This is a genomic window from Streptomyces violaceusniger Tu 4113 (genome assembly GCF_000147815.2).
Taxonomy (GTDB): domain Bacteria; phylum Actinomycetota; class Actinomycetes; order Streptomycetales; family Streptomycetaceae; genus Streptomyces; species Streptomyces violaceusniger_A.
Window position 1 is genome coordinate 169,434 of record NC_015951.1, and the last position, 112,662, is coordinate 282,095.

115 protein-coding genes and 4 pseudogenes (2 of these 119 running past the window's edge) are annotated in these 112,662 nt (G+C 69.1%); 68 read left to right on the forward strand and 51 right to left on the reverse strand.

What is annotated here, in order from left to right; all coding sequences use genetic code 11:
- From STRVI_RS44410 to STRVI_RS44540, 27 genes and pseudogenes are all read left to right on the forward strand, one after another.
- On the forward strand, positions 1–350 hold the 3' portion of the coding sequence (locus STRVI_RS44410; RefSeq protein WP_014043594.1) for a hypothetical protein. It extends 22 nt beyond the left edge of the window; 350 of the gene's 372 nt are visible here — the last part of the coding sequence; its start codon lies beyond the left edge, outside the window; the stop codon is at positions 348–350.
- 117 nt (positions 351–467) lie between these two features.
- On the forward strand, positions 468–1,916 hold the full coding sequence (locus tag STRVI_RS44415) for a hypothetical protein (protein ID WP_014043595.1): 1,449 nt from the start codon (positions 468–470) through the stop codon (positions 1,914–1,916).
- Between the two features lie 2 nt (positions 1,917–1,918).
- Positions 1,919–2,311, forward strand: a complete 393-nt coding sequence (locus tag STRVI_RS44420) for a hypothetical protein (RefSeq protein ID WP_014043596.1) — start codon at positions 1,919–1,921, stop codon at positions 2,309–2,311.
- Positions 2,312–2,391: 80 nt separating this feature from the next.
- Positions 2,392–4,968 carry a hypothetical protein gene (locus STRVI_RS44425; protein WP_014043597.1) on the forward strand — a complete coding sequence of 859 codons (2,577 nt, stop codon included), beginning with the start codon at positions 2,392–2,394 and terminating at the stop codon, positions 4,966–4,968.
- A gap of 42 nt (positions 4,969–5,010) precedes the next feature.
- A complete protein-coding gene (locus STRVI_RS44430) occupies positions 5,011–5,244 on the forward strand; it encodes a hypothetical protein (protein ID WP_014043598.1) in 234 nt (77 codons plus the stop codon).
- Positions 5,245–5,336: 92 nt separating this feature from the next.
- Positions 5,337–5,858, forward strand: coding sequence for a hypothetical protein (locus STRVI_RS44435; RefSeq protein WP_014043599.1), 522 nt, complete (start codon positions 5,337–5,339; stop codon positions 5,856–5,858).
- 126 nt (positions 5,859–5,984) lie between these two features.
- Positions 5,985–6,350: a hypothetical protein gene (locus tag STRVI_RS44440; RefSeq protein ID WP_014043600.1), complete on the forward strand. Its 366-nt coding sequence runs from the start codon at positions 5,985–5,987 to the stop codon at positions 6,348–6,350.
- On the forward strand, positions 6,343–6,687 hold the full coding sequence (locus STRVI_RS44445; RefSeq protein WP_043242300.1) for a hypothetical protein: 345 nt from the start codon (positions 6,343–6,345) through the stop codon (positions 6,685–6,687). The genes STRVI_RS44440 and STRVI_RS44445 overlap by 8 nt, the downstream gene beginning before the upstream one ends.
- A 42-nt stretch (positions 6,688–6,729) precedes the next feature.
- A complete protein-coding gene (locus tag STRVI_RS53905) occupies positions 6,730–7,404 on the forward strand; it encodes a hypothetical protein (protein ID WP_014043601.1) in 675 nt (224 codons plus the stop codon).
- Positions 7,405–7,565: 161 nt separating this feature from the next.
- On the forward strand, positions 7,566–7,820 hold the full coding sequence (locus tag STRVI_RS44455) for a hypothetical protein (RefSeq protein ID WP_014043602.1): 255 nt from the start codon (positions 7,566–7,568) through the stop codon (positions 7,818–7,820).
- A 114-nt stretch (positions 7,821–7,934) separates the two neighbouring features.
- Positions 7,935–8,285, forward strand: coding sequence for a hypothetical protein (locus tag STRVI_RS44460; protein ID WP_014043603.1), 351 nt, complete (start codon positions 7,935–7,937; stop codon positions 8,283–8,285).
- Positions 8,282–8,635: a hypothetical protein gene (locus tag STRVI_RS44465; protein WP_014043604.1), complete on the forward strand. Its 354-nt coding sequence runs from the start codon at positions 8,282–8,284 to the stop codon at positions 8,633–8,635. Before STRVI_RS44460 ends, STRVI_RS44465 begins: the two co-directional genes overlap by 4 nt.
- An 81-nt stretch (positions 8,636–8,716) precedes the next feature.
- The gene (locus tag STRVI_RS44470) at positions 8,717–9,295 is read left to right on the forward strand and encodes a hypothetical protein (RefSeq protein ID WP_014043605.1); all 579 of its coding nucleotides are present in this window, start codon (positions 8,717–8,719) and stop codon (positions 9,293–9,295) included.
- Positions 9,296–9,446: 151 nt separating this feature from the next.
- Entirely contained in the window at positions 9,447–10,202 is a 756-nt protein-coding gene (locus STRVI_RS44475; RefSeq protein ID WP_014043606.1) for an NUDIX domain-containing protein, read from the forward strand.
- A complete protein-coding gene (locus STRVI_RS46920; RefSeq protein WP_014043607.1) occupies positions 10,195–11,265 on the forward strand; it encodes a DUF5131 family protein in 1,071 nt (356 codons plus the stop codon). The genes STRVI_RS44475 and STRVI_RS46920 overlap by 8 nt, the downstream gene beginning before the upstream one ends.
- Positions 11,266–11,437: 172 nt before the next feature.
- Entirely contained in the window at positions 11,438–11,668 is a 231-nt protein-coding gene (locus STRVI_RS44485; protein WP_014043608.1) for a hypothetical protein, read from the forward strand.
- Positions 11,665–12,159, forward strand: coding sequence for a Pycsar system effector family protein (locus tag STRVI_RS44490; protein ID WP_014043609.1), 495 nt, complete (start codon positions 11,665–11,667; stop codon positions 12,157–12,159). The genes STRVI_RS44485 and STRVI_RS44490 overlap by 4 nt, the downstream gene beginning before the upstream one ends.
- A gap of 98 nt (positions 12,160–12,257) precedes the next feature.
- Positions 12,258–14,795 carry a DNA translocase FtsK gene (locus STRVI_RS44495; protein WP_014043610.1) on the forward strand — a complete coding sequence of 846 codons (2,538 nt, stop codon included), beginning with the start codon at positions 12,258–12,260 and terminating at the stop codon, positions 14,793–14,795.
- A 685-nt stretch (positions 14,796–15,480) separates the two neighbouring features.
- Positions 15,481–15,726: a hypothetical protein gene (locus STRVI_RS44500; RefSeq protein ID WP_014043611.1), complete on the forward strand. Its 246-nt coding sequence runs from the start codon at positions 15,481–15,483 to the stop codon at positions 15,724–15,726.
- Positions 15,723–15,993: pseudogene (locus STRVI_RS55430) on the forward strand (hypothetical protein). The gene STRVI_RS44500 and the pseudogene STRVI_RS55430 overlap by 4 nt, the downstream one beginning before the upstream one ends.
- Positions 15,994–16,137: 144 nt before the next feature.
- Entirely contained in the window at positions 16,138–16,755 is a 618-nt protein-coding gene (locus tag STRVI_RS44505; protein WP_014043612.1) for a hypothetical protein, read from the forward strand.
- The gene (locus tag STRVI_RS44510) at positions 16,752–17,105 is read left to right on the forward strand and encodes a hypothetical protein (RefSeq protein WP_014043613.1); all 354 of its coding nucleotides are present in this window, start codon (positions 16,752–16,754) and stop codon (positions 17,103–17,105) included. The genes STRVI_RS44505 and STRVI_RS44510 overlap by 4 nt, the downstream gene beginning before the upstream one ends.
- A gap of 115 nt (positions 17,106–17,220) precedes the next feature.
- Positions 17,221–17,352 carry a hypothetical protein gene (locus STRVI_RS55845; RefSeq protein WP_014043614.1) on the forward strand — a complete coding sequence of 44 codons (132 nt, stop codon included), beginning with the start codon at positions 17,221–17,223 and terminating at the stop codon, positions 17,350–17,352.
- Positions 17,353–17,393: 41 nt separating this feature from the next.
- Positions 17,394–18,586 (forward strand): IS3 family transposase gene (locus STRVI_RS44520; RefSeq protein WP_435532644.1). Its coding sequence is split into 2 segments (ribosomal slippage): positions 17,394–17,658 and positions 17,658–18,586, totalling 1,194 coding nucleotides; the frame shifts between segments, so codons are not numbered across the junction.
- Between the two features lie 315 nt (positions 18,587–18,901).
- Positions 18,902–19,713 (forward strand): IS5 family transposase gene (locus STRVI_RS49695; RefSeq protein ID WP_435532645.1). Its coding sequence is split into 2 segments (ribosomal slippage): positions 18,902–19,225 and positions 19,228–19,713, totalling 810 coding nucleotides; the frame shifts between segments, so codons are not numbered across the junction.
- Between the two features lie 139 nt (positions 19,714–19,852).
- Entirely contained in the window at positions 19,853–21,082 is a 1,230-nt protein-coding gene (locus STRVI_RS44535) for an MFS transporter (protein ID WP_014043619.1), read from the forward strand.
- Between the two features lie 321 nt (positions 21,083–21,403).
- Positions 21,404–21,586: a hypothetical protein gene (locus tag STRVI_RS44540; protein ID WP_014043620.1), complete on the forward strand. Its 183-nt coding sequence runs from the start codon at positions 21,404–21,406 to the stop codon at positions 21,584–21,586.
- A gap of 250 nt (positions 21,587–21,836) precedes the next feature.
- On the opposite strand, the gene STRVI_RS44545 is transcribed toward STRVI_RS44540, so the two are convergent.
- Positions 21,837–22,481: a hypothetical protein gene (locus STRVI_RS44545; RefSeq protein ID WP_251983023.1), complete on the reverse strand. Its 645-nt coding sequence runs from the start codon at positions 22,479–22,481 to the stop codon at positions 21,837–21,839.
- 440 nt (positions 22,482–22,921) lie between these two features.
- Here STRVI_RS44545 and STRVI_RS44550 point away from each other — a divergent pair, with 440 nt between their 5' ends.
- A complete protein-coding gene (locus STRVI_RS44550) occupies positions 22,922–23,686 on the forward strand; it encodes an exonuclease domain-containing protein (RefSeq protein WP_014043622.1) in 765 nt (254 codons plus the stop codon).
- Here the strand turns inward: STRVI_RS44550 and STRVI_RS44555 are convergent.
- A complete protein-coding gene (locus STRVI_RS44555) occupies positions 23,681–24,316 on the reverse strand; it encodes a response regulator transcription factor (protein WP_014043623.1) in 636 nt (211 codons plus the stop codon). The two genes, STRVI_RS44550 and STRVI_RS44555, sit on opposite strands and share 6 nt — an antisense overlap.
- On the reverse strand, positions 24,316–25,449 hold the full coding sequence (locus STRVI_RS44560; protein WP_014043624.1) for a sensor histidine kinase: 1,134 nt from the start codon (positions 25,447–25,449) through the stop codon (positions 24,316–24,318). The genes STRVI_RS44555 and STRVI_RS44560 overlap by 1 nt, the downstream gene beginning before the upstream one ends.
- Positions 25,450–25,581: 132 nt before the next feature.
- Between STRVI_RS44560 and STRVI_RS44565 the strand changes: the two genes are divergently transcribed.
- Positions 25,582–26,238: a DedA family protein gene (locus STRVI_RS44565; protein ID WP_014043625.1), complete on the forward strand. Its 657-nt coding sequence runs from the start codon at positions 25,582–25,584 to the stop codon at positions 26,236–26,238.
- Between the two features lie 8 nt (positions 26,239–26,246).
- On the opposite strand, the gene STRVI_RS52340 is transcribed toward STRVI_RS44565, so the two are convergent.
- From STRVI_RS52340 to STRVI_RS44585, 5 genes are all read right to left on the reverse strand, one after another.
- Positions 26,247–26,651 carry a hypothetical protein gene (locus STRVI_RS52340; protein ID WP_014043626.1) on the reverse strand — a complete coding sequence of 135 codons (405 nt, stop codon included), beginning with the start codon at positions 26,649–26,651 and terminating at the stop codon, positions 26,247–26,249.
- On the reverse strand, positions 26,638–26,943 hold the full coding sequence (locus STRVI_RS44575; protein ID WP_150112977.1) for a hypothetical protein: 306 nt from the start codon (positions 26,941–26,943) through the stop codon (positions 26,638–26,640). Before STRVI_RS44575 ends, STRVI_RS52340 begins: the two co-directional genes overlap by 14 nt.
- 260 nt (positions 26,944–27,203) lie before the next feature.
- Entirely contained in the window at positions 27,204–28,253 is a 1,050-nt protein-coding gene (locus tag STRVI_RS44580) for a hypothetical protein (protein ID WP_014043627.1), read from the reverse strand.
- A gap of 184 nt (positions 28,254–28,437) precedes the next feature.
- Positions 28,438–28,662 carry a hypothetical protein gene (locus tag STRVI_RS52345; protein WP_150112978.1) on the reverse strand — a complete coding sequence of 75 codons (225 nt, stop codon included), beginning with the start codon at positions 28,660–28,662 and terminating at the stop codon, positions 28,438–28,440.
- 347 nt (positions 28,663–29,009) lie between these two features.
- Positions 29,010–32,762 carry a CHAT domain-containing protein gene (locus STRVI_RS44585; protein ID WP_014043628.1) on the reverse strand — a complete coding sequence of 1,251 codons (3,753 nt, stop codon included), beginning with the start codon at positions 32,760–32,762 and terminating at the stop codon, positions 29,010–29,012.
- A gap of 339 nt (positions 32,763–33,101) precedes the next feature.
- Here STRVI_RS44585 and STRVI_RS44590 point away from each other — a divergent pair, with 339 nt between their 5' ends.
- From STRVI_RS44590 to STRVI_RS52350, 5 genes are all read left to right on the forward strand, one after another.
- On the forward strand, positions 33,102–34,364 hold the full coding sequence (locus STRVI_RS44590; RefSeq protein ID WP_043242331.1) for a ParA family protein: 1,263 nt from the start codon (positions 33,102–33,104) through the stop codon (positions 34,362–34,364).
- On the forward strand, positions 34,361–35,434 hold the full coding sequence (locus STRVI_RS44595; RefSeq protein ID WP_014043630.1) for a ParB/RepB/Spo0J family partition protein: 1,074 nt from the start codon (positions 34,361–34,363) through the stop codon (positions 35,432–35,434). Before STRVI_RS44590 ends, STRVI_RS44595 begins: the two co-directional genes overlap by 4 nt.
- Positions 35,431–35,733, forward strand: coding sequence for a hypothetical protein (locus tag STRVI_RS44600; protein WP_014043631.1), 303 nt, complete (start codon positions 35,431–35,433; stop codon positions 35,731–35,733). Before STRVI_RS44595 ends, STRVI_RS44600 begins: the two co-directional genes overlap by 4 nt.
- A 598-nt stretch (positions 35,734–36,331) precedes the next feature.
- Complete coding sequence (locus STRVI_RS44605; protein ID WP_014043632.1) at positions 36,332–36,775, forward strand: hypothetical protein; 444 nt, start codon at positions 36,332–36,334, stop codon at positions 36,773–36,775.
- Complete coding sequence (locus tag STRVI_RS52350) at positions 36,772–37,491, forward strand: hypothetical protein (RefSeq protein ID WP_014043633.1); 720 nt, start codon at positions 36,772–36,774, stop codon at positions 37,489–37,491. Before STRVI_RS44605 ends, STRVI_RS52350 begins: the two co-directional genes overlap by 4 nt.
- Before the next feature lie 231 nt (positions 37,492–37,722).
- On the opposite strand, the gene STRVI_RS44615 is transcribed toward STRVI_RS52350, so the two are convergent.
- The 3 genes and pseudogenes from STRVI_RS44615 to STRVI_RS44625 all read right to left on the reverse strand — a co-directional run bounded on the left by STRVI_RS44615 (position 37,723) and on the right by STRVI_RS44625 (position 39,727).
- Positions 37,723–38,061, reverse strand: coding sequence for a hypothetical protein (locus STRVI_RS44615; RefSeq protein ID WP_014043634.1), 339 nt, complete (start codon positions 38,059–38,061; stop codon positions 37,723–37,725).
- Positions 38,062–38,374: 313 nt separating this feature from the next.
- Positions 38,375–38,671 carry a hypothetical protein gene (locus STRVI_RS52355; RefSeq protein WP_150112979.1) on the reverse strand — a complete coding sequence of 99 codons (297 nt, stop codon included), beginning with the start codon at positions 38,669–38,671 and terminating at the stop codon, positions 38,375–38,377.
- A gap of 149 nt (positions 38,672–38,820) precedes the next feature.
- Positions 38,821–39,727 (reverse strand): annotated as a pseudogene (locus STRVI_RS44625) (IS982 family transposase).
- 135 nt (positions 39,728–39,862) lie between these two features.
- Between STRVI_RS44625 and STRVI_RS44630 the strand changes: the two are divergent.
- Together STRVI_RS44630 and fxsT are read left to right on the forward strand one after the other, a co-directional pair.
- Positions 39,863–40,285 (forward strand): pentapeptide repeat-containing protein, encoded by a 423-nt coding sequence (locus STRVI_RS44630; protein ID WP_043242337.1) that lies wholly within the window; start codon positions 39,863–39,865, stop codon positions 40,283–40,285.
- A 1,164-nt stretch (positions 40,286–41,449) separates the two neighbouring features.
- A complete protein-coding gene (gene fxsT / locus STRVI_RS44640; RefSeq protein WP_106686065.1) occupies positions 41,450–43,918 on the forward strand; it encodes an FxSxx-COOH system tetratricopeptide repeat protein in 2,469 nt (822 codons plus the stop codon).
- A gap of 348 nt (positions 43,919–44,266) precedes the next feature.
- Here fxsT and STRVI_RS55850 read toward each other — a convergent pair whose 3' ends face one another.
- The 16 genes from STRVI_RS55850 to STRVI_RS44720 form a co-directional block, all read right to left on the reverse strand.
- Complete coding sequence (locus STRVI_RS55850) at positions 44,267–47,758, reverse strand: LysM peptidoglycan-binding domain-containing protein (protein ID WP_014043639.1); 3,492 nt, start codon at positions 47,756–47,758, stop codon at positions 44,267–44,269.
- A 3-nt stretch (positions 47,759–47,761) separates the two neighbouring features.
- Complete coding sequence (locus STRVI_RS44650; protein WP_043242341.1) at positions 47,762–48,217, reverse strand: TadE/TadG family type IV pilus assembly protein; 456 nt, start codon at positions 48,215–48,217, stop codon at positions 47,762–47,764.
- Entirely contained in the window at positions 48,214–48,669 is a 456-nt protein-coding gene (locus STRVI_RS44655) for a TadE/TadG family type IV pilus assembly protein (protein WP_043242343.1), read from the reverse strand. Before STRVI_RS44655 ends, STRVI_RS44650 begins: the two co-directional genes overlap by 4 nt.
- Positions 48,666–49,088 carry a TadE/TadG family type IV pilus assembly protein gene (locus STRVI_RS44660; protein ID WP_014043640.1) on the reverse strand — a complete coding sequence of 141 codons (423 nt, stop codon included), beginning with the start codon at positions 49,086–49,088 and terminating at the stop codon, positions 48,666–48,668. The genes STRVI_RS44655 and STRVI_RS44660 overlap by 4 nt, the downstream gene beginning before the upstream one ends.
- A 38-nt stretch (positions 49,089–49,126) precedes the next feature.
- Positions 49,127–49,315 carry a hypothetical protein gene (locus tag STRVI_RS44665; protein ID WP_014043641.1) on the reverse strand — a complete coding sequence of 63 codons (189 nt, stop codon included), beginning with the start codon at positions 49,313–49,315 and terminating at the stop codon, positions 49,127–49,129.
- 25 nt (positions 49,316–49,340) lie between these two features.
- Positions 49,341–50,234 (reverse strand): type II secretion system F family protein, encoded by an 894-nt coding sequence (locus tag STRVI_RS44670; RefSeq protein WP_014043642.1) that lies wholly within the window; start codon positions 50,232–50,234, stop codon positions 49,341–49,343.
- Positions 50,231–51,148, reverse strand: a complete 918-nt coding sequence (locus STRVI_RS44675) for a type II secretion system F family protein (RefSeq protein ID WP_014043643.1) — start codon at positions 51,146–51,148, stop codon at positions 50,231–50,233. Before STRVI_RS44675 ends, STRVI_RS44670 begins: the two co-directional genes overlap by 4 nt.
- Entirely contained in the window at positions 51,145–52,698 is a 1,554-nt protein-coding gene (locus STRVI_RS44680; protein WP_014043644.1) for a CpaF family protein, read from the reverse strand. The genes STRVI_RS44675 and STRVI_RS44680 overlap by 4 nt, the downstream gene beginning before the upstream one ends.
- Entirely contained in the window at positions 52,691–53,566 is an 876-nt protein-coding gene (locus tag STRVI_RS44685; protein ID WP_014043645.1) for a hypothetical protein, read from the reverse strand. Before STRVI_RS44685 ends, STRVI_RS44680 begins: the two co-directional genes overlap by 8 nt.
- 1 nt (position 53,567) lies before the next feature.
- Complete coding sequence (locus STRVI_RS44690) at positions 53,568–54,254, reverse strand: SAF domain-containing protein (RefSeq protein WP_014043646.1); 687 nt, start codon at positions 54,252–54,254, stop codon at positions 53,568–53,570.
- A gap of 37 nt (positions 54,255–54,291) precedes the next feature.
- On the reverse strand, positions 54,292–55,260 hold the full coding sequence (locus STRVI_RS55440) for a hypothetical protein (protein ID WP_014043647.1): 969 nt from the start codon (positions 55,258–55,260) through the stop codon (positions 54,292–54,294).
- Positions 55,254–55,850, reverse strand: coding sequence for a hypothetical protein (locus STRVI_RS44700; RefSeq protein WP_014043648.1), 597 nt, complete (start codon positions 55,848–55,850; stop codon positions 55,254–55,256). The genes STRVI_RS55440 and STRVI_RS44700 overlap by 7 nt, the downstream gene beginning before the upstream one ends.
- Before the next feature lie 201 nt (positions 55,851–56,051).
- Complete coding sequence (locus tag STRVI_RS44705; protein ID WP_014043649.1) at positions 56,052–56,429, reverse strand: hypothetical protein; 378 nt, start codon at positions 56,427–56,429, stop codon at positions 56,052–56,054.
- Between the two features lie 27 nt (positions 56,430–56,456).
- Complete coding sequence (locus tag STRVI_RS44710) at positions 56,457–57,383, reverse strand: replication-relaxation family protein (protein WP_014043650.1); 927 nt, start codon at positions 57,381–57,383, stop codon at positions 56,457–56,459.
- Positions 57,384–57,398: 15 nt separating this feature from the next.
- Positions 57,399–59,570, reverse strand: a complete 2,172-nt coding sequence (locus STRVI_RS44715) for a hypothetical protein (RefSeq protein ID WP_014043651.1) — start codon at positions 59,568–59,570, stop codon at positions 57,399–57,401.
- A complete protein-coding gene (locus STRVI_RS44720; RefSeq protein WP_014043652.1) occupies positions 59,567–60,031 on the reverse strand; it encodes a hypothetical protein in 465 nt (154 codons plus the stop codon). Before STRVI_RS44720 ends, STRVI_RS44715 begins: the two co-directional genes overlap by 4 nt.
- A 310-nt stretch (positions 60,032–60,341) precedes the next feature.
- On the opposite strand from STRVI_RS44720, the gene STRVI_RS53260 reads away from it, so the two are divergent.
- Positions 60,342–60,488, forward strand: coding sequence for a hypothetical protein (locus STRVI_RS53260; protein WP_167543322.1), 147 nt, complete (start codon positions 60,342–60,344; stop codon positions 60,486–60,488).
- Positions 60,489–60,694: 206 nt separating this feature from the next.
- On the opposite strand, the gene STRVI_RS44725 is transcribed toward STRVI_RS53260, so the two are convergent.
- Positions 60,695–61,147, reverse strand: a complete 453-nt coding sequence (locus tag STRVI_RS44725) for a hypothetical protein (protein WP_043242344.1) — start codon at positions 61,145–61,147, stop codon at positions 60,695–60,697.
- A 266-nt stretch (positions 61,148–61,413) separates the two neighbouring features.
- On the opposite strand from STRVI_RS44725, the gene STRVI_RS44730 reads away from it, so the two are divergent.
- The gene (locus STRVI_RS44730) at positions 61,414–61,929 is read left to right on the forward strand and encodes a hypothetical protein (protein ID WP_150112980.1); all 516 of its coding nucleotides are present in this window, start codon (positions 61,414–61,416) and stop codon (positions 61,927–61,929) included.
- A 134-nt stretch (positions 61,930–62,063) separates the two neighbouring features.
- Here the strand turns inward: STRVI_RS44730 and STRVI_RS44735 are convergent, their stop codons facing one another.
- A complete protein-coding gene (locus tag STRVI_RS44735) occupies positions 62,064–63,089 on the reverse strand; it encodes a protein-L-isoaspartate O-methyltransferase family protein (RefSeq protein ID WP_043242345.1) in 1,026 nt (341 codons plus the stop codon).
- A gap of 391 nt (positions 63,090–63,480) precedes the next feature.
- Positions 63,481–64,830, reverse strand: coding sequence for a helix-turn-helix domain-containing protein (locus tag STRVI_RS44740; protein WP_014043656.1), 1,350 nt, complete (start codon positions 64,828–64,830; stop codon positions 63,481–63,483).
- 256 nt (positions 64,831–65,086) lie between these two features.
- Here STRVI_RS44740 and STRVI_RS44745 point away from each other — a divergent pair, with 256 nt between their 5' ends.
- The 5 genes from STRVI_RS44745 (at position 65,087) to STRVI_RS44765 (ending at position 69,142) form a co-directional block, all read left to right on the forward strand.
- Positions 65,087–65,269 carry a hypothetical protein gene (locus STRVI_RS44745; RefSeq protein WP_043242346.1) on the forward strand — a complete coding sequence of 61 codons (183 nt, stop codon included), beginning with the start codon at positions 65,087–65,089 and terminating at the stop codon, positions 65,267–65,269.
- Positions 65,270–65,420: 151 nt separating this feature from the next.
- Entirely contained in the window at positions 65,421–67,253 is a 1,833-nt protein-coding gene (locus tag STRVI_RS44750; protein ID WP_014043658.1) for an albusnodin/ikarugamycin family macrolactam cyclase, read from the forward strand.
- Entirely contained in the window at positions 67,228–67,548 is a 321-nt protein-coding gene (locus STRVI_RS53265; RefSeq protein WP_014043659.1) for a hypothetical protein, read from the forward strand. The genes STRVI_RS44750 and STRVI_RS53265 overlap by 26 nt, the downstream gene beginning before the upstream one ends.
- 86 nt (positions 67,549–67,634) lie before the next feature.
- Positions 67,635–67,970, forward strand: coding sequence for a lasso peptide biosynthesis B2 protein (locus STRVI_RS53270; protein WP_014043660.1), 336 nt, complete (start codon positions 67,635–67,637; stop codon positions 67,968–67,970).
- 110 nt (positions 67,971–68,080) lie between these two features.
- Positions 68,081–69,142, forward strand: coding sequence for a protein-L-isoaspartate O-methyltransferase family protein (locus tag STRVI_RS44765; protein ID WP_014043661.1), 1,062 nt, complete (start codon positions 68,081–68,083; stop codon positions 69,140–69,142).
- A gap of 13 nt (positions 69,143–69,155) precedes the next feature.
- On the opposite strand, the gene STRVI_RS44770 is transcribed toward STRVI_RS44765, so the two are convergent.
- The 12 genes and pseudogenes from STRVI_RS44770 to STRVI_RS46935 all read right to left on the reverse strand — a co-directional run bounded on the left by STRVI_RS44770 (position 69,156) and on the right by STRVI_RS46935 (position 82,833).
- Entirely contained in the window at positions 69,156–70,364 is a 1,209-nt protein-coding gene (locus tag STRVI_RS44770) for a C40 family peptidase (protein ID WP_014043662.1), read from the reverse strand.
- On the reverse strand, positions 70,361–72,562 hold the full coding sequence (locus STRVI_RS44775; protein ID WP_014043663.1) for a hypothetical protein: 2,202 nt from the start codon (positions 72,560–72,562) through the stop codon (positions 70,361–70,363). Before STRVI_RS44775 ends, STRVI_RS44770 begins: the two co-directional genes overlap by 4 nt.
- Positions 72,559–75,093 carry an ATP-binding protein gene (locus tag STRVI_RS44780; RefSeq protein WP_014043664.1) on the reverse strand — a complete coding sequence of 845 codons (2,535 nt, stop codon included), beginning with the start codon at positions 75,091–75,093 and terminating at the stop codon, positions 72,559–72,561. Before STRVI_RS44780 ends, STRVI_RS44775 begins: the two co-directional genes overlap by 4 nt.
- 2 nt (positions 75,094–75,095) lie before the next feature.
- Complete coding sequence (locus tag STRVI_RS51930) at positions 75,096–75,815, reverse strand: hypothetical protein (protein WP_014043665.1); 720 nt, start codon at positions 75,813–75,815, stop codon at positions 75,096–75,098.
- Positions 75,812–76,096 carry a hypothetical protein gene (locus tag STRVI_RS44790; RefSeq protein ID WP_014043666.1) on the reverse strand — a complete coding sequence of 95 codons (285 nt, stop codon included), beginning with the start codon at positions 76,094–76,096 and terminating at the stop codon, positions 75,812–75,814. Before STRVI_RS44790 ends, STRVI_RS51930 begins: the two co-directional genes overlap by 4 nt.
- Positions 76,097–76,127: 31 nt before the next feature.
- Positions 76,128–77,135, reverse strand: coding sequence for a conjugal transfer protein (locus STRVI_RS44795; RefSeq protein ID WP_251983025.1), 1,008 nt, complete (start codon positions 77,133–77,135; stop codon positions 76,128–76,130).
- 38 nt (positions 77,136–77,173) lie between these two features.
- On the reverse strand, positions 77,174–77,419 hold the full coding sequence (locus STRVI_RS44800) for a hypothetical protein (RefSeq protein ID WP_014043668.1): 246 nt from the start codon (positions 77,417–77,419) through the stop codon (positions 77,174–77,176).
- Positions 77,420–77,469: 50 nt separating this feature from the next.
- Positions 77,470–78,357, reverse strand: a complete 888-nt coding sequence (locus tag STRVI_RS44805) for a hypothetical protein (protein ID WP_014043669.1) — start codon at positions 78,355–78,357, stop codon at positions 77,470–77,472.
- A gap of 466 nt (positions 78,358–78,823) precedes the next feature.
- Positions 78,824–80,413, reverse strand: a complete 1,590-nt coding sequence (locus STRVI_RS44810; RefSeq protein WP_043242491.1) for a DUF2637 domain-containing protein — start codon at positions 80,411–80,413, stop codon at positions 78,824–78,826.
- 730 nt (positions 80,414–81,143) lie between these two features.
- Positions 81,144–81,821, reverse strand: a complete 678-nt coding sequence (locus tag STRVI_RS55450; RefSeq protein WP_251983026.1) for a hypothetical protein — start codon at positions 81,819–81,821, stop codon at positions 81,144–81,146.
- 44 nt (positions 81,822–81,865) lie between these two features.
- A pseudogene (locus STRVI_RS56290) lies at positions 81,866–82,306 on the reverse strand (zinc-ribbon domain-containing protein); the annotation flags it as partial.
- Complete coding sequence (locus tag STRVI_RS46935; RefSeq protein WP_014043673.1) at positions 82,267–82,833, reverse strand: zinc-ribbon domain-containing protein; 567 nt, start codon at positions 82,831–82,833, stop codon at positions 82,267–82,269. The pseudogene STRVI_RS56290 and the gene STRVI_RS46935, both read right to left, overlap by 40 nt.
- A 106-nt stretch (positions 82,834–82,939) precedes the next feature.
- Between STRVI_RS46935 and STRVI_RS44820 the strand changes: the two genes are divergently transcribed.
- From STRVI_RS44820 to STRVI_RS53280, 19 genes are all read left to right on the forward strand, one after another.
- Positions 82,940–83,572 carry a hypothetical protein gene (locus STRVI_RS44820; RefSeq protein ID WP_014043674.1) on the forward strand — a complete coding sequence of 211 codons (633 nt, stop codon included), beginning with the start codon at positions 82,940–82,942 and terminating at the stop codon, positions 83,570–83,572.
- Positions 83,573–83,833: 261 nt separating this feature from the next.
- Positions 83,834–85,039, forward strand: a complete 1,206-nt coding sequence (locus STRVI_RS44825) for an IS110 family transposase (protein WP_014043675.1) — start codon at positions 83,834–83,836, stop codon at positions 85,037–85,039.
- Positions 85,040–85,310: 271 nt separating this feature from the next.
- Positions 85,311–85,607: a hypothetical protein gene (locus STRVI_RS44830; protein ID WP_014043676.1), complete on the forward strand. Its 297-nt coding sequence runs from the start codon at positions 85,311–85,313 to the stop codon at positions 85,605–85,607.
- Between the two features lie 361 nt (positions 85,608–85,968).
- Positions 85,969–88,458: a DEAD/DEAH box helicase gene (locus STRVI_RS44835; protein ID WP_014043677.1), complete on the forward strand. Its 2,490-nt coding sequence runs from the start codon at positions 85,969–85,971 to the stop codon at positions 88,456–88,458.
- Between the two features lie 220 nt (positions 88,459–88,678).
- Positions 88,679–90,067: a hypothetical protein gene (locus tag STRVI_RS44840; RefSeq protein ID WP_014043678.1), complete on the forward strand. Its 1,389-nt coding sequence runs from the start codon at positions 88,679–88,681 to the stop codon at positions 90,065–90,067.
- 68 nt (positions 90,068–90,135) lie between these two features.
- Entirely contained in the window at positions 90,136–90,480 is a 345-nt protein-coding gene (locus STRVI_RS44845; protein WP_014043679.1) for a hypothetical protein, read from the forward strand.
- Positions 90,481–90,597: 117 nt separating this feature from the next.
- A complete protein-coding gene (locus tag STRVI_RS53275; protein ID WP_014043680.1) occupies positions 90,598–91,653 on the forward strand; it encodes a hypothetical protein in 1,056 nt (351 codons plus the stop codon).
- A gap of 476 nt (positions 91,654–92,129) precedes the next feature.
- A complete protein-coding gene (locus tag STRVI_RS44865) occupies positions 92,130–93,389 on the forward strand; it encodes an AlbA family DNA-binding domain-containing protein (protein WP_014043682.1) in 1,260 nt (419 codons plus the stop codon).
- Between the two features lie 180 nt (positions 93,390–93,569).
- Positions 93,570–94,847, forward strand: coding sequence for a hypothetical protein (locus tag STRVI_RS44870; RefSeq protein WP_167543324.1), 1,278 nt, complete (start codon positions 93,570–93,572; stop codon positions 94,845–94,847).
- A gap of 7 nt (positions 94,848–94,854) precedes the next feature.
- Positions 94,855–95,364 (forward strand): hypothetical protein, encoded by a 510-nt coding sequence (locus tag STRVI_RS44875; RefSeq protein WP_014043684.1) that lies wholly within the window; start codon positions 94,855–94,857, stop codon positions 95,362–95,364.
- A 66-nt stretch (positions 95,365–95,430) separates the two neighbouring features.
- The gene (locus STRVI_RS44880) at positions 95,431–96,231 is read left to right on the forward strand and encodes a DUF6042 family protein (protein ID WP_014043685.1); all 801 of its coding nucleotides are present in this window, start codon (positions 95,431–95,433) and stop codon (positions 96,229–96,231) included.
- Complete coding sequence (locus tag STRVI_RS44885; RefSeq protein WP_014043686.1) at positions 96,228–96,791, forward strand: AAA family ATPase; 564 nt, start codon at positions 96,228–96,230, stop codon at positions 96,789–96,791. The genes STRVI_RS44880 and STRVI_RS44885 overlap by 4 nt, the downstream gene beginning before the upstream one ends.
- A 157-nt stretch (positions 96,792–96,948) precedes the next feature.
- Positions 96,949–97,494 (forward strand): zinc finger domain-containing protein, encoded by a 546-nt coding sequence (locus tag STRVI_RS44890; RefSeq protein ID WP_251983027.1) that lies wholly within the window; start codon positions 96,949–96,951, stop codon positions 97,492–97,494.
- A 100-nt stretch (positions 97,495–97,594) separates the two neighbouring features.
- Positions 97,595–97,897: a hypothetical protein gene (locus tag STRVI_RS44895; protein WP_014043688.1), complete on the forward strand. Its 303-nt coding sequence runs from the start codon at positions 97,595–97,597 to the stop codon at positions 97,895–97,897.
- Between the two features lie 88 nt (positions 97,898–97,985).
- A complete protein-coding gene (locus STRVI_RS44900; RefSeq protein ID WP_353477093.1) occupies positions 97,986–98,909 on the forward strand; it encodes a site-specific integrase in 924 nt (307 codons plus the stop codon).
- Positions 98,906–99,046: a hypothetical protein gene (locus tag STRVI_RS56295; protein WP_353477094.1), complete on the forward strand. Its 141-nt coding sequence runs from the start codon at positions 98,906–98,908 to the stop codon at positions 99,044–99,046. The genes STRVI_RS44900 and STRVI_RS56295 overlap by 4 nt, the downstream gene beginning before the upstream one ends.
- An 18-nt stretch (positions 99,047–99,064) precedes the next feature.
- On the forward strand, positions 99,065–99,385 hold the full coding sequence (locus tag STRVI_RS44905; protein WP_014043689.1) for a helix-turn-helix domain-containing protein: 321 nt from the start codon (positions 99,065–99,067) through the stop codon (positions 99,383–99,385).
- Between the two features lie 139 nt (positions 99,386–99,524).
- Complete coding sequence (locus STRVI_RS44910; protein ID WP_150112981.1) at positions 99,525–99,737, forward strand: hypothetical protein; 213 nt, start codon at positions 99,525–99,527, stop codon at positions 99,735–99,737.
- Positions 99,734–99,871, forward strand: a complete 138-nt coding sequence (locus STRVI_RS53280; protein WP_167543325.1) for a hypothetical protein — start codon at positions 99,734–99,736, stop codon at positions 99,869–99,871. Before STRVI_RS44910 ends, STRVI_RS53280 begins: the two co-directional genes overlap by 4 nt.
- On the opposite strand, the gene STRVI_RS44915 is transcribed toward STRVI_RS53280, so the two are convergent.
- The 6 genes from STRVI_RS44915 to STRVI_RS44940 all read right to left on the reverse strand — a co-directional run bounded on the left by STRVI_RS44915 (position 99,852) and on the right by STRVI_RS44940 (position 104,476).
- Positions 99,852–100,241 (reverse strand): hypothetical protein, encoded by a 390-nt coding sequence (locus STRVI_RS44915; RefSeq protein ID WP_014043690.1) that lies wholly within the window; start codon positions 100,239–100,241, stop codon positions 99,852–99,854. The genes STRVI_RS53280 and STRVI_RS44915 overlap by 20 nt on opposite strands.
- Positions 100,242–100,422: 181 nt before the next feature.
- Positions 100,423–100,644 carry a hypothetical protein gene (locus tag STRVI_RS44920; protein ID WP_014043691.1) on the reverse strand — a complete coding sequence of 74 codons (222 nt, stop codon included), beginning with the start codon at positions 100,642–100,644 and terminating at the stop codon, positions 100,423–100,425.
- Between the two features lie 411 nt (positions 100,645–101,055).
- Positions 101,056–101,445, reverse strand: coding sequence for a hypothetical protein (locus tag STRVI_RS44925; protein WP_014043692.1), 390 nt, complete (start codon positions 101,443–101,445; stop codon positions 101,056–101,058).
- 686 nt (positions 101,446–102,131) lie between these two features.
- Positions 102,132–103,052 (reverse strand): IS3 family transposase, encoded by a 921-nt coding sequence (locus STRVI_RS44930; protein ID WP_014043694.1) that lies wholly within the window; start codon positions 103,050–103,052, stop codon positions 102,132–102,134.
- Entirely contained in the window at positions 103,049–103,357 is a 309-nt protein-coding gene (locus STRVI_RS44935) for a transposase (RefSeq protein ID WP_014043695.1), read from the reverse strand. The genes STRVI_RS44930 and STRVI_RS44935 overlap by 4 nt, the downstream gene beginning before the upstream one ends.
- Positions 103,358–103,648: 291 nt before the next feature.
- Entirely contained in the window at positions 103,649–104,476 is an 828-nt protein-coding gene (locus STRVI_RS44940) for an immunoglobulin domain-containing protein (protein WP_014043697.1), read from the reverse strand.
- Between the two features lie 162 nt (positions 104,477–104,638).
- Between STRVI_RS44940 and STRVI_RS44945 the strand changes: the two genes are divergently transcribed.
- Together STRVI_RS44945 and STRVI_RS44950 are read left to right on the forward strand one after the other, a co-directional pair.
- Positions 104,639–105,400, forward strand: coding sequence for a hypothetical protein (locus STRVI_RS44945; protein WP_150112982.1), 762 nt, complete (start codon positions 104,639–104,641; stop codon positions 105,398–105,400).
- A gap of 124 nt (positions 105,401–105,524) precedes the next feature.
- Positions 105,525–106,436 carry a hypothetical protein gene (locus tag STRVI_RS44950; protein WP_251983028.1) on the forward strand — a complete coding sequence of 304 codons (912 nt, stop codon included), beginning with the start codon at positions 105,525–105,527 and terminating at the stop codon, positions 106,434–106,436.
- 38 nt (positions 106,437–106,474) lie between these two features.
- Here STRVI_RS44950 and STRVI_RS55455 read toward each other — a convergent pair whose 3' ends face one another.
- On the reverse strand, positions 106,475–107,299 hold the full coding sequence (locus STRVI_RS55455; RefSeq protein ID WP_014043699.1) for a hypothetical protein: 825 nt from the start codon (positions 107,297–107,299) through the stop codon (positions 106,475–106,477).
- Between the two features lie 219 nt (positions 107,300–107,518).
- Here STRVI_RS55455 and STRVI_RS44960 point away from each other — a divergent pair, with 219 nt between their 5' ends.
- The 4 genes and pseudogenes from STRVI_RS44960 to STRVI_RS44975 all read left to right on the forward strand — a co-directional run bounded on the left by STRVI_RS44960 (position 107,519) and on the right by STRVI_RS44975 (position 111,831).
- Positions 107,519–108,052, forward strand: a complete 534-nt coding sequence (locus tag STRVI_RS44960; protein ID WP_043242368.1) for an AAA family ATPase — start codon at positions 107,519–107,521, stop codon at positions 108,050–108,052.
- 295 nt (positions 108,053–108,347) lie between these two features.
- A complete protein-coding gene (locus tag STRVI_RS49740; protein ID WP_014043701.1) occupies positions 108,348–108,863 on the forward strand; it encodes a hypothetical protein in 516 nt (171 codons plus the stop codon).
- A 325-nt stretch (positions 108,864–109,188) separates the two neighbouring features.
- Positions 109,189–109,485, forward strand: a pseudogene (locus tag STRVI_RS44970) (hypothetical protein).
- A 435-nt stretch (positions 109,486–109,920) separates the two neighbouring features.
- The gene (locus STRVI_RS44975; RefSeq protein ID WP_043242369.1) at positions 109,921–111,831 is read left to right on the forward strand and encodes an AAA family ATPase; all 1,911 of its coding nucleotides are present in this window, start codon (positions 109,921–109,923) and stop codon (positions 111,829–111,831) included.
- A gap of 55 nt (positions 111,832–111,886) precedes the next feature.
- On the opposite strand, the gene STRVI_RS44980 is transcribed toward STRVI_RS44975, so the two are convergent.
- Positions 111,887–112,456 carry a hypothetical protein gene (locus tag STRVI_RS44980; RefSeq protein ID WP_251983029.1) on the reverse strand — a complete coding sequence of 190 codons (570 nt, stop codon included), beginning with the start codon at positions 112,454–112,456 and terminating at the stop codon, positions 111,887–111,889.
- Positions 112,457–112,650: 194 nt separating this feature from the next.
- Positions 112,651–112,662: the end of a DUF6207 family protein gene (locus STRVI_RS44985; RefSeq protein WP_014043705.1), read on the reverse strand. The gene runs 192 nt beyond the window's last position; 12 of the gene's 204 nt are visible here — the last part of the coding sequence; the start codon falls outside the window, past its right edge — the gene reads right to left on this strand; the stop codon is at positions 112,651–112,653.

Sequence of the window (112,662 nt, forward strand, 5' to 3'; positions counted from 1 at the left end):
CAAAACAGATAAGACGGGCGGGTGGGCGGTCGCCCAAGGAGGGCGCGACCCGGCGGATAGACCGGCTGCGCGGACTGCTGAACGACACCGATCCGGCAGTCGCCGACCCCGTCTGGAAGGAGGTCGCCGACACCCTCCAGCGGACCATCGACCGCCACTCGAAACGCGGATCCGCGTACTGGACCAACGAGATCAAACAGGCCGACAAGCGGTCGCCCAAGGAGGGCGCGACCAAGCGGCTGGACCGGCTGCGCGGCGTGCTGCAGAGGGTCGATCCGGTGGTCGCCAACCGCGCCTGGCGCGAGGTGAGCGACGCCCTCCAGCAGATCACCGTTCGTCACACACGGTGATCGTTCACCCATTCATTCAGCCGGGGGAGAGATGAACTCGACCCGCCCCTACACGCGTACGTACGCGCACGAGGGCAGGCGTTCACTCCCCCGGTCGCAGACCGTGAGGGGAAAGCAATGGAATTGCTGCTTCTCGCGTGCGCATGGCTCGTGTACACAGCGGGCGCGCAGAGCGAGCAGGCAAAGGTCGGGCTGTCCCCGGGGCAGCGGGACATCCTGAAGGAGCGGACGCGGCACGAGAAGGCCGTGCAGAGGATCGCCGACAAGCACGGCGTCACCCCGCCGGCGACCCCCGCCTCGGCAGTCTCGCCGTGGAAGGAAGCGCCGGCCGCAGGGCCCGCGCCGACCCTCCCGGAAGCCTTCGGCTCCGGCTACCGCAGCCACACGCCCATCGAGCGCGTGGCGACCCCCATGGGGCGCCGCGCCGGGGGCTGGGCCGCGCAGGGCGTCGCCTGGGCCAAGGACACCGGCCGCGGCGCGGTACGCGAGTACCGCAAGCGCCGGAAGGCCGCCGGCCATGATGACCCGGCGCCGGTGCTCGAGCCCGTGCCCCTGCCGCCGGACGCACCGCCCATCCCCTCCGGCCCGCCGCTGGCCGCGGGAACCGACAGCGGCGACGGTAAGAGGGGCGTCTCGCTGGAGAGGCCCAAGGAGAGGACCGAGGCCGCCAAGCCGGAAGGCTCCAAGAAGCCCCCTGAGGGGGCCACAGAGCCTCCCGCAGGCGCCGATGCCCCCCCCGGGGCCCCGGAGGCCTCAACAGGCCCTGAAACGCCGCCAGATGGGGCCGGAGAGGCTCCGGTGAAGGAGCCCACGGCTCCCGCCCCGGAGGCCTCACCAGGTCCCGAGGAGGCTGCGACCGGGCCCGAAACCAAGGACGCGGCGGCCGAACCCGAGTCCGCCGCCGAAACCAAGGACACCGCGGAGCCGAAAAGCTCCGAGGAGCCCCCCGGCACTGCCGAAACGGCACCCGCCTCGGCCCCGGCCGAGCCGGAAGCCACCCCGGCGGCGCCCGAAAACTCGGCAGCCGAACCCGAAAACTCGGCGGTCGGGCCCGAAAGCCCGGCGGCGGCGCCCGAGGGCACCACGTCGGGACCGATCCGAGACAGTGAACCGGCTTCCGCCGGTGGAGGAGTTGGACGTATGGCAGCAAAAGTGACGTACCAGTCCGTCATCGACGAGAGCGATGAACTCAACCTCATGTGCGACGAGGACTTCGCGACCTACGAGCGGATCGGCACGCGCTGCGAGCGGGAGATCGGCAAGGGCGACTCGCTGATCGCGGAACTCACCGCCCGCGGAGCCGGGTCGGGCCTCCTCGCGTGGATCACGCGCTGCAAGGAGGACTACGGCACGATCAACAGCGAGCTCGGCCAGCTGAAGCAGAACACCAAGGCGCAGGGCGAAAAGGTCGTCCAGGCCAAGGCTCTGCTGGAGGCCGGCCAGGGCGTCTACGCGAACCAGGCCAAGGACATGGAGTCCGTCATGGACCGCGACTTCTACATCTCCGACGCGGTCGACTCCGAGGACGCCGCCGCGCACACCGAGGTCTACGAGACGAGGGGCTGACCATGAACGCAACAACACGGGCCGTCGGCGGCGCCGTCTCCTATGCGGCCCTCCTGCTGAAGGCGGCGGCCTACGGCATCCGCGCCGGCACCACCAAGCGGGCCGTCGAGCGGCTCAAGGCCCGCTTCCAGGACCGCGGCGCCTCGGCCAAGTACCTGTCCGAGGCGATGAGCCGGCTGACCGTCGACGAGCCGACCACGACCGCCTACATGGAGGTCTTCACGCTGTCGGAAACGATGGCGGCCAACGTCGACGGCATCGTCGCCGGCGCCGACTCCCTGACCACCAACGCCCAGGGCCTGGCGCAGGAGACCGAAGCCGAGCACGGCCGGATGGCGGAGCTCAACCGCACGCACCACGTGCAGATGGCCGACCGCGAGTTCATCCAGCGCTAGGCACACGACACCCACCTTCAAGGGCGGGACCGCTTCTGCGGTCCCGCCCTTCGTCTTCGCTGAAAACGGAGAAAAACCGGATGGCCACCACCACCCCGACCCAGGAAGAGACCGAAGACAACGCTCCCCCGGAGCTGACCGGACTGCGCGCGCGGATGGCCCAGACCCACAACCCGGGCATCTACATCGGCTCCGGCCTCGGCATCGCCTCCGGCTGGCTGTCCGGTGACCCGCTGCTGCTCACCACTCTCGGCACCACCGGCGTCGCGGCCGGCTGGACCGCGCTCGGTATGCACCCGGGCCCGTGGCGCTGGCTGCCCGGGCAGGGCGAGCCGTGGGAGTGGATGACCCGCAGCAGCCGGCGCGGCTACCGGCGCCGGGTCCGCCGGATGCGCCGCCGCCTCGGCCTCGACCACGCGTACGGTCCCGCCGTCGGCTCCGACGGCCTGCTCGTGCCAACCATCGGCATCGCCAACGGCTGGCGCCACCGCGACGACCGTGCCGCCCTGGTCCGTGGAGCGAAAGCCGACGCCTACCGCAAGCGTTCCGCGACGCTGCGCGCCATCTGGGCCAAGGGCCTTCCCGACTGGGAGCGCGGCTGGTGGCGCCGCTACAGCCCGATGGAGATGGCGCTGCGGGCCGGCCCGCTCGCGGCGATCCCCGCCAGCAGCTACATCGACGTGCCCTGGTGGGCCCGCCTCCTCGTCGCCTCCACCGCGGCGACCTGGGGAGCGCGGATGTGGGCCCTGCCGGACTCTGCGACGCCCGCGGCCGCCGAACACCCGGACGGCATCGACTGGTACCTGGCCCGGTGGGACGAGTGGATCGCCTGCGAGCAGGGTCCGCTGCCCGCGTCCGAGCTCACCGACGTCCGTCTGGACGAGGACCGGCTGACCGCGATCATCGTCTCCACTACCGCCCGGCCCGCCCTTGGTGTCGGTCAGGACGCGGTGTCGATCGCGTTCGAGGTACCGCCGCGGGCGGTGAACATCTACCGTCCCGACGACATGGCCGCCTCCCGCGCCAAGCTCACTGTCAAACTGCGCAACAGGACCTCCGAGCTGGACATGGACGACCTGTCGGCCGTGTGGGAGGAGTACAGCCCCTACTACGGCAGCGAGCTGTACGACGCGGAGGAGACCGAGTTCGGCCGGCGCTTCAAGCTGCTGATGCCGCGCCGGGGTTCCTCGGTCGCCGACGTGCAGGCCCTCGCCATCGCCCAGGCCCTCGACATGGACGGCGAGGACGCCGTCTCCCACCTGCACCTGCGGGTGATCGACGCCCGCCGCATCGAGGTCAACGAGATGTCCATCAACCCGCTCCAGGACGGCGTCCCCCTGGACCCGCACGAGCTGGTCATGGACGACCGGGGCTACGTCACGGTCGGCAAGGACATCTACGGCGATCCCGCCCGGTGGCGCCTGATGATCCCCAACGAGGGGAAATTCGGGCTCACCGGCCAGCAGGGCATGTCCGCCGTGCACTCCTTCTCCTCCGGCACCACCGGCTCCGGCAAGAGCTCGCTGGAGGAGACCCTCCTGATCGCCCAGATGATCAACGGGATCGTCGGGTGGCTGGCCGACGGCAAGTACGGCGCCGGCTTCGCCTCCTGGACCCACGTGCTCGACTGGATGGTCAAGAGCCACTACGGCGCCATGCTCATGGGCCAGGCCGCCGTCGACGTCGGCAAGTTCCGCTTCTCGACCCAGATGAAGATGCAGTGGCAGGACGCCGACGGCTACGTCATGGACGGCCGCAGCTTCTTCGTCCCCGGCGAGCCGTTCGCCCCGATGCAGGTCACCTGGGACGAGTTCAACGAGATGGTGATGGATCCGGTCAAGGACCACGTCAACCCACTCCTGGCCTCCGCGTCCAACCTGGGCCGCCAGACACGGTCCGCCGGCATCGGCGCCCGGGTCTACGTCCAGATCCCCAACCTCGACTCCATCGGAACCAACAAGCACGCCAACGCCATCCGCGACATGCTCCAGTCCGGCAACATCGCACTGTTCCGCACCGCACGCGCGGACATCGACGTGATGTCGCTCGGCTCCAGGACACCGAAGTTCCGCCTGGAGCCGATCCCGGAGAAGTTCCCCAACGGCTCCGGCACCGGCGGCCTGGGCTACATCGCCGACGGCGCCGACCAGTACACCCAGTCCCGCATGATGTTCCACCCCAACCCGGTGCGCGTCGCCCGCGAACTGCCCCGGCCGACCCTCACCACCTCCGAAGCAGACGCAATAGCCGACATGAGCCCCGCCGGCATCGCCTACCTGCGGCGGGACGAGTACCGGCACATGGACGCCGGCGAGGAAGAGGCGTTCCTGCGCGACCTGGTCAAGCAGGAAGACGCCAAGCGCGGCAAGAACACGACCGTCGTCGACCTCGCCCCCGTGCCGGCCATCCCGGGCGGCACGGACGTCGTCCTCGACGTCGAAGACGAGGACGAGGACCTGGACGTGCTGGTGCCGCCCAGTCGCTCCGAGCTCGTCTGGCACGCGGTCGACCGCGGTGCCCGACGCAACGGCGAGATCGCCAAGGTCACTTCCCTGAAGCCGCCCAATGTCGCAGGCGCCACGAGGCGGCTGGAGCGCCTCGGAAAGCTCACCCAGGTCGACCGCGACTGGCACACGGTCGAGCCGATCGACGCCTGACCCCCGCCCCCTTTCCCTTTTCACAGAAGTTGGAGATCAGCCATGACGTTCGCTCTCACCTCGTCCGGACTCGCCCTGCTCGTCGCCATCGGCATCGGCTGGTGGATGAAGAAGGACAGCAGCTTCCGCAAGCGGGAGGTCGCCGTCGTCTCGGTGTTCTGGATTCTCGTGATGATGACGCCCCTCGGCACGTCAACCGTCGAGAAGGTCCAGGAGATGGTCGGCCACGGAGCGGCCGGGCTCAGCGACACCGTCAACAACGTCTCCTCCAAGTAGGAGGATGCCCCGGCAGCAGGGCGGCCCGCAGCGTACGGCGGGCCGCCCTGCCGCCGTTTCCACGCCTTCGGCTTCACAGCAAGGAGCGCTCCATGAACGACCACCGCGAACACGGACGGGAGCTGACGACTCAGGAAGAGTTCGAGTCGATCAGACTGCTCGCCGAGGGATACAGCGACACCACCCCCGTCGCCACCCGGTACAAGGACGTCGTTCCCGCGCCGACCCAACCCACCGTGGGGAACGCCTTGCCCTTTGCCCAGCACGGGCGGCCCCCCATGTCCCAGAAGGCCACCGACCACGCCACCCTCGTGATCGTCTACACCTGGGGGTCGCTGCCGGTCGGCGGCGCCATCTCCCTGGTGCTGTGGCAGCTGTCCAGCGTCAGCCCGATGCAGCTGACCTTCGCCGGCCTGGGCGCCGCGGGAGTGTTCATCGCGATCGGCGCCGCCGCCCGCATGATCGGGCGAGCCTTCCGGGACGGCGCCTCCGCCCTGCCTGACCACACGGTCAACCAGTACACCGGCACCGTCTACGTGCAGCACACCGAACTGCACACCAACACCCGCGGACTCGGGCGGACCAACAACCAGATCACCGACGGCCAGCAGTAGCCAGCCCGCCGGACACCACCAGCTCACGACGCGCTGACGTCTGCCTGTCCACTCCCGAACCCCGCCACGGGGCCGGGGGCGGGCAGGGAGCCGGAACAGCCACCCACCGACTGGATGAGGATGCACATGAACACCACGAATCCATCCGAGGACGTGACCGCGGCCGTGACCGCGGCCGTGACCGCGCTCCTCCTGACACGCCATCCGCCAGCAACATTCGACACGACCGGTGCCGTCGCCACAGCAGGATTTCTCTGCTCCCCTGGCGCACCCGGCTCCGCGCAGACTCGCGTCTGCCACCGCGCCCCGTTCCCGAGCGCCTTCAACGGCCGCTCCTTCGCCGACGTCGAGTCTGAGGAACACGTCCTCGTCGCCACCTACGCAGACCTGCTGCGCGAAGACGGCTGGACGGTCACCGAGCGACCCTCCGGCCGCCCCGGACTCCTCGTCTCGAAGAACATCGTCGTCGCCGGGGAACTGCTCCATGGCTGACCACGACCCGCATCCGTTCAACTGCCCGGACTGCGCCGCCGCGCCGGGGCAACTGCACGAAGAGGGCTGCGACCACGCGCACTGCCCGGACACCGGCCGTCAGCGCGCGGTATGCGAACACGACGGCGCGTGCGCCAGCCGCTGGAGCGGCGACTTTGTCGGAGCCGCTGAATGCCGTGAGTGGGACTGGTGGCTCATCGAGGACCCCGAGCTCGGTCTCAGTCCGTGCCCCGCTGGCACCAAGGACGCCATCAAAGACTTCAACCGGCTGCTCACCCACGCCCGCTGGGACGCCGATCTGCAGCGCTACGTCCGCACCGACCTCACGACCACCTGACTCCGCGCCGTCGTGCGCTCCGTGAAGAGAGGGACACCCACCATGACCACCAACCCCGACGGCGGGAACGGCCACGAGCGTGCGCCCCGGTGGCACCGCTTACACGAGGCCCTCGCCTGGATGGGCCACCGGACCGGCCAGGCGAGGGCGAGGCTGGCGCAGCTGTGGCAGTACGACACCGTCCGCCACATGGCCTTCAGCGCCTGCGTAACCCTCCTCGGCGCCTGGCTGCTGAGTCAGTTCATGCCGCACGTTCCTAGCTGGGCGGCGGTCGTCCACGGGATGCGGGCCACCATCGACGACCCCGTACAGCGCTACCTCGCCACCCACACACAGGGGCTGCCCATCACCGCCGCCACGGCCTACAGCATCTGGAAGGCCCTCGGCTTCGCTGCCTTCGTCCTCGGGTTCTTCCACAACAGCTCTGCACGGCTCGCCTGGACGGTGTGGGGTGCCGTCACCGTGACCATGGTGTGGATCGGGACCCCCGAGCCCGGCCGCCAGGTCGCCGCCGGAGTCGCCCTCCTGGGCTGGGCCACTCTGTCCGTCCTGGCGCTGCGCGGCCTGCGTCTGCGACCGCCCGCCTTCGTCCACGTGCACAACGAGGCGCCGCCCGCTCCCCAGGTGGAGGTCCGCGCGGAGATCCACCCGCCGAGGACCGAGCCGACCCACTACATGCCCTACGGCCTCCCGTACCTGCCGCCGTCGCCGAACTGACGGCCGCCTGTCCGCCCTTCGGGCCCGGTCACCAGGTCCCGGGGGCGGGCAGGGAGCCGGAGCAGCCAACGCGCCGCATCCCCCACCACCCCTTGGCAGGCCGGTCCCGAGCACGGCCAGCCACCGCCCACCCGACCACAGCACACAAAGGACCCGTGGTGATGCTGCCCCTCTCCATCGCAATCCTCATCGTCGGCACCCTCTTCGCCCTGACCGGCCACGCCCGCAAGGGCCAACAGGTCAAGGCCAACATCGCCGCGATGAAAGAAGCCGAGGCCGCACTCGCCGCCAACTTGGACCGCGAGCGCGCCGCCGGGATCACCTACGAGACCACCGAGTACCGGCGCCCGAGCCGCGCCGCGAACGAGGCCGCCGCCAAGGTCCCGGTCCGCTACGGCGGCACCAAGCACAGCTGACCCTCTACGGCTCTACACCGATCCGCCCCGAGGACCCCCCGGCACCGCGTCGCGGCACTGGGATGCCTCTCCTCCGCCCCTGAAAGCGGAGGTTTTCCATGCAAGGAGTTCGTGATGACGCTCGGCACCAGCACCGAGACATACGTGCTCGATACCGCACGCGACGGCCAGCGCATCCTCGCCGGAATCAACGGCGACGCCGCCTACGCGGTCGAAACGCTCATCAGCGAGTACCTGGAGCTGCGCGACCAGGTCCAGCAGCTCAAGGACGGGCTGCCCCAGCACCACACCGACCCCGAACTGTGCCCCGCCTGCGACGCATTGGCGCAGCCGTGCCCCTACCACGCCGGACGGGCCGAGGGGTGGATCGAGCTCTCCAAGGCGGTACGCCTCGTGGCGGGCGATGACTCCACCTACGCCACGCTCGTCATGGAGCACGCGGACGCGGCAGGGGACGACGTATGACGGTCGCCACCGACACCACGCTCTCCACGACAGCGGCCCGGAGCGCGCCCCAGGATGACACCGCTGACGTCGTCGACACTGCGAGCACTGCCCTCGAGGCCGCGGGGAACGCGGCCCTGGCCGCCGTACGGACCGGGAACCGCGAAGCCGCCCATCGGATCATCGCCGAGATGCTCCCCGACGAGCGCGCCGACCTCGCCGACCACCTTGAGGAACTCCGCAAACTGCTCGGCCCGACCTGCGCCGAGTGCGGCGCACTCACTGAACTCGGCACCTGCACCACCGATCCCTTCAGCGCGGAGTGCCGCTTCATCTGCAGCCGCTGCACGGCCGCCCGCCGCACCCGCTGAACGACCCCACCGGGGCAGCCGCCTCAGGCCCCACCGGGCTGCCGCACGCTGTCACCCCACCTCGACAAGGAGCCCAAACCCATGGTCCTCGCGCTGTTCAACCGCACCCGTCACGCGTCCGCCGAGCCCCCGGCCGTCGAGCCGTGGCCGGAGACCGGCGAGACCTGGATGCCCGAAGGCGTCACCGTCATCGAGCGGCACTGGAACCAGGCGATGAGCGCGATCGTCCTCGTCTACTCCGCCGACGCCAGCAGCTACCACCACGTCGTGGCCTGTCTCGGATGCCACTTCAGCGCCGTGCAAGATCCGGACTCCGCATACAGTTCCGGGCTGAAGCTGACGGACGCGAACCGGATCGCCACCCAGCACGCCACCGGCTGCCGGGCGCTGTCCCGCGCCATCCCGGACCGACCGGACGACGACAGCGCCCGCGACCAGTTACGCAAGTGGGCGCTCACCTGGCAGCGCAGGGCCGACAAGGTCCAGATCATGGTCAGCAACTTCGACCGCCACCGCCTCGCCCTCCAGCGCAGCAACCAGTGGATCGAGGCCGAGCTCCAGCAACTGGCCGTGGACCGGCCCGACGTCTTCGCCGTGCAGCGCAGCGAGTACGACCACACGACCTTCTACTACTACGTCCTGTCCGCGCCCGAGAGCTGACCAGTCCGTACGGCCTCGCCCGCTCGCCGCCGACAGCTTTCGCGGACCACGCACGGCCCGCACGACATCCGACGCCCTCCCCGGCCGGGGAGGGCGCCCTTGTGCTCAGTGCCTGCTTCTGAACCCACCACGAGACCAGGAGAGATCCATCATGAGCGAGATCACTGGGACCATCCCGGCCGGGCTGCGCTGCTGGTCGGTGAGCTGGCCGGAGTACACGCCCGCAGACGTCACGCCGCCCGAGCTGCTGTCCACGGCTCTGGCCGAGCACGTGCCCGGCTGGGCCGAAGACGCCCCAACGCCCACCGACGTGCACGACTGGGACCGCCGGCGGGCGAACGTGCTCGTACCGTTCGAGCTGGACGCGCGGGGCTGGCCCCTGAACCCGCAGGGGCGCACCGGACGCACCGGACGCAACCTTGGCCGGTGGGGCGAGAACGCCGCCGCCGATCCGATCGTGGTCGCGGGCAGCGGCCAGGAGCGCCGGGTACTACTGATCGTCCGGGACGACATCCACGTGGAGGCGATCCCGGGCGGCATGGTCGAAGCGGGCGAGACCGCCCCGGCCGCTCTGGTCCGTGAGTTGCGTGAGGAGACCGGCGTCGACCTGTCCGACCACCGCCCGATCATCCTCGGCCAGGACCTCGTGGACGACTGGCGCAACTCGGATCACGCGTGGGTCGCCTCCACCAGCGCGCTCTACCAGCTGCCCGCCACCGTAACCGCGATCGCGGCCGACGACGCCCTCGACGCCAACTGGTGGCCGTTCGGCTCGCTCGACCAGCTCGATGCCGCGATCACCGCCGCCGGACGCACCTCTACGCCGCGCACCGGCCCCTCTTGCAGCGCGCCCTTGACCACCTCGCCCAGTAACCCACCCAACCCGGCAGGAGGCATCCATGGCTGACATTGCAGCCACCCCGACCAGCCGCACCTGGTATCCGGTCACACTCGGCACCGGACACGGCCGTAACAGCGTCATCTGGCACGACGACCGGGTCGATCAGCCCAACCGCTGGAAGAAGACCGGACGCGTCCTCGTGCCCCATCTCTTCCACCACCTGGTGCCGAAGTACTTCATCACCCGCGTCCTCGACGTGATGGAGGCCAACCCGACCATCACCTTCGTCGTCCCGACGGAACACGCGGTCAGGATGAGCGACTTCGTCCAGAAGCGCGAGGCCGGCATGCGGCAGCACGCCGCCCGGTTCCATGTCCCTCCGGACGACGGCCCGCACGCCAGCCCGGTTGCCAAATCCGCGCGGGCCCGCGCCGCGAAGCCCCCGGCGAACATCTGGCTCGCGGTGACGGTCAACGACCAATGGACCGCCAAGACGCGCATCCGCGCGCTGCTGGAGACTCCGGCCGAAACCAGGGTCGTCGTCTGCGAGCCGCTGACCGGTCCCGTCGACCTGGACCCGTTCCTGACCGAGCGCCGCGACGTCACGCACCCGGATGCCGACGCGCCGGAGGACGCCGTCGTCGACGGCATGGTGCGCCTTGGCGACCAGTGGCACCGCACCGAACGCCTGCACTGGGTCATCGCCGGAGGCGGGTTCGGGCCCAACGCCCGACCCCTGCACCCGCAATGGGCCCGCGACCTCCGCGACGCGTGCGCGCAGCACGACGTGCCGTTCTTCTTCACGCAGCACGGCGACTACCTCACGGCGCCCGTCGTCGACGACCCGGCATTCAGCGGTGGCCGCGCCTACGACGACCCCCTGCACGGAGGCCGCAGCTCGGCCTCGCTCCGCGAGCGAGGCCCCAGCCGCACGTTCCGCTCGGGCCCGCGGCGCGCGATGGTGCCGGGCGACCGCACCCGACACACCTGGATGCTCGACCAGGACACCATCGCCGTCCGCGTCGGCAGGAAGTCCGCCGGCCGCGAGCTCGACGGCCGACTGCACGACGCCGTGCCCAGCTCCTCGACGGCCACGAGGCCGCCCGCTGAGGCGGCGGCCACGCACTGACCGCTCGGCTGCCGGAACGGACCGCCGGTGAACTGCCCACGGCGTCACCAGCCTCCGACTCCACCAACGCCCGTCCATGACTGGCACGGGCGACGCAAGCACCCCACGGGCGGCGGGCGCCGGTACAACGCGCCGCCGCCCGCTCACACTCTGATCCCCTACAGGAATCCTGATGACCAGCCGCCCCGAGGCCACAGACAACACCCCGTTACCCCAGTCCATCGCCCTGCGCTCCGCCGAGAACGACCTGCAGATGCTGCGTGGCCGACTCCGTACGGTCGCCGAGTTCATCCACGACCCGGCCATCGACTTTGCGGCCCGCCACGCGCTCGCGCAGCGCCTGGGCCTGCCCGTGCCGACCCCGGCACCCGCAACGCGGCAGACGAAGGAGGCAACTCTGTGAACCAGGCCCCGACCACCGACGAGCCCGGCACCCAGACCTCCTTCGTCGACCAGAACCTCAAAGACGCGCTCGCCGCGGTGACCGCCGAGATCGGCCGCACCGACAACAAGGCCTCCCTACTGCTCGCCTTCAACGGCGCAGTCATCGCGGGCCTGGTGGGGTCGGCCGACAAGCACCTCCCCGTGCTGTGTCTCGTCGCGGGCGGCCTCGCGGTCCTGGCCCTGGCCGTCTCCACCGTCTTGCTGCTGCTCGTCGTCCTGCCCCGCCTACGCGGTGCGGACCGCGCGAGCTTCCCCTACTGGGCCACGTGCGACACCCAGCAGATCCTCGCCGAGATGAGCGGCGACCACCGAGCGGACCGGATTCGTGTCCTCTCCCAGATCGCGCTGCCGAAGTTCCAGGGGCTGGGGCGCGCGATCCGCCTCTCGCTGGCCGCCGTCGTCCTCATCGTCTTCGCGGTCCTCGCCGTCATCGTGACCGCGCTCGCCTGACAGCAGAAGACCCCCGGCCACGTCACGACCCCGGAAGACGACTGCTCCGCCCCGCCCCGTCACCCAACCCTGCGCTGCCTGCCTGCCTGGAGTCCGCTGTGAAGAAGACCCCCACCAAGAAGTCCGCCGCGAAAAGGGCCCCTGCGAAGAGGGCACCAGCCAAGAAGCCGACCGCGAAGAGGAGCTCCGCCAAGAAGGCCGCGGCGAAACCGACGCCCATCCCCACCAGGATTGTGTACGGGCTCTTCCGCAGTATGGGCCGGAGTGCCAGGAACCTCGATCCGGCACACCGCAAGGACGGCATCGCGCTGCTCCTGCTCGCCAGCGCGCTGATTGTCGCCGCGGGAACCTGGGCCCACCTGCGGGGCCCAGTCGGCGGTCTCGTCGAGATCCTGGTGACCGGCGCCTTCGGCCGCCTCGACCTGCTGGTACCGGTGCTGCTCGGCGCCATCGCCGTACGCCTCATCCGGAACACAGCGAAGTCCGACGGCAACGGCCGTGTCGTCATCGGGCTGTCCGTCCTGGTCATCGGCATGCTCGGGCTGGTCCACATCGCCTGCGGCTCACCGGCCCGCAGCGACACCATGCAGGCCATACGGGCCGCCGGCGGCCTGATCGGCTGGGGCGCCGCGACCCCGCTGACGTACACCATGGGCGACGTGCTGGCCGCACCGCTGCTGGTCCTGCTCATCTTCTTCGGGCTGCTGATCGTCACGGCCACCCCGGTCAACGCCATCCCACAGCGGCTGCGGGCGCTCGGCGCGCACCTCGGCGTCGTCCAGGGCCAAGCGGCCGACGTGCCCGGCCAGGACGACCAGCGACACACGGAGCAGCGTCGCGAGGCGCCGCCCGCGCGCACCCGCCGTCCCGGGCCCGTCGGAGAGGCACACGACCCGGACGGCGTTCAGCAGAAGGCCCTCCTACAGCGCGGGGCACTCAAAACCGCAGCAACGTCGGCGCCCGCCGGCGCCCCGCCGAACCGGGTGATGCCGTCCCCCCGCGCCGTCCCCGACCTCACCAAGACACCGCCCGCCGGCCAGGAACGCGAACATCCCGCGCGCGCGGAGCAGCTCCAGCTGTCCAACGACACCACCTACTCCCTGCCGGCACTCGACCTCCTCACACGCGGCGGCCCCGGGAAGGCACGCAGTGCCGCCAACGACGCCGTCGTCGCCTCGCTCTCGAACCTCTTCGCCGAGTTCAAGGTCGACGTTGCTGTCACCGGCTTCACGCGCGGGCCGACGGTCACCCGCTACGAGGTCGAGCTCGGCCCCGCCGTGAAGGTCGAGCGGATCACCGCGCTGACGAAGAACATCGCCTACGCCGTCGCCAGCCCGGACGTACGGATCATCAGCCCGATCCCCGGCAAGTCCGCGGTCGGCATCGAGATCCCCAACACCGACCGTGAGATGGTCAACCTCGGCGACGTGCTGCGGCTGGCCGCGGCCGCCGAGGACGACCACCCGCTGCTGGTGGCGCTCGGCAAGGACGTCGAGGGCGGCTACGTCATGGCCAACCTCGCGAAGATGCCGCACATCCTGGTCGCCGGAGCCACCGGTTCCGGTAAGTCGTCGTGCATCAACTGCTTGATCACTTCCATCATGGTGCGCGCAACCCCCGAGGAGGTGCGCATGGTCCTCGTCGACCCCAAGCGGGTCGAGCTGACCGCCTACGAGGGCATCCCGCACCTGATCACGCCGATCATCACCAACCCGAAGCGGGCCGCCGAGGCGCTCCAGTGGGTCGTACGCGAGATGGACCTGCGCTACGACGACCTCGCGGCGTACGGTTTCCGGCACATCGACGACTTCAACGCAGCCGTACGAAGCGGCAAAGTGAAGGCGCCGACGGGCAGCGAGCGGAATCTCCAGCCGTACCCGTACCTGCTGGTGATCGTCGACGAGCTCGCCGACCTGATGATGGTCGCCCCGCGGGACGTTGAGGACGCGATCGTGCGCATCACGCAGCTTGCGCGCGCGGCCGGCATCCACCTGGTGCTCGCCACCCAGCGGCCGTCGGTAGACGTCGTCACCGGCCTGATCAAGGCGAACGTCCCCTCACGGCTCGCCTTCGCCGCCTCCTCGCTCACCGACTCGCGCGTCATCCTCGACCAGCCCGGCGCGGAGAAGCTGATCGGCAAGGGCGACGGGCTGTTCCTGCCGATGGGGGCGAACACGCCTGCCCGTATGCAGGGCGCGTTCGTCACCGAGGACGAGATCGCGGCCGTCGTCCAGCACTGCAAGGACAAGATGGCGTCCGACTTCCGGGACGACGTCATCGTGGGCACTAAGCAGAAGGAAGAGATCGACGAGGACATCGGCGACGACCTGGACCTGCTGTGCGAGGCGGCCGAGCTGGTCGTCTCCACCCAGTTCGGTTCGACGTCCATGCTTCAGCGCAAGCTGCGTGTCGGCTTCGCCAAGGCCGGACGGCTGATGGACCTCATGGAGTCCCGCAACATCGTCGGACCCAGCGAGGGCTCCAAGGCGCGGGACGTCCTCGTGAAGCGGGACGAGCTGGACGGAGTGTTGGCATTGCTCCGTCCCGAACCCGGCAGTGCGCAAGGAGAAAGCGCGGACACCGACAGCCTCCAAGAGCGGGTCCAAACCGCAACTGGCGGAGAGCGGCTGCGATGAGCCGCTCCCGCTGCTGCGCGTACGCCGTGAGCCGGGCACCAGCGGACTGACCCGTCGACCTGCCTGGGGCCCGGTCGCCAGCCGGTCCGAGGCCACACCGTCATGGAGTCGGCGGGCAGCAAGCTGACCGCAGTGATCACGACGCCTTCTCCGCGGCGATACAGGGTGCGACCACGGCAAGGGACCGAGCGCTCCAGCGCCCAGGTCCGCCATGGGCCGGCCCGACCATCACTCCGACCACGGCAGCCCAGGCAGCACGTTGCCTCAATGTGACCGGTGGTCGGGGCTGATGGTCGCCCGCGTGGTCCGCAGGTGCGGTACCTCCATGGACCCCACTCGTCTTCGCATCCCGGCCCCCGCACCTGGCGACGAACCCGACAACGTCCACCAGCTCCAGCAGCGCTGACCCTCCGGTCGCTCCGCCCGGTCCTCGACCACCCCGTGATCCCGGGTGAGCGAGGACCGGACAGGCCGACTGGCCACCATGCACCACCGTGCCCCGCCGATGACCCCGATACCGGCGGGGCACGGTCGTGCTGTCCACCGACGTCTGGAGGAACAGCCCGTGCTCATCCCCCGACCGCGCCGCCGGATCGGCCGCCCACGCCCGCAGCGTCCCGGCCCCACTGCATGACCTCCCCGGCCACGCACCGTCTGGCCGCCTGATCCGAGAGGACACCAGCCAATGAGCACCGCCACCCTTGCCGCCTTCACCGAGCCGGACCGCCCCAAGGATCTGCTGATCCGGTTCATCACGGTCGGTGGCTCGTACGTGGACGTCACCGGCCCCGGTCAGCACTCCGATAAGAACCGCTGGAACTGCCACGGCTGCGGCGACTCCTCCGACCGGCCGGAGCAGGACTACCTGTTCCGCATCCGGCCGGACGCCAACGGCCACGCCGCCGCCTGCCGCGCCATCCCGCTGAGGTGACCGCCCGCCGTCTGCGCGCCGCCCTGCTGCTCGCCGCCGTCCCGCTGGCCGCGGCGACGGCCGGCCCCCGCGCTCAAGGCCACCCGCCTCAAGCTCTACCCCGACCGGCACTGCATCGAGATCACCGCCCGGCCCCGGCCCAACTGCCCGCACTGCCACGGCGAGGGCGGCTGGTGGACCGGCGGCGCCTTCCCCGAGATGGAGGCGTGTGGGTGCTGGGCCGACCGGCGCGAGCTGCGCGTCCGGCTCCTGCCCGTCCCGGCCTAGGACGAGCCGCCGTACTGAACACCTGCGCCCCCGGCCGGAATCCAGCCCGGGGGCGAAGGCTCACGGGGCGCCCGCAGCATCGGCAAGAGGCCGGCCGCCCCGAACACCCTGCACCCCGAATCCGAGATGAGGAGCACACCCAGCATGACCGATCGCATCCGCGCCATCGAGGGCCTCGCCCTGGTCGCCACCCTGACCGCCGTCTTCGACGGGGTCCATCCCCTGGGTGACCAGTTCGTGCAGCGGGCGCACGACGCGTCGACCAAGGCGATGCACGGCTCCCACCTTGTCTACAAGAGCGACGGCTCCCCGGTGGAGGAGAACCCCTGGCGGCACGGCAAAGAGGGCCGCACCTGCACCGCCAGCGCCTACGGCCGCCGCTCGGTGAGCCGACACGTCGCCAGCTACAGCGCCGTGCAACTGGCTTCCACCCTCGCCGTCACCCGCACCCTGGGCTACCGCGTCCCCGCGGCCGCACTCCTCACCGGCGCCGCGATCAACGCGATCACCCACGGCATCATCGACCGCCGCGACCCGCTGCTCTGGCTCGCGGAGAAGACGGGCAAGACCGGCTACATCAAGCACGCCACCGTCGTCCGCAAGGCCGGAGGCGAGGGCACCGAGTACCCCGAGTCCGTCCATGACGTCTCCGGGCCCGGCACGGCGCTGATGGAGCTGGACCAGGCGGCCCACCGCGCGATCGGCGTCGCCGCCGCCCTGGTCACCACCTGGATCACCCTGCGCAAGGGCAGCCGCCGGTGACCCCCGTCACCCGCACCCGGCTGGAGCGCGTCCGGGCCTCCGCCGGGATCGCGATGCTCGCTCTCCAGCAGATCGAGGACGAACTCGCAGTAGACGACGTCACCGCCCAGGAGCTCGCGGAGATCGTGCGCGAGTTCCACCGCGAAGCCGACCCGCAGCAGGGCCTCTTCGGCGCCCTGGCGCAGCTGCTCACCGTCGCAGCCCGGACTGCTGAGCGGATCGAGCCCGATCACGATGGCGATGCGTCGTGCCCGCTGCACGAAGCGGCCGCGCTCATCACCGACAACGCCGGGCTCCGGGCCTACTACGCCACCCGTGCTCTCGACCCGCAGGGAGAACGCGCCCCGTAGTCCGGTCGGTCTCCGTCGGCCCCGCACCCCTTTGCCCTGGCGCGAGGGTGCGGGGCCGGCGGTTTCCGCCCGGCCACCCCGGTCCGGCGCCCTTCCCCGAAGGAGAAGCACGAGCATGACCACCATCACCCGGCGCGGCCTGTACGAGCGTGCCGTGAGCCTGTTCGGCCGCCGTATCGCCTACAGCAGCACCACAGCGGTCAACGAGCGGCTGGGTGAGCTGTACCGAGATTTGTGGAGTCCCTGATGCCAGGGTTACCTTCCTGGCGAAGGAGAACCACCAGCACCATGGCAGCACCCCGTAAATACCCCGATGAGCTCCGCGAGCGCGCGATCCGCGAGGTCCGCGCCACCGGTCGGCCGATCGCCCACGTCGCGAAGGACCTGGGCATCCACAAGGAGGCCCTGCGCGGCTGGGTCCGCCAGGCCGAGGCCGACCGCGGCGAACGCGACGACCGGCTGACCACCGCCGAGCAGGACGAGCTCAAACAACTCCGCAAAGAAGTAGCGGAGTTGAGGCGGGCGAACGAGATCCTCAAAGCCGCCTCGGTGTTTTTTGCCCAGGAGATCGACCGTCCCCGGACGAGGCCGAGCAGGTGATAGACCACCTGCGTGACAGAGGTCTCGGGGTCGATCCCGTCTGCCGGGTGCTGGACCTGTCGCTGTCGACGTACTTCGCCCGCAAGAAGCGGCCGAAGTCGGCCCGCCGGCTCCGCGACGAGCAGCTGATGCCGCTGATCGAGCAGGTCCACGCGGAGTCGGGCGGCACCTATGGCGCCCGCCGGATCACCCGCGCTCTTCGGCGCAAGGGCCACGAGGTGGCCCGCTGCACCGTCGAGCGGCTGATGGCCGAGCTCGGCATCGAGGGCGTCATCCGTGGCCGGCGGCGCCGCACCACCATCCCGGAGCCGTCGGCACCCCGCCCGCCGGACCTGGTCGACCGCGACTTCACCGCCTCCCGGCCCGACCAGCTCTGGGTGGCGGACATGACTTATGTCCGCACCTGGTCCGGCTGGGCATACGTGGCATTCGTCCTGGACGTGTACTCACGGATGATCGTCGGCTGGCAGGTCGCGAACCACATGCGGACCGAACTCCCGCTGGACGCTCTGGAGATGGCGCTGTGGAGACGGAGGATCAAGAAGGACTCCGGCCTCATTCATCACAGCGACCGCGGGTCGCAATACGTGTCAATTCGGTATACTGACCGGCTGTCCGACATCGGCGCCTCAGCGTCGGTCGGCTCGGTCGCGGACTCGTATGACAACGCGATGGCCGAGGCCCTGAACGGCACCTTCAAGGCCGAGCTCATCGAGATGCAGGACCCCTGGAAGGACGTCGACCAGGTCGAGCGGGCGATCTTCCAGTGGATCACGTGGTACAACGAAGAACGCCTCCACTCCGCACTCGACTACGTACCGCCCGCCGAGTACGAGCAAGCCTTCTGGCAGAGCCAGGAGCAAGTCCCGCAGTCCGCCTGAACCATCAAGATCGGACTCTACGAAAGTCGGGGCAGCTCATGGTGGAGGGCGGCGCGGGGTGGACCGCGCCGCCCGGCTTGCATCACCGAGATTGCCGGTCAATCGGCCCCAGTTGCCAGGAGTGGCGGCAGGTTGAGGGGTTCGTGGGACGTCCCACTCGTTGACCTGCTGGGATATCGCCTCACAAGACCTACCGCTGAGACGTGGGACGGCGGAAGTCGGCGGTAGGAAGCTGGCCCTAACAACGGCTAACACAATGAGGTAGATCGCTTCTGGTTGCCGTGTCCGGGGCGGGAGCTGAGCGTTCGGTGCGGTGTGGGGACATCGGCGTGGATCGTGTCGGATGAACTGTGGGACTGCCTGGAGCCGCTCCTGCCGCAGCGTGAGCGCAGGTTTCGCTATCCCGGCCGCAAGCCGTTGCCGGACCGGGAAGTGCTGTGCGGGATCTTGTACGTGCTGCACACAGGGATCCAGTGGGAGTACCTGCCGCAGGACTTGGGTTTCGGCTCGGGCATGACGTGCTGGCGCCGTCTGCGGGACTGGAACGAGGCCGGCGTGTGGCAGCGGCTCCACGAGTTCCTGCTGGCCGAGCTGAACGCGGCCTCACGGCTGGACTGGTCCCGCTGCGTGGTCGACTCCTCCCACGTCAGGGCGCTAAAAGGGGGCAGCACACGGGCCCGTCGCCGGTCGACCGGGGGCGAGCCGGCTCCAAACACCACTTGATCACCGACGGGCACGGCACGCCGCTCGCGGTCCTGCTGACCGGCGGCAACCGCAACGACGTCACCCAGTTGCTGCCGCTGCTCGACGCGATCCCGCCGGTCCGCGGCCGGGTCGGCCGTCCCCGCCGCAAGCCGGACTCGCTGTTTGCCGACCGCGGCTACGACCACGACATCTACCGCGACCAGGTCCGCGCCCGCGGCATCGTGCCCGCGATCGCCCGCCGCGGCACCCTGCACGGCACGGGACTGGGCACCTACCGCTGGGTCGTGGAGAGGAGTTTTGCGTGGCTGCACGGCTTCCGACGTCTGCGCATCCGATGGGAACGGCGAGCCGACATCCACGAAGCGTTCCTCAAACTCGCCTGCTGCCTCATCACCCACCGACAACTCAACTCACTGTGCTGACCGTTGCGATGGCCAATGTCCTGGCAAGAATGCGACATCAAAGCGGAGCGCGAGGGCGCTGTCGCAGTTCCGCCAGCCGACCAGGGACACAGCCTGCTGAGCTGTTCGCAAACGCACTGCCCATCACAGGACGGAGCTCATGTCCCCCACCACAACCAACCCAGTCGACGGCGCAGTTCTGCCAACCCAATCGCCACTGATCGGTTGGCTGGCCGTGGTCTCGGTGATGCTGGGAATCTTCGCGATTGTCACCACTGAGATCCTGCCTATCGGTCTGCTGACCTCGATCGGCTCCAGTTTCACCATCTCAGATGGTGTGGCCGGGCTGATGATGACCATGCCGGGTTTTCTCGCGGCGGTCTCTGCTCCTCTGGTCACTGTTGCCACGGCACGCATCGACCGTCGCCTGATGCTGTGCGTCTTCATGCTCCTGCTGGCCCTGGCGAATTTCCTTGCTGCTGCGGCACCCGACTACTGGCTCGTGCTGGTCTCCAGGGTCATGGTGGGGATCACGATCGGTGGGTTCTGGTCGATAGGCGCTGGGCTGGCCGAACGGTTGGTGCCGCCGGCCTCGGTCAGTAGGGCAACCGCCGTGATCTTCTCCGCTGTTCCGTTGGGATCCGTCCTCGGGGTACCGACCGGCACCCTCCTCGGAGATCTCGCTGGGTGGCGTATGGCATTCACGGTCATGGGTGCGCTGACGGCCGGGGTGCTGATCATGCTGCTCCTGGTCGTGCCCCCGCTACCTTCCGTCCAGGCCACCCGGCTGAGCGATCTCAGGGGCATGATCCGCAGTAGCAACACCCGCTTCGCGCTCCTGCTGACGTTCCTGATCGTGCTCGCCCACTTCGGGACCTACACCTATGTGACGCCGTTCCTGGAACAGGTCACCCATGCCGGCGACGGCCTGATCACCACGTTCCTGTTGATCTACGGCGCTGCCGGTATCCTCGGCAACTTTCTCGGGGGTGCTCGGGTGGCACAGCATCCGCGGACTGTCTTCGGCCTTGCGGCCGGACTCATTGCAGGGGCGACTCTTCTGCTTCCCACGGTGGGCCGCTGGGAGGCCGGTGCTGTTGCCCTGCTGATCGTGTGGGGCGTCGGCTACGGCGCAGTGCCGGTCGCATCGCAGACCTGGTTCTCCAAGGCGGCGCCGTCTGTCCCCGAAGCGGCATCAGTTCTGTTCACGGCTTCCTTCCAAGCCACGATCTCCATCGGCGCGCTTCTGGGGGGAATGGTCCTGGACCGCACCTCTCCATCCGCGGTCATGGTGCTCGGCGGCTGTATTGCGGTATTCGTGGCCCTGACAGCGGGAGCCCACTTCGCCAGGCGGCCCACCCGGCCAGGAAGCGCAGACGCGCCCGAGTAGCTCGGCGAGCACGGTCTCATCCGACACGACCACGCCGACGTCCCCACGCCGAGCCGAAACCTCGATTCCCGGCCCAGTCACGGCATACAAGGCCAACCCACCTCATTGTGTTAGCCGTTGTAAGGCGTGTCGCAAGGCGATTTTCGTCGATGGCTCACTGTGCGCCCGGTGCTCACCGAGCTGTCCGTGCCTGCTGTGTCTCAACCGCGCCTTGAACATGATCCCCGTCGGTGACCACGGCATCGTGGCCGAGCTGCCGAGCGGTGGCAGCTCCCCTGGGTCGGAAGAGGTAGGGCAGGGGCGGGCACGAGACCTCGCGTCATGGTTGAGCGCGTCATGAACGTCCTCGTCAGCGCGAACGTCGACTACCTGCAGCGCGCCGGAGAGGAACCGGACTACGCGATCGGCCACACCGACGCGCTGCCCCTCACCGGGAGCGACCAGCGCGATCGGCTGGCGCGGGCGCGCAGGCATCTGCGGTACGCCATCGAAACCAGCCGCTGACCCGCGCGTTGAGCGCACTCTGTGCCGCCCCGACCCCGCCACCTGCCGGGCCGGGGCGGTCGTAGTGGCCCCTCAACCGCGGGAGAGGCGAAGGGAGATAAGCGTCCTGGGCCTGCCCTACTACGAGGTCGACATCTCCATCAGGGGCACCAGCCGCCTTGCGCTCGACCGGGGACGGCCGCGGGGCAGTGCCTGTCGACAGGGTTCTGTCTACGAGGGCAGGTGATCCTGACGATTCGGCATCCCAGACTCAGTGGCTGGTGCTGCTGGCGTCGAGGATGTCGGTCTTGGCCGGAGGCCGCACATCCATCGGCTTGTCGAAAGCGCTGAACGATGTGGTGTTGTGATAGTCAGCGCCCTTGTAGACGACTTTGAGGATGTATGGCTTGCCTCCGGTGGCGATGTGAAAGGTGTATGAGCCTCCCTTGTCCGCCTCGTAGGTCACCACTAGTGCAATCGCCGGGATGCCGTTGATCTTGGCCGGTGTGCCCTTCGTCGCTGCCCCAAAAGAGGCGAAGTCCCAGGTGCATTTGGGAATCCCGCTTCCCTCTTCCGCTTCGCTGACGGGAGCCTTCACCCAGTGCTTCTGGTCCTTCGGGGCGGGCGTGTCCTGGCCTGACCAGCGTTCGAGGTAAGCGCGGTTGCCGTGGAGGTAGTCAGTTCCGCCGATGCGGATTTGCTCGAGGCGGGCACCTGTGGTCCAGGTCGTCTTGGACGCACACCTGTCTTTGAGATTGGTCGTCACGTGAGCGGAAGAGTCATCACCGTCAGTCACAACGGTGTTTGTGTCGATCGTCACCGACTTGAGTGCTTTCATCGCCTTGTTCGCGTTGTCGAGCATTTGCTTCGCAGAGAGTTTCTTCTCTGTGGTTGTGCCGTCGGCGCAGCCAGCCACGACAGTCCCCACCGTCAGGCAGGCCAGTAAAGCTGCCGTAACGGTTGATATGGATCGCATAAGCCCCCCAGGTCATGAACGATTCACATTACCGGATGGGCTAACGCAAAAGGTACTGACGTCGTGCCCGGCCACGAACACTGAAGCTCGGGAATCTGCCTAAGCCTTCAGAGCCCGCAGTGACGTGGCGTTGCGGTCGCCTCGCTCCTGACTCGCCGCGAGATACCGCTGGGCAAAACGGCTGTTCGCGTGGTTCAGCCGCACGCTCAACAACAGCGTGGTCAGGCCGACCGTCCCTGCGCAGGGCCGTGACCGTGCGGGATGCGCCACGACGACGCGTTCGTATACGAGACCACCCTCGCCAACAACGGCCACTTTTATCCCCGCACTGAATATGCGTCTCAAGCGTCTCGTCGAGGCATGGAGACAGGAGCCTCGCGATGAGGTGGCCCAGCGGGCCGATGGCGGCCTTCGACCTTGAGACAACCGGCATAGACATCGAATCCGATCGCATCGTGACTGCGGCACTCGTCTTCCTTGAGCCGGATGGGCGAGTGTCGGACGAGCGGACCTGGATGCTCGACCCCGGAGTGGTCATTCCTGAGGAAGCCGCGGCGATCCACGGCATCTCCACGGAGCAGGCTCGCAAGCATGGGGTTCCCGCCGGACCCGCGGTGGCAGAGATCAGCACGGCTGTCGCGCAGCTCCTGCGGGTCGGCACTCCGCTGGTGATCATGAACGCGCGCTACGACCTCTCACTTTTGGACCGCGAATGCCGGCGTCACCAGGTCGCGCCGCTGTCCGCGCGACAAGGGGCCCGGCTGCACCCAGTTATCGACCCCCTGGTCCTGGACAAGCATGCGGACCGTTACCGAAAGGGGAGGCGCACTCTTCAGGCGCTGTGTGCCCACTACGGGGTGCCGCTCGACAGCGCACACGACGCGAGGTCCGACGCCGTGGCCGCGGCGCGAGTAGCTCGCCGAATAGGCGAGGAACATCCCTCCATAGGGACCGTTGGGCTGGCGGAGCTGAGCGAAGTCCAGGTACGTGCAGCGGCGGCGCAGTCCGCCTCCTTGCAGAGGTTTCTTCGGCGCACGTCCGACCCCTCGGCGCGCATTGCGTCTGCCTGGCCGCTGATCCCCGCACAGAGGAGTGCTGAGGGACCGGCGAAGGAGAGAAGCGAGTCCATCGCGCCGCCGTCATGAACCCAGGTAATGGAGCACAGCCAGCATTCGGCGGCTGTAACCCGTGGTACCCGTCAGCTGGAGTTTCTCGAAAATCGCATTGATGTGTTTTTCTACGGCGCTCTGAGAGATGTACAGCTGCTGCGCGATGGCCGCATTGGTGTGTCCCTGGGCCATAGTGGCGAGTACCTCGCCTTCGCGCTCGGTGAGGCGCTGGAGTGGGTCTGTATGGCTGCTCCGTGCCAGGAGCTGACGTACCACCTCGGGGTCGAAAGCGGTCCGACCGGAGCCCACCCGTTCGAGGGCGTCAAGGAATTCGTCGATCTGTACCACGCGGTCTTTGAGGAGGTAGCCAATGCCTTCACCGCTGCCGGTCAGAAGCTCGGTGGCGTACCGCCGCTCCACGTACTGGGAGAGCACCAGGACCCCGGTGTCGGGCCAGCGGCGACGGATCTCCAGGGCGGCGCGAAGCCCTTCGTCGGTGTGGGTGGGCGGCATCCGTACGTCCACGACAACGGCGTCAGGCGGCTCCTGCGTCACCGCGGCCAGCAGCGCATCGCCGTCGCCGACGGCGGCAGCGATCTCATGGCCCTCGTCCGCGAGCAGGCGTGCGAGTCCTTCACGCAGCAGAGTCGAGTCGTCCGCGAGCATTACCCGCACGGCAGCTCCGCGATGATGATGGTGGGCCCTGCGGCGGGGCTGTCGACCGTGAACCGTCCGTCCAGGGCGGCGACTCGCCGGGCCAAGCCGAGGAGGCCGCCGCCGGTCGGGTCGGCACCGCCTGATCCGTTGTCCTCGATACGCACGACGACCATGCTGCCCTGTCGCATGACACGGACAGTGACGAGCGTGGCTCCGGAGTGCTTCGCGGCGTTGGTAACGGCCTCGGCGACCACGAAGTAGGCCACCGTCTGTATGACGGTGGTCGGTTCGCGGGGTAATTCACAGGTGAGGTGCACCGGGATGCCGGCCCGCTCTGCGACCGTCTCCAACGCCTCGGCGAGGCCTCCCTCGTCGAGCGCCGCGGGGAAAACACGCCAGGCGACTTCCCGCAACTCAGTCAGCGCCCGCTGGGTCTCCTCATGTGCCTGAATCAGCAGCTTCCCGGCCTTCTCCGGATCTGAGGTACGGCGGGAACGCCCCAGCAGCATGCCGAGCGCCACCAGACGCTGTTGGACGCCGTCGTGCAGGTCACGTTCGATCCGCCGCCGCTCGTCGTGCACGGCCTCGACCACACCTGCCCGGCTGGCCGAGAGTTCGCCGATCCTGACCTTGAGCAGCTCCCGGTCGCTCGGGCCCAGGAATCGCTTGGCCAACTGCGCGTCCAGCAGACCGATGCCATAGACACCCTGGACAGCAAGGAACAGCAGGAAAAGGCCGCCGAGCGCCGAAAGCAGTACGTCACCGGGGTGACTGATGTCGCTGAGAACAAACCAGCCCCACACCAGGAACGAGGCGTAGCCGGCGCCGACCAGGGCCACCAGGAGCACGGCTCCGCTGAACGCACCGAGGACCCACCGCAACGAGAGATAGGCAAAGGCGGAGCGGTCGGCTCGCGGCACGTCGAGCTCGGCGCCGTACCAGGTAGCCGCACGTCGCCGCCCAGCCTCGGCCAGCCAACGGGCTCCGCGGAACACCGGGGACTCGGCGCCGGCACGCTGGACCAGCGTGGCCAGCAGCCACAGTCCACCCATGACGACGAAGGCGAGCTCCACGGGGGCGGCCAACGAGCCCAAGACGACACCCAGTACGACTCGGAGCCAGCGGCCAAGGAGCATGCGCATGACGTGCAACCTAGTCGAGTAGCCGGTCGTGCGGGACTGCGGAAAACCGCACCGTTGCCCTGAGGGATCCCACCCCGGACTCTGTGGCCGTCCCCATACTGCGGAGACCTCGGCGTTTCTACCGTGAAGTACATGATCCTTATCGCTGCATCCGAGGTGCCCACCGGCGGTGTCGCAGGTTGGGCCGCAAGCCTGATGGAATCCGTCGGCGCCGTCGGCGCCGGGGTGGCAATCGCCTTGGAGAACCTCTTCCCGCCGCTCCCGAGCGAGGTGATCCTGCCGCTTGCCGGGTTCACGGCGAGTCAAGGAAGAATCAGTCTCATCGCGGCACTTGCGTGGACGACGGTGGGCTCCGTCGTGGGTGCCATCGCGCTGTACGCGATCGGCGCCCTGCTCGGCAGGGAGCGCATGATCGCCATCGCCGTTCGGATCCCCCTCGTGAAGGTCTCCGACATCCACCGGACAGAGGCATGGTTCTCACGGCACGGCACGAAGGCGGTGCTCTTCGGCCGAATGATCCCCATCTTCCGCAGCATGATCTCGATCCCGGCCGGCGTCGAGCGGATGCGCCTGCCTGTCTTTCTTGCCCTCACCACGGCGGGAAGCCTCACCTGGAACGCCATCTTCGTTCTCGCGGGCTACCTGCTGGGCACGCGTTGGCACCAGGTCACCGATCTCGTCGGCCTCTACTCCAAGGCTGTCTTGGGAGCTGCTGTTCTCGCAGTGCTCGCGTTTACCGCTGTACGCCTGCTCAGGTCGGGAAAGGGCGATCACCGGGCATCTCAATGACCTGGTCGTTACCGGTTGATGCGGGTTACCTCAAGGGATTGGGCGCCTGACTGGGCAAGACGCTGGTTTTCCAAGGTCAGGAACTGAACTTGCTGAGCCAACACGTTGATGCAGAATCGCAGCTCACGCACCTCGCGGGCGTGCTCCTGACGAAGCCTGCGCTCTACCGCCTTGAGGGCCTGGACTTCTTCCCTGGGAGTCGGCGAAGGAGCGGCTGCGTCTTCCAGATCGGCGACCAGCTTTCGGAACTCGGCTACAACGTGCGGGTGGCGGTAGGCGCTGGCTCTGCTGACGCCGGCTTCCATGGCGAGGGAGGCGACGGTGAGGGAACCGTCGCTTCGAGCGGGCTCCCCGCGGAGCAGGCGTTCGCAGGCTGCCTGTAGGGCTGCTGCGGTGGGTTTAGTCGTGGGCATGGTCGATCCCCTCGATGACCTTCGTGACGTCGCTGAGGTGCTGCCGTAAAGCTGTGCGCTGCAGGTCGGACAGCCCGACAAAGACCAGCGCACGTTCGGTGTCGTCCCGTGCCGCTTCCCAACCCCGTCGATGGCGGGTAGTGATGGTCGCATTCCCGCAACGATCGGGACGGCAGTTGTTGAGCATGGGCTGGTCCGCGCCGCCCATGGTCCGGCAGACGGCGGTCTCGGGCTGGTAGTAGCAGTCGTTCAGCGTCCCGACGTGCAGAGTGCGTGCCGATGTCTTGAGCATGGCATGGAGTCGGCGCTCGTCGACCACTCGCCCCGGGAAGTCCTCGACGAGGCTCCCTGGACGGGCTCAAGCCGCGTATAAGAGTTCGATCTCTCGCCGTCGATTATCACGGCGTAATAATCGACGGCCGGACGTCCTGCAGCAGGCGGCCACCCCGCCGTTGCTGACCCCCTCCTCCTGCCGGCCCTCATCCATCCCGACACCGACGCCGGCCTCACCAGCACCCTGCTCTGCACCAGGAACCGGAACCTCAGCTCCTGTTAGAACGGGCGGGCGTACGGGTGTTCTTTCACCTGGTCGTAGATCCTGCGCAGCCACGGTTCCCGGACCGCGGGGATCCGTGCCAGCGTGTGGAGGAACACGCCCCAGTCGGGCCGCAGCGGCTCCCACGGATGCTGCGGAAGCGGATCGTCGCGTTGGACACCGTCGGGGAGTCCACCTGTCACGGGGAGCAGGAGCGCTTCGCCAGGAAAGGCCAGTTGCTTCCATGCAGCAGCGGGCATGGGCACGGTCTTGGCGGTAGTGGAGGCGAGCCACCTCTCCCCCGTCTGTGGGTGCTGTGGCACCAGCAAAATGCGGCGCGTCGATTCCCGGGCCGGAAGGCCCGGTCCCGCCAGCGCCACAGTCTTCGCCGGCGCCGCAGTGGGGAGCAGCGCATTGAGTGCGTGGTCGAACGTATCCGTGATCGGGCCGTTGGGCAGAGCCACGGGTATGCCTTCTGAGGCTGCCAGCAGGTGTGCCAGCCCGGCTCCCACGGCCGCAGCCCACTGTGGGTTCCAACTGCCATCTGGGGCGACTGGCGATACAGCCTGCCACTTCTGCCATTCCCAACCGGTGATCCCGCCGGTGGGCTGGTTGTCGCGCAGGGCACGTACGGCGTTCGGGACGAACCACACCGCCTGCCACAGCGAACAGTCGTCTATACGGGTGGCCACCGGCTGACCGCACTGCGCGCAGGCGAGGTTCAGGCCGTCGCGCCCGTCCAGCCCGCAGCAGTAGCCGCCGCATCGATCAGGGATGAGGACCGTGCCGCGCGCATCACCGGGTGCGATGACGATCGCTCCCGGGGGACCGAAGGAGAGCGACGCTGGCGCGAACACGCCGCGAGCTGCTGCGTCGTCCTCGCTGATCTCACCCCACGGGCGCCACGGCGGCCCGGAGGGCTCCGAGTCCACGGCATACGTCCCGGGCTCCATAAGGACGGGGAGCAGTCGGTGGCCCCACTTCTGATGGGCGTGGACAGGCAGCGCGACCTGTGCGAGCTGGCTACTAAGGACAGCGTCGCATCCCGCACACACGAATACCGTCATCCACCTCCCCGCCTCTGCCACGCGGATTATCTCGGTCGCGCGTTCCATGGCCAACGGCTTTATCTATCGCCACGGGGCGTCGACAGGCAGTTGCGCGGGCGCACCGGAGCCGTCTTGGCCACCGATGCGCCGCCAAGCATCCCTCCCTGCCACCCTCGCCGACGTGCAGCTCGGCCGCCGTCTCCTACCCTGCGGCCACGCAGCCGACCTGGCCACCGCCGCCCAGCATCAGGCCCAGTTCGACGCGTAGGTAGTCGACGCGCTGCGCGGCGTCGACTCCCCCTCCCAGCCACTGCCTGAAGGACCTCTGCGCCGCGCCAAGCCTGGCCTGCGCCACCGGCCTGCGCCACCGGCCGGGGCGGAGCCGCAGCCCCTCCCACACCAAGCAAGGAAGGAGATGGGCCGTCAAGTCGCAATGCGAGTTCTACGAGGTAGACGTCCCGATACGGGACACCGCCAACCCGGCCTTGCGAAGTGCACGCCTTCACCAGCGAGGCGGACTCCCTCACCGCGGCCCTCCGGCGCGCGCATCCGGACGTTTGCCCGCGAGGCCTACGATCTGCCTCCGCAGTTCGACCCGGCTACCGAAGCCGGGCAGATCTGGGCGTCTCGCTACGACCACCACCGTCTACGGGCGGCCGGTCGACGAGCAGCTCGAGGCCGGCGGTGACAGGGAGCTGCTCGACCTGTGGCTGATGCGGACGGGGTTCCGACTCCACGAGTATGCCGCGACGGCACGGGTCGGCCACGGCGCTTTCACTGGCCGGCCCCGGACTTACGACAAGCGTCTCTCGGGGCTGGGTTGCCCTGGTGCGTGAAGGCGGCCCAGTGGTGGATCTGGTCCAGGCCCGGGCCGGTCGCCTCGTAGAGCAGCTCACCGCGGAGGGTGGGCGGCGGGGTGCGGTCCGGGTCCAGCATCCACAGTTGGGTGGCGCGCAGGGCGTCGGGCGGCGCCAGGCCCTCGGCGGCCAGGAAGTGGTGGAAGACGGCCATCATCACGGCCGTTTGGCTGTCGCGCACCGCCCAGCGGGAGCCGACCGCGTCGGCCGCGCCGCGGGTCACTAGGGCGGTGGCGAGGGTGAGCGACTCGTCGTGGTCCCGGGTGCTCAGGTCGGTCTCGCAGGCGCTGAGCACGATCAGGGGCCCGGTCGTGTCCGGCGGCCGGTCGGCGGCGCCGTCCAGGAGGCGGGCCACGGTCAGCAGGCCCGAGTCGGGTTCGGTGTCCGGCCCGGCGGCCAGTCGCAGCGCGGACCGGGTGGGGTGTGGACCGGCCACGGCGTGGCAGGAGATGTGCACAACGGATGCCGTAGCGTCGCCGCCGGGCAGAACGGCGAGCAGGTCATCGGGGGTGCCGGGGGCGTCCTCGGGCTCGTCGGAGGCGAGGAACGCGCCGTAGCGCAGGGCGTCGGGGTAGCAGGCGGTGCGCAGGGCGTCGGTCTCGGTCTCGGCCCACAGCAGGGTGAGGTCCGGGTCGGCGACCAGAACCTGACGGTCGGTGGCAGGCAGCCGCCGGCGCCGCGCGGCTCGCAGGAACTGGGCCCCGGAAGGGGCGTAACTGAAGACCGCGTCCTGACAGGCAAACCGATGACCGGGGTCCCCGGTCGCCCGCGGTCGCCGAGCCGCATGCCACGCCACGGCCCCGAGCGGCCCACACGGGACGAGCACGATCCGTGGCGGCCGGAGGGTCGGGCCGGGGGCGTTGCTACCGGACGGGTTCGCGTCCCCTTCGGACAAGCCCGGGGAGTCCCCGCCGAGCGGGCCCAAGGTGTCCCCGTCGGACGGGCGCAGAGCATCCCCCTCCGACGAACCCAAGGCATTCAGCAGCGGCCCGATGGCCGCCTCCCATGCCCAGTCGCACAGGTCGACCAGCGCCGCCTGCCAGTGACGCTCGGTCTGTCGGCTGGGGTGTTGCGCGGGGTCGACGGCTGCGCCGGATCGGTCGGCGGCGGCTTCCAGATAGCGGTCCAGCGGGGCGCTGCCGGTGCTCAGCAGCCGTGGCAGCGGTAGGACTTGGGGCTGGACGGAGTCAGGCCGGACAATCAGCGCGAAACCTGGGGCGGGGTAGCGCAGGCCCTGTCCGGGCACGAGGTAGACCAGCGCGTCAGTCCGCGTCGCGGCCAGGCCGGCCGCGAGTTCGGCCACCTCCGGCACGCCGAGCACCGCCTCCGCGCTGTCACCCCGGGCGCCCAGCGCGTTGAGCGCCATCCGGCGCAGCGCCCCCGTCATCCGGGGACCGGCGGCGTCTGGCGAGGCCGTGGCGGCGGTCTGGGCGAGCCACCGTCGGGCCAGTTCGAGGTGGCCGTCGGCCGCCAGCAGGTCGGGGATGTTGCGGGAGGCAGCTGCGGCACGCAGCACCATGGCACGGCCGAGTTCCAGGGCCCGCACCGCCTCGTCTGGGCGGCCGGACAGCCAGGTGGCTCCGAACGCCAGCCGTCGGCTCAGGACCGCCCCGTCCCGGGCCGCCGCGAGGCCGTGTTCGGCACCGAGTTGGAGCAGGACGTCGGCGGCCAGTTCTGTCAGCGCCTGGTGGGTGATGTCCAGCGTGGTCCGCAGGTCCGCAGCGCGGTGCGGACCGTCGCGCCGACTGCGCCAGAGGTGGGCCTCTGACAGCTTCTCCAGGATCTCGCGCCGGTGGACCGAGGCGTGTCCTCCGGAGATCAGGTGGCGTACCGGGGTCAGCTCGGCGATGGTCCGGTCCAGCAGTGCCGGTTCCCCGAACTGCTGGAAACCCGTCATCAGCAGCAGGCCGAGCTGCGCCCGCGCCAGATACTCCTGATCGTGGTTGAGGCGGGGGTCCTCCAGGGCGCGGCGCAGCTCTGCGTCGGCGTCGGCGAGCGCCCGGTCGAGTGCGGCCCGGCCCTCGTCCGGTGGTCCCTGACGGATCGTGAGCAGCGTCGGCTTCAGCGAGTTCTCGCCAGCCCGCTCTGCCTCGCCGAGGTAGTGGGCGGCGAGGCGCTCTCCGGCCGGGTCCGGCCGGTGCTGGGCGCGGATACGGTGGGCCTCGGCGAGGACGCTCGCCAGCTTGCCACGCTCCGCGCTGTCCGGCGGCAGAGCTTTGTAACGGCTGGTCAGCTCCTCAAGCAGCTCGGGCAGCCCGGTCGGATCGCCGCTGGCGCGCATCCGATCGAGTTCGAGACCGGCCCAGGACAGCGTGAGGTCGCTCGCGGAGCTCGACCCGTCCGGCCCTTCCGACGCATCCGGCGCGGAGCCGTCCCGCGCTGCGGCGGCCCGCAGCCCCCTGGCGATCGCCAAAGCGGCCTCGGCGTCCTGGTGGTTGCCGTCGGCAGCGGACTGGGCCAGGACCTCGGCCAGGGTGGAGCGGGCGGTGGTGGCCAGCGGGTTGTCCTCGGGGACCGAGCCGATCGAGTCCCGCAGCAGCGCGGCGGCCCGTTCCAGATGCCCCGGGTCGCCGCTGCGGTAGGCCAGCAGCCGGTCGAGGTTGGCGGCCAACGTCCGTTCGCGGAGTCCCAGTTCATCGGAGAAGTCCCGGGTCCAGTCGTCGAGGTGTGGTACCAGTCCCGGGTCCAGATTGAGGGCGACGGGCCACTGGACGCGGTCGACGCACTCCGGCTCCAACACGGCCGGGTCCAGCTCGTCGAAGTCCACACTGCCCGGCACCAGCATATCTGTCACCAGCAGCAGGTACGCGTGGAGCTTGGCGACGTGGGTCCGCTCCGGGGTGTTCGGCGGCAGCTCGGGCAGCGCCTGCCGGGCCAGTTCGGCGGCCCGGCGAACGCCCCGGACGCGGGCGGCGGGGGTGCCCGCGCTCGGTCCGACCGCGCGGACGAGTACGTCCAGCAGCTCGATACCGACCGGATCCAGCTGCAATTCGGTCAGCGTGCCCCCGATGTCCCGTCCCGGTTTGGAGCTGTACAGCTCCGTGGTCAGCCACACCAGCAGGCGGGTGAACCGCGCGGTGCTGAGGGAGGAGGCCAGGGACACCAGACCATGGACGGCTTCGGCGACCGGATCGGCGGGCGGTCGCGCCAGCGAGCGGTCGATCCGCTGCCGCACCGCAGCGGTTGTCTCGTGGAAGTCCGGGCTCATCGGGGCACACTCGAGGCGCTCGACGACCTTCCGGGCCTCCGTCAGATCCGCTCGCGGCGGTTCGGGTGCCACGGCCACGGCCCCGCCCAGCAGCAGGCCGACCAACACCGTCCGGGACTCGACCGCCGGCAGGTGGTCGACCGGCAGGGCGCGGTCGGCCCAGCGCAGGTAGCGCAGCGCCGTCTCACGTTCCCCGGGGTCCGCGTCGCCGTCGTGGCTGCAGCGCACTCCGAGCAGTGCTCCCAGTTGGGGTACGACGAACGCCCGGGCCGCATGGTCCGGCGGCAATAGCCCCTCGACGGATGTCAGCCGGTCGATCACCCGGCGCAGCGCGGCGGAGCGTAAAAGGCCGTCGATGTCGCCGTTCAGCAGATCCCGGGCCTCTCGGACGGCGGCGATAGCCTGCTCCACCAGCGCGTCCGGCGTGCCGTCGCCGGCCGGGTGTCCTCCCTTGTCGGTCATCGCGTCCCCCTCCGCCCTCGCGCGGCTGATGCGGCGTCCGTTCCCTTCCACCGGAGGCTGGCCCGGGAAGTGCCCTCGGAAGCATCCAGCGGTCGGCCGCCGCCGTGGTGACAGTCCTCTCGGTGCGTCGGCACCGCGAGAGCATTATCACGGCGTGATACTCCCCCGGACTACGTTCTGCCGCGCGTGGCTATCACGGCGTGATAGTTGGGAGCGCCTGGCTCGGACCCGAGGGAAGGCAGACGTGATTATCACGCCGTGATGGCTGAAGCCCACTGACTCTACCTAGGTAACGTGTCAATGCTTGATTCGATCACGTTCGTTAGTAAGGTGTCAGGCATGGCTTCTCCCGCTTCCGCCGGCGACCGCGAGAAGGTCGTCTCCAAACTCCCCGGGTGGCTCCGCCAGGACCTCAAAGTCCGTGCAGCCCAACTGGGTACCGAGATCCAGACCGCAGTGACGCAAGGCATCACCTACTGGTGCGACCTCGCGTCGACCCCGCCCACCGTCGACACATCCGGCGCCGACTCGTTCTCCACCTGGCTTCCCCCAGGCCAGTGGGAGACCTTCAAGGACTCGGCATCCGATCGCAAGGTCTCGATCACCCAGGCCCTCGCCCAGGCCGTGCAGCTCTGGCTGCAGAAACATCCCGCGCCCACCGTGCAGCGACCAGAGATTCCCCGCCGCATCATCACCTGCAACCAGAAGGGCGGCGTCGGGAAGACGGCTGTCGCCGCAGGCACCGGCGAGGCGATGGCTGAAGACGCCAACACCCTGTACCCGGTGCGCATTTCCAAGCACTTCGCTGCCGCGCTGCTCAAGGACAGCGAAGGTGAATCCGGCGATAGCGGCTCTGACCCGCGGGCCATAGAGGACCGGCCCGGCCTCGGCCTGAGCGTTCTGCTTGTGGACTTCGACCCCCAGTGCCACCTCACCCAGCAACTCGGCCACACTCCGCTGCCCATGGACGGCGACAGCCTCACCAAGCACATGGCCGGCGAGCCCGCTGGCAAGCTCCGTGACCTGATCGTCCCCATCGAAGGCGACCAATTCGGCGACCGTCTGCACCTCCTGCCCAGCTGTAACGACGCCTTCCTCCTCGACGTCAAACTCGCCGGCGTCCGGGCACGCGAAGCCGCCCTCGAACGAGCCCTCGCACCGATCGAAGCCGATTTCGACGTCATCATCGTCGACTGCCCGCCCAGCCTCGGCCTGAGCATGGATGCCGCCGTTTACTACGGCCGCCGCCGCGACAACGAGCCTCCCGGCTCCTCCGGCGCCCTCGTTGTCGTCCAGGCAGAAGACAGCTCAGCCGACGCCTACACCCTCCTGACCACCCAGATCGAAGACCTCGGAACCGACCTCAGCCTGCACATCGACTACCTCGGCATCGTCGTCAACCACTACGACGCACGCCGCGGCTACATCGCCACCTCCTCCCTTGAAGCCTGGATGGACATAAGAGACCCCCGAGTTGTCGGCGTCATCGGCGACCTCAAGGAACAGAAAGAAGCAGTCCGCGTGAAACGCCCCCTCCTCGCCTACTCCCCCAAGTGCGATCAGGCGGTAGGCATGCGCGCCCTGGCACGGGAGATCTCATGAGCAGCAAGGCCTCGAAACTCGGAGCGAGCGCCTCCTTCGGCCAGGCCCGGCCCGTCAGCGCCCGGAGGGCCGCGATCAGCGCCGCCACCGGAGCACGCACCGAAGGCGTACCCGACCCCACAGAGCTGCCTGTCGGGCAGATTAGCCAGAACCCCGACAACCCCCGCGACCATCTGCGCGACCTTGAGGACATCACGCAGAGCATCAAGGAACTCGGCGTCATCAACGCCATCACCGTGGCCAGCATCGACGCCTACCTACAGGAACGCCCCGACCGCGCCGACGACCTGGACGAAGGCGCCAAGTACGTCGTCGTGGACGGCCACCGTCGCCTCGAAGGCTCGCGCCGCGCAGGCAAGGACACCATCAAGGTGATGGTCGACGACGCCCGCGTGGCAACCGATGAGACCCTCCTCGAGGCCGCGTTCGTCGCCAACTTCCACCGCGACGATATGACCGACCTCGAGCAAGCCCACGTCCTGGATTCGCTGGTCAAGCTCTACGGCAGCCAGACCAAAGCCTCGCAACGGCTCGGCCTCCCCCAGGCCACCATCTCCTCCAAGCTGTCACTGCTCAAGCTCTCCCCCGACCTGCAAGCCGAACTGGCCACCGGCGAGCGGCAAGTCGAACACGTCCGGAACCTTGGCAAGCTCAGCCCCGAAGAACAGCGGGCTGCGGCGGACACCCGAGCCGCAGAAGCCAAGCGGCGAGCAGAGCAGAAGCGAAACAGCCAGCAGGCGGCAACTCCATCCGCCCCCCTCAGCTCTGCTGCAAAGCAGAAGACTGACGACTATCACGCCGCGATAAGCCAGGACGCAGTCCAGACGACCACAGAGCCATCGCCAGAGGGAGCGACCACCCAGGCACCGGTCAAGGCGGCAACCGGGACAACTCCCGCCCCCGTGCCGGCGCAGCCCGCCGATCGGGGAAGGGACTCCACAGAGCGGCACGACGGGCAAGACGCTGTTCAGACGGTGCCATGGCGCGATGTACCTGCGGTCGCCAAGCTCATCCACGCCCGCATGACGGATGACGAACGTCGCGAGTTGGTCGCCCTGCTCCGCGCGTGAATCACTCGCCCAGCAAGGAAGCGGTGGCCGGCGTGGGGTACTTCGAGGCCGGTGGGACGGTCGTGCGGCGCGCCCTCCGCGTCCTCGAGGACACCGACACTGCACTGGTGACCGCCTGCCGCCCCGGCGCCGAAGCACGCTGGCCCTCCCTCTACACCAAGGCCCGTACAGACGGCGACCGCTCCGCGCGCATCGAGGCGTTCGACACGATGGCGACAGGGGAATGGGACCTGGAGGCTGGCCTGTGGCAGGACACCGAGCTGGTGTGCCGGGGGCGGTGGGTGTCTCGCGTGGAGTGAAGGGAGTCGGTGACGTGGTGCCGGGGGTGGCGCCTTTGGCCGGTGGTCGTTGGTACGTAGATGCGGTTGTTGACGGCGGAGTTGGCGACTGTCGGTGGATGGGGTGTGTGGGGCGTGGGCGGCTGGCTGTGGCGCAGCATTTGCACGGCCTGCATACAGGGGCACCGAGAGCGAAAGACGGTGCCCGCTGGACGGGCGCGACGTCGCGGCCGGCGCCCGCCCAGCGGGATGGGCTGTGAAGTTCCGGCGAACTATCCCGCCCCACGGGATCGAACCTTTTGGGCAGGCCAGAGCCGGTGTCCCCTGTGGGGATGCTGAGTATCGCGACGTGGGGGGCCAGCGCCCTCCGAGACGAAGCCCGAAAACACAGCCGCCGTTTCCGCGCTCTACAACGAGCAGGCTGGCCCCAGACCTAGGGTGGGGAGCAAGGTGCGGCCCGCATTGGGGGGAGCTAAGCCGTGAAGGAGAAGCAGTCCTTCAAGATGCAGCAGGCCCAGGACGATCGGGGCGTGCTGATTTCGGCCCGGCAGCTGAACGACGTGCCCAAGCCTACGTGGGCCAGCTCTGGTGCCCCCACTGCAAACACGAGGTCTATGCCGTGCCGGAGCATCCGAGCACCTCGAAGCTCGGCAAGCCGTACGTACTGTCCGCGCACTTCGCCTTAATGCCGGAGAAGAAACCCAAAGTCGAAATCGGCCAGGCGGGAACGAAGCGCCCGAAAGCGGAGCACTTCCGCGGCTGCCCGCTACGTGCGACCGAGACACTGGAGGAGATCGCCCGGCGCTCCCGAGGGCTCGCCGAGCTCGGTAACGGCCAGCTGCAGCTGCGCCTGGTCCTCACCGAGTCCACCGACACCAAGGCGGCGACGCTGCCCCTGCCGGGAGCACCGCTGAAGCCACCGCCGACAAACCCGGTGCGTCGTCAGGTCCGCAACCGGGAACCGGCGCTGGCTCCCGCGGTCACCAGCGCGGCGCGCATCGCGCAGCTCCTGGCCCTGTCAGCCTCGCCGCGCTCTACCAGCGACTGCAGGCGGGCCTCGTGAAACACCCCGTCGCCGTCGTCGGCCAGGTCGCCGCGGCCGGCACCAGCCGGGGCGGGCAGCCATGGCGCCGGATCGCCGCCAACCTGCCCACCGGCCTGCCAGGCCGCCTTGCCGTCGCTGACGTCTACCTGCGCAGCGATCACCCGGAACTCTTGGAACCGCTGACCGAGGGCACCAGCGTGCTCGCCCTGGCCGCCCCGGACGTCCCCTGGAAGCTGTTCGTCCCGAAGAGCGGCGGGCACCACCAGCTCGTGCTGTGGCCCCGGACGCACTGGCAGCTCGCCTACTGGATCGCCGATCCGGCCACCGGCCGTTCCACCGTGCCCAGGACTCCGCCCTCCGTCAAGTCCCCGCCGCGGACCCGCCCCGCGCGCCCGAAACCGGTACCGAGGCCGACCGTCAGGCCGCCGGAAAGGGGAACGTCCGCCTTGCAGGGGGAGGCTGCCGAGCCTGCTGGCCCGATGGCCCCGCCTGCCGCACCCGTGCCGCCGCCCGCTGATCCCCCGCAGCCGACGGGCAGTCCTTCGGAGCCGACTTTAGAGGCACTGTCCCCTGCGGCGCCGCCCGGTGAGACGACGTCCGGCCCTTCGCCGCTTCCGCCGGTACCACCCGTGCCGCCAGTACCACCCCTGCCGCCGACGATGCCGTCGGTACCGCTGCCGACCGCTCCCCGTCGGCCTCGCAAGGGTCTGTTCAAGCGCTGGCGCAACCGCTGAACCTCGCCGTCAACGAGCCCCACTGGACGGATGCCTCTTCTCGGACTCACGTCGCCCTGCACCCGGGCGGCCTGGTCGTCGCCGTCCTCAACGCTTCCGTCGGCCTGACCTGATACTCGGGGCTTGAAGGCGTCCTGCCCCGGGGGAATTCGTTGGCGGCAGAGCGGAGGGCTCGCCCCCAAAATCTTGGGGGCGAGCCCTCCGCAAGGAGTACCGGCACTGAATTGTGGCCTACAGGTACTTACCGCTGACGCCGACGGCACCGAGCCCCGTCGGGCAGTTGGCTATGGCGTGTTCATAGCCTGTCGAGGTGCGCTTGATCGTTCCGTCACCGCATGCAACGGTGACCTGGACGTCCCTGCCGCTGTTGTTGCAGTACAGCAGGCCCCGGCCGTGACCGTACTTGTAGTCGGTCCACATGCTGCAACCCGGAGGGGCGGCCGCGGCGATGGAAGCCGCAGGGGAAACCGGCGTTGAGGATACGGACGCTGCCTGTGCGGGCACGGCCATGGCGCCGAAGGCGACCGCAGTGCCGAGCGCGGCGGTGGTGAAGGCATGACGAAGCCGCATAAGAATCCTTCCGGTTGGATTGGCGCCCCTCCGGCTTTTGGCCAGGAGCGGCTGGTGAGGCAGAGCCGGTCGTCAGTCGGTCGGCTGAGTGGTTCAAGGCTGATGCGTTGTGTGTCTCGCTGACCGTGGTGACGGTTCGGCTCGCCAGGACCAAAGACTGCTGACCGCTGACGGGCTATGGCAACGGCCAGCGCTTGTCCCGGACAGGTGGTGGCCGTCCGGGCTGGTCAGCGCGTTTGTCCGACCTGTCCCGGACAGCCGAGAGCTTGTAGGCCGTGTCGAGAGGTGCTGAAGCCGGAATTCGGGAACAGCGTCAGCGTGCCGGGGCGATGGTGCGGGGGAGCAGGTTCCGGAGCAGCTCGGCGGTTTCGGCTTCCATGTCGACGCCTCCGCCGAGCTGTTCGTTGATGTGGGCGAGATGCGCGGCGGCTGTGCGTAAGGCATCGATGTCGCCGGCGGTGCGGTGAGCGGGGTAGCGCGGTGCAGCAGTCCCGAACGCTACCTGCCCCGCCGCGCCACCTGGATCGGCTACCGCGTCGCGCTTGTGGACGAGCGGGTCGCCGCCCAGTACGGCGTATCCCTGGCCAGGGTTTGGCCACGTCTCTGGCAACTCCGCGATGACCGAAGCCCCAAGGTCGTCTCCGCTGCCTGGGACGACTACGCCGCCGCCACCGTCCGCGTAGCCTGGGCCCTGCCCTACCTGGTCGTCTCCCTCTTCTGGTGGCCGGCCGCCCCACTAGATGATCTATTCCAAGGGGTTTAGTGGTCGTAGGCGGTCAGTGCCCGCATGACCGGCTGGCCGGTGTGGTCGTTGTGCCAGATCGCGGCGGTGAGTGCGAGGATGCGCTGCAGGACACGGACGGCCACGCCTGCGGGTGTGCGGCCGCGGTGGCGTTCGAGATCGAGTTGTCCCTTGAAGGTCTCGTTGATCGACTCGATGACCTGCCGCAGCGGCTTGAACAGCTGTGATCCGGCGCGCTCGGCCTCGCCCTTGCGGGCGCAGCCGCATATCCAGCTCCGCCAGCTGCCGCTCGAACTCCCGGCCGAAGTAGTTCTTGTCGCCGATCAGTATCTGGCTGGGCCGCTCGCCGATGAGGTGCGGCTCGACGGCGAGCAGGTCCAGCAGGGTCTCGCGCTCGTCGGCCTTGGCCCCGGTCAGCGCGAACGCGACGGGCAGGCCCTGCAGGGTGCACACCAGGTGCAACCGCAGACCCCAGAAGAACCGCGAGTGGCTGGCACAGTAGCCGTACTCGGCCCATCCGGCCAGGTCGGATCGTTTGACCGTCTCGCGGGACCGCCCGCACTCGACCGGAGTGGAGTCCACCACCCACACGTCGTCGGTCCACAGCGTCGTGTCCGACGCCAGTGCGCGGGTGACGCGCCGGACGAGCTCGGCGGCCTTGCGCAGCCGCTTGTTGTAGCCGGGCTGCTTGGGCAGGTAGGGGAAAAGGTGCCGCAAGTGGGTGTGGGCGTGCCGAAGCCACCGGGCCTCGGAGGTGAAGCCGAGCATCGCCTGCATCATCGCCAAGGTCACCAGCTCGGCGTCGCTGAGCCGCGGCGCGATACCCACGGCCGGCCGCCACGGACTGAACTGCGGCGAACCCTTCAGAAGGTCGTCGGTCTTCACATAGAGTGCGGTCGCGAGGGAGTCCAGCTCTGTCTTCACACACCGACGTTGGACTCCTTCATCACATCCAGGGGCCCCTTCCCACACATTCGAGCCCATGCGACACCGGACAGAGCACTCACGCCGGCAGCCCGGCGGCGACAGCCCGCTCCCAGAGCTGGCACGATGTCCGGCATGGGCCGACCGGAGACGTTGAAGGACAACCTCGCCGCCCGCCGTCAATACGCGACTCTCCAGCGGGAGTCCTTCGACAGCGCGGATCTCGTGTCGGTGCGCTTGCAGCAGTTGTGGTTCACACGGTGCACATTTCGGGAGACCGACCTCCGCCAAGCCACCCTCGACGGCTGCCACTTCAAGTTGTGCGATCTCCGCGGAGCCAATCTGAGCGGCGCCTCCATGAGGGGCGTCACGCTGGCGGGCTGCGACCTGACCGGCGCCGACCTCCGGGCAGCGGACCTGACCGGTGCCCGTTTCGGCCGGGTCCTCACCGGTACCCCGCCTCATGGGCTCACCGACGCCACCGACGTCAGGCTGGCCAACGCTATTCTCCGCGATCTTCAGCTCGACCAGGTCATTGGCTGGCCCATCACCGGGTAGTCGGCCGATGCCCGAGGCGCACAGACGCTTCGATCTACCAGACGACCCCTTGGGATCGATCATCTAGCCATCGCCCTGGTGTTTCTCGGCTGATCCCAGGGGCGCCGCGGTGCCGACGACTTCTGCGTCAGCTGCGAAGCCGCCTTCGATATCCAACTCGGCGCCTGGCACACATCGTGGGCGTACCGCTGCCCCATCAGCGCGTGACCACGGCCGAAGGTCGGCAGATCGACGGCATCCTCGCAAAAGGCGCCTACCTGCCCCGGATGGACGATGGCCCCCGGCACCCTGACTACGTCGCAGACGACAGGCGACCGGGTAAAGCTGTCCCCTGAGCGAGGGCGATGTCGACGTGGGCACGCGCGCTCCGCCCGTCGGCGCTGCCGCCGGTGCCACCGCATGAGGCTCCCGCCGGCAGCGCAAGGAACTGTTCAAGCGGTGGCGCCGTCGCTGATTGACTGTTGGCGCACCTGTCCGAGCTGGGAAACACCAACGGCTCGTTGGCCGGTGCGATGGCTGCTCAGTCCCGGTCGAGCGCCCTACACGACTATGCGATAGACAAGCCGTCATCCATGGTGCAAGTCGGGTCGGAGAGGATGGAAATGTCACGGAGCTGGAGAATCACGGTGGTGGCGTTAGCCGTGGTGGGAGTCGCCTCCACACCTGTGGTGTGGCTGTTGGACGGACCCGATGCGGGACAGATGGCCGGGGCCTGTATCCAAGGGGCTGTTGGCATCGCCGCGCTGGTGTGGGCGCTCTTCCAGCCCGCGCCCGGCAGCGCGCCGGCGGTGGCGATCCGTACAGGGCGAGCCCGAACGGAGAGCGGAGGGCGGGCAGTGTCCGGGATCAGACGGCGCAGAAGGGACGCCCCGGCCACGGTGCGGGACAGCGGGAATGCCACCGCCACCGGGCAGGGCAGCAGCGCGATCAGCGGCATCGAGGAGATCTGAGGGCCCGGTGATACCAAGGTGGCGGGGACGGACACGGGAGCAGGGGGCACCGGACATGCGAAGGCGGGGCAAGAAGAGCGAAACTGCCCTTAGCGGCCAGGATGACCCAGGGAATGCGGCGACTGGCGATGCGCAAACCTCCTCCAGGGATGCGTCGGGCATCGGTAGCCCGGGGTCTGGGGTGTGGTTGTCGGGGACCGGGGACGCGACCGCCATGGAGGGTGGGCTGGCCGTCAGTGGCCACGTCGGCGCACTGCAGGTAGAGAACTTCAGTGTGGTGAGCGGCCCGCGGGAGCCGGCCGCATGGCCGCATCAGGTAGGCACTGTGCCGCCCCAGGCCCGGTCCTTCCAGCACCGAGGCGAGGCCGAGCTGCTGCGGGCGATGATCGGGCACGGTATCGCCGCTACGCACCAGCCCAGTGATGTCTCCAGCACTCGAGGCGGGGTGCTGACCGGTATGGGCGGGGTGGGTAAGACCCAGCTTGCCGCCGCCTACGCCCGCAGTGCCTGGCAGAAAGACGGCCTTGATGTCCTGGTGTGGATCAACGCCAGTACTCGCTCTGCGGTGATCTCGGGCTATGCCCAGGCCGGGGTGGAGCTGTGCCGGGCCGACCCTGCCGACCCTGAACAGGCCGCCTGTACCTTCCTGGCCTGGCTGGCCCCGAAGGCAGGGCCCCGGCCGTGCCGCTGGCTCGTGGTGTTGGACGATCTCGCAGACCCTGACGATGTGCGCGGCCTGTGGCCGCCGTCCAGCCCGACTGGGCGATTGCTGGTCACCACACGCCGCTGCGATGCCGCGGTGGCCGGCACAGACCGCCGCATGATCGAAGTCGGGCTGTTCACCCAGGCCGAAGCCCTGGCCTACTTGACCGCCTCCCTGGCGGCCCACACGCGTACGGAGCCTGACCCCAACCTGGTCGCGCTGGCTGCTGACCTGGGATGCCTGCCGCTGGCCTTGTCACAAGCCGCCGCCTACCTCATCGACGCCGGCATCAGCACCTCCGACTACCGCGAACTACTGGCCGACCGTACGGCCACACTCGCCGACGCCACCCCCGACCGCCTCCCCGACGACCAGCCTCTGCCCCTGCACGCCGCCTGGTCGCTGTCCCTGGACCGCGCCGACGCACTGCGCCCGGCTGGTCTGGCCCGCCCCATGCTCGAGCTCGCCTCCATGCTGGACCCCAGCGGTGTTCCTGACGTCGTTCTCACCAGCCCGCCAGCCTTGGCCCACCTCGGCAGCCACCGCACTCGCACTACCGCCGCACCCGAGCAGCCCCTGCTGCGGCAGCGGCTCACACGGCGCTCTCCGGCACAGGTCACCGCCAACGAAGCAGTCGGTGCATTGCGGGCGCTGCACCGCCTCAGCCTTCTGCAACACACTCCCGGCACCCCGCACCAAGCCGTCCGCGTCCACAAACTCATCCAGCGCGCCACCCGCGACAGCCTCACCGACGACCGGCACTACGACCTCGCGCGCACCGCGGCCGACGCCCTACTCGCCGCCTGGCCCGACCCCGAACGCGATACCACTTTCGCCCAGAGCCTCCGAGACAACACCACAGCGCTCACCATCTGCGCCGAGCACGAGTTGTATCAGCCTGCCCCCCATAGGGTGCTTTACCGCGCCGGACGGAGTCTCAGCGCAGCGGGGCAGGCCATCGCCGCCCGCAACTACTTCCAGCGCCTCACTGATACCACCACCCACCACATGGGTCCTGACCACCTTGACACCCTGCTCGCCCGTCGCGGTCTTGCAACCGCGCAGGGGGAGACGGGGGATGCGGCGGGGGCGGCCGCTGCGTTCCATGAGTTGCTAACCGACGCTGTACGCGGGCAGGGCGCGGATCACTTCTCCACCCTGTCGATCCGCAACGACATCGCCTACTGGCGGGGGAAGGCGGGAGATGCGGCGGCAGCGGCCGCTGTGCTTGCCGAGTTGCAGGACGACATGGTTCAGGCGCTGGGTCCGGAGGACCCCGAGACCCTGACGGTGCGCCACAACCTGGCCAGCGCGCGCAGGGCCGCGGGAGATCTGGAGGAGGCGGTCGCTGAGTTCTTTGAGGTGCTGGTTGACCGGCTGCGGATGCTGGGCGCGGATCACCCTGCCACCATGGCGGCACGCAACAACCTGGCCAGCGCGCGAGGGGAGACGGGGGATGTGGAGGGTGCGGTCGCTGAGTTTTCCAAGTTGCTGGTCGCCCAGCTGCGGGTGCTGGGCCCGGATCACCCTGAGACCCTGATGACGCGCAACAACCTCGCCTCCTGGCGGGGGGAGGCGGGGGATGTGGAGGGTGCGGTCGCTGAGTTTTCCAAGTTGCTGGTCGACCGACGGCGGGTGCTGGGCCCGGATCACCCTGAGACCCTGATGACGCGCAACAACCTCGCCTACTGGCGGGGGGAGGCGGGGGATGTGGAGGGTGCGGCCGCTGCGCTTACCGAGTTGCTGGCCGACATGGTTCGGGTACTGGGCCGCAAACACCCCGGCACCATGACGACGCGCAACAACCTCGCCTGCAAGCGGGGGCAGACGGGGGATGCCGAGGGGGCAGTCGCTGCGCTTACTGAGCTGCTGGCCGACAGGGCTCAAGTGCTGGGCTACACCCACCCTGACACCCTGATAACTCTCAGCAACCTTGTCTACTGGCGGGGGCAGGCGGGGATGTGGGCCCCCGGTGCTTGAGGGACCGGCCGGTAAGCGACCGGTAGGTTTGGCCGGGCGATGTGCGTGATCAGCTCAGGGGAGAAGGGGCGTGGAGGGGATAAGGGGACCGGCGCAGCCAGAGCCGACCCGCGGCACGGTCGAGGGAACGCGGTTCCGCCACCGCGGCCGCCGGTGCCGCCGCCCGCTGTCCCCGGCCCGCCGCCGCTTCCGCCGGTGCCACCCGTGCCGCCAATACCATCCGTGCCGCCGGCGACCGCCGGTACCACCGCAGACCGCTCCCCGTCGCCCTCGCAAGGGACCGTTCAAACGGTGGCGTAACCGCTGAGCCCAGCCGTCAGCAGGGCCCACTCGGCGAATACCTCATTTTCAGCGTGCCCGGACGACGGTCCGCGGCAGCAGGTTCCGCAGCAGCTCGGCGGTCTCGGCGTCCATATCGACCCCCCCGCCGAGCTGCTCATTGACGCGAGCAAGATGCGCCGCGGCTTTGCGTAGGGCGTCGATGTCGCAGGCGGCGTGGTGGGCGAGGAAGAGAGCGCGGTGCAGCAGTTCGTTCTCCTCGGCGGCCAGCAGACCCTGGCGTGCGGCCCACAGGGCGCCGGGGACGTCGTTGGCTTCGCGGCGGCGGGTGGACAACTCGTAGGCGACGTCCACGATCGCACTGACCATTTCCTGGATGGCGGGCTCGGCCCAGGCGTACCGCTGGGGGTCGATGGCGGTGAAGGGGCGGCCACGGACCAGGGCGAGGGCTTGGCACAGGGCGAGGTCGCCGTCCTCGGTGGTGTTGTGCAGTCCCTTGCGGGCGTGCTGCTGGAACTGGGTCCAGTCGCAGGTGACGTGCGGGCCGAGGCGGTAGCGGTGGTCGCCGGTGTCCTGGACGCGGGGGAAGTGGGCTTTGCCGTCGTCGTCGGTGCTGAGCCAGGAGCGCAGTCGGGAGATGACGGAGTTGCGCATGGTCTTGTTGACGATCTGCCCGGGCCAGAGGGCTTCGTCGATGGCGTGGTGGTCGACGCCGGGGTTGAGGGCTAGGAAGGCGGCGAGTTCGGTGCCGGTGCGCCTGCGGTTGGAGTCGACCCGGCCGGTGGCGCCCTCGATGGAGATTGGGCCGAGCAGCTGCACGGCCGGCCCGGTGGCCGTGCCGGGTTCGGGGGTGGTGGCTTCGGGCTCGGGCGCGGGAATGGTGGCGTGGACGGCTGGAGCTGGGGTGGCGCAGGGCTGGGGGGCGATGATGCGCGGGATGCCGGCCGGGTCGGGCGCCGGTGTGGGCTTGGCTGTTCGGCCGTCATCGGGGTCGTCGTCTTCGGCCAGGACGTCGGCGAGTGAGAGTCCTGCCGGTTCCGGCTCCTGACTTTCGGTCTCCCGGGGCGCCGGTACGGGGCTCTCGCCTGTCGCGGCTTCGTTCGGCGGCTCCTTGTCGAGGTTGTCCTGCTCGAGCTCGGCGTACTCGGCGGGCATGCCGCCCAGGTCTTCGTTGTCAGCCGTGCGGGTCCAGGCGGGTGCTGGGACGTCGGTGTCGCTGCCGGCGATGGTCAGCAGTTCGATGGCGTCGGCGAAGTGCTCATCGCTCAGGCCCTGGAGATGGACGGAGAGACCGGAGCCGGGCAGCACGATCGTCTCGTCCGGGCCCTGGCAGGTCAGCGTCCATGTGTCGGCGGGCAGCGGGGTCCCGGCGGGGGCCGCGGTGATGACGGCGCCAGCTGTACGGGGGCGCATGGTCAGGGCGTTGAAGAGAGCCGCGACAGCCGTCTCATCGGCGTCCTCGGGCAGAGCCTGGGCGAGGATGATGTGCGAGGTCCACGAGCCGCCGGCATCGTCGCGCAGCCGGGCATCACCCAGGCTGTGCGCTCCGAGGGCGGCCAGGGCGCGCCGCTGATCGGCCGTGTGTGCGGCGAGGTGGGCTGTGGCGTCGGCCAGATCGTCGGTGCGGGCGACGCGTTCGGGGGCGGCGGCGTCCAGACCGGGCACGGTGGTGCCGAGGGCGGTGACTTCGAGATGGCCCGGCAGGCTGGTGGTGGCGAGCTCCACGGCGATGGCCTGCAGGACGTGGCGGGCGAGGTGTTCGTCGCCAGCCAGGTTCAGGACGCCGACGTGCTCCAGGTCGACCAGCACCAGGCGGCCCTGGGGGTCCCAGCCGAGCGTGACCAGCGCCGGATACGGGGCGTCGGCGGCCTGGAGGTCTTCCGGTGAGGCAAGGCCGGAACTGCTGGCCGTGCAGGTCCACACGTCCTGACGGTCGGCCGTGGTGGTGAAGGGCGCGCAGGGGGCGGTCTCTTCGGCGAGGTGGAGCTCGATGCGGGTCTCGTGGAGGACGACTGCCGTCAGGACAGGCAGGTCGCGGCTCTGGGCGGCGAGGCGGAGAGCGAGGGTGCGCAGCGCGGTGTCCAGCAGGTCGAAGCCGGTCGGGTGCTGCACGGCGCGCAGGCTCTGTTCGGTCGAGGCGGCGCTGCCTTGCGGCATGGGGATCCGGCGGCCTGGCCGGCGGCGGCGTTGCTGCAGGACTCGACGGGTGGCCAGGGTGCTGACCAGTGCGGCGGCGAGGATGCCGGCTCCGGCCCACACGGCAGCCGGGGCGAGAGTCTGCTGGCTCTCCTCCGACGACTGGTGAGCCTCGGCTTGGTCCGGGCTGGTGTCCTGCGCGGTGGGGGAGGGGGCGGGGGTGGCATCGCGGGTGCGGCTGGGGGCGGGGGAGGGCTCGGCCGTATGGCTCGGTGACGGCGCTGGAGCGGTGGTGGCCGGGGGCGCTTCCTGCTGTCCTCCGTCCTGGCCCTCGTGGTGGTCCTGGTCGGGGGGAGTGGCGTCTTGCTTCCGCTCGCCGCGCGGCGGAGTCTTCCCGGTGTCGGGCGGGTCGGCCGGGCCCTTGCGCGGCGTGTGTGCCTGGGGCAGGTCGAGTTGCTGGCCGGGGTAGATCAGGTCCGGGTCGGTGAGCTGGTCTTGGTTGGCCTTGTAGAGGGCGGGCCATTCGGCCGGATCGCCGTGCTGGCCGGCGATGGACCAGAGGCTGTCGCCGTCGTGGACCGTCACACTCGGCGGCCGCTCCGCATCGTTTTCGGAGTCGTCCGGGGCACCGGCGTGGGCACTCTCATCCGCGGAACTGCGGGCGGCCTCACCCGTGTGCGCCTGAGTCTCGGGGCTGGGGGTCTCCTCGGGGGCCGTGGTGGTCGACCGGGTAGCGTCCGGTGCCGGGCTGCTGGCGGGTTCGGCCTGCCGGGCGTCGGCGGGAAGTTTGAGGACCATACCGGGGTGCAGCTTGGCGTCACCGGAGGCGAGTTCGGGGAACTCCGGGTTCAGGGCGGCGATGTCCTTCCACCGTGGCCCGCTGCCCAGGTATTCCTCGGCCAGGTCCCACAGTTCCTCACGTGGAGAGGTGACGGTGTGCCGGGGCCAGTCCGTCTCCCCGCCCGGGGACGCCGGTGAGGTGCTGGCGGTGGAGCTCGGGGTGGTGCCCGCGGCGGTCTGCGTGGCGGTCGCGGCGTGGGCGGGGGCCGTGGCCGCCGAGGCAGCGGTCGGGGCGAGCAGCACGATCCCACTGATCAGCAAGCCTGCGAGGGACTGCAGGCCGCCGAGTCCCTTGATACGCGGGGCGGAGCGCCGCCGCAGCACGGCGGTTGCTTCCACCAGGACGGAGAGGGTGAAGGCGGCCCACCCGATCCATCCGAGGCAGGTGAGCACCACCAGGAAGAGGCTGTCGTCGTCGGGACGCATGAGCATGTCCAGTCCGCCGGACAGCTCGGTCGGCTGGTGTCCGACGATCAGCAGCAGGTACGGGACGCCTGCGATCAGTGCGGCCAGGACGGCGAGGCCGATGAGGGCGCGCAGCAGGACGCCGATGCCGCGCAGGGGTCCGGGGGAGCGGTGGGCCATGTGTCAGTCTCCGGCCTGGGTTTGCAGATGGGCTGTCGCGGTGCCGCTCACGCTGATCGTTGACTTGCCCACCAGGGAGGCGAAGGAGGTCTGGTAGGTGTCGTGGACGGTCACGGTGAGGGTCTGCCCGTCGTCGGTGATCTCCACGTCTCCCTGGACGTCGGCGGCGGCGAGGTAGTCCTCGGCAGCCGCTGCGGCGGCGTCAGGGTCGACGGTGATGGCGGTGCCCTCGATGGCCTGGGCGGGATCGATCTGTTGTCCGGCGGAGCGGGCTGCTTCCTGGGCGAGGGAGGTGGCCCGGTTGCCGGCGTTCAGCGCGCCGCTGCCGTCGACGAGCAGTCCCATGACCATGAAGATCGCCACCGTGGCGAGCGCGAAGAACAGCGACATGGAGCCGCGCTCTCGGTGTTGGCCGAGGGCGGCGTGGAGACGGCGCTGGGCGATACTGCGGCAGCTCATTGACGGCCCCGGTAGGTGTCGATGGGGCTGGTCCAGGAGGCGGTGAGCGTCTTGGACCCCGGTAGGCCCGGCAGTCCGATGTCGGAGAGATTCGCGGTGCAGGAGATCGTCGCTGTGACGGAGGCTTCCTCGCCCACATCGAGGGCGTAGCCGGAGGTATCCACCGTGACGCTGGACGTCTGGCAGGTCACGCCGTCGCCGTCCAGGCTGTGGGTGGCCGCCGACTGTGCCTCGGCCTGGGCCGTACCGGCGTCGCGTTCCAGCGAGGCGGCGCGGGCGGCCGCGCGGGCCGCGCTGTCCACCGCTCCGTCGGCATCGGCAATGCGGCCGAAGGCAATCATCAGGCCGAGGATGCCGATGAGGACGGGGGCCAGGACCGCGGTCTCCACCGCGTAGCTGCCGCGATCGCGGCGCAGTGCGTCCCCTAGCCGGCGGGCGCGGGAGGGGGTCATGGGTTGGTCCACCGTTCGATCGGGGCCTCGGCGGACTGTGTGAGGTCGAGCTCCAGGCCCGGGACGAGCGTGGCGACGCTGCCGGTGACCGTGATGCGGACTTTCTCCCCGCTGCTGCCTGTGGAGGAGACCTGCGCGCCGCGTACGGAGTTGCCGTACTTGGACAGGAACTGCTGGGCCTGGGTGACGGCGTCGCCCTCGTCCGCGCCGAGCTGTCGTCCCGCTTCGACGCCCTGCCGGGCGGCCGACTGGGCGACCTTGCGCGCGTGGTAGTAGAAGCCCACCTGGATGGCGGTGAGTGCCAGCACCAGCACGACCGGGACCAGGACCGCGAGCTCTACGGTGGCCGCTCCGCGATCGCCCCGCAGACAGGCGGCAGCGGCGCTCCGCCGGGTCCGCTTCGGCTTCCGCGTGTTCACGCTGCTCCCCCTTCTCTTCTGTCTGTGCTGGCCGGTTTTCATCCGCTGTTGATGATGCCGATCTTCTCCAGGAGCTTGCCGCGGATGGCGACGACCAGCAGGCCGGCGCCGAGGAGCAGGGCGCCGGCGATGACGGCGAGTTCGGTGCTGGACTGCCCGGCGTCGTGGGCCGTCTTCATCTGCGTGAACCGGCAGCGGATCCACTGGGTCAGGGTGGGGATGTCCATGAGTGCTTCTTTCTTCTGCTGTGTGTCAGCTGGAGAGGATGGTGCTGGTGACCGGGATCATCACGAAGGTGAGCATGAGGATGACGCCGAACGTGACGGGCAGCACCATCGAGGCTGAGGCGGCGTTCGCTTCGGCTTTGGAGTCCGAGAGGAGTGCGATCCGCAGCTGGCGGGCCTGGGCCTGCAAGGTGGCGTAGACGGCGGCGCCGTCACCGGCCAGCGCGAGCGTGTCAGCGGGGCGGGTCAGCTCGGGGATGTCGAGTTCTTCGCCGAGCTGCTTGAGCGCGTCCCAGGGTGTGACGCCGGACAGCTCGGCCTGGCTGAAGACCTGGCGCATCCGCGCGAAGATCCAGCCGTCGCCGACTTCGGCGGTCTGGGTGAGGGCTTGGGCGGCGCCGGAGTTGGCGATCCGGGCCAGAGCGACGCGCTCGAGGTAGGAGGCGGCGGCATGCCGGACGATCAGGCGGGCTGCGGCCGCGGCGCGCTTGACGTCCCGGCCGGGAGCCAGCCAGAACAGGACGCCCAGTGCGAGGGAGCACACTGCGGGCAGCGTGAACGGCAGGGGAGTGCCGGCCACCACGAGCAGGGCCTGGAGCAGCTGCGGGGCCAGAAGCCCGTACAGCGTGAACAGCACCCGTTTGCCCAGGTGCTCGGCTGGCGAGATCCGCAGCAGGCTCAGGTCCTTCGTCGGCAGGCTGATGCGGACGCCGAACTCCCCCAGCAGCCGGGTGCCGAGACGCTCGGGCAGTGTCCGGGGGCCCGCGGGAGCGGCTGTGGGGAGCGCGGCGGTGGTGTGACGGGCGTCCAGGCGGTCCAGAACACTGGCGAGGTCCGGCTTGGCCGGCCAGGCGGCCCGTACGGCCAGGCCGATCAGGGCACCGGCCGCGGCCGCGGGCAGGACGGCTTCCATCGGGATCATCGCGCCCCTCCCATCGTGGTGGTGTGCGAGGCGGGCAACGGGTCGAGGAGCCGCGGGTCGGGCTTGGTGCGGGCGATCCGGCGCAGCCACGACAGCGTCCATGCGAACGCGCCGCCGAGTGCGGCCAGCACGATCTGTCCCAGGGGTGAGGCGTACCAGCCGGACCATGCCTGGTTGAGCATGCAGCCGATCACGACGACGCAGATGACCACGGAGACCTGGCGGGATGCCTTGCGGACTTTGGCGCGGTCGGCCTCGACGTCGCGTGCGTCGGCGGCCTGCTGATGGATGGTGATGGCCAGGGCCTCGAGGGCGTCGGCCAGTCCCGGGCCCTTGTAGACGGCGTGGGACTGGAAGAGCAGCACCACATGGTCCGAGACGCCATCGGCGAGTTCGTCCGCGAACAGCGCGAAAGCCGCATGTGCGTCCATGCCGGCCCGTAGCCGCTCGGCGAGGGCTTGGACATTGGCTGCGATCGGGGCGGGGGCGGCCTTGGCGGAGGCACGGATCGTCTGGGTCAGCGAGATGCCCGCGGTGTGCACGCCGGCCAGGTGGTTGAGCCACTGGCCCAGGGCTTCGAGGCGCTCGATGCGGGCCTGGGCGGCGCTGCCCGGGTATAGAACGTAGGGCAGGCCCAGCACCGCGGCGCCGGCGAACAGGCCGTGGACGGGCCAGCCGGTGTACGCCCACACCAGCAAGGTGACGGTGCCGGCGGTGGTCACCAGGTAGCGCCGGCGGTGCCGCCATTGCTCGGGCAGCTCTGCCTTGGCCCGCTGTATACGGGCGGCCAGCCGGGACGGTGGTTTGATCGGGTCCGGTATGCGGCCGCGGATCTCGCGCACGGCCGTCACGATCGCCAGGACGGCCAGGACAGAGCAGCAGGCCGCGAGAAAAGCGAGCTGAGGTGTGGTCATCGCGGTCTCACCGTCTGCAGGGGGGCACCCCAGGCGCCGTGCGGGTTGTCGGTCAGCCAGCGCCGGTCGAACAGGCCGGTGAGCTCGAGGTCGTCGATGAAGCCCGGCATGTTCTGGTAGACCGCCCGCGGCTCGCCGCGGGCGGGGGCGAAGAGCTCGGTGGTCGTTGGCCGCCCGCGTTCGCCGACGACGTCGTGGACCTCGTAGATGTGGGAGACGAACCGGTGTTTCCTGCCGCCGAGCGCGGTCTCGTCTCGGTAGGTGAGGTAGACGATGACGTCGATGGAGGAGGCGATGAGGTGGTGAGCGGCCTCGGTGGCCATGCCGGCCTCGGTGCACAGCTGGACCAGGCGGCTGATGATGGCGTGCGGCCGGCGGACGTGCATGGTGCACATGGATCCGGAGCCACCGGAGGTCATGGCCTGCAGCATCGGCACGATTTCGGTCGATCGGACCTCGCCGACGATGACGCGGGTGGCGTTGTAGCGCAGGGAGGTGGCGAACATGTCGGAGATGGTGATCTCGCCCGCGAGCCGGTTGTCGCCGGTGCGTTCGCCGTTGGACTGACGGGCCTCGAAAGCGAAGGTGACCGGGCCCGGTTTGGCGCCGGGTTCATCCAGGTAGAGCTCGCGGTCGGATTCGAGGGTGACCAGGCGCTCTTCGGCCGGGATTTCACGGCCCAGTGCGCGCAGCAGGCTGGTCTTGCCCGCCCCCATGTCGCCGACGACCAGTAGGTTCATGCGGGCGTGAACGCACGCGATGAGGAACCGCTCCAGCAGCGGGTTCAAGGATCCCCACTGGATGAGTTCGCTGATGCCGTGCTGGCGGATGCGGTGCTTGCGGATGACCACCGAGGGGCGTGTGGTCAGCAACGAGGCGGTGACCCGGGAGCCGTCGGGCATACGGAAGCCCACCATCGGGCTGGACTGGTTCAGCCCGCGCTCGCCGTTGCCGGACAGGGCGGCCATGCGGTTGACCCAGGCGATGAGTTCGTCGTGGGAGTCGGCGACACGGTCGATGGTCCGGCGTGGCCGGTCGAAATACTCCACCGCTGCCTTCGTGCCGTCGACCATGACGTCTTCGACGCCGTCTTCGTCCAGGAGGGCCTGGAGGCGGCCGCCGCGGTACATGGCGTTGAAGACCGCGGCTCCGATCGCCGTCTCTTCGGCCGCGGTCAGCGGGGTATTGCCCTGTGCGTACTTGGCGGCCCAGTCGGCGACCGCGGACGTGGTGAGCGAGCGGGCCAGGGCGCGCCGGTCGGCCTCTTCCAGGATCCGGTCAGGGTCGCGTTTGCTGAGTTCGGCGGAGACATCGGCCTGCAGAGCTTCGATGACTTCCCAGCCCACCGGCAGCTCGCCGGGCAGGCCGGCCAGGCGCGGCACCGCGGCCGGGCTCGCCGATGGGCCGGACGCGGGCGGGGCCGTGGTGGGGGCCGGTGTCTCGGGCGGCCGGCGCTGGCCGAGACGGCCGGTCAGCAGGCTGGTGAGTGCTTCGCGGCCCAACGGCGCGGGATGGCCGCCTGTGTCGGGGTGCTGGTGTGTGTCAGCCACGCGGCCCTCCCCGGGCTGTTTCGGTCAGCCGCTGCAGGACGCCGGCGAGCTGCGGGTTGGCGGGCCGGACCGGGTACTGCTGCTGGATACGGCGACGCGATGAGGCGGCTTCGAGCTGCTCGGCGGCGGTGCGGGCGTGACGCAGCAGGGGGCTGCGTCCGTAGCCGCGCGGCGGGCGGCCGCCGCCGGTGAGGTAGGCGGCCGTCTCGGGGTCCCAGGGGAGGGCCGCGAGGACCGGGGTCTTCAAGGCTTCGGCGACCTGGTGGGCACGGTACGGGCCGTCCTCGATGAGCAGGAGGCCAAGGGCATCGGCACCGGCACCGCGCTCATCCAGTTCGGTACGCAGCGGTTCGATGACGTGACGCGCCAGGGTGAGGGACTGCTCGGTGCCGCGGACGGTGAGCAAAACAAGGTCGGCCTGCTGGACCAGCGGGGCCGGGGTGAGGACGGCGTGCAGGCGACCGGACTCGAAGGCGAGGCGACCGGTGTCGATGAAGACGTCGTGGCCGGCATCGGCGGCCAGGACGTGCATCACTTCCGACAGCGCGGGCCACGTGCGGCTGAGCGATGCGGCCTGGGTGGGGTCGGTCAGCCCGGGCAGCAGCTTGCGGTGACCGGCCTCGTCCATCGGCCATAGATGGCTGGCGAAGGCGTTGGCGAGCGCTTCGGTACCGATGCGTTCGGCAGCGGCGAGGTGATAGAGGCCGTACCCGGCGGTGACGCTGCTCTTCAGGAAGCCGGCCCGGATGGTGCCACCGGCGGGGTCGCACTCGGCCAGCAGCGACGCGCGCTGGGAGGCGAGGGTCAGCGCGAGCGCTGCGGTGGTCACCCCGCTGGACTTGGCGGAGACAAGAGCGGTGACGGGCATATCAGTTACTCCGCGGTTCACGGACCAGCGCAATGCGGCCCATCGCGGCACGCGTGGCCAGGGTCGGGCCGTCGGTGGCGGCCACGGCCAGATTGACCACGACGGTGCCGGAGGCGTCGGGGCGGGAAACCGAGACGACGGCGGCCTCGATCGTGGACGGCGGACCGTCGTCCTTGGCGGCCTGCTCGTCGCCCTGGGCGGGGGTGGACACGGCCAGGACCTTGTCACCGGGGGCGAGCGTGCCGGCCGGGGCCTGGCCGCGCTTGATCTGGACACCGACCTGCTGCTGGTCGTCGCCGAGCCCGGTGCCGCCGGCCAGTTGCGAGGTGGTGAGCAGGCCGCCCTTACGCAGGTCGACGGCGGGCCGCTTGCCGATGACGCCGGCCTTGTCCGCCGCCGGGACCGGCGTGAGGGCCGCGTCGGAGGAGACCTCTGCCACGCTCAGGTCGGCAGCGGTGAGCGCCTGACCCGCGGGGACGTCCCGGGCGACGGCCAGAACCTGCTTACGGTCGCTGGCGGAGGTGACAGCCGCAGCCGCACCCAGGCCGCACAGCACGGCCAGGACGACGCAGAGCGCGGCGACCGACCAGCGGCGTTCCCGCTTGACCGGGGGAGTGGTGGTGATGGGCACCTCGGGCCGGGGCGGACTCTTCGGGCGCGGGACCGTCGGCGCTGCGGGGGGTTCCATGGCGGTGATGGGCCTCTCGGGGTCTATCTGGGGGGTGTCAGTTGAGGACCTGGACCTCGGCGATGGTGATGTCCACGGCGCTGTCACGGATCTCGGTGAGCTGGCCATTCTGGCCTCCGCCTTGCCAGCCGATCGTCCAGGTGGCGGTGGCGGTGATGTGGTACTTGCCGGAGGCGGTGGTGGAGGAAGCCTGGGTGTAGCGGTGGCCGCAGTCCGGTGACGCCTTCTTGCCGTACGACGCCTTGTAGGGGGTGCCCGCGGTGGTGCACGTGACCGTGGAGCCGTCGCCGAGCTTCCACACGACCTTGGACACCTTCGCGGTCGCGGTGACCGTCGTGCCGCCGGCCGACGCACTGGCGGTGTTCGGGCCGTAGGTCTCGGTGGACTTGCCGGCCCACATCCATACGGGCATGCCGACCACCCCCTTGCCGCCCGGCTTGGGGGCAATGCCGATCCGCGGACCGCGCAGCGTCATCTTGTCGACCGCCTGCTGGGCGAGCTGGGCGGGGCTGACCGCTGCGGCACCGGGCGGCTCGGCCATCCACTGCAGACCCACCGCGTCCAGGCCGGGCGTGCCCATGGGGCAGGTGACCTGGTAGACCTTCCCGTCGTCGGGCTTGTGCCCCTTCCACGCGGGGTCACCGGCAGGCGGCTGAGGGGAGGCAACCTTGTAGTAGCAGCCGCCTGAGAACGAACCGAGCTCGGGGTCACTGCACGGGACGGTGACGCTCCGGTTCTCCTTCACGTCATTCGGGCCGGTGCCCGAGGAACGGTTCACCCGGCACTTCGGCTTTGCCTTACTGGCCCCCCTGGCCTTGGCAGGAGATCCCGGCTTGCCGGAAGACGGCTTGCTGTCCGAGCCGCCGATGTCGACGCCGACACACACCGCCAGGTCGCCGCAGTCCTCAGGAGGAGCGACGGTGGGATCCCCCGCGACGGCAGGAGCAGCACACGCCAGCACCACCCCCGCGGACAGGACCGCCGCGATCGCGGAGCGCCTCAACATGGCCGCCCCTTGTCCACATCGAAGTCCACGACCGTCCACTGCTTCCCGATCGTCCGGGCGGTGCCGGTCACGGTGTAGCGGCGGACTTGGTTCTTGGTGGTCACGTCCTTGCCCGAGTCTTTGAGCACCGCCTTCCAATGGGTGGTGTCAAAGCACTCCTTGAGCGTGGCCTTGTGCGGGGACTGCTCCAGATTGATCGCCGTGACCTTGACCGAGCTGGCGGCCTTGCCCTTGAAGACGACGCCGGCCTGGCGGTACTGGAACAGCTCGCCCTCAATCTTCGCCAGCGCCTTGTCGCTGGCGAACTTCTTCAGATCGGTCTTGGACGCCTGACCAACGGCATAGGCACTCTTCTGCTCCGCGCGCATCCCCCGCCAGGCGGCGAGCACCGCTCCACGGGCCTGCTGCTCGGACCGGTCCGCTGTCGGCGAGGCCGGGGCGGTGGTAGCAGACGCGTTGTCGTCCGTGTCCTTGCTGTCGCTGCTGCAAGCGGAGAGGGCCAGCAGCGCGGCCGCGGCTACGGCCGCCGCGGCGTACCGGTGTACCGGCGGGCGCTTGGCTGGGTGGTTGGTCAGTGGTGCGGATGTCACAGAGCCTCCCCGAACAGCCGAGTGGACATCGGCTTCAGATCGCCACCCCGAGCCCCCCAGATGGCTGATTGCAATTGGAACACTACAAACTGTGCCGTCTTCATCCCACCCTTTGTCTATTCCATTTGGTCACGCTCCGCCGACGATGGAATGTCGAAAACGGAACAAGTGGTGTCTATGGGGCTGGTTTTCATACTGCGACTACAACCCGTTCCAGGACGAGCCTCCCGCGCCAGTCCTATAGCCGTGCTCCAGCGGGCCTGGAGTTCCGGGGGCTCCCGTGACGCGGGGAGCGGGCAGGTCCATCAGAAGATCCTCCACAGAGCCACGGCCGCCGGTCTGATGGGCCCACGCCTCGAGGAGGTGCTTGATGACCGCGTGGGCCGCCAGGCGGAACTCCTCCTGGCACATCTCTTGCTGGGCGAGCCAGATGAGCCGCCGGGTGTGGACGTTCACGGCAAGCAGTTCGGTGATCAGCGGGGAGAACGGCAAGGGCATGGCGTCCAGATCGGCGCACGCATGCTCCACCCTGTCCGGGGCGGGCACGGGCCTGGTGCGCTTGGCGAAGAGGCGGCTCATTCGGACTCCTTCGGGGCGAGGGGCGGGTCAGGCCGCTGCGGTGCTGAGGCGTAGCCAGGCGTCGGTGTGCTCGGCCGGGCCGAGTACGGGAGTGACGATGGGCGCGAACGGGCCCTGGTCGTGCAGCTGGTCGAGGGTAGTGACGCCGGCGCGGACCGTTGTGGTGGCCAGGATGGGATCGGCGGCCGCGAGGCTGCGCAGGTCCGCGATGCGCCGCTCCAGGCGGGAGGCCGAGGCACCGGTCAGCACCAGGAGCACACGGGGGAAAGCTGGGTAGCGGCTGCGCCAGGCCGGTGTCCTGGAGGCGCGGCGGGCGGCGCGAGCGGCGGGCTGGGGGGCGTACTGGTGGTAGCGGGCGTAGGCATGGACCTTCTGGGCGAGCCGGGCGATGGTCATCTGGCAGCGGTCGACCTCGACGAAGAACGTCAGCAGCGTGCGCTGCCTGCCCTCGGTGTGGACGTAGTTCAAGACCGCGTCGGGGATCAGAGAAAGGTCCTCACCGGGCCGGTTCTCGTCCCGGTAGTAGTGCGCGATCTCCGGAGACCAGTCGAGCGCGCCGCATTCGTGACCCAGACGCCGGGCCCACTCCACAAAGGCCAGGCCGGTGGAGACGGTGGCAAGGGTGTGCTCCTGCAGCGGACCGGCGGCAGCTTCGGCGCTCATCCGGTACGGGCGCTGCGGAAGCAGACCCACGGCCTCAACAGCAGTGGCTCCTTTCTCGGTAAGCCACCACAGCAGATCCGTCTGCCCGTGGACCCGACGCCCCACGACGCCGACCAGGCCAGACTCGCGAAGCTGGTGGAGCTGACGGCGCACGTATTCGGCGCGGGTGTGGTGCGGTGTGAGGAGGCGGTGCATCTGGAGGGTGGAGACCAGGCGGTGCTGGTACAGGACCGTCATGGCCTGCTGCCCGATCGGGCCCGCGCCCAGCGGCGCGGAATGCGGGTACGGCATCTCGGGGCTCCGGTGCTAGTCGATGAGAGTGGTGGGGTCGCCGGTGGCCGCCGGGCCCGGACCACGGCCGGCGAAGTGGGCGCGGATCTCGGCGTCCAGGACTTCGAGGTCCGCGACAATCTCCCCGGCGGGCCGGCGCCGCAGGTTGGTGTCGATTGCCGCGTCCAGCTCCGGGACACCAGCCGGGTTGTTGTAGTGCGCGAAAATCTCCTCGACGGGCAGTCCGCGCACCCGGAAGGGCCTGGTCGGCTTTCCTTCCAGATTGATCGACATCACGTAGTGGTACTTCGGGAGCTCGGTGATGGTCTCGGGAGTGACGTGGCCATTCCAGCGGCGGGCGACGAACGCGGCTTCGTCGAAGTCCGCGGCGCAGGTGCTGAGGAGGGACTGGTTCTGCAGCAGGGACTGCCTGGTGCCCGGCGAGAGCCTCAAGACCATCTGCGTCATGCCGATGAAGCGCACCTCGTATTTGCGCAGTTGCTCGGCGATCGCGGCGAGGAAGCCCTTGCTCGAGGAGTCCAGAGCGGTGAGCTCATCTCCCCACGCCCAGAACGTGCGGCGCTGCTCGCGAGGGGTGTCCTGGCGGGACAGGCCGGCCCGGTGCAAATCGTGGATGAGGAGGCAGGACACCAGCGCGTCGGATTCGGAACCGGAGGGGCACACGAACACGACCTGGCCGGTGTCCATCGCGGTCCGCACGTCGTAGCTGGAGCGGGGGGAGCCGAAGAACGCCTGCAGCGACTGGGAGGTATCCAGACGGTCCATCACGTAGGTGACGGTGGCCACCGCGTCCTTGGGGAGCGTGGGGAAGGTGTTGCGCCAGTACGTCTGCACTCGAGGCGGCAACAGCGGCAGGAGTGCCTCGCGCCAGTCCTCGTCCGTTAGCCATGTCCGCAGCTGGAAAATCGTGGGCTGCAGATCGGGCCGACCGTCCTGGACGGCACGGAGCGACAGCAACGCGAGCGCCTGCGCGGCGCGGGCCAGGATCGTCCGCGCCCGGGGCGCGTGATCGCCCCAGCTCTGGGCCGCCGCGATGCCTTCCGTCACTGACCGCACCACGTCCTGGACGTCGCGTGCGGTGCGGCCCTCCATCGACAGCGGATTCCAGGACACCACCAGCTGATCGAGCTCGCACTTGGCCAGGTTGATCTCACACAACCGGCCGGCGATGTGCGGGTGAGCCAAGTACGGCTTCGCCCGCGCCCACGCTTCGCCATGCGGGTCCAGGAACCAGACGCCATACCCGCAATGGGCCAGCGCGATCGCCTGGACGAGCGCCGCCTCCGTCTTGCCGTGGCCCGACTTGCCCAGCTGCAGACCGAACAGCAGATCCTCCACACGAGCCGCGCCGATCCGCTCACGCCCGTCGGGGTACGTCACTGCGCCCAGCGGCACCAAGTCGCGCTGCCCGGTGTAGACGGGCAGGTTCGCCGGCGCGGGCGGGACCAGGCCGCCGGAACGGACGACGTTGGAGGCGCTGCACCGTGCCGTCGGGGGCTTGAGGAAGCCAGCGAGCTCGGGGACAGTCATCCACTGCCGGCCGCGCGGGGCGAACTCACCACTGGCGAAGCGGCGGTCGAAGGAGGCCGTGGCCTGGCGGGTACGCGGCCGATGGGGCTTCAGGTAGTTCTCGCCGCTCGTGGTGGCGAACACGGCCAGCAGCTGGTGCATACGGGCGAGCGCGGTCTGCGGGTGCGCGGCCGCGGTACGCAGCAGAATCTGCACCGCGAAGACCGCGCCGGCCCCAGGCCCGAATTTCCCCACGCCGTCGCGGAGATCGGTCATCCGCGGCAGCCGATCCGGCCGGGAGCCGCCGGATGCCCCGCCGCCGCTCCAGGCAGCCTTGAAGGAAGCCGCGAGTCCGCCTCCGCCCGGGCCGCCGGTGAGCTTCTCCCCGTACGCGGACGGGCCACGCCGACGCGTGGCGGCCAGCAACCGACGTCGTCGTCGGGCGAGCTGCCGCTCGCTGACCGGCACCAGATCCAGGACGACGTCGGCCTGCTCTCCCGCCTCGGTGCGGACCGTGGCGAGCGCGGCCGCCAACTGCTGCAGGGGATCCGGGGTCAAGCCCAGGAAGGCGAGGGGCTTCTGGTCGGGCATGGCGAGGACCAGCTCGGCGCGCTCGATGTACCGGGGCAGGGAAGGACGGTCGGGAATGCGCTTGGCAAGTTCGACGGGTGCGGTCACTGCTCACCTCCATGCTGGGTAGGAAGGTCGAAGCGCACCGGCTGAATGGACCGCTCGGCGCGGGCGGCACGGACCTCTACTTCGGCGAAGCCCGGCATGGCCAGCACGGCGGCGGCCTCGGCCGGCCCCTCGAGGTAGCAGCGCATCGCGCCATCGACAGTGCTGTAGCGCAGCCGGGCAGCGGCACCGCGGGCGGGAGTGCCAACGGACGCGTAGCGCACCCGGCCCACCTGCCGTGCCCAGCGGCCGACCTCGCCCTCTCCTGGATCGAAGGTGCTGGTGGGGACGACTTCCACGAGGACGCGGCCGGTGAGGGCCTTCGTTACGCGCCGGCCCCGCTGCACGGCCACCCAGGCGGCGACCGTACCGGCGACGACGACCAGGGCGGCAAGGTACGGAGCGGACCTGGTGATCCAGTGCGCGATGAGAAGCAGTTCCCCGCCCGGGAGATCGCCGCTCACGCTGGTGTCCTGGCGATCGTGTGGGGTGCGGGTGTGCGGTTCACGGCGGCCTCCTGGTCAGTGAGGGGAAATTCCCTTCACCCCGACCAAGTCCGACCACCCGCCCGGTTCAGACACCGCCCACCGAAATTTACTGTCCCTTTGCTGACGAGGCCCTGCGCCCGTGGAATGACGGGGCGCGGCAATCACACGCCAGCCGATCGGATCGACCATGGCCGATCGCACGGAGCGCTGTGGCCGATCCGGCGGCCCATCGACCACCGGTCAGTTGAGTACTTGTACTTCTCGGATCTCCACGCTGGTCGCTGCCGTGCGAGTGGTGATGATCGGGCCGGTCTGCCCGGCCCCGGCCCAGTCGACATCCCAGGTCGTTGTCGCCGTCACCGTCACCGTCTACCGGCCGTCCGGCTCGCGGGTGCTGGGCTGTGTATCGGAGGCACAACGCGACCCGCCGTGACCTGCGCTGACATACCAGACGCATCGGGTCGACACCCCGGGATCCGGCATTTCAGCGGCTCGGGCCGGGAGATGCCAGCAGTACCGGGCGCCGCGCCCGCCGGGTCGCCGGCGCGGCACCGGCCAAGCCGAGGCGCTGAGCACCGAACACAAGCCGCCCCCGCCGAGAATGGGGCGAGAACGTGTGAGACAGCGGTACGGCAGCCCTCAGAGCGCGGTGGCAGCGAGCCGCTTGCCACCCGAGCGGGCTTCCCGCAGCACGTCGCGCCAGTCGGTGCTGCGCAGCCAGGCTTTCTCCATGGGGTGGGCGGTCCACTCAAGGAGGTCGGCCCGGGTGCGGAGCTTGTCGGCGGCAATGCGGTAGTGGCTCGCCTCACGCGCTGGGTCGCGGTCCCGGTGATGGGCCTGCCAACTGACCTTTTCCAGATCTGGGTTTTCCAAGAGGCCGGCGAGGTCGAACGACAAAGACCCGTCGGCGTCGGCGTGCCGCTCCTGCCATGCGCGTTCGGTTCGCTGCACCGCATTCATCTTGGCGGTGTGGGCCCACAGGTAGCCGACGTCGTCGGAGATCGGGCGGCTGCACTCTTGGCAGATCAGAGTCAGTTCGCGGGTGATGTGTGCCTCCTGAGGTGAACAGCTTGGGTCGATTGAACGCCCCATCCCCCAGCCAGGTCCGCTGAGGGGCGTTCTGGTGGCCTCACAGGCCCGGCCCGCAAGGGGGCAGGGCGGGGCGGGGGTGTTGTGGGCTTGCTGCCTCAAGAGCGATCGGCCTTTCCCGGAGCGGGCCAGGACCACAACGCTCCTCCCCGCCCGCTCGCAAAGACTGCGACGTGAGCGGCGCACTGACTACCGTGGGCGGTGAAGAAGGCCGTGCCGACGCACACGCGGTCGGATGACGGCTTGGGGGACATCACAGCGGGGGAATCGTGGATAGCGGGCTGAACAGGACAGGGGCGTGGATCGGCGTGATCACGGGCGTGATCGCTATCCTCGCGTTCTTCGGGGTGCGCGACTTCGGCGAACTGAAACAGGCGATTCAGGAGGGCACTTCGGGCGACTCGCTGGCAGATCCGTGCAAGGCGGTCTCCGTCGACTACGTGACCAGCCTCGGGATGCGTGCTGAGCCGGTGTACGCGGGCGCCGAATTCTCCAAGGACAGCACGAAGAATGGTGCCCGGTGGAAGTGCTTCTGGAGAAGCGAGGACGACAGAACCCGTCTCTCCATCGGCTACTCACAGGAACAGAGTCACGTCTCAGGGGTGCAGATGGGGCCGATGGACGGAATTCCTGACGGGATGATTGGCCGTCAGTACGACACGATCGCCACCTCCTGCTTTGCCGACTGGCCCACCTCTTTCGGACAGGGAGAGGTGTGGTTCAGCGGCACCTGCCCCGAGACCAAGCAGGTCGCCGTGAAGGCGTACGAGAACCTCTCCCGCTAGGGTCAATGCCACTTATCTAACGCGCGAGGGGATTTTCAGGAACGCGTCATCAGTTGTCCCGTGCCTCGTGCGATCGGCCCCGGCCGCCGGCCCAACGGGGGAAAGGGCGGCGGCCGGGGGCCGGTGTATGCATTTTAGCGTTCGAGACGAAGTTTCCAGCCTGTTAGTCCTGGTTCGTCGTGTTGGGTCAGGTTTGGTGTGTAGGTGTCGGGGGCGGGGCGTCCGGCGTTTTCCCAGGCGGTGAGCCAGCCGCGCAGGGTGGTCAGGGAGGGTGAGTCGGGGTGGTCGGCGAGGATCGTGCCGTCTTGCTGGATGACGGCGGCCGTGGTGGCGGTGGTGTGACCGAGCGCCCGCTGCTCGGGGCGGAGTCCGGCTTGGGTCAGCTGAGGGTCGGCGAGACAGGCGGCGTAGGTTCGCCAGGAGTGCCAGTTGATGTCGGGCCCGTCGTACGGCTCGGTGTGTGCGTCCTTGAGGAGCTGCCGGAGGGCGGTGCGGGCGCCGGTGTGGAGGCGGTCGTCCAGGTCGCGCCAGGCGATGGAGATCCAGGAGGGTGCGGGGACCCGGTTTTCCCAGTCCACCCAGCGGCCGGGTAGATCGAGGTCGGTCTTGGGCCAGGTGGTGGTCTCGATGTATCCGCCGGTGGCCACGGCCTCCACGACCGGTTCGCCGCTGCGGACGCGGATGGTGGCGACCACGGTGTTGTGGGGCACGGCGGCGATCGGCAGCGGGGCGACGATCAGCCCGCCCTCGGCGATCTGGTCGACCCATGATCGGGGCAGCAGCGGCGGGGTGCACCAGGCGACCATCCGGTCATAGGGGGCGCGTTGGGGGAAGTCGCCGACGGTGGCGTCGGCGGTGTGGCAGTGCACGGTGCGGATGCCGCGTTCGTGGTGGATGAGGTTGGCCCACCGTACGAGGTAGTCGTTGACGTCGAGGCTGGTCACCTGTCCGGTGGGCCCGACGAGCTGAGCGAGGAGGGCGCCGGAGTAGCCGGAGCCGGTGCCGGCTTCAAGGACGTTCATGCCCGGGTGGACGTCGAGTGTGGTCAGCTCGCGGTGGATCACGGCCGGGTTGGAGCGGTGCGGGGTGGCGCCTCGGCCTTCGTGGTGGGTGTAGTGGCGCTCGGGGACGAGCTCGGCGGCGTCGGCGACAGCAGTCACGCTCACTCCTCTGAGGGGCAGGGCACTCGTATGCGATAACTGCTCCGGGCGGGTGAAGGGCACGCGCCCGCCTGGAGCGGCTGGTTCAGATGGACAGGGCGGTGTGGCGGTGCCACCCGTCGGCGGTGTACTCGCCGACGGGCCCGTGGTCCGGAAGTTGGGCATCTTGAGGTTCTGCGCGAGGCGGGGATCACGGTGCTGCTCGGGGAGGGTGGTTTCACCCCCCACAAACCCAGGCATGGCGATCTCGACGCCTATCCGTGGCAGGTCGCCCTGGACGCGTTGCCTGCCTGATCATGCCCGGTTGGCCCTGTTAGATCCAATGGCGCCAACCGCTCTGGGCTGCTGCTCACCGGCGCTCCGGAAGCCGCCACGAAGTGGCCGTTCTGTATCAGGTGGTTACCGTTTTGGCGCGGTCGAGGAGGTCGTGTACAGCCGGTTCGCCCCGGTAGGGGATGAGCTGCTTGACGGCGTCGCGGACGTGGTCACTGCTGCGTCCGGAGTGGACGCCGGCGGCGAGGGTCAGAGCCTGGCCGGTGGACGCGCATGCGGCGTCCACTTGGCGCTGCTGGAGCTGGGCGGTGGCCATGCGGGTGAGGTACAGCACGTGGGTGCGGACGTATTCGGGACCGTAGGAGGCATCAGCCTCCGTGAACTTCCGCTGCGCGGCCGCGGCATCGCCGAGGTCGAGCATGCATGAGCCCGTCAGCATGTCGATCTCCGCTTGGTTGACCCAGTAGGCCCACGGAGGGTCATCGTCCCGGGGGCCACGCTCCAAGTGGGCGACGGCGCGGTTGAGCGCCTGGTAGCAGTCTCGAGTCTCACCGGCTTTGGCCAGGGCGCGGGCCTGGCGGGCGGAAAGCATCGCATCGACCACGGGGGTGGAGCGGCCGCGTACGGCGGTCTGTGCGGTGCGGACCATTGCGTCGGCGTCGTCCGGATGCCCCGTGGAGTACGCCTGGATGGACATGAAGGCCAGGACGTTCGCGGCGAGCAGGGCATCTTCGCTGCTGCTGGCGGACTTGAGCGCTGCCACGAAGTGCCGCTGCCCGGCGGCGTGCCGGCCGATGTCGAAGTGCATCCAGCCGCACATGCGCCCGAGGTCGGCGGCCTGCGCGTACAGCCGTCGCTTCACTCGTTCTGCGGGGAAGGAGCCGGTCTGGAGCAGGTGGTGTGTCAGGGACAGGAGACCTTCGGCCTCGAAGACGAGATCACCGCCGCCGTGCGTGTCATCCGCGCGCTGGAGGTCGGTGATCTGGTCGGCGATGTGGTCCACCATGGCGGGGCTGATACGGCGTCCGCCGCCGGCCGCTGCGTGGGCGATGGCGGGCTCGGCGGTGAGAAAGCCGTGTAAGAGCGTGGTCAGCGTGACGCCGGAGAGAATCGTGAATTCGCGACGGTCCATGCGGCCGCTCCTCAGCACATCGCCCAGTGCGTCCACGGTACCGGCGGCCGTCCACGGGCGGTACAGCTCCGGAACCTGGGGGCTGGGAAGCCAGTACGGCCACGGCAGTTGCTCCCGGAGCTCGTCGGATATCTCGAACACGTCGGCGATCAGCGCCTGGGTGAGCTCGTCGGGCTTTCGGCCGCGTTCCCACCAGTAGACGGTCTTCTTCGTGGTGGCCACCGGAGTGCCGCGCCTTATGCCAGCGGCTCGGATGCGGGCGGCCAGCCCCTCCTGGGACCAGCCGAGCATTCGGCGTGCGTAGACCAGCGGATGGCCGACACCGGTGTCGAACACGGTTCCCCCCGTGCTGAGGCGGATGAGCTGCGACGCATCGTAGCGACGTCGTAACTCCCCTGGGGAGACGTCCGTGCAGCAGCCCGGGGCCGGTGAGGGCTTGACAACCCCTTGGAGGCCCTGGGCGGGGGCTACTGCCGGTGCGGTTCCGAGACGAGGGTGTGCGGTGCGGGGCCGGGGTTCCCCGGCAATCCCGCAGACCATTCCCGGGCCGCGCCGAAGCGTTCCTCGGCGCGGCCGTTCCTACCTATCGAACGTGGAGGACAAGACGATGATGAGGACGGATCCGCCCCCGCCGCGTGATCGGCCCGAGGGCGATGGCCCGGCCGTGGCCGTGAGCTACACCGCGCCGGTGGTCGTCGAGGTCGGCTCGGTCGCGCAGACCGTGCGCGGCACCCAGTACCAGGACTCGGCCGACGACACGCAGTACAAGACCTGACGCAGGTCCCGGTTCGGCATGCCCTGTAACTACGTGCCGTACCAGAGACGGCCCCTCCCCATGGGGCCGCCGATAGCGGGCCCGGGGCGACGACCACGCCCCGGGCCCGCCCGCATTCCTCCTGACCACCCACGACGTGGGGAGACGTTTGATGCGCTGGATCACTGGTCGCAGCGGCCGGACGGGACCGCTGCGGCCCCACGGCGGGGCCGAGCTCGTCGGTCTGGATGCGTGGGCCTGCGGCTTCGAGTCATGGCAGGTCCGTACCGTCGCTCAGCCCCAGGCGAGGGTGGCGATCGTCGGCGACTGCTTCGCGACGGCGGGACAGTTGGAGGCCGCGCCGTCTCTGGCGGCGGCCGGGCGGTGGCGCGAGCTGACCCGCTGGCCTGGCTCCTACCTGGTGGTTGCCCGCGTCAGGGCCACCACCGCCGTCCTCGGTGACCTGGCCGGGCTCTACCCCGTCTACTACCACCACAACGCCGGTGGCGTGCGGTGGGCCACCGCCGCCGCTCCACTCGCTGCCGCACACGGCCAGGAGCCCGACCCGGCGATGGCGGCCGCGGCCATGGTCTTCCCCCAGCCCGGTCTCTTCCCTGGGCGGTCACTGTTCGCAGGCGTGGCCCGGGTGCCTCCCGGCTGCCTGCTGCTGCTCGACCAGGGCCGGGCAAGGGTAGAGCCGTACGAGGGGGAGGTGGCCCCGCTGCCACTGGCCGAGGCCGCCGGGCAACTGCGGCAGACGCTGGGCGAGGCCGTCAGCGCGCGTCTGGCCGCCCACCCGCACGCGTCGTTCGACCTGGCAGGGCTGGACTCCTCCACACTCGCCTGCCTCGGCGCCCGCGAACGGCCGGTGACGGCGGCGACGTTCACCGATGAGCGCCTGCGCAACGACGACCTCGCGTACGCGACCCGCACCGCCGCGGCAGTGCCCGGCCTGACGCACCACGTCGTCGCCGGCGGGCCGCACACGGACTACTACACCGGCATCGCCGAAAACGGCGGACAGCCGGTGACCGACGCACCGAACGCGTACGTGGTCACCGCGGCGATGAAGGACGCTGCCCTCGACGTCGCCCACGAACACGGCAGCACCCTGCACTTCACCGGCGCCGCGGGCGACACCGTGCTCGGCTCCTCGATCGTCTACCTCTCCGACCTGCTGCGCGAGCGCCGCTGGGCAACCGCGTACGCCCACGCGCGGCTGCACGCCCGTACGCTGCGCTCCTCACCGCGCGAGGTGCTGGCCCGTGCCCGCCCAGCGGCCCGCCGCCCCCTGGTGGAGGATCTACGCCGGGCCGCGATGGTGCTGCGGCGGCCGCCACAGTGGTGGGCACCAGCTGCTTCCCGCCCATGGGGCTGGGCGACGATGCTGGCCACAGCCGACTGGCTCACCCCGGACGCCCGCCGGTTACTCGCCGAGGAGCTGGAGCACGCCGCCGATCAGTGGTCCGGTGATACCCGGCGTCCGGAAGCGCTGGCGGTCTTCACCGACCGGCAGGAGGTCGAGCAGATCGGCCGGGACCTCGCGCAGTTCGCGGACGCCGTGTACGCCGTGTGCGGCATCCACATCGCCGCCCCGTACCTCGACAACGAAGTCCTGCGGCTGTGCCTGGCCGTCCCGGCCGAGGAGCGCGCCCATCCCGGCAGCTACAAGCCGCTGCTGCGCGGGATGCGCGAGGTGGTGCCGGACTTCGTCCTCGCCCGTACGACGAAGGGACTCATGAACACCGTGTGCTTCGACGGCATCCGCCGCCACGAAGGCGCGATCCGCGATCTGCTCGGCCCTGCCTCCCGGCTCGCTGAGAACGGCCTGCTGGACCCCGGCCGTCCCGGGCAGTCCCTGGAGCGCGTCCGGAACGGCCTGCCCGCGCCGTTGGGCGCAATCCACCTCGCGGTGACCGTCGAAGCCTGGTGGCGCGGCATCTCCAGCGACGCCGGCACCTGGTGGGAGGTGACGCGCGATGAGGCCCGCGCTGCGACTGCGTAACGGCGTCTACCTGGTGGCCGCCCCGGACGGCGGCGCCATCCTGGACACCCGCCTCCGCGCCGGACGGGCCGGATGCCTGGCCATCAGTGCCCCAGGGGGGCAGTACCTGGACCGTCGACTGCACGGCGCAGAGAACCACCGGAGGGCCGCCGCGGTGGTGGCCCACAGCTACGGCGTCGATGTCGATCAGGTCGATGCCGACATGGCCCGTCTCCTCAAGGAGCTGTGGGGGCGGAGACTGCTCTCCGAACACGTGCCGGGGCGTCGGCGCCTGTGGCGGGGGTGGTGGCGGTGAGCCTGCCGGTCGCTACTGTGCACACACGCCCAAACCTCACAGCAGGCCAGCGAATCGCCTCAACGGCAGGACTGTATGTCGCGCTCGTGCTGCTGGCCCTGCCCTTCCCCCTCGCCGTGCGGGCCGCCCGAACAGCCCGCCTTGTCGGCCGCCGGCCCCTCACCGAGCGGCACGGCCAGCAGCTTGTGGAGGCCGTGAAATGGGCGGGCCGCCGCATGCCGCACCGGCTGGCCTGCCTGGAGACCTCGCTCGCCGCGATGCTCGCCGCCGCTCTTCTCGGGCGCCGACTCACCTGGTGCGTCGGCGTGCGCTTCACCCCACCCCCGATCGAGTTCCACGCCTGGGTGGCCCTGGACAACGGCGATCCGGTCGGCGAGGACACCACTGCCGGGTGGCACCACCGCCCCGCCGTCGAAATCTGACACCGCCCAGTCGAACCGACGCCCCGGCCGTCACCCGATCGTGTCTGATGCCGCGTCGGCTCGTTGCGCACATCGACACCCCGTGCCCTCTTGGGAAGGAACCGTCCTCCGTGACGCTGACCACCACCGCATCCGACGCGGTCGCCCGCGCGGCCGCCGCCGTCCCCGAGCAGCACTACACCCACCATCCCCGGCGGGGGGCCACGATCCACCGCTCCAACCCTTCCGTCATTCACCGCGAACTACGGGCGCTGGACGTCCACGAGGGGATGCGTGTGCTGGAGATCGGCACCGGGTCCGGCTATTCCGGCGCACTTCTGTCCCAACTCGTCGGAGACGAGGGCCGGGTGGTCAGCCTCGACATCAATGCTTTCCTCGCGAAGTGGGCCAATCGCATCCACGACGAACGCGGCCTGACGAACATCGGCTGCCGCCCGGCTGACGGACAACTCGGCTGGCCCGAGGACGCCCCCTACGACCGCATCATCGCCTGGGCCACTCCGCCCCTGCTCCCCGCGACCTGGATGGACCAGCTCGCCGCCGACGGATCGGTCGTCGCGCCGCTCCCGCTCGCCCAGCTGCCGCATGTCACCGCAGTCGCTCGCATCCGCATCCAGGCCCAGGACCGGCAGCCAGCCGTCACCGAGGTGGTCCACGGCGGATATACCGAGATGGTGGCCCAGTCCAAGTCAGACGAGGACGTCCCGGGCCGGTGGGTCGACTGGCTCGACTACCATCCGGAAACTCGGTGGATCTCCACCGCCTGGCGCCACAAGGACACCTACCGCTCCTACGGCGCCCACGACGCCCTCCAGGCCCTGACCTCCCAGCACCGCCACACCGAGCCCTACACGGCCATCCCACCTGGACCCGAGTGGTACTTCCTCGTCTCCTGCTTCGCCGCAACCGGCGACCCCCATCTGACGATGGCCGGCATCGACGGCGGCTTCGCCATCGGGCACAGCGAGCCGGGTGGCCACGCCGCCGTCCTCCACAAGGAGCACGGACTGATCATCGCCGACGCTCCCGACTCCCCCTCGCTGACCGTTCTCCGCTCGTGGCTGGAGCAGTGGCAGCGGGAAGGGACAACTCAGCTCACGCCACGGCTCGTAACCGGGGAGCAGACAAGCGCGAACACTGGCTGGCACCTGCGCCTCACCCGCGCGTCATGACCCCACTCGATAGTCAGTTGATGAGTCGACGGGCGGCGACGATGCCTCGTTTCCAGGCAGCGAGCTTGGTTACGCGGACGACGTCGCCCGTCTGGGGAGCGTGAACGATCAAGCCGTGTCCCATGTACATGCCAACGTGCCCGGGGCCTTTCGGCCCGTCATGGGTGAAGAGCAGATCGCCGGGCTTGAGCACGTTGACGCTGACGGAGCGGCCTTCACGGACCTGGGTGTAGGTGGTGCGGGTGAGCTTGACGCCGGCGACGCCGTAGGCCCGCTGCATCAGCGATGAGCAGTCGCACCGCTCCGTCGGATTCTTGCCGTGGGGGTTGGTGCAGGTGCCGCCCCACTGGTACGGCGTCCCGAGCTGGTCGAGCGCCCACCGCAGGGCGGTACGGACCTGCGGGGGTGCGTCGGCTGGGATCTGGTAGCCGTCGGGACGCGCGCCGGCCGGGATCTTCCCGAACTTGCTGCCGTCGCTGTCATCACGGGAGGTGTCGGTTTGGCCGCACGAGGTGTGTCCGAACAGGGCGACGAGCGCGGCCGCGTCGGTCTGCTGCTGGTCGTTTCCGTCTCCGCCGTCTCCTGCCGGGGTGTTGGTGAGAGCGTGCTGTAGCGCGGTGGCGAGGGGCTCCCACTGGGCGTAGGCGTCGGGGAATCCGGAACGCTGGACCTTCTGGGCTGCTTCGGTGAGCGGCAGCTGCTGCCACCCTTTGACCTTCAGCAGCCTCGAGTAGAACTTCCGTGACGCGCGCCGGGGGTCTTGCCGCTGCTCAGGCGTCCCCCAGCTGGGGCGCTGCTGGAACAGGCCCAGGCTGTCGCGGTCCCCGCTGCTGAGGTTGCGGAGCCGGGATTCCTGGAGCGCTGTCGCGATCGCGATCACCTGTCCTCGCGGCGGGACGCGCCTCGCCTCGCCTTCTTCCTGGATGATCTTCGCGTTCGGGATCTGCTCCTGGGGGCGCTCCAGGCCCTGTGCCGGCTTGGATGCCTTGGCGTGGCTGCCGCTGAGGACGGCCTGGACCTGTTCGGTGACCGCGGCGGTGTCGACGGTGGTGTCCGTGTTGTTGCGGGTGCAGGCGGTCTTCTGGGCTGCCTGGCTGTTCAGCCGGGCCTGCTGGTCTCGTCCCAGGGCGGCTACCGCGGCGGTCGTGAGGAGGATCACCAGGACGATGAGGATGAGGGGCGTGCCGAGCCCTGCGGCGAGCAGGGCTCGGCGGCGGTTCATCGGGGCCCCCTTGGTGGCCGGGGCGGGTTGGTGCGGCGGTCGATGCGGGCCCGTAGCTGAGCCTGGCGGGAGGAGCTGGGCGGCTGGAGGGGCACGCGCGGGGTGGGCTGCGGGCGGCGTGGCGGGTGCGTGGGCCGCGGCGGATGTGTGGGTCGCGGGGGGTGTGCGGGGCGAGTCGGCGCCGCCGTCCCCGGGGGGCGGGTCACGGGGCGCCTGGTGGCTGGCCCGGATGCGGGCCGGGTGGGACGGCGTTGGGCGGGCTTGTGGTTCAGGCGGGTGGCGAGTGCGCTGGCGCCGTCCCGGCGGAGGGCGCTGCTGGCGGCACCGCGCAGGTTGCCGCGGGCGAGGGCGTTGGTGGCCATGGAGGTGCGGATGATGGTGTTGGCGGTGTCGCGTGCGTTCATGGTGTGGTCGGGCGCGGACGGAGAGGCGAGGAGGCTGCGGCCGGTGCCTCCGACACGCGCGTTGCTGAGGCGGTTGCGGATGTTGTTGCCGATGTCGCGGGACTTGCGGGCGACGTCTTTGCGTTTGCGGTAGGCGCCGATGCAGACGACGTCAACGACGAGGAAACGCACGGTCAGGCCGCCGCTGCCGTACTCCTCGGACGGCGCGTCAAGGAGCGCGTCAACCAGCACGATGAAGACGCCGAGCATGGCCACGCTGCCGACGAGCTGGATCAGCGAGCGGCTGACGGATCCGCACCAGGCCCACAGGTAGGAGCGGCCGGCTCCCGGGATCGTTCCGGCAACGAGGGCGGCTTCGCCGCGGATGGCGTCGTAGGCGATGCGGTACTGGGCGGTCAGGAAGGATCCGGCGATGCCCACGACGAGCAGGAAAACGATGACGGCGGCGATGAGGACGAAGAAGGCGCCGGCGAGTTTGTCGCCGGATGCCTTCATCGCCGTGCCGGCGTCGGGCACGCACTCGGCCTCGAATGCCTTCATGGGCTTGTCGCCGTAGTGGTTGGCGGTCCACTCGGCCGAGAGCTCGGTGACCTTGGACAGGACATCGCCGGGGATGTCCGCGCCGGGGATGTCGATGCCCAGATTGTCGGCGGTGCTGGCCAGCGGGCCGAGCACGGCGGCCTTGCTGGCGCCACGGATGGCGTCCTTGGCGCCGCTCAGTCGCTTGTCGAACTGCCTTTCCCAGGCGAGCTGGTCAAGGAGTGCTTCGGCGTAGCGCTCGTTGCAGGCGTCGCTGAACGTGCGCCCGTATTTGATCAGCTGGGCGGGCTTGGCGACGAACGCATCGCTGAGGGCGTCGGTGATTGGCCGGGCGAGACCGGCCGCGGTGACGGGCGTGCCCTCGCCTCGCTGTTCGCCTGGCGGGTGGGTGCTGTCGAGGATGATGGCGGTGACTTCGAGGGAGAACTGCCGCACCTGGCCGAGCGCGCCTTGGTCCTGTCCGCCCATCAGTTGCTGGGGCGGGGTGATGACCGCGGTGGCGGTCAGGGCGGCGAGCAGGATGGACAGGGCGGCGTCGCCCCAGCCGCGGGCGCGGTCGCCGAAGAAGATGTTCCAGGCGCAGATGACCGCGCAGGCGCTCAGGAAGAGCGTGGGCAGGCCCATCTCCATGATGACGCGAGTGTGGAGGGACTCCGCGACGGCCAGGACCGGTTTGATCAGGATCTTGGCTAGGCCGAAGGACAGGGCCCAGGCGACCATCCAGCAGGAGAAGGCGATCAGCCATTTGGTGAGCATGAAACACAAGGCGGTGAGCAGGTTCCACACGCCCAGATCCCACTGATACCAGCTGCCGGTGTCCCCGTCGACGTTGTAGGTGGAGAGGGGGATCCCGTACTGGTCGGTGGTGTTGAAGACCCCGAGAACGCCGCCTTCTTCCTCCAAGAGCTTCCGGACGCGCTTTTGCTCTTGGCGCAGCAGCTCCTTCTGCATCGACTCGCCGATGACGTCGTGCTGCTCGTCCCAGAACCGCTCGAACTTCTTGCGGAGCCTGTCGGCCTCCTTCTTCTTCTCCTCCTCGGTGAGGGCCCCGTCGGGCCTGGGAGTCGCCGCATCCGAGGGAGTGGGGGTGGCCGACGGCGCGGTGGCGGTCGGCGAGGGAGTGGGGTCGTTGGGGGCTGCGACAGCGGGGATGGACGTCAGCGGCACCACCGTGGTCGCGACGAGGACGCCCAGGAGCATCGCGCCGCTCCACTGGCGCCGTCCCAGACGCCACAGCAGCCGGATCCTGCTCATGCCCGCTCCCGGGTGGGCGTGGTGTGAATGGTGGCGGCGGCCTCCGGGTCGGCGGGGATGAGGATCTTCATGGTGCCGACCCGGCCCAGCAGGTCCCGGTACAGGCACTCCCCCAGCCGGGCCTCCCGCTCGGCCTCGGGCAGGTCGAGGGGGGACAGGCCGGTGGTCACCAGCTCCAGCAGGTCCTTGTCCTCGCCGTCGAGGTCGAGGAAGGCCAGGCCGCGCCGGGCGAGGTGGCTGGTGCTCTGGCGGAACAGCAGCCGGTGGGGGATCAGGCCGCGGACGATCGCGCCGCGCTCGTTGTCGGAGGGGCCCACGTCATCGGAGTCGTGGCTCCCGACGAACGCAGCCGCGTTGTGCTTGCGGCCGTCGCGGACGAGTTCGAGGAGCAGCTCCAGGCCCTCGCTGGAGGAGGTGAGCCACCAGCACTCGTCCCAGACGCAGACGGCGAACTCCTCCGGTGAGGCGACCGCGATCTGCCGGCACAGCGCGGCGATCACGTACATCAGGGCGCGGCCCATGACCTTCTCGAACTCCATGCGCTCCAGGCGGAAGTCGCTGCCCAGTTCGGCCCGCTTGGGCAATTGGAGGGCGTGCACGCTGAAGACGACGCTGTCGGCGTCCGCGGCTGCCACCGGCAGGGTGGGGTCGAAGACCACCCTCGACAGGTCCTTGCGGGCGACGGCCCTGAGCTTGCGGGCCAGGCCCTGAGCGGCCGGGTCGCTCGCGCCGCGGGCCTTGAGCTCCTCGGTGAGGGCACGCATCGAGGGGGCCGGTCCGGCCAGGACCGCCTCGATGGCCTCGGACAGGGCCACCCCTTCCAGATCCATCGGGCGCACGCCGAGCAGCAGCACCAAGAACGACTCGGTGAACCGGGCGGCTTCCTGCGGGGCGAACAGGCGCAGTGGGTCGAGGGAGATCTGGGCGTCCTGGTCGACGGTGATGGTCTGGGTGGAGCCGGGGCAGGCGCCGGCGAAGCGCAGCCACTCCTGGTTCCGGGTGCGGTCGACGATGACCGCCCGGCCCCGGGAGTTGGCCATCCCGGTGCGGCGGCCGCGGGCAAGCACGCTGTAGACGGCCGCCTTCATGGCGACGCTCTTGCCGGCCCCGAGCTCGCCGATGAACGCGGCCGAGGCACTCGCGTTTTCCCGCGGCCCGCGAGAGAAATCGGCCAGCACCGGGCGGACCCCGCCGCCGGCCAGTTGCAGCCCGTACAGCGCTCCGGTGTCGTCGCCGAGCTCGGCGCCGGCCAGGGGCATCGCCATGGCGAAATCGGAGGCGAGCAGGATCTGCCGGTAGGCGGTCATCACCCGCGGGGTGCGGCAGCCGGGCAGCATCCCGTAGAAGAGACTCTCCTGCTCGCCCAGCGGCCGGGCGAAGGTGTAGTCGCTCGGCCCGAAGTGGCTGGCGACGGCCGTGGCCCGGTCCTGCGCCTCGTCGGCGTTCTGGCCCCATACGCACAGCGCCACCATGGCGCCGACCTCCACCTCACGGGCGGAGGAGGTCACCCGCGACCGGAAGTGCGAGAGCTTCCCGATGCCGGTGCGGACGTGGTCCGGCGCGCCGGCGGCATCACCGTCGTATTCGGCTTCCTGGTGGGCCAGCTCCCGTGCCCGGCGCCTCGACTTGGCTTCGGCCTTGTGCCCGGGGGTGATGTGGAGGCGGGCAACCCAGTCGATCGGGAAGGGGAACTGGTCGAGCGCCTGGAGGTACTCGCTGCCGGGAAAGGCGTATTCCTCGGGCATCTCCGACAGGGCGAGCAGCGCCTGGTAGCTGTCCCCCCACTCGGTGGCCACCTGCAGGAAGCGGCGGTGAAACGGGTTGCCGACCGCCCGGCCACGCCGGGTGTCAAAGTCGGTTCCGCCTTCGGCCAGGAGGACTTCGCTGAGCGCCGCGGTGGTCCGTCCCCGTCCCCGTACCCGGTGCGCGCTGTCGTCCGGGGCGGGCAGCAGGGGCTCGGCCAGGCCACGGCGGACACTGCGGCCGTAGATCCACAGAATTTCGGACTCCGTGGCCGGCCGCATCGGCACAGCGGCCGGCCACTGGGCCTGGATCCGCGCAGCCTGCTCGGTGCGCCGCTGTTCCTCGGCTGCGGAGACGGGCGCCGGCAACAGGCCCAGCTGTCCGGCCAGCTCGGCCCGGGCCGCGGCCAGGACCTGGGTGATAGCGCCCCGGCGGCTCTCGGAGGGCAGGGGGATGGCCAGCCAGTCGGTGCGGCCGGTCAGCTCCATCGTCTCCAGCTGGTCCAGCACCCGGTGGGCGAGGTCGACGTACCGTGCGGACGCCTCGAGGTCGATGCCGGCGGTCATGTCGCGGACGACCTGGGCCGGGTCGGTCTGGGGGCACAGGCTGAGCAGCATCGGCTCACCCTCGAGGCTCTTGATCAGTGACTCGATCGTCTTGAGCCTGCGTCGCTTGGCCGCTGCCGTCGCGTGGGAGTAGTTCGCCGCGGAGACACGCCACACGGCCCAGCAGGTGCCGTGGGTGGTCCAGATGATGTTCCCGGCCACGTGCCGGACAGGCAGCCGCATGGTCAGCGCCCCTTCGTTGATTCGTGCTCGGCCCCGGTCGAGCGGCGCTGCGCGAGCAGCAGCTGCACGCCGGACCTCATCCCGGTCCCGTCACCGCCTGCCGTCACCGGCATCTCGGTGCGTGCCGGGACCGTGGGGCGGGGAGTGACGGGCTGTTCAAGGTGTGGTGGTTCGGCCGCGCCGGCCGTCCCGGGCCGCTCCTCGGCGGCGGACGCCGGCCGCGCCGCGGCGGGGCCTCGCTGGTTGTCGGCCTGGTCTGCGGGGGGCGCGGATCCGTCGGCCTCGTCCTGCGCGGGCCGGTCCGCGGATGGCAAGGTGCAGGCGGCGCGGGCGCGGTGGGCAGGGGCGGCGCGCCAGGGCCGTCCCCGCAGCCGGCCATGGCGGGGCGCGCTCGCCAGCATGGCGATGCTCACCATGACCGCTGCCGGGTTCCGGCCGTCGAGCCGGACGAACCGCAGCGCCCACGCCCCCCCGTAGGGGATGACGATGACGATCAGCAGGTCCAGCACGCTATGGGTGCCCCACAGGCTGCGGGTCGCGATCAGCGGGATGAACAAGACGACCAGGGCAGTCAGCTGGGTCCTGGTGTAGGGGCCGCCGGGCAGCCGGGCGTTGCCGCCGGGGATCTTACCGACGACGACCGGCAGGCGGCGGGCCTTGGTGTAGCAGTGGCCGATCAGACGGTCATCCGGGTCCGCCCCGACCAGTTCTGCGGCGCTCACGGCGCCTGTCCGGTGCCGGCGGGCCTGACGCCGTTGTCGTACTGGGTGACGTCCGTACCGGTCTTGTCGCTCAGCAATTCCAGGTTGGCCGCACCCCACCAGACCATGGCGGCCAGGATGACCGAGAGGATGGTCGGCCCGGCCGCGCGCGTCTTGAACCCGACCACGGCAATGAACACCAGGCACATGAGCGGGATGACCCCGTAGAGGAACAGGTTCTGCAGGTCGGTGCTCAGCAGCCGAGCGGTCTCGATGTTTCCGATCACAGCGAGCTGGTTCATCAGGTTCTCCGTTCTGGGCGGCCGGGGACGGTCATGTGGCCGGGCCGGTCGGTGCGGTGGGCGGGGTGCGGTCGGCTGTGGCGGGGGTGGCGTCCAGGGCCGCGATCTCCCAGCGCCCGGCGCGGGCGGTGAGGGTCAGGGCGTAGGACAGCGGGACTGGCACCCGGTCGTCGCCGGTGGCGCGGATCTGCACCAGCAGCCGCTGCCGGGTACCGTTCGCCGGCACGCCGGTGGCGGGACCGGCGCTCTCCTCGCCCGCGACGGCCAGGTACTCGACCTCGACCTCGCGGTACGGGGCCGGGCGGACCGGTTCCATGTGGAGACCGGGGGCGAGGTAGCGGTCCAGCTCCCCTGAGCCGGTCAGGTACGCGTCGAGGAAGTCCCGGGCGGTCTCGGCGCGGGTGTCCCCTGGCACGGCGGCCCGCTCCGGCCCGTAGCCGAGTTGCGGCTGGCGGGGCTGGCCGCCGGGAGCGGCCACTTCGGCCGGCAGGGTGGCCGCCACGTAGTCCTCCGCGCCGGAGCCGTCGCCTCCCGCGGAGGCGAGTACGGGTACCTGGAAGTACCGCAGGGCACCGGACTTGGCCCCGTCCTCCTTCTCGCCGCCCTTCGGCCCGAGCCGGGCGGCGACGGTGACCGACCACGCGCCCGATGCGGTTTGCCGCACCCGGACAGCGGTCGTCTGGGTCGCGGTCTGCCGCCCTGACTTCCCGTCCAGCTGCAGCTGCCCGGCCGACGGGTAGTAGGGAGCGAGCTGGTCCTGGTCGCCCTCCCCGGCCGCGACGAAGGCGGAGACGTACAGCTCAGCGAACCCGGAGGGCCCTGCACCGTCTGCCTCGGCGTGCTGCGCTCGCGGCCGCGGCGGCGGGACGGCGTCCACGGCGGCCGCAGCCGACAACCAGGCCAGGAGACCCAGGATGGGGCCAGCGCAGATCACCGCCCACGCGAACCAGCGCGCCAGAACCGTCGCATTCGCCCGCGCGCCCGTTGACATCTGCCAGCCGCCGGCCTCAGTGCCGCGCTGCTCCCACTCCTCCAACACGCTGCTGTCCGTCGCGCGCCTCCGCGCCCCGAGCCGCATCACAGCCAGCCTCCGGCGAGCTCGTTGATACGTGCGCGCAACTCCGCCTCAGGACGCTGGCTCAGCACCTCCAGAGACGCGAGAACGCCGGGAGCGTCCCGGTCGAGGTAGTCCCGCAGCGCGTCGTACGTCGCGGCGTTGAACGGGCGGTACACCAGAGCAGCACCGAGACCGATCAGGAGGCGCTGGGCCCGCACGACGCGCTCTTCATCCGGGTCCAGTGGAGTCTTCGCGGTGGACGACATCTCTTCTCCGTTCGCTTGCGGCGCGAGACTGGTCAGGGAGGAAGGCCGGTTCACGCGGCGCGCCGAACGGTCGACATCAGGCGAGCAACGGCGCGGCTGCGTCGGCGCTGCCAGGCGGTCGCGGTGGTGCCAACACGGGCGGCAGCCGCCGTGTCGGACAGGGGCGCGGCGCGGTAGTGCCAGGCGATGGACTGGCCGTCGGCGGTGGACAGGCAGCCGGCCTCCATGGCGGCCAGGACAAGTTCGAGGAGTTCCAGGCGGGCAGCGCTCACTTCCGCCCCACCCGGCGTCGGCTCCAGGTCGGCAGCCGCCGCCGCTGCCCGGACCCCGCGGTGATGCGCCCGTGCCGCGGGGCCGGGCGCGGGATCGGCGAGCAGCTCGGCGACCGCCAGGTCCTGCGCCCGGTCTTCCCGCTCGGCGGCCAGCTCGCGGCAGACGCGGCCGAGCGTGTCGAGCGCGAGATTGGCGGCAGGCCGCCCGGGGCGGTGATGGATGCGGCCAGAGCGGGCGGTCTCGAAGAGGGCGGCGATAACCATGTGGCCGATCGCGTCGAACGACCGGCCACCGTAGGAGCGGACCTGGCCGCGGGCCATGCGCACCGCAGCCGGGAGCATCGCCTGTACGACGATGCGCGCGGCCAGCGTCGCTGACCGGTCATCGCCCGCAGCCCGCTGGAGAAGAGCGCGCAGAACGTCATCGGCCAACGGACCGGCCAGTGCACCCTCCTGCGGGCGCAGCGCGGCGAGCAGCTGGTCGGGCCCAAGCTGCCACCACGCGGAATCGGTCACGGCCGCAACGCCGGCGGCGAGCTGATCGGCGATCAGCCAGTTCGTCACCAGGGTCCGTACGGACGCGTCTGCGGACAGCGCTGTCCACTCCGCATCCAAGCGGCTGAAGATCCCGCCGGTGGTCGGGGCAGGACGCGATAGATCGAGCACGGCACGCTCCTTTCGGATCTCGTGCCGTGAACTCTCCTCACCCAGGCATGCCCGAAGGCTTGCCCAACTCACGAAAAGGCCAGGTCGGGGGCTTGCCCATTTCTACGCAGCCCAGAAACACCCCGCCGGGCAAGCCCTCGGACAGCATGGGCAAGCCCCTCTGGCCGGGCCAATCACCACCGGGCAAGCCTGCCCCGGGCAGGGCGGGCAATCAGAACGCAGACCGCTCCCGAGACCGATCGGGGCAACCCGCCGCCTGTCGCGAGGCGGTGTCCGATCGGGCTGGACCGGCCGTGGCCGATGGCCGATTGCCCTGGATCGGCCATCGGCCACGGCCAGGATCGGCCACCACCGGATCGGTCACGAGGTCATCGGCCACGCCGTCGCAGGGTGGCCGATGACCGACCCGTGCAACTGACGATGGCCGATGACCGATCCAGGACAACCGGCCATCACAAGGGCTCGATCAGGAACGGCCACTGACCGAGCGAAGGTGCCCCCGGCCCTGCTGCCGCTGCTGCGCCGTCCGGTACTCCTTCGCCTTGTTCAGCGCGCGCTGGCCGGTACGCGGGGACACATCCAGACGGCGTGCAACCTCTGCGCCCGACAACTTCTTGCCCGCCGCCTCGGCCTCGGTCAGCCACCCAGCAATCATCCGGTTCTGCTGCTCCTCAGCATCGGACTCTGGGCTCTGCTGCTCCGGTACGCGTACCGTCGCGATGCCCGCGTCGGCCACCGTCGTATCCCACCCTGCTCCGCTGCCGGTCGACGCCGACGGTTGCCCCGCCGTCACTGTGGGCGTGGCGTCCATGGGCATCTGCTCCGGGACTGCCGCCTCGGCCACCGGCGCGGTCATCGCCGGCACCGGCTCTGCGGCGTACGGCTGCGGCGCGGCGGGCTCGACAGACGGCGTGCCGAAGAACGCATGCATGTCGGCCGGGCCTTCAGCCGTCCCTGAGCCGCTATCGGCCCGCCGATCGGTCACGGCCGATTCGTCGGCCACCAGCTGCCTCTCCGCGGGTTCACGGGCTGCTTGCCGCAGCTCCTGCAGGACGGGGCGCAGCTGCTCCTCGGCCACAGGGCCACCTGTGGCCGGGTCGGTCACGTTGTACGCATCGTGGAGGAAGAAGCCGAACTGGTGGGCGTTCGGGAAGCTGCCGTACTGGGCGACGTATGCGTGAACGGCCTCGTAGAAGTCGATCACGGACGGTGTCGGAGTCTGGCCAGCCGTCGCCGGGAGGCTGCCGTTGACCGGATCCGGGGCGGGGCCCAGTTCCTCTGGCCCGGTCGCGGTCGTAGTGATCTCCCTCGTATCTAGCGCGCGCTGGTGCTCGGTGTCAGGCTGTGTCACCAGCGGCTGGTCGTCGGCGCGATCGACCGACACCGTGAACGGCTCCAGCCCGGCCGCGGCGAGCCCCGCGGGGGCGGTGTCCGACAGCGGCACCCCGTACCGCGCCAGCCGCAGCGGCATCAGCGACTCCACGGGCGCCTTGCGGCGCCAGGAGCGTCCGTAGCGGGCGCGCAGCCGGGCCTGGTAGACCAGCCGGTCCTGCTCCAGCCTGATGACCTCGTCGTAACTGCGCAGTTCCCACAGCTTCATCCGGCGCCACAGTCGGAAGGTGGGCACCGGCGCGAGCAGCCAGCGGGTGATGCGGACCGACTCCATGTGCCGGTCGGCGGTGATGTCGGCGATCCGGCCGACCGCGTGCCGGGCGGCCTCGACGGAGACGACGAAGAGGATCGGGATCACGGCGTGCATGCCGACGCCGATCGGGTCCGGCCAGGCGGCCGCGCCGTTGAAGGCGATGGTGGCCGCGGTCAGCAGCCACGCGGTCTGGCGCAGCAGCGGGAAGGGGATGCGGATCCAGGTGAGCAGCAGATCCAGCGCCAGCAGGACCACGATCCCCGCGTCGATACCGATCGGGAAGACGTTGGAGAACTGGCCGAAGCCCTTGTCGCGGGCGAGATCGCGCACCGCGGAGTAGGAACCGGCGAAGCCGATCCCCGCGATCCCCACCGCCCCGGTGACGACCACCCCGATCAGTATTCGATGCATGCGGGTCAGCCGCTCCACCGTGCCCCGCCCCCTCCTATGTATCTCGCCGAACTCCGTCAACGGGAGTGCACAGTCTCTCACCGCGCCGATCAGACAACCGCTCCCCCGACCGTGCTGGGCACAACGACATCTAGCTGCCCCCGCGCGGTTGGGTTGAGCCGAGAGTGGGCTGGACGGTGGGCTGCAGTAGGGGCTGTAGAGCAGGACCGAGAGGTGGACCGAGAGTAGGATCAGCCTTCCGTCGAGGTGGTGCATCCTTCCAGGTCAGCGCATATGGGCAACCCTTCTGGAGCTGCCGACACCTCTTTCTGCGTCAGCCAGAAAGAGACATGAGTCAGTCAGCCGGGCAGCGTGTCTGCGCAACGCCCCGGCCGGTCCTGCTCGTCTTCCAGCAGGTCGGCAAGCGCTCCGCCAAGACCCCAGATGGAGAGGGTCGCCGACCTCACCCGCTACCACTGGCAAGGCCGATGACACAGCGGGGACGGATACCCCCTACGACCGCTGCATGCCGATCGTGGCGACCACGCTGGACCTGCTGCGCGAACATGGGCCGGCCGGACCTGCGTTCTGGCGGCTCGGCCGTGGCCACCGCCAGCCGCTGCGGGACACGATTGGCAACCCCGCCGCGATGCCGCTCTCGCCCACCGCCGCTGAGCCGCCCGGACGATCGAACTCGCCAGCCATACCTGGCGCACCCGAGCGCACCCATTGGACTCCAGTGTCGTCGTGGTCAGCTCACCGGACCGGCTGCAGGCCGAGCTCGCGGCCGCCCCCGGTGCGGCCGCTCGCCCTGGAGCGGCACTTCCCGGCCCAACTGCCCGGCCCCGAGCCCGGCCTCGCCCGCCGCCCCCTCACCACGGGGCGGACTGCACGCTCGCGATCCGCTCCGAGCGGGCTGGGGTGCGGATCGGTCGCCGGCCGGTGGAGCAGCGGACTGGCGCTCGTTGATCAGACGCTGGGCCAGCGCAGCTCCCAGACGGCGCCCGCCCTTGAGGTAAGCGCGCGCACGCTGACGGGTGTCGTCGGGCCACGACGTCAGCCGCATCAGGTGCTCAAGAACGACGCTGGCGGCCGTGAAAGGGTCTGCGAGGTACGGCACGACTACGTCGCGATGCCGGGTCGGCCGCAACGGTTCCTCACGTACCCGCACCACCATCCAGTCGGGCCGGTGGCGTTCTACGGCATCCGCCTTGAGCCGGTCGCGTTCCTCAGCGTCGCGGTGCCAGTACGAGCCGTCGAACTCCACGACCACGCCCTGGTCGTGGTCCGCTGGGAAGAGCATGTCGAGCCGATAGCGGCCGTGCGGCGTCTGCAGCGGATACTGCTGCTCCCCGCCCGTGAGGACGAGCTGGAGTTCGGCGAACAGTTCCGCTCCTGCCGGGAGACGCTGGTCCGCTTCCGGCAGCATGGGCAGCCCTGCCTGCCCATGAACACGTGCGCCACCTGCGCGGACCAAGGTTCGTGTCGGGCGGGGCACAGCCACCAGACCGGCACGTTGGCCCCGGCGGTCACCTCTGCCGGGGTGAGGGTCCCGTTTAGGGACGGGTGCCACAGCGCCGCGATCTCGGGGCTCTCGATCGACAGTGCCTGGTAGCGCACCCGGCCGGAACAGGAGGGGCACGCGGCCACGCCGCGGACGCGGTGAAACACCTTGGCCCGGAACTCGCTGGCGCACGCGGTGCACTTCCACCAGACCAGGCGGTGCGAACCGGCGGTGACAGCTCCGGCCGTCAGTCCGTCGTTGCGCGCGAGGTGCCACTGCGCCGCCAGATCCGGCCGCGCCTCGGGGAGAGCGGGAGCACGCTTCCTCCGGGCGCAGGCCGGGCAGCCCGACCCGGCGAAGGTCCGGTGGCTCACCTTCGCCTCCCAGCGGTGGCCCCGGGAACAACCCATCCCAGCCGTACGCGGGAGTTGACCAGCAGTTCCGCCACGTCGGCGGGTGCGGTGTCGGGGTCCACCTCCGCGAACAGCTCAGGCATGTCGGCCAAGCGCCCGGCCGGGGCATCGCGGCCGGCCCTCGCGCAGGCCGGGCAGCCGGTGCCGCGGCTGCGGTTGGATATTCGCGCCTGGTACTCGTGCCCGACCGGACAGCGCCACCAGACCTGGCGCTGCGAGCCTGGCCCGAACTGGTCCGGTGAGGCGTCGTTGCGCGGGTGCCATTCTGCTACCAGGCCAGGCGAGTGTTCGCTGAGAGTGGTCCGGCCGCGCGGCACGTACCCCGCGCACTGCGGGCAGCCGGTTCCGGCGACACGGGAATGGACTTGGGCCTGCCAGACGTGTCCGTCGTCGCACTGCCAGAACACAGCCTTGTGGGAGCCGGGACCGATCTGCGCCAGGTCCAGGTCGGCGTTCAGGTCCGGATGCCACTGGGCGGCGATGGCCGGGTGCTCGTTGACCAGGAAACGGGTGCGACGTGTCATGAGCACGCACCGTAAGACGCGCCACTGACATGCGCTTGCCGAGGTTACCAACGATGATCACCGTCACGCCCCGGTCGTTGTCAGTGGGCGAGCGGAGAATCACCGGATGGCCCATGAACCGACGGGGGCCGGCGAGTCCGAGATCCTCGCCGTCTCCTTACGTGCGTACCTGTCCGAGACCGGTTTCTCCTTCACCGGACTGACCGGCAAGGAGGTGACCCAGTGCATCACCCGGGCGGTGGTGCAGTGGGTGGGAGCCTCGGGGTGGAGGTGCAGAACGGAGGCGCAGATGCGCTACATCGATCCGCCTCGTCTGAAGGACGGGGGCTGCCTTTCCTACTGGTCGCCGTCCTGGTCTGCCTACCTGGACCTTCGCGTGGTTCGCAAAGACGGCCAGCCGGTCGCCGTGGAGATCGACCGCGCGGACGAGAGCACCGCCGTGGACAAGCTCCGAGACGAAGCACTCCGCGGGCGCCCTGCGCTTTGGATCCGCTGGCACGGAGCGCTGCGTGCCGAACTCCCGGCCGGTGTGGCCCGTCTGCACCTGCCCACGCGGTCCAGTAAAGCGCCCCTGCGGTACTCGCTGGCCCCGGTGGCCGGCACCGAGGCGATCACCACCGGCCAAGCCGTCACCCTCGAGGCCCGAGCAGACGCTCAGCGGCGGGACCAGCAGCGGATCGCGGACGAGAAACGTGCTGCTGCCCGCCCGCAGGAACCGGGCCCCACCCGCTGCTACTAGTGATCAGCACGCTGCTTTGCCTCCCCCCCCGTTACCTTCTAGACGGCCCCGATGTTGGGGCTCCCGGCCTTCTGGCCCGGCATGACTTTTGCCCCCTGTCGACCATGACCCGGGGGGTGGTGTCACCGGGTCGGGAGGCGCCGGTAGATCGCTGATAGGGGCAGGAGCGCCGGTCCGCTGGCAACGCTCTTCGTAACGTGGTTGCCGGATGTCGGCGCCGTGCCTTGGCCGGGAAGACAAGACCCTCCCAGGAGGATGTTCGTGATCGACACCCGCGACGTGGCCGTGTTCCTCGGCCTGGACGTCGGCAAGGGCGAACACCACGCCACCGGCATGACGCCGGACGGCAAGCAGGTCGTCGACAAGCCGCTGCCGAACAGCGAGCCGAAGTTGCGGGCCGTGCTCGACAAGCTCACGGCGAAGTACGGCCGGGTTCTGGTCGTCGTAGACCAGCCCGCCTCGATCGGCGCCCTGCCGCTGGCCGTCGCCCGCGACGCCGGGTGCGAGGTCGCCTACCTGCCCGGCCTGACCATGCGGCGGATCGCCGACCTCTACCCCGGCGAGGGCAAGACCGACGCCCGCGACGCGGCGATCATCGCGGACGCGGCCCGCACCATGCCTCACACCCTCCGCTCGATCGAGCTGGACGACGAGACCATCGCCGAACTCCACATGATCGTGGGCTTCGACGACGACCTCGCCGGTGAGGTCACCCGGGTCGCGAACCGTTTGCGCGGCCTGCTCACCCAGGTCCACCCGCACCTGGAACGCGTACTCGGCCCGCGCATCCAGCACCCAGCCGTCCTCACCCTGCTCGAACGCTTCGGGTCGCCCAAGGCGATCCGCAAGGCCGGACGGCGCCGGCTGATGACGCTGCTGCGGCCGAAGGCGCCCAGAATGGCCGAGCGGCTGGTCGAGGACATCTTCACCGCGCTGGACGAGCAGACCGTTGTCGTCACGGGCACCGACGCGGCCGCGGTGATCGTGCCCAAGCTCGCCAAGAACCTGACCAGCCTGCTCGACCAGCGCAAAGAACTCGCCGCTGACATCGAGGAGTTGCTCAAGTCGCACCCTCTTTCCGAGGTCCTGACGTCGATGCCGGGGATAGGCGTCAGGACCGGAGCCAGGATCCTCATCGACGTCGGCGACGCCAGCAGCTTCCCCACCGCAGGCCACCTCGCCGCCTACGCCGGGCTCGCCCCGGTGACCCGACGATCGGGGTCCTCGATCCGAGGCGAAAGCCCATCCCGCAGGGGCAACAAGCACCTCAAACGGGCCTTCTTCCTCGCCGCGTTCGCCGCCCTGTCCGACCCCGCCTCCCGCGCCTACTACCAGCGCAAGAGAGACGAAGGGAAACGGCACAAGCAGGCCCTGATGTGTCTCGCCCGCCGCCGCGTCGACGTCCTCTTCGCCATGCTCCGCGACGGCACATTCTTCGAGGCCCAAACCGTCCCCCAAGCCGCCTGAATCATCACCAATCAACCGACCCGCCCCTTGACGAAAGAGATAGGGGCACCCCCCGGCGAAGCCGTCGCCCTCCTACCGGACACACCGACGAACCCACCGCGATCCAACCGGCGCGGCTCCCGGGCCTGGAAGCTCCAGGGCCCCAGGGCGCCGTCGACCTGTGCTGGCTCCGGACCCTCCGCGCCACCTCGCACACGGCGCTAAGGACCACGGTGAGGATCTCTCCCAACAACAAGCCGGCGTTGTCGGCGGCGGCTGGAACGCTGGATGGATGAACGGCGATGAGCAGCTGCTGCGCGGCCGGGTCTACGGCTGCGACCACGACGACCCTGACTCGGGCCCGCTCCCGCACCAGACCTACGCCGCGCTCATAGGCGGGCCGCTGGATGGGTTGCTGCTGGACATCACGGGTTGGCGGCCCGGGGAAGTCGACGGCGGCGCGGCCCTGGTTACCGAGCTCGGTCAGTTTCCCGGTGGGCGGTCGCTGTACGACCCGCGCCCCGGCGAACCTCGCACACAGGGCCCGGGTGTGAGCTGCCGCTTCTACTACTCTGGCGACACACCCTGACCGACGCCCCGACCACGGCAGGCCGGCGGTCGGTTCGTCTGCCTGAACCTCCGGCTACGGCCTGTTTTCGGTCAATTGGCTCGCGGTGTTCTCGATCTACAGCAGCGTCCACTCGACTCCGGCCTGCCACCCGGGCTCCGCACCGGCGTACCGCGGCTTCGACGACGGCGCCCCTACCGTCAGTCCATGAGGCAGAGGGAGCTGGTTCTTCTGGTACGGATGCGGTCAGTCCGATGAGGCAGCGTTCGTAGAGCAGGTTGTGCACATAGGTCAAGTCAGGTGAAAGTGTGATGGTCTGTCCGCTAACGTCGGATGTCGCGGTGCCACGGGAGCCCGCGACAAGTTCCAGGGGGGACTTTCCATGGGCATCGACTTTTCCACCTTCGGCTCGGGGCCCTCTCCGGCGCCCACTGACCCTCGGGTCCTGTTCGACGCGCTGCCCGACCGAGCTGCACGCTACGAGTTCCTGCGTGACCCTCAGGGGCAAGTTCTACAGACTTGGTACGACCGGCGCTCGCAGAAGGATTTGGTCGTCAAGCTCAACACCGGCGGAGGCAAGACGGTAGTGGGTCTGCTGATCTGCCAGTCGAGCCTCAACGAGGGTGAGGGCCCAGTGCTGTATCTGGCACCCGACCCCTACCTGGCCTCGCAGGCGATGGAACAGGCCGCTGAACTCGGCATTGAGGTTACCGACGACCCCCGCTCAGCGCGCTTCACCAGTGGCGAGGCCATCTGTGTTCTCAGCCTCCACCGGTTCGTCAACGGTAAGAGCGTCTTTGGCCTCCAGGGCGACGGACGACCCGTCGTCGACGTCGGCACGATCGTCATCGACGACGCGCACGCGGCGCTCGCCACGGTGAAGGAGAAGTTCACCCTGACGCTCTCCCGAGACCGGCACGAGAAGACGTTCACCGAACTGCTTGACCTGTTCGCTGACGACCTGCGCCAGCAGTCGGAGATCACGTACCAGGGCCTGACCACTCAGGACTCCTCAGCTGTAGCCCCGGTGCCTTTCTGGGCCTGGACCCGCCGCAATACCGATGTCACGGCGGCCCTGAATAAGCTGCGCGACGACGAGGATCTTCAGTGGTCGTGGCCGCTGATCAAGGACGTCCTCCCGATCTGCCGTGCCGTCTTCACTGCCGACAAGCTCGAGGTCCAGCCTCCGTACCCGCCGATCAGTAAGATCGCCAGCTTCGCCCGTGCACGACGGCGCGTGCATCTGACCGCCACCCTCGCTGACGACAGCGTGCTGGTCACCGACTTCGCGGCCGATCCCGAAACTGTGGGGGCACCTATCACCCCGACAAGCGCCGGGTACCTCGGCGACCGGCTGATCCTCGCACCCCAGGACATCAGCACTTCGATCAAGGAACCCGCGGTACGCGACATGGCCGCCAAGCTCGCTGAGCGGGTCAACGTCGTCGTCCTGGTCCCCTCTCACCGCAAAGCCGGCGCGTGGGCGCAGCACGCGCAGATCACCGCATCGAAGTCCGACGAGATCGGTGCCGCAGTTGCCAAGCTCCGCAAGGGCCACGTTGGTCTCGTAGTCCTGGTGAACCAGTACGACGGGATCGACCTGCCCCGCAAAGCCTGCGAAGTCCTGGTCATGGACGGGCTGCCTCAGGCATACGGCGGCCTGACCCGCCGTGAGGCGACTGTGCTCGGCGACTCCGACGAGATGGTCAATCGCCAGTTGCAGCGCATTGAGCAGGGCATGGGCCGCGGGGTCCGCTCAGCCAACGACCACTGTGTCGTTCTGCTGCTGGGGCCGCACCTGTCCCAGCTCATCGCCGCACCCCGATACCGTTCCCGGTTCAGCCCCGCCACCCGAGCACAGATCGACTTCTCCCGCCAGGTGGCCGCAAAGCTGGCTGACCAGCCGCTGGAGCAGATCGAAAGCGTGATCGCACAGGTTCTGGGCCGGGACCCGAACTGGGTGACCGCCGCACGCGGTGCCCTCACCGAAGTCACCTACCCCCGCAGCACCGTCTCCGCAGGTGCAGCCCCTGCCCGCCGCGCCTTCGACCAGGCATCGCTCGGCCAGTATGCACAAGCCATCCGATACATGAGCGAAGCCGTTGCCGCGGCGACCGGCGAGACCGAGCGAGGATTTCTTCAAGAACAGCTCGCCGCCTACCAGCACTTCATTGACGAGTCCAAGGCCCAGCACACCCTGGTCAAGGCGCTCGCCTACAACCCCGCGATCCTCCGGCCCATCGCCGGCGTCAACCCCACCAAGATCAAGCCTACCGACACGCAGGCGGTCCTTGCCGCCGGGTACCTGGCCAACACCTACGCCGACCGCAACGACTTCCTCGTAGGCGTCAACGTCCTGCTCGACGAACTCGTCTACCGACCGGACCAGAAGCAGGTTCCCATTTTCGAACGAGCCCTGGAACATCTGGGCTACCACCTCGGATTCGAAGTACAGCGGCCCGAGCGCACCACCGGCAACGGCCCGGACGTCCTGTGGGCCACCGGCGGCCTCAAGTACTTGGTCCTTGAAGCCAAGTCAGGGGCGAGCACTGACAAGATCTGGCGAAGTGACGTCGCTCAGCTGGCACACTCCATGAGCTGGTTCCAGGAGACCTACGACCAGACCTGCAGCGCCACTCCCGTGCTCTTGCACCGCGTCAACACGCTCGAGTACAACGCGGTGGCTCCCCCCGGCACGCGCATCATCACCAGCGGCACCATGACTCAGCTGGCTGATGCAGTACGCAAAGCGATGGTGGCGCTCGCGGATGAAGGGGCCTGGAGCGATCCTGAGGCAGTGGCGAAGCAGTACCAGGCCCACCGCCTCCTGGGAGAAGGCATTGCACAGCGCTTCAGCGTCACCCCCCGCTGACCTCGTCCGCCAGGTTCACGTCGACCCCAGCTCATGATCCGGGCCCGACGTGAACCTGGACGGCCACGCATAGCCGAAGGGACGATACGCCCATTCCGCATGAGATCCCTCGCAGGATGGACCGTCGGCCTCCGAGCGGGCCTGAGGCCGGCCCTCTGTCCGCGGCCACTGGCATAGCCCAACCTGGACTGCACGGCATGGCCTGGCCCATCATCGTGAGATGGCTGAGCAGACGGACTTCCGGCGGTTGCGGAGCCTGGTCGACGGCGTGCTCGTCACGCTGTACCAGAGATATCGCCATCAAGATCTGCCGGAGCTGTGCGAGCGCCTCGGCCTCCCCTCGCCTCCCGCGGATGACGGCACGACCAAGCACGAGCGCTTGACCGCGAGCTTGCAGGACTGCCCAGATGAGCAGCTGCTCCACGTCGCTCAGGCCGTTCTCGACACTGAGATGCTTCTGTTCATCGAAACGAGAGATCTGCAGGATGCCGTGTGGGCCGGGCGCGATTACGTGGAGATTCCCGGCCGCACGCGTCGCGAGCTGGCCAAGGAATTCGACCTCACCGACCACCTTGGCCACCCGGACCGGTTCCTTGCCCTCCTGGGACAGCTATGGGACCTGGGCGAGGACGAGTTCAACGTTTGGGGGCCCCACCGGGGTACCCTGCGCGATGACATCCAGCGACACGTGATCCGATTCTCGGACGACTGGACGACCGAGTACCTCTTCGAACAACTCAGAGCTTTCGAAGCCCCACACCCTCGCTTCGGACACTTCCTTGAGGGCCTCGCCTCCCCAACCGTCCTTCCCGACGAGCAGGCACAGCGTCGCTTCGTCGAATTCGCCAACCACCATCTCCAGCCCGTGGGCGCGCAGCTGCGCCAAGAGGGCGAGGTGGACGGCTACCCTCAGTTTCTTCTCCTCCCGCTCGGGCGCGGCACCGCCCATCGGCCACGCAACCTCATCTTCGCTACCTTGGGGAAGCCAGACATCCGCTTCACCAGCGCCCTCGACAACGACATCGAGATCGCAGAACGCGCGAATCAGGTTCTGGTCTACGACCGCCCGGTTGGCAAGGACGGCCTGCTCTGGTGCGACCTGCTGTCCTGGTGGCAGGAGACCCGTGACGCCGACAATGCAGAGGAGGCAGCTCTGGCCCTCTACGGCCGCATGGAGGCTTCTCTGCCTAGCCAAGCCGAGGGGCAGAAGAACTTATTCTGGCTCTACCACCGCATCTACAAGAGCCAGCTCCGTGACGTGCCCGCTCTCCTCCCGGAGATATGGGTGCACTGGGACCCCAAGAGCATCCGTGAGCGCGGCGAGCGCGCCCAGCAGAACCTCCGCATGGACTTTCTCATGCTGCTGCCCGGGAACCGACGCGTCGTTCTGGAAGTCGACGGCATGCAGCACTACACCCGCAACAGAGGTTCCAAGCCAGACAGCGCAAAGTACGCCGCGACCATGGCTGGCGACCGCGATCTAAAATTCCGCGGATACGAAGTGTTCCGCTTCGGTCACGACGAACTACGTGACCGTGATCGAGCCCAGCTTGTGGTTGCTGACTTCTTCCGCGCACTCCTGGGCCGTTTCCCCGACTGCTCTTCGTAACACGACTGCAGAAGCCCCCCACCCCGGCCGCCCCGGCCACCGGCGTCCTCGCCGACGCCTGGAGCCAGATGCCCGTCCTGCCCGCGCCCGCCCCCGAGCCGGCCCCGGCGGCCGCCGGCGACGTCTTCGCCGACGCCTGGCGCACAACACCCCCGGTCCAAGCCTCCGAACTACCACCAGTCCACGCACCAGCCGCCGACCCGGATGACGCCCTGGTCGGACTGCGCAAGGCACACCAGGACCACCTGCCGAAAATCACGCTCGCCGCCCTGCGCTACGCCCGCGCCAACGACCCCGACTTCCCCGACCCCGTCGACAAGCGAGGCGCCGAACTCCTCTACCGCGCCGGCGACCTCAAGACGTGGGCCTGCAACCGGCCCCGCGCCGCCTCCGGCACCACCGTCCTCGACTGACCGCCCCGGCCCGCCCGGCGCCCGCGAACCGGGCCCTGTCCGATCCGGCCGACACGATCCCCATCCCTGGAGAACACCCGGTTCGCCAGGCACAGCACAGAAAAGGAACACCGCACCATGACGACCACGACCGCGCTCCCGAAGCGGCTGCGCCTCACCGACCCCGGCCTGCGCGAGCAGATGGAGGCACTGCCCACCTCCGCAGCGCTGATCGGCCTCAGCACCGACGGCCGGGCCATCGCCGTCGACATCGACACCGCGCCGCACATCCTGGTCTGCAGCGGCACCGGCGGCGGCAGCACGACCATCCTGCGTACCCTCACCGCCCAGTTCCTCCACCAGGGCGCCCATGCCCTGGTCCTCGACACCACCCGGGTCGCCCACCTGTGGGCGAGGAACCTGCCGACAGTCACGCACCGCGGCAACGTCGCCGGCTTCCACGACGCCCTGGTGGGTCTCGCCTCCGAGCTGAAGCGCAGCACCGACTTCGACGACGTGCCGCGCCTGATGCTCGTGATCGACCGGGCCGACATCACCCTGCGGCACCTCGCCCACTACTGGGAGACCTTCCGGCAGAAGGACGACCCCAAGCAGTCGCCGGCCGTCGCCGCCCTCGAGGACGTCCTGTACGAGGGGCGCGCGGCCCGCATCCACGTCATCTACGACGGACCCGCCATCGCCGGTGGCCTCGCCCCCGGCGCCCGCGAGCAGTTCGCCACCGTCATCCTCGCCCGGTTCAGCACCGGCACAGCGGCTCGCCCCGATAGAGGGCCCCGCCCCCAAGAGCAGCCCGTTCCCGGGCCATGTCCACGTCGTCCAGGACGGCGACGCCCACCCCACGCAGGCGCTGCTCATGACCGACGCCGAAGCCGCCGACTGGCTCACCGCCACGGCGGCCGGGGAGACCTGACACGCGTCCGGACACACCACGGGCCCCGGGGAGTGAAGGCATCCCCGGGGCCCGGTGTATGGAGTCGTGCTGTTCAACGACGGCGCGATGCCAGCGTCACGCCTCGGGCTGCGAAGGCTCCACCTGGCGCAGGCAGTACACGCACTGGGAGTCCGAGTCGACGCGGCCCATGCACCGCCGGCAGTCCCCCCGGTCACGTACCGGCCCCCGGCCGTCCGGGCAGCCGGGGCAGGTCATCACCGGCTGACGGAAGCCGAAGCTGACCACCCACCCCTCGCCTTGGGCGGCGTCGCGCGCCAGATGCGAGACCTCGGAGGCGGAGCGCGCGTCTTCGTCGTCGCCGGTCTCCACCGCCAGGTAGACGGCGAAGCAGTCGTCGGTGTCGCACACGACAGCCACTCCTGTAGGCATTCGATCCCCTCTCAAGCCGCGGCTGCGTCCAACAAGACCATCTTGCTGAAGGGAACGTCCTCGTACTGGCGTCCCCACAAAAGCCGGGTCCGCGTGACTCGAATTCGAGTCAGATCGTTCGAATCGGACGCACGGAATCGAACCACCACGGGTGGGCAACGCCGCATTGCGCCGCGGCCGCCGGCCTCGCGCTGTTCGGCCACCGCCTGCGCTGGGGAGTGCACTTGGCCTCCGGCTCACGTATCCCCGGCGTAGCCTGCTCGGGAGCACGGGCCGTGACGATGCGCCTGGTTCGGCTCCACACGCTGCGGGGAGAGGGAAGCCGGGCATGGCGAACAACGGGCAGACGGACACGGCCGTACTGGTGGCGATGCTCAGCGATCGCGCCGCCGTGAACGTCCGGCTGGCACTGGTAGCGGACGAACAACAGTGGCAACTGCACCATGGCCAAGTCACCTTGGACGACGACACCCCGTTGACGGAGCGAGCCTGGCGCTACAGCACGGCGGCCTTCCTGGAGCTGCGCTTGCCCGGCCCGACGGTCGCCGCGCTGCTGCGGGGCGACGACCAGAACGTCCACGGCCTCCACGTCGTCTCCCCGAGCCCACCAGCCTCCAGCGCCTCCACATACCGGCTGCATGGCCAGGAAGAGTGGGGCCGGGTGACCACGCCGTGGCCGCGCACCGAGTGGACCATCAAGCGGGACGCCAACACTCCCCAGCCCGGCCACGACCTGCTCGTAGGGGACGGCTCCTCCTTCCTGAACTTCGACCAGGCCCTCAGCGCCTTCCTTCACCAGCGCCCTCACGACAGCAACGCGGGCCGCTCGGACCTGTGGCGTATCGTCCTGCCGCAGCGTGCGGGCTGGTTTCCGCAGATCACTATCGGGCCCGACTTGCTGACGGCCGACGTCGACGGCGAGGCCCTGGACGGCGCGGTTCTGGAACTGAGCTGGGCGGCGGGCAACCAGTCCCAGCCCGTCGACGGTGCCGGCACCTACCGCTTCCCGCTGCTTCACGGACTCGCGCCCGACAGCCTGTTGATGCTCCGCCGCGAGGACCAGTCGCTGGACTGGCGCCACTTCCCGGCTCCCGCGTACGGGCGCGCCCGCGACGCCTCGGTCGTCTGGGAGCAGCCCGGACCTGAACTGGACCTCCTCCTGGCGAACGGAGAGGGAAAGCACCTGGAGTGCAAACGGGACGTCCCGGAGGGCGAATCGCGGAAGAAGATGCTCAAGACCATCGCGGCCTTCGCATCGCAGGACGGCGGCACCATCCTGATCGGCGTCCAGGACGACCTGGAGGTTGTGGGCCTGCCCGAGGAGTCGAACGTCGACAAGCAGGTCCTTCAGGTCGTCGGCATGATCCGGGACAGCCTGGAGCCGGTGCCGTCCTACGAGACACGCGTGATCGACCACACCGGAAAGAAGGTCCTCGCCATCGAAGTCGCCAGCGGGGGCCAGATGCACGCTTACCGCAACGGACAGCGCCTGGAGTTCTACGTCCGAGTCGGCCCGAACACGGTGCTCGCGCGCCACCATGAGATCGCCGCCGGATTCCAGCAGGCTCCGACCGTCACAAGGTTCTGAGAACCACCGCACCGGCGACGGCGCGTGTCGACCGCACCCGGTGCGGTCGACATCGCGCTCACCAGTCGTCGGGGGCGCTGCCCACCCACGCGATCGGCTGAGCGAGACTCCGCTGTCTGTCGACTGGGATATCGATAAAATGCTGTCATATCCGAAAAGCGTTCCGCCTAGCATCAGTGCATGACTGCGGAAGAAGCCGCGCAGCGGTGCCCGATGCCCGGTGCTCATCGGCGCCTGATGGACTGCCATGCCCAGTGGCACCGGCTGCACGAGGAGTACTTCGATCCGCATGGGTTCAGGATCATGCTGAACGCGCTGGTCCCGAACCTCCGGAACGTGACATGGCTGCTGCAGAAGCAGAAGAAGGAACTCGTAGGCTTCGACGACTGGTATGCACGGTTCCAACAGCAATCGGGCAGCAGCGAGATCATGCGGTGGGTCGTAAAGTCCCGCAATCGCATCACGAAAGAAGCCGATCTGGAGCTGCACAGCGAGTTGCAGATCGTGTGGCAGCAGGACTGGCTGCAGCGTGTGCTGGGCACCTCGGCAAAGTTCCCGCCCCGGATGACGGTCCGCGAGATCCTGAACGATGTTGTACGGCGGTACCGGCCCCCAGGCGGCACTGTGACCGTGCGGCGCCGCTGGGTGGATGCGGCGCTGCCCGAATGGGAACTGCTGGACGCGACGGGAGAGGTATACGCGCAACTCGCGGCGCTGCTCGCCGAGGGGCACCAGGCAACCGGTGCGCAGATATGCGACCTCTCGGCACGTGACGAGGAATGCGTGACGGCGCACCTCAAGTCGTCGGGCACCATGCCGCATTGCATGCTTGTCACCAAGGACGACCTGGAAGCCCACTTCGACGTGCTCAAGGGCGTTCAGATCGAGTCCTACAACTTGACCATCGAACGCGACGAGGCCGGCACCAAGCGGGCGCGCGAGCGCTACGGGAAGCGGCCCGAGCCGCACTCCGGCGATCCGATCGACGCCGTGCCCTGGCACATGGCCAACGCTCGGCTGCTGATGGAGAAGGACGGCTTCCACGAGACCTTCACCTTCCTGTACCGAGGAGACAAGATCGTGCAGCTCGGCACTCTCGTCTTCGACAGCCAGGGCACGAAGATCCTCTCCTTCGAGAAGCTCGCAAACCAGGTGAAGGCGATGAAGGCCGACGGCATCGTCGTGACGTCGGAGTCATGGTTCGCCAAACCCACAGGCAAAGAGGAGGAACTGGGCACCCTCTTCTTCCCGGCGCGTGACCGCCTGGACCGGCTGGAGGCGCTCACCGTCTACGCCGCGACCTGTGATGGCCGCCGGGCGGGACAGATGTCCATGGTCACTCGTGGCCCGAACGGACAGACGACCTGCTCTGACCCACAGGACATCGAGTATGCGGTGGCTCACACCCTCGCTCCCGTTCTGAGAATGTGGGATGAGACAGGGCAGCCGACGAGCTGACCACGACATGAAGTTGAGCGACCTCAGCCCGCTGATGGCACGCCGTCAAGGCGGCGGCCTCAGCTATGACGGCTTCCGCGCCGACCCTGCACTGGCATCCCTGCACTGGCCCGACGACGTCATTGAGCAGTTTCTCTTCGATCACGGGGACAACGGCGCTTTCGTCTCCGACTACGGCGGCATCGACCTGCACGAGGTCAGATGGCGGCTAGAGACGATCCCGGCCGCGGACTTCGTCGGGATGCCGACCGGAGCGTCCGATGCCGGCTGCATCGAGAGCTACGCCGAGAACCCGGTGCACTGGGTCGAGGTTCGCCGCCCCGAGGTGGGTCGGCATTGGGAAGAGCACGGGACGTGGCTGCGCCCGCCGATCCTGATCGTCCGACGCCTGCTGGACCCATCAGACAGCGGGCTGCAGGTCGTGGAGGGCAGGACACGCGTTGGTGTCCTGTGCGGCCGCCTGCGCGAGGGGCTGCACGTCGCGTCCCACCATCAAGCCTGGGTTGGGCGCGCGTGACAACGCTTCGCGCACCACAGTGCGTACGCTGCGAGCGTTTGACCGTTTTTCGAGGAAGAGCTGCGGATGACTGAGAACTCGTCGATGCCTGGGCCGCGCCGGGACATGGCGATGCACAACGACTGGTGGGCTTCGGGCTGGGACCACGTCCTGCCCCGCCAGGGCTTCCCGCTGACCATGCTGATCGGGACCGCGAGCCAGCCCGGATTCACCGGCTCTCTGGACGACCTTCTGCAAGAGATCTTCGACGGCCGCTGGGACATGATCGGCGGCGACCTCGACGGTGCGCTCACCTTCTCCTGGCCGGATGAGGAGTGGGACTACGAGGACGCGCCGGAGGGCCGCGAAGCGAACGAGGCGAACCGCTGGGAGAAGTTCGGCGCCATGCTCACGGCCGCCGGCTACCCGGTGCCCCGGACCGTGCGGGACCTGTCCGAGCTCTACCTGACGTGGGGCCTGGCCCGCCGCGAAGAGACGCCGGACGGCACCCGATGGTCCATGCCAGCCGCGCTGCCGCTGCCCGGCGACCTGCTGCCCCTGGACTCCGAACTCACCGAGCGCCTCGACGGGATCCGCTGGACGATGCGCACCGGCCCGCTCCTCGACACCCTCATCGACCACCTGGTCGACGATCTGGGTGAACCGGCAGAGACCCTCACCTCCCTGGACCGGCTGGCGGCAGCCACGGGCCAGGACGTCGACGACGTCCGGCTCGCTCTCGCGGAACTCGTGAAATCCGGCGACGCCCGTGTCCAGCGCGGCGAGGAGCCGGCCGACGCGGAGCGCCTGGAGGCCCACCGCCGCTTCCGCCTGGTCATGGACTGGGAGCACTTCCACGAGAACCGCATCCAGGTGAGCCGCGGGTGACTGAGGCCGCGCACGGCACCGTGGGGACCAGCGACACGCGCCTAATCGTGCTTCGAGGCAACAGCGCCTCGGGGAAGTCGTCCGTCGCGGCCGGCCTGCGCGAGAAGTTCGGCCGCAACCTCGCCATCGTCGCCCAGGACAACCTCCGCCGGATCGTGTTGCGCGAACGCGACCGGCCCGGCGGTGCCAATATCGGCCTGATCGACCTCACCGCCCGCTACGCCCTCGACAACGGCTTCCACGTCGTCCTGGAGGGCATCCTGTACGCCGACCGCTACGGCACGATGCTCCAGGACCTGGTGCGCGCCCACCAGAGCGTCAGACGGTGCTACTACCTCCACGTGCCCTTCGAGGAGACGGTGCTCCGGCACGCGACGAAACCAGACGCCGAATACCTTGCGCACGTCAACGAGGGCCACCTACGCGACTGGTACCGAGAGAAGGACCTGCTCCCCAACGGCATGGAGACCGTCATCGACGCGGCCAGCACCCTGGACGACACGGTCCAACAGATCCTCTCCGAGAGCGGCCTGAACGGCATTCTCCCGATCGACCGCTGACGGCCCATAAGGCGCGCCACCGCAGGTACGGTCAGCTGCACGGCACGGAAGACGGCACACACAACCGGACCCAGGGGGGCCAATGGGCGTGGAGAACGGACCGCAGAGCATCCCGTGGGGCGGCCAATGGCGACGACACCTCCGCTCCGATCATGAAATGGATCTCGTCCGCTCCTGGATCCGCCGCCTCGAATGCCCCACCTGCAAGACGGCCGAGGGACGCGCCTGCCGCACCGCGGGCGGCCGTCCCACCGATCACCACCGGGCTCGCCGCGACGCCGCCGGCCCGATCCCGTACGAGGAGTGGCGGCAGCAGGGCCTCATTCCAGAGCAACGCACGTACACGATGCCGGCCGTGCTCAAGGAGTCGGAGAAGGCCCGCGCCGACTTCAACGTGGACACCGCCCTGGCCGACGGTGTGGCGGTCGTCCGCGTGTTCCTCGCTGACCGGCTCGGGTTGTTCCTCCAGGGCGAGGAGGCCATGGACCGCATCGACGACGCCGTGCGCAAACTGATCGAGGTCCGCGGCCCGGTGGGGACGGCCGACGTGGTCACTGTCCTCGCCAGCCAAGTCGCCTCGCTGCTGGCTGCGAACGCCGGCCCCGACGGCGATCCGGAGGCCCTGTTCGACACGATGATCCGCGCGCAGATCGACATGGTCCGCAGGATGAATGCGATCGAGAAGGAACGAGCCGACGGCTGACCGGCCGGTCAACACTGATGTAGTGCCACCCACTAACCTCCTGCCGATGCAGTACCAACCTGCACGCTGGCGGTGTCCCGTTCGAGCGAAGGGATGAGCTGTGCCCGACCGACCTGAAATCGTCTGCATCTGCGGCTCTACCCGGTTCGTGGACGAGATGCGTGCGGTGAATCGTGATCTGACCTTCGCCGGGGTCATTGTTGTCGCGCCAGGCGAAGCAGACGAGTTGATCACCGACAAGCAGAAGCCGGCGCTGGACGCCCTCCACCTGCGCAAGATCGACCTGGCAGACCGGGTTCTGGTCGTCAATGTGAATGTGCGCCCGAGTTCCCCCGCACGCGGTGCCCGTGGGCACCTCCCCAGTGGCCCTGCGTTGTGCATCGATGGTCCCTTTCACCTCTGAGGGTGAAGAGTGAGGGAACCTCGGAATTTGTGAGCCTTCTTCTAGCAGCCTGAGATTCCTTACGGTTTCGGGAAGTTGAGGGGGCGGGATGTCGCTCGCAGTCGTTGCACCGATCCGATCTCGACCGCTGCTGCAGTCACCGCAGAACGTCGCGGACTTCGAGCAGGACCTGCTGTCGGAGTTCGTGCTCGCACGGGCGGCGGCCGGACTCGCCGACGAGACGATCTCCGGCGACGTGGATGCCCTGATGGAGGTCCGAGGATGGTTCGGCGGCCCGCTTTGGGAGCTGGTTCCCACCGACCTCGACCGGTTCTTCGGCGAGGACCAGCGCCGACTGGCCACGCTGACGAAGGTGCGCAAGGCGCAGGCGCTGGCCACGTACTTCGAGTTCCTGGAGGTGCGGCACCAGGCCGACATCCACGCGGCCACCGGAGTGCTGGTGCAGTGCCCGGTGGACGAGATCAACCGTCCCCGTGGCAATACCAACATGCGGGTTCGGATCCCGCCGCCGGCCGCGGACGTCGACCGGCTCTTCGCTGGCTGGCGCGACGACCTGCACGCGGCTCGCAAGTACGCACCGACCGTCCGCAACTACACCGCATGTCGCCTGGCCAGCCTCATCGGGCCGCGGGTCTCGGAACTGTGTCTGCTCGAAGTTCATGACATCCGCTGGGACTTGGGCACCTTCGGCAAGGTACTGCTGCGCGGTAAGGGCAGCCGCGGCCAGAAGAAGGAGCGCCTGGTCCCGCTCATCAACGGCTCCCGCGAGCTCCTCGAATGGTGGCTCCAGGGACCGCGGTGGGAGTTCGACGACCAGCTCGATGAGCCAGGCGCACCACTGTTTCCGTCCGAGCGCCGCGACCCCGGCGGGCGCTGCAAGCGCGTGAGCACCAGCGCGATCCGGGGCGGCATGGCGGAGGCAGTGCAGCATCACCTCCCCCGCTGGCTGGCCGTGCCACTCCGCACGCGTTGCGGCACTTCGCCGCGTCGGATCTGTACGCGCAGGGGATGAACGTCGTCGCCGTCCAGGAGCTGCTCGGCCATCGCTGGATCAACACCACGATGATCTACGTCCATGTCAACAAGACCCACATCGAGGATGCCTGGATTTCCGCCGGACACCGGGTGGCGTCCCGGTTCACCGGTTAGCCCAGGACAGGAGCCCTTATGAAGTGGAACCTGCGGCTGGCCGCCGCGCAACGCGACATCTGGAAGTCATCGCAGCTGCAGGCGATGCTCGCCGACGCCGGCCTGGTGATCAGCGCTGGGAAGATGTCCAACCTGTGGTCCGGGCAGCCGGTCACGATCCGCCTGGACGACCTCGACATCATCTGCGAGGTCCTTGGCTGCGAACCCAACGACCTCATGGTCCGGGAACCGGAGAAGGCCCGCGCTCAGCGACCGGCGAGCACTCCCACCCGTGCGGCTGTCGCGGGCGAGCACCCCAGACTCGAACGCAGGGTCGGCCGGACGGAACCACCGCTGTGAGCCACCTGCGTCCTTCACCCAGCAGGCCGCCGTCGACTACATCCACCTCCGGCACCAGCGCTGGCCACACACCCGCAACCCTCACGTGTTCATCAGCTCGCAGACCGCGCACACCCGGGCCCCGGTCACAACCGGCTGGATGCAGCCTCTGCTGGGCGGCCTCCCGGTCACCGCCCAGCAACTTCGCGAGGACCGAATCCTCGAAGAGGCCGCCGTCACCGGCGCTGACCCGCAGCACCTATGCGCGGTGTTCAACATCACTCCGGAGACCGGACTCCGCTACACCCGCTTCTTCCACCCCGACCCCACGGACAGCGACGACGTATCCGGCTGCAACATGGAGACATCGTGACCGACCACCACGCTCACCTGCTCGCCGCCATCGTCGAGCTCGGCGGTGAGCTGGAGCTCCCAGCTACCCGTATCGGGCGCTTCAGGGGCGCGGTCATCCCAGAAGGCTGCGCGGTCAGCGCCGGCCGCCGCTGATGCGGCGGTCGTCGGCCAGTGCGGTAAGCGGGCCGAACTCGCGGGCAAGCTGGTTCCACGTCAGAACCTCGCCACAGCGGGCCGGGAACTCCTTCGGGTTGAACTCGGGCATGGTCCAGGTGCCAGTGCCCCGGTCCCGCAGCCACAGGTCCCCGTCACCGTCGACCACAGTCGGCGGGACCGGTACGGGCTCGGCCTGATCGGTGGGCTCCCAGGTGACCCGGCCCGGGTGGGAAACGCGGCGCAGCTCGGTTGTGGCCAGCCGCGCGGCCAAGTCACGGGTGGACTCTTCGGCGTCCTTGACCGACGCGAGTCGGAATGCGTCGTCAAGTATGGGCAGGGCTGGATTCTTGCTGCGCTTTGAACTCATACGCTGACTACCTCCGGTAAGGGGCGGCACATCCGTTATGGCACCCCGTAGAGGAACACGGTATCCGAGGTGGGAGCCGGGCCGGCTACGACCACTGTCCAGATGGAGGCGCTGGCACACCGGGCGGTGGGGCTAGGTGGTGAGCTGGTCCTGGACGTGGCGCAACCCGTGGTGGTAGCGCTCAGATATGGCGGTCCGGGTCTGAGAAGGTGAGGCCGCCGGGGGCGAGCGGACGTCGGGCCGGGGCGGGTGCGGGCTCGGGCTCGGTCTCGCCGGGCGGCTGGCGGAAGTAGGCGCCCTGCTCGACCGGCATCAGCCGGCGCCCACCCGCCTGGGCGGGTACGGGAGCGTCGGAAGCGGGCTCGGAGAAGGCGGGCAGCGAGAGCGGTCGACGGTCGGTCATGATCCCTAGTCTCCCAGGTCCGGCCCTGCGGTTAGGGCCAGGCGGTGATCGCCAACCGACACGCGACGAACGCCCAGGTTCGGGGCGCCGAGTGCTCAGTATTCGCGAACTCAAGCGCTTTCCCTGGCGGGTACATCGGCGAGTCCACGAGCAGGGAAATCGACTATGCCCACGCCATTGGCAAGCCGATTTCGTTCACCGAGCCCGCCCCCGCTGCAACGTAGTTCGCCGGGGGAGCGCCCCGAAGATCCCAGGGCCTACACGCACGCCAGTGCGATGCCGCAGCTCAGAGCCCCCGGGCATCGCATCTCAGTGCGTGTAGGGCCTGGGTCCGGTGCCGCTGGCCCCGGACAGCGAAGGCCCCCGGGCCGCCCGTGCGCCCCGGGGTCCTGTCGCCGGTCCCACCGCCGCTCACCAGCCGTCGGGTGCGCTGCCCACCCACGCGATCGGCCGGCCCTCGCTGTTGCGGCCCCAGTGCGGTTCCTCCATCGAGGTCTCGTGTCCGTCGGGCAGGACGCAGATCCGTCCCCAGCGGCCGTGCTTGCCCGCGCAGAGCCCGGTGAGCCGGGCCGCGTCGCCCTCCGCCACGGCCTGGTCGTAGCGGTCCTGGAACGGCTGGAGACGGGCGCACAGCTCCAGGCCGAGCTCCGTCTCCGCCGTCTCCACCCGGGCCCGCGCCTCCCGCACCCCGGGGTCGGACAGCACAGCCGAGATGACGTCCTCCGCCTCCGCGGAGGCCCTGGTGCAGGCGTGCCGTCGCACGGCTTCCTGCACGCGTCGCTCTTCCTCGGGTGCGGTCATCACGCCGCTCCTTCCGTGGCCGCCCACTCCAGCCCGAGGCCAGCCAGCGCGGCCCTGTCCAGGAGCGGTGTTCCTGATCAGCGCCTGGTGGTTGCACCTGGGCTTATCAGTTTGCTGTGCGGGGTGCGGTCGGGCAGCGCGGTCTTTTGTCCGGGACGCGGGTGTGGGCGGTGGTCTTGAAGTGTGAGGTCTGGTCTGCGGTGATGTCAGATAGAGGGCTGGGTGATCAAGTCATGTCACTTGAAGTGACCGGTGGTCAGGTTCGGTGATTGCTGGTACGGGGTGCGGCTGCCTGCAGGCACAGCAACCGCCGCCGCGATGCCGCGCCTCGACCGGCCCGCAGCGGCGGCCGGGCTCGGCCGCCGACACCCACAGCCGTGCCGCCAGCCGGTCCTGCCGACTACCGTGTCGGGGCATGACTTTGAGGACCAGCAGGGAGCTCATGGCATGGCAGCCGCCGGCCGATTGGCGTGAGCTGAGCGGGCGATCAACGTCGCGCTTACCTGGAGCAGCACGGCATGCATGGCGGCCTCATACCGGTTGACTGGGAGAGCTTGGATCGTGACCAGCGAACGCAATACCGGCAGTGGCGCGACCGCATCCTCTCTGACACTCCCGAGGAGCGGGCGGCCAAAGAGCTTGAACATCGCAGGAATGAGGTTCCCCCGCTGTACGGGGGTGGCTGACTAGCTGGTCAGGGAGGGTTGACGTGGTTTCAGGTTCACTTGTTCGGCCGTTGCCTGGCTGGCGTAATGCTTCTCCTCGTACTCGATCGGGCTGAGGTAGCCGAGCCGTTTCTGGATGCGGCGGGGGTTATAGAAGCCGTCGATGTACTCGAAGAGCGTGAGGTTCGCTTCGGCTCTGGTGGGGAAGACGCGGCCGCGGATGCACTCGGTCTTGATGACCATCCACAGGTTCTCCGCCAGGGCATTGTCGAACGAGTCGCCGACCGAGCCCATGGACGCCTGGATACCGGCCCTGACCAGGCGTGTCGTGAGCTTCACGGACGTGTACTGACAGCCGTGGTCGGCATGGTGAATGAGCTCACCGGGGGCGACTTCGCGGCTGGCCAGGGCATACTCCAGCGTGGTCAGGACCAGATCGGCGTCTGCGCGGGCGGAGGTTTCCCAGGCCACCACCCGGCGGGAGAACGCGTCGCGGATCGCGGACAGCCACAGCGGGCCCTCCTCCGTCGCGATCATGGTCAGGTCCGTGACCCACAGCCGGTTCGGCACGTTCGCGGTGAAGTCGCGTTGCACCAGGTCAGGGGCCGGTTCCGCGTCCGGGTCACGTCGGGTGAAGCCCTTGCCCCGCCGGGGACTGATCCCGGCCAGGCCGGCTTGGCGCATGAGCCGTTCAATGCGTTTGCGGCCGACGTGGATGCCTTCACGCCGGAGGACGGCGTGCACGCGGGGTGAGCCGTAGATCCCGCCGGAGTCGGCGTGGACCTGCCGGATCTTCCCGGTGAGCTCGGCGTCCTGGCGGCGTCGCTTGCATGGCTCCTTCTCGGCCTGGCGCCAGCGGTAGTAGGTGGAGGAGGGGATGGAAAGTTCCCGGAGTACGGGCTCGACCCCCAGGTGCGGGTGCGCATCGACGAGCGCGGTCACCTGGGCCGGGTCGGGTCGAGCTGGGCCGCGAAAAAAGCTGAGGCCGTCCGCAGGACCTCGTTCGCCCGCTTGAGCTGGGCATTCTCCTTCCGCAGAGCAGCCAGCTCCTCACGCTCGGCGGTGGTGAGAATGTCGCCTCGCTCACCGGCATCAGCCTCGGCCTGACGGATCCAGTTGCGCAGAGCCTCGTGATGCACCCCGAGTTCCTCTGCCATACGGCGGATGACGGGCTTCGGCTCGGCGGCGCGATACATGCGGACCGCGCGGTCACGCAACTCCAGCGGGTATTTCCTCGGGGCAGGCATCGTCTGGGCTCCTCTCGTGAGACCCATCTGACCCTCTGTCACCCCTCCCCGCATCTCGGGGGAACCTCAGAAGCTAAGGGGCTGGCAGGCGGCGATGGGTTGGTTCGCCTTATGCCTGCTCGCAGGACTGTGGATCGTATGGGGCACAAACTCAGTCGGCGACAGCGTGGGGGCACGCGTCGGGATGACCGTCTTTGCGATCGTCGGGTACACGGTCACGTTCGCCATACCCGGCTGGATCGCGAAGCCCACCAAGCCGCGGGACTGACCAGCCCGGTCGCGGGGCCGTAGTTATGGCAGGGGCGGCAGGACCTCGTAGCGGAAAGACACGCTCGCATCGAACCCGGTTGCGCCGAAGCGGTGATATTCGCCGTCGCTGGCCAGCATCACCAGCGCATCCGCCCGCGTGTGGACGTCTTGCTTGCGAACTTCCCAGGTGATCTCCACGTCGCCACCCTCATGGTTGGAGTAGCGGCGGCCCTCCGGTGTCTGCAGGAACCAGGTCAAGGTGCGGTTCTGAGGGTCGACCGCTCGGCAGGTGAAGGTGACGACGTCGCCAGGTCGCAACGTTGTGGCGGTTGGCACCGCCAGCATGTGCGGCTGGACGGTCATGGCCGTCTCGCTGCTGTTGCCGAGGCTGTCCCTCACCAACTCGATGCGGGGGAAGTAGTTGTCGGCGGGGTCCCTGCCGCTCATATGTATGGTCACTCGGTTCCTGATCTCTCCGGCAATGGCGCTCAGCAGCTCCTCCTCGAAGGGGAGCAGTTCGCGGCTATGGGCGACAGCGTTGCGCAGGGCGCCGAAGCGGGCAAGGAGGACGCTGATCTCCTTCTTCTCGCCCATGGCCTCCTTGAAGAGCTCCCAGTACCTGTCGATGAGCCGGGTGAGCTGCGTGAACTCGGTGTACTCGATGAGGTTCGACGGAACGGTGGCCGCGCCGCGCTTGGTGCGGCGCTTCTCTTCCTCTGTGTACTTCTCGCTGAGCTTCGTCACCGTCTCGGCATCGAAGACCTGGTGGATCCAACTGGCGCCGAATTCGGCGTTTAGCACATGCGTGAGGAGCTGCCGCAAGGATCGTTCACAGCTGGCCAGCGCCACCGGTGGCTGCATCAGGGGCATTCGGGTTTCCTCCCAGGGGGACGCAAGGGTCCCGCCTCCCGGACGGGGGATCGGGAGGCGGGGCAGCTGTTGGGGCGGTCAGGCTCGAGGTAGGCGACGATACGGCCGCGTCGGCAAGCGTGGGGTCTCCGCCCCACGCCGGTCACCGCGAACCAGTCAGCTGTGGTCCGATCGAACATCCGCGGCGCCGTCGCCCTGCTGGCCTGGCTGCGTGAACACGGCACCGACCTCGGACACTGCACCCAGGCTCACCTGGACGAATGGACATGCGGTGGAACCTCCATCCGCTTCGCGGCACGGAGCTTTGTCGAGTGGTGCCGAAAGAACCGACACATCCGCCCCGGGCTCACCATCCCTCCCCGGGAAACCTCGGCCCCCATCAGACCGCTCGACGAGGACGAACGCTGGACTCTCTGCCGCCGCCTCATGCACGACGATTCCGTCGCCATCGGGGACCGCTTTGCCGGGCTTCTCGTCCTGCTCTATGCCCAACCTCTCACCGTGATCTCCCGATTGCCGATCACCAGCGTCATCGTCGAGGGGACGAAGACCTCGCTCATGCTGGGTGAGAAGCCCCTGTTGCTGCAGGCTGCCCTCGACACGATTGCCCAGCAGCTTCTCGCCCGGCGGCGAGGACACATAACCATCGGAGTCACCGAGGACTCCCCCTGGCTCTTTCCCGGGGGATACGTCGGCCAGCACCTTTCTGACTACCACCTCGGTGTCCGGCTGACGCGGATTGGCATCCACTCCCGCTCCGGCCGGTCCTCAGCCCTCAGTACGCTCGCCACCCAGTTGCCCGCCACGGTCCTCACAGACCTGCTGGGGATCAGTATCGAGACCGCCACCGCCTGGACCCAATCCGGGGGCCACCGGGCTCGATACGCAGCGGAACTCCCCGGCTGCCCCCACCCCAGAGCCTGATCCCTTAACGACCGGCCACGTCCCACCAGCGCCGACGCACGACCCACCTGTTTCGCTGAGTCGCACAGCGGGCGCTGGTGAAACTCGCAGCGCTTGACGGTCCAGCGGTCCTATCGTTTCGGACATGGATGCAGAGCAGTTGAAAGGTTCATCCCACAGGTGGATGAATGCCGCACTGGCAGCCTTTGTCGAGGGCCCCGAGAGTTACGACTTCGCCGTCCACCACGCTGGAGTCGCTACGGAGCACCTACTCAAGGCATACCTCGCAGGGATGCATCCCGCTCTGATCGTCGACGGCAAGCACTTCGACTCGCTGCTCCATGCCACGGGCCTAGGCTCCCATGCAGGCCCATTGACCAAGATCAAGACCATCGGCCTTGTCGACGCCTACCTGCGGGTGGACAAACTCCTTCCCAAGAAGATTCCGATCAGCAAAGTGGATCTCGAACCCCTCGCGGACGCTCGCAACGGAGTTGCCCACAGTGCGATACACGACTCGGCGCAAGCCGAAGCAGTGTTCACACTCTGTCTGCGCTTGGTTGACCCAGTTCTCGAAGAACTGAAAGTTGATCCGAACAGCTACTGGGGCCCCTACCTGCTCCTGCACGACAAGCTGGTCGAAGAGCAGGTGCGACAGGAACGCGTTGCGGCGGAAGCTCTCCTGATCAAGGCACGTTCATTGTTCGAACAGCGCTTCGGGCACATGTCACGCAAGGAGCGCGACGTAGTTCTAGCCGCGATCACCAGTAAGCCGCTGATCACTATGAGCCGGGAAGCCCCGATGGGGTGCCCGGCCTGCGGTTCTCAGGGGTGGGTGGCTGGCGAGGTGGAGGCCGTCCACTTCTACGAGGACGGCGGCGTCACGATCTCACAGGAGGAGGTCCTCCTCCACCCCCATAGGTTTCACTGCGCAGCGTGCGACCTCGATGTGGGCACGAAGCTTCTCTCGCACGTGGGCGTCGCCTACGGCATCTTCTTGGGTGCTGGCCCTGAGGACCACATCGACAACGAACCGCCAGTGGACGAAGACATCTGAGGGCGTTCAGGCCAGCCACTCTCATCCCGCAGGTTCCGTTAGCCGCAGTTACCAATAATCCGCGACGTCGCGGCCAGTCCCGTCGTCTCGGTGTCCAGGATCGCGTACGCCTCCGGGTCCGCGAGGATCTTCTGCGCCCACGCGATGGCCGGCCCGAGGTCGCCCCACCGGGCCCGGTCCGCGCGCCGCTGCGCCTCGAGGCGCTCCTGCTCGATCTCGCGTTCGCACGGTGCGCAGTGCCAGTCAGCTATCGCCTGCTCGCGCTCGCTCATCGCCGCCCACACCGTGGGCGGGAACAACTGCACCAGGCAACGCCGGCAGGAGCGCTCCACCAGCGACAGCGCCATCCGCCGTCCGCGTTCGATCCGTTCCTCGCATGCCAGACACATCTCGTCGCCGTAGCTCCTGGCCGGCGCCGGGGTCTGGAAGACGGTGCCGCAGTCCTGGCACGTCCGACGGCGCAGATCCGCCCGGCGCCGGGTTTCCCGGTCCCGGCACCGGCCGCACATCTCCCACACCGGGACCGGGAACACCTCGCCGCAGTCAGTGCAGGTGCGCCGCTGCTGCATCTGCCGGCGCTGCAGAGCCGACAGTGGCCGCATCTTCGCCGACTCCTTGGGATCCCACAGCGCCACCCGGTCCCCGTACCAGTGGGTGTAGATGTACGCGACTGGACGCTGCCCCACGGCGGGCTTGCGCCGCTCCCTGCCCAGCTGGGTTTTCGTCTGCAGATACGCCGGAGCCCGGCGGCCACTGCCGAACACCGGCACCCCGTCCACGAACTCCAGCGGCTTCCCCCGGGCAACGCGCTCCGGATCGACGCCGTCCTCCTGGCCCGCCGACGCGGTCAACGCCTCGTTCATAACTGCCTCCTTCGGCCTAACACTCATCAATCGCAATAGAACGTGACATAACCCCCAAAATGCTGTCAACTACTCGCGAAAATGGGCTAGTTGGGTGTGTGCGCTTAGATACCCGCCCGCGTACGCGAGGGAGGAAATCACCCGTCCGGACGTCGATGTTGGCCGTGTCCCAGAGCGCCCCAGGCGCTGTCACCGGTGGTCGGTAGCGTGGCCGCTGTGATGGTGGGCAGTGAAGACACCCGGCTGGTCGTCCTGCGCGGTAACAGCGCCTCGGGGAAGTCGTCCGTCGCGGCTGGCCTCCGTGAGCGGTTCGGCCGCGGGCTCGCCGTGGTCGGCCAGGACAACCTCCGCCGCATCGTGCTGCGCGAGCGCGACCGGCCCGGAGCGGCGAACATCGGCCTGATCGACCTGACGGCCCGCTACGCCCTGGACGCCGGCTATCACGTCGTGGTTGAAGGCATACTCTACGCCGACCGCTACGGCGACATGCTCGTCCAGCTGCGCGCCGACCACCGCGGCCCGACCCACGGCTACTACCTGAACGTACCGTTGGACGAAACCCTCGCCCGGCACGCCACCAAGCCGATCGCTGATGACGTGAGCGAGGCGCAACTGCGTGACTGGTACCGGCCGCGCGACCTGCTGCCGGACGGGCTCGAGACCGTCATCGGCGCCGACAGTGCCCTGCACGAGACCGTCGACCGCATCCTGCTCGAGACCGGCCTGGCCCACTTGCCTGCACTGGACCGCTGACCGGCGCACCGACGGTCCCGCCAACCGGGGCACCAACTGGAGCGGATTGTACTTCCGCTCCGCGTCCGGGCTGGCCGGAAGCAACCCCGGGTCTTCCCGTGCAGAAAGATCGCTCCAGCCCTTCGCGGCGGAGCCGCTCAAGGGGGAGGCCTGGAGCGTAATGGCTACGTCAAGCCGCCATCAATAGATCAACCGACGGACAGGGACCACGACATAGGCTTGATGATGCGGCTGTCCCGTTCGGGGAACCCAGCTATCTGTCGCGGAGGGACGAACTCCAGCACACTTACAGGACATGGGGGATGCCACGCTGTGGGTAGCAGTGTTGACGGCTGTGACGGCGATAGCTGCAAGCTGGGTGACCAGCAGAGGCAACGCAAAAGCGGCACGGGTCCAGGCCCTCGCCGCAGCAGAGGCTCAGCACGCCGCGACCAGACGTGACGCCATGCGTACGGCTCACCTCGCGTTCATCGAGCAGATCAATCGCATGGGGGCTCTTTATCGGAAAACACCCGCGATCCTGAGCATTGATGACCCATCGGATTGGTCAGCCGCTCTTGATCGGCATTTAGAAGAGCTGCGGACGGCATACGGCGAGTTTCACCAACAGCAAAACGTCATTATGCTTGATGGCGGCCATTCCTCTCGGCTGGCCGCCGACGCTGTACATGCTGCTTCCACTCATGTGTACAAGACATTGCTGGGCATAGCGGCAGGTACTCAAGGGCCCGAGGACTTCGCATCAGCCGTACGGGCGTACTGGGACACAGTTACAGCGTTCCTTCACGCTGCGCGGCAGGACGACGAGTAGCGATGGGCCCAGAGACCGAACTCCTCCGGCGGGTCCATCCACCTCCTCGCATACGACGCTGAGGGCCACGATCAGGGTCTCCCTCGACGCCTCGGGAGCAAAGAAGTGGTTCAGGTCAATTGCCCCGAGGCCGTACGCGAGGTCGCCACGGCGGCCGCCGACGCTGGCGTCGCCGCTGTCCCGGCCGACGCTGAGGTCTGGGCCCGTGTCCAGGACCGACACGTCTGTCCTGGACGAGCCCGCGGTGCGTCAGTCAGTGGCAGAGCCACGACCGCCGGAACCGCTTACGAGTATCAGTGTCGGTGGCGACTGGAACGCTGGAGGGATGAACGGCGATGAGCAGCTGCTGCGTGGCCGGGTCTACGGCTGAGACCACGACGACCCCGACCCGGGCCCGCTCCCGCACCAGACCTACGCCGCGCTCGTAGGCGGGCCGCTGGATGGGTTGCTGCTGGACATCACCGGCTGGCGGCCCGAGGAAGTCGACGGTGGTGCGGCTCTGTCTACCGAGCTCGGTCAGTTTCCCGGCGGGCGATCGCTGTACGACCCGCGCCCCGGCGAACCCCGCGCGCAGGGGTCCGGCATCGCGTGCTGCTTCTACCACTCCGGCGACACGCCCTGACCAGAGGCCCGACACGGCATCAGCCGCCTCGACCATGAGCCCGATCACGGCAGGTCAGGAGTCGGTGATGTGGGCGAACCCGGCCGGTGGTGTAGCCGAACTCTCCAGTCCGGCATCGAGGAACGCCGGTGATGCCCAGGGCCGCGAAGGGATGGGAACGTGATCCAGTTTCCCACTCTTACCGCCGATCGGTCGGGCGACCGCTCGGCTCAACTTGCTGTCACCTAGGCCCGACGCTCTGAGCACTCGGACCGCATGACATGGGGACCCGATGATGCGGCGCCCGCAGATGACTACTGGGACGCGGGCCGTCGCCGGTGAGGCGGATCCACAGGCTGCCCTCGCCGTCCATGACGAACTCCCGCCATGGGTGAGTCTGACGTAAATATGTCAAATGGCTCGAATCTGTTGGGCAGTTCGGGGCAGACTGGCTGGATGCAGCTCACTCGGGTACGAAGTCGTCTCTATCGCAACATCGTTGACAGCGGTGACGTCGATATCGCGCCGGACGTCACGGCGCTGGTCGGCAAGAATGAGAGCGGGAAGACAGCAATGCTGTCGTCGATCTATCGCTTCCATCCCGTATATCCGGAGCACTCCTTCGCTCTGGGGCAGGACTATCCGCGGTGGCGCAAGGTGAAGGACACGCGCTCGGGACAGATCACGGACGCGAAGCCGATCACCTGCACGTTCACGCTGGACGATGAGGACCTGAAGGCTGTCGCCGATGTACTTGGGCCCGGTGTGATCACAGGGCGCTCGTACGCACGGTCCATCTCGTACGACGGAAATCACGTGCTCGACTTGAGCATCGACGAAGGCGCGGCACTGGAGAACCTCTACAACGACGAGGAAGTGCCGCCCGCCCTGCGCAGCGCTCTCGGTACCCGGAGCCTGGGAGCAGCCTTGGAACAGGCCGAGGGACTGGAAGCTGCGGAGGATTCCGACTACACCGCAGCGGACATCGACCTCTTCGCCAGGGCCGCGCGCCAGCGTCTGGCTGACCGCGGGAGTGCCTGGCGGCGTGCGGCGCAGATTCTGCGCGACCGCGAGCCGAAGTTCTTCTACTTCAGCAGTTACCAGAACCTTCCCGGCAGGATCGCTCTGACGGACCTCAATGGCCAGGAAGAACAGCCCGGTGCGTCCCCGGTGCAGACAGCCCGGGCTTTGCTGGAGCTCGCCAGCACGACTGCCGGAGCTCTGTCGGCGGAGGACTTCGAAGATCGCAAGGCCGAACTCGAATCGGTGAGCAACGACATCACGCAGCAGGTCTTCGAGTACTGGAAGCAGAACCCGGACCTGTCGGTAGAGATTGATCTGGACAAGACCACGATCCAGCAGCCGAATGGGCAGCATGCCATCGCCAGCCACCTCGAGATCCGTGTTAAGGACCGCCGACACGGGTTCACCAACAACTTCTCGGCCCGCTCTACCGGCTTTCAGTGGTTTTTCAGCTTCCTCGCTGCCTTCTCCGAGTTCGAGAACTACCCACACGGTGTCGTCGTCCTGCTGGACGAGCCCGGACTGAGCCTGCACGGCCGAGCCCAAGCGGACTTTCTGCGCTTCATCAATGAGCGCCTCGCCCCCCAAGCACAGGTCATCTACACGACCCACTCACCGTTCATGGTGGAAACAGCCCGGCTCGACCGCGTACGGATCGTCGAAGACCGTGGACCGGCCACCGGCGCCGTGGTCACAGACGAAGTCCTCTCCGTCACCGACGACTCGCTCTTCCCGCTCCAGGCCGCCCTCGGCTACGACATCGCCCAGAACCTCTTCGTAGGCCCCGACAACCTCCTGGTCGAAGGAACCAGCGACTACACCTACCTCACCCTGATCAGTGACTTCCTCAAAGACGCCGGCCGCACGCACCTGGACGAGCGCTGGCGCATCCTGCCCGCAGGTGGTGCTACCAACATCCCCGCCTTCATCGCCCTCATCGGCACCAATCTCCAGGCCACCGTCCTCATCGACAGCACCCCGGCCGGAGTCACCAAACTCAGGACCCTCACCAACAAGGGTCTGCTGTCCCCTAAGCGGCTCCTGCTCACCGACACCTTCAGCGATGGGGTCAAAGACAGCGACATCGAGGACCTGTTCTCCCCAGGCGACTACCTCAAGCTGTACAACGCTGCCTTCGGGACCAGGCTCAAGGTCAGTGACCTCAACGGGACCGACCGCATCATCGCCCGCATCGGCCGGGCGAACGGAGCTTCGTTCAACGAACATGGCCGACCGGCCGACGTGCTGCTACGCAAGCGCGACACGCTCCTACCGGGGCTCTCGGAGACGACCCTGAGCCGGTTTGAACAGCTCTTCACCGCCGTCAACGGCACCCTCACATGATTCCACGGACAGGTTCAGGCCCCAGGGGTCAGCCATGGCATCCCCGGGGCCCGGATCATGCGGGAGCCGGCTGCGGCTCCTCCAGGACCCCGGCGACCTTCCGGGCCAGCTCTGCGACGTGGGGCGGCAGGTAGCTATCCAGAGCATCGACGTCGTCGCACAGCTTGGCCCGCAGCCCGTGCAGGCACGCCTCGGTGAACAGCTTCTGCGGGTCATCCTCCGGCCACTGCGCCTTCTCCGCTTGGCGCTCCCCGCGGCCGTGCCGCATCCGCACCAGTCCCTGGTGTTCGGCGCCCGCTGGGGCTTCCTTGCCCAGCAGGCCCGCTACATGGGCTCGGTCGGCATCCGTCGGTCCGGCCGCCCGGCTGTGCTGCTGACTGAGCTGAAGGTACGACTCCAGCCTGTCCTTCGACATGCCGGTGTACTGGCAGTACGCCGCGATCAGCATGGCCGCCATGCCCATCGTGTCGGCCGCGTCCGTGGCCCGGTACAACGTCATCCGCTCCCAGTCGTGCGCCTGGTCGGGCTCGGTGTACCGCAGCACCTCCTGGCAGTGCTGCACGGCCTCGGAGACGAGGAGGTGGATCGCGCGCCGCAGCGGCTCCGGCATCGGGGTCTCTTCCATGGTCGCAGGCTAGAGGGGCCGCGCCCCGACAAGCCGGAGTAGGGCCCCTGGCTCACCTGGACGGACTAGCCGGGCTTCGTCTTGGCTGACCGAGACGGTGTACGGCATACGTCAGGACTGCACCGCTGCGCTCGTCTCCGGCTGCCCAGCCGGGAGACCCGGCCCACGAGTGCGCCGGCGCTCCGGGAACTGCGTCAGCCGGGGAG

Coding starts and splice junctions, on each gene's coding strand:
- STRVI_RS44415 (WP_014043595.1), top strand. CDS start 468: ATGGAATTGCTGCTTCTCGCGTGCGCATGGCTCGTGTACACAGCGGGC.
- STRVI_RS44420 (WP_014043596.1), top strand. CDS start 1,919: ATGAACGCAACAACACGGGCCGTCGGCGGCGCCGTCTCCTATGCGGCC.
- STRVI_RS44425 (WP_014043597.1), top strand. CDS start 2,392: ATGGCCACCACCACCCCGACCCAGGAAGAGACCGAAGACAACGCTCCC.
- STRVI_RS44430 (WP_014043598.1), top strand. CDS start 5,011: ATGACGTTCGCTCTCACCTCGTCCGGACTCGCCCTGCTCGTCGCCATC.
- STRVI_RS44435 (WP_014043599.1), top strand. CDS start 5,337: ATGAACGACCACCGCGAACACGGACGGGAGCTGACGACTCAGGAAGAG.
- STRVI_RS44440 (WP_014043600.1), top strand. CDS start 5,985: ATGAACACCACGAATCCATCCGAGGACGTGACCGCGGCCGTGACCGCG.
- STRVI_RS44445 (WP_043242300.1), top strand. CDS start 6,343: ATGGCTGACCACGACCCGCATCCGTTCAACTGCCCGGACTGCGCCGCC.
- STRVI_RS53905 (WP_014043601.1), top strand. CDS start 6,730: ATGACCACCAACCCCGACGGCGGGAACGGCCACGAGCGTGCGCCCCGG.
- STRVI_RS44455 (WP_014043602.1), top strand. CDS start 7,566: ATGCTGCCCCTCTCCATCGCAATCCTCATCGTCGGCACCCTCTTCGCC.
- STRVI_RS44460 (WP_014043603.1), top strand. CDS start 7,935: ATGACGCTCGGCACCAGCACCGAGACATACGTGCTCGATACCGCACGC.
- STRVI_RS44465 (WP_014043604.1), top strand. CDS start 8,282: ATGACGGTCGCCACCGACACCACGCTCTCCACGACAGCGGCCCGGAGC.
- STRVI_RS44470 (WP_014043605.1), top strand. CDS start 8,717: ATGGTCCTCGCGCTGTTCAACCGCACCCGTCACGCGTCCGCCGAGCCC.
- STRVI_RS44475 (WP_014043606.1), top strand. CDS start 9,447: ATGAGCGAGATCACTGGGACCATCCCGGCCGGGCTGCGCTGCTGGTCG.
- STRVI_RS46920 (WP_014043607.1), top strand. CDS start 10,195: ATGGCTGACATTGCAGCCACCCCGACCAGCCGCACCTGGTATCCGGTC.
- STRVI_RS44485 (WP_014043608.1), top strand. CDS start 11,438: ATGACCAGCCGCCCCGAGGCCACAGACAACACCCCGTTACCCCAGTCC.
- STRVI_RS44500 (WP_014043611.1), top strand. CDS start 15,481: ATGAGCACCGCCACCCTTGCCGCCTTCACCGAGCCGGACCGCCCCAAG.
- STRVI_RS44505 (WP_014043612.1), top strand. CDS start 16,138: ATGACCGATCGCATCCGCGCCATCGAGGGCCTCGCCCTGGTCGCCACC.
- STRVI_RS55845 (WP_014043614.1), top strand. CDS start 17,221: ATGACCACCATCACCCGGCGCGGCCTGTACGAGCGTGCCGTGAGCCTG.
- STRVI_RS44535 (WP_014043619.1), top strand. CDS start 19,853: ATGTCCCCCACCACAACCAACCCAGTCGACGGCGCAGTTCTGCCAACC.
- STRVI_RS44540 (WP_014043620.1), top strand. CDS start 21,404: ATGGTTGAGCGCGTCATGAACGTCCTCGTCAGCGCGAACGTCGACTAC.
- STRVI_RS44550 (WP_014043622.1), top strand. CDS start 22,922: ATGAGGTGGCCCAGCGGGCCGATGGCGGCCTTCGACCTTGAGACAACC.
- STRVI_RS44555 (WP_014043623.1), bottom strand. CDS start 24,316: ATGCTCGCGGACGACTCGACTCTGCTGCGTGAAGGACTCGCACGCCTG.
- STRVI_RS44560 (WP_014043624.1), bottom strand. CDS start 25,449: ATGCGCATGCTCCTTGGCCGCTGGCTCCGAGTCGTACTGGGTGTCGTC.
- STRVI_RS44565 (WP_014043625.1), top strand. CDS start 25,582: ATGATCCTTATCGCTGCATCCGAGGTGCCCACCGGCGGTGTCGCAGGT.
- STRVI_RS52340 (WP_014043626.1), bottom strand. CDS start 26,651: ATGCCCACGACTAAACCCACCGCAGCAGCCCTACAGGCAGCCTGCGAA.
- STRVI_RS44575 (WP_150112977.1), bottom strand. CDS start 26,943: ATGCTCAAGACATCGGCACGCACTCTGCACGTCGGGACGCTGAACGAC.
- STRVI_RS44580 (WP_014043627.1), bottom strand. CDS start 28,253: ATGACGGTATTCGTGTGTGCGGGATGCGACGCTGTCCTTAGTAGCCAG.
- STRVI_RS44585 (WP_014043628.1), bottom strand. CDS start 32,762: ATGACCGACAAGGGAGGACACCCGGCCGGCGACGGCACGCCGGACGCG.
- STRVI_RS44590 (WP_043242331.1), top strand. CDS start 33,102: ATGGCTTCTCCCGCTTCCGCCGGCGACCGCGAGAAGGTCGTCTCCAAA.
- STRVI_RS44595 (WP_014043630.1), top strand. CDS start 34,361: ATGAGCAGCAAGGCCTCGAAACTCGGAGCGAGCGCCTCCTTCGGCCAG.
- STRVI_RS44615 (WP_014043634.1), bottom strand. CDS start 38,061: ATGCGGCTTCGTCATGCCTTCACCACCGCCGCGCTCGGCACTGCGGTC.
- STRVI_RS44630 (WP_043242337.1), top strand. CDS start 39,863: ATGGGCCGACCGGAGACGTTGAAGGACAACCTCGCCGCCCGCCGTCAA.
- fxsT (WP_106686065.1), top strand. CDS start 41,450: ATGGAGGGTGGGCTGGCCGTCAGTGGCCACGTCGGCGCACTGCAGGTA.
- STRVI_RS55850 (WP_014043639.1), bottom strand. CDS start 47,758: ATGGCCCACCGCTCCCCCGGACCCCTGCGCGGCATCGGCGTCCTGCTG.
- STRVI_RS44650 (WP_043242341.1), bottom strand. CDS start 48,217: ATGAGCTGCCGCAGTATCGCCCAGCGCCGTCTCCACGCCGCCCTCGGC.
- STRVI_RS44655 (WP_043242343.1), bottom strand. CDS start 48,669: ATGACCCCCTCCCGCGCCCGCCGGCTAGGGGACGCACTGCGCCGCGAT.
- STRVI_RS44665 (WP_014043641.1), bottom strand. CDS start 49,315: ATGGACATCCCCACCCTGACCCAGTGGATCCGCTGCCGGTTCACGCAG.
- STRVI_RS44670 (WP_014043642.1), bottom strand. CDS start 50,234: ATGATCCCGATGGAAGCCGTCCTGCCCGCGGCCGCGGCCGGTGCCCTG.
- STRVI_RS44675 (WP_014043643.1), bottom strand. CDS start 51,148: ATGACCACACCTCAGCTCGCTTTTCTCGCGGCCTGCTGCTCTGTCCTG.
- STRVI_RS44685 (WP_014043645.1), bottom strand. CDS start 53,566: ATGCCCGTCACCGCTCTTGTCTCCGCCAAGTCCAGCGGGGTGACCACC.
- STRVI_RS44690 (WP_014043646.1), bottom strand. CDS start 54,254: ATGGAACCCCCCGCAGCGCCGACGGTCCCGCGCCCGAAGAGTCCGCCC.
- STRVI_RS55440 (WP_014043647.1), bottom strand. CDS start 55,260: ATGTTGAGGCGCTCCGCGATCGCGGCGGTCCTGTCCGCGGGGGTGGTG.
- STRVI_RS44705 (WP_014043649.1), bottom strand. CDS start 56,429: ATGAGCCGCCTCTTCGCCAAGCGCACCAGGCCCGTGCCCGCCCCGGAC.
- STRVI_RS44710 (WP_014043650.1), bottom strand. CDS start 57,383: ATGCCGTACCCGCATTCCGCGCCGCTGGGCGCGGGCCCGATCGGGCAG.
- STRVI_RS44725 (WP_043242344.1), bottom strand. CDS start 61,147: ATGGGGCGTTCAATCGACCCAAGCTGTTCACCTCAGGAGGCACACATC.
- STRVI_RS44750 (WP_014043658.1), top strand. CDS start 65,421: ATGCGCTGGATCACTGGTCGCAGCGGCCGGACGGGACCGCTGCGGCCC.
- STRVI_RS53265 (WP_014043659.1), top strand. CDS start 67,228: ATGAGGCCCGCGCTGCGACTGCGTAACGGCGTCTACCTGGTGGCCGCC.
- STRVI_RS44770 (WP_014043662.1), bottom strand. CDS start 70,364: ATGAACCGCCGCCGAGCCCTGCTCGCCGCAGGGCTCGGCACGCCCCTC.
- STRVI_RS44775 (WP_014043663.1), bottom strand. CDS start 72,562: ATGAGCAGGATCCGGCTGCTGTGGCGTCTGGGACGGCGCCAGTGGAGC.
- STRVI_RS44780 (WP_014043664.1), bottom strand. CDS start 75,093: ATGCGGCTGCCTGTCCGGCACGTGGCCGGGAACATCATCTGGACCACC.
- STRVI_RS44790 (WP_014043666.1), bottom strand. CDS start 76,096: ATGAACCAGCTCGCTGTGATCGGAAACATCGAGACCGCTCGGCTGCTG.
- STRVI_RS44800 (WP_014043668.1), bottom strand. CDS start 77,419: ATGTCGTCCACCGCGAAGACTCCACTGGACCCGGATGAAGAGCGCGTC.
- STRVI_RS44810 (WP_043242491.1), bottom strand. CDS start 80,413: ATGCATCGAATACTGATCGGGGTGGTCGTCACCGGGGCGGTGGGGATC.
- STRVI_RS55450 (WP_251983026.1), bottom strand. CDS start 81,821: ATGCTGCCGGAAGCGGACCAGCGTCTCCCGGCAGGAGCGGAACTGTTC.
- STRVI_RS46935 (WP_014043673.1), bottom strand. CDS start 82,833: ATGACACGTCGCACCCGTTTCCTGGTCAACGAGCACCCGGCCATCGCC.
- STRVI_RS44820 (WP_014043674.1), top strand. CDS start 82,940: ATGGCCCATGAACCGACGGGGGCCGGCGAGTCCGAGATCCTCGCCGTC.
- STRVI_RS44830 (WP_014043676.1), top strand. CDS start 85,311: ATGAACGGCGATGAGCAGCTGCTGCGCGGCCGGGTCTACGGCTGCGAC.
- STRVI_RS44835 (WP_014043677.1), top strand. CDS start 85,969: ATGGGCATCGACTTTTCCACCTTCGGCTCGGGGCCCTCTCCGGCGCCC.
- STRVI_RS44840 (WP_014043678.1), top strand. CDS start 88,679: ATGGCTGAGCAGACGGACTTCCGGCGGTTGCGGAGCCTGGTCGACGGC.
- STRVI_RS44845 (WP_014043679.1), top strand. CDS start 90,136: ATGCCCGTCCTGCCCGCGCCCGCCCCCGAGCCGGCCCCGGCGGCCGCC.
- STRVI_RS53275 (WP_014043680.1), top strand. CDS start 90,598: ATGACGACCACGACCGCGCTCCCGAAGCGGCTGCGCCTCACCGACCCC.
- STRVI_RS44865 (WP_014043682.1), top strand. CDS start 92,130: ATGGCGAACAACGGGCAGACGGACACGGCCGTACTGGTGGCGATGCTC.
- STRVI_RS44870 (WP_167543324.1), top strand. CDS start 93,570: ATGACTGCGGAAGAAGCCGCGCAGCGGTGCCCGATGCCCGGTGCTCAT.
- STRVI_RS44875 (WP_014043684.1), top strand. CDS start 94,855: ATGAAGTTGAGCGACCTCAGCCCGCTGATGGCACGCCGTCAAGGCGGC.
- STRVI_RS44880 (WP_014043685.1), top strand. CDS start 95,431: ATGACTGAGAACTCGTCGATGCCTGGGCCGCGCCGGGACATGGCGATG.
- STRVI_RS44890 (WP_251983027.1), top strand. CDS start 96,949: ATGGATCTCGTCCGCTCCTGGATCCGCCGCCTCGAATGCCCCACCTGC.
- STRVI_RS44900 (WP_353477093.1), top strand. CDS start 97,986: ATGTCGCTCGCAGTCGTTGCACCGATCCGATCTCGACCGCTGCTGCAG.
- STRVI_RS56295 (WP_353477094.1), top strand. CDS start 98,906: ATGAACGTCGTCGCCGTCCAGGAGCTGCTCGGCCATCGCTGGATCAAC.
- STRVI_RS44905 (WP_014043689.1), top strand. CDS start 99,065: ATGAAGTGGAACCTGCGGCTGGCCGCCGCGCAACGCGACATCTGGAAG.
- STRVI_RS44910 (WP_150112981.1), top strand. CDS start 99,525: ATGCAGCCTCTGCTGGGCGGCCTCCCGGTCACCGCCCAGCAACTTCGC.
- STRVI_RS44915 (WP_014043690.1), bottom strand. CDS start 100,241: ATGAGTTCAAAGCGCAGCAAGAATCCAGCCCTGCCCATACTTGACGAC.
- STRVI_RS44920 (WP_014043691.1), bottom strand. CDS start 100,644: ATGACCGACCGTCGACCGCTCTCGCTGCCCGCCTTCTCCGAGCCCGCT.
- STRVI_RS44925 (WP_014043692.1), bottom strand. CDS start 101,445: ATGACCGCACCCGAGGAAGAGCGACGCGTGCAGGAAGCCGTGCGACGG.
- STRVI_RS44935 (WP_014043695.1), bottom strand. CDS start 103,357: ATGCCTGCCCCGAGGAAATACCCGCTGGAGTTGCGTGACCGCGCGGTC.
- STRVI_RS44940 (WP_014043697.1), bottom strand. CDS start 104,476: ATGCCCCTGATGCAGCCACCGGTGGCGCTGGCCAGCTGTGAACGATCC.
- STRVI_RS44950 (WP_251983028.1), top strand. CDS start 105,525: ATGGATGCAGAGCAGTTGAAAGGTTCATCCCACAGGTGGATGAATGCC.
- STRVI_RS55455 (WP_014043699.1), bottom strand. CDS start 107,299: ATGAACGAGGCGTTGACCGCGTCGGCGGGCCAGGAGGACGGCGTCGAT.
- STRVI_RS44960 (WP_043242368.1), top strand. CDS start 107,519: ATGGTGGGCAGTGAAGACACCCGGCTGGTCGTCCTGCGCGGTAACAGC.
- STRVI_RS49740 (WP_014043701.1), top strand. CDS start 108,348: ATGGGGGATGCCACGCTGTGGGTAGCAGTGTTGACGGCTGTGACGGCG.
- STRVI_RS44975 (WP_043242369.1), top strand. CDS start 109,921: ATGCAGCTCACTCGGGTACGAAGTCGTCTCTATCGCAACATCGTTGAC.
- STRVI_RS44980 (WP_251983029.1), bottom strand. CDS start 112,456: ATGGAAGAGACCCCGATGCCGGAGCCGCTGCGGCGCGCGATCCACCTC.